Origin of the sequence: Ottowia sp. (assembly GCF_047601385.1) — a bacterium.
Taxonomy (GTDB): Bacteria; Pseudomonadota; Gammaproteobacteria; order Burkholderiales; family Burkholderiaceae_C; genus Ottowia.
The window spans coordinates 3,692,381-3,805,513 of sequence record NZ_JASGJP010000001.1; the positions used below are offsets into that span (position 1 = coordinate 3,692,381).

96 protein-coding genes, 2 pseudogenes and 1 riboswitch (2 of these 99 only partly in view) are annotated in these 113,133 nt (G+C 70.6%); of the genes and pseudogenes, 44 read left to right on the plus strand and 54 right to left on the minus strand.

What is annotated here, in order from left to right; genetic code table 11:
• The 7 genes from QM772_RS17950 to QM772_RS17980 form a co-directional block, all read left to right on the plus strand.
• On the plus strand, positions 1-997 hold the 3' portion of the coding sequence (locus QM772_RS17950; RefSeq protein ID WP_415138907.1) for an ABC transporter permease. Its footprint begins 866 nt before the window's first position; 997 of the gene's 1,863 nt are visible here — the last part of the coding sequence; its start codon lies off the left edge, out of view; its stop codon occupies positions 995-997.
• Positions 998-1,023: 26 nt separating this feature from the next.
• The gene (locus QM772_RS17955) at positions 1,024-1,776 is read left to right on the plus strand and encodes an SDR family NAD(P)-dependent oxidoreductase (RefSeq protein ID WP_415138909.1); all 753 of its coding nucleotides are present in this window, start codon (positions 1,024-1,026) and stop codon (positions 1,774-1,776) included.
• A 57-nt stretch (positions 1,777-1,833) separates the two neighbouring features.
• Positions 1,834-2,595, plus strand: a complete 762-nt coding sequence (locus QM772_RS17960; protein ID WP_415138911.1) for a carboxymuconolactone decarboxylase family protein — start codon at positions 1,834-1,836, stop codon at positions 2,593-2,595.
• 103 nt (positions 2,596-2,698) lie between these two features.
• On the plus strand, positions 2,699-3,445 hold the full coding sequence (locus tag QM772_RS17965) for an SDR family NAD(P)-dependent oxidoreductase (RefSeq protein ID WP_415138913.1): 747 nt from the start codon (positions 2,699-2,701) through the stop codon (positions 3,443-3,445).
• A 55-nt stretch (positions 3,446-3,500) separates the two neighbouring features.
• The gene (locus QM772_RS17970; protein ID WP_415138915.1) at positions 3,501-4,256 is read left to right on the plus strand and encodes an SDR family NAD(P)-dependent oxidoreductase; all 756 of its coding nucleotides are present in this window, start codon (positions 3,501-3,503) and stop codon (positions 4,254-4,256) included.
• 55 nt (positions 4,257-4,311) lie between these two features.
• Positions 4,312-5,505 carry an iron-containing alcohol dehydrogenase gene (locus QM772_RS17975; protein ID WP_415138917.1) on the plus strand — a complete coding sequence of 398 codons (1,194 nt, stop codon included), beginning with the start codon at positions 4,312-4,314 and terminating at the stop codon, positions 5,503-5,505.
• Positions 5,506-5,651: 146 nt separating this feature from the next.
• Positions 5,652-6,734 carry a Gfo/Idh/MocA family protein gene (locus tag QM772_RS17980; protein WP_415138919.1) on the plus strand — a complete coding sequence of 361 codons (1,083 nt, stop codon included), beginning with the start codon at positions 5,652-5,654 and terminating at the stop codon, positions 6,732-6,734.
• Between the two features lie 23 nt (positions 6,735-6,757).
• Here the strand turns inward: QM772_RS17980 and QM772_RS17985 are convergent, their stop codons facing one another.
• The 5 genes from QM772_RS17985 to QM772_RS18005 form a co-directional block, all read right to left on the minus strand.
• Complete coding sequence (locus QM772_RS17985; RefSeq protein WP_415138921.1) at positions 6,758-7,678, minus strand: alpha/beta hydrolase; 921 nt, start codon at positions 7,676-7,678, stop codon at positions 6,758-6,760.
• 82 nt (positions 7,679-7,760) lie between these two features.
• Entirely contained in the window at positions 7,761-9,407 is a 1,647-nt protein-coding gene (locus tag QM772_RS17990) for a flavin-containing monooxygenase (RefSeq protein WP_415138923.1), read from the minus strand.
• A gap of 98 nt (positions 9,408-9,505) precedes the next feature.
• On the minus strand, positions 9,506-10,411 hold the full coding sequence (locus QM772_RS17995; protein ID WP_415138925.1) for an NAD(P)-dependent oxidoreductase: 906 nt from the start codon (positions 10,409-10,411) through the stop codon (positions 9,506-9,508).
• Positions 10,412-10,462: 51 nt separating this feature from the next.
• Positions 10,463-12,433: an FAD-dependent oxidoreductase gene (locus QM772_RS18000; RefSeq protein WP_415138927.1), complete on the minus strand. Its 1,971-nt coding sequence runs from the start codon at positions 12,431-12,433 to the stop codon at positions 10,463-10,465.
• Positions 12,430-13,212 (minus strand): SDR family oxidoreductase, encoded by a 783-nt coding sequence (locus QM772_RS18005; protein ID WP_415138929.1) that lies wholly within the window; start codon positions 13,210-13,212, stop codon positions 12,430-12,432. Before QM772_RS18005 ends, QM772_RS18000 begins: the two co-directional genes overlap by 4 nt.
• 346 nt (positions 13,213-13,558) lie before the next feature.
• Between QM772_RS18005 and QM772_RS18010 the strand changes: the two genes are divergently transcribed.
• Both QM772_RS18010 and QM772_RS18015 read left to right on the plus strand, forming a co-directional pair.
• On the plus strand, positions 13,559-14,839 hold the full coding sequence (locus QM772_RS18010) for an acetyl-CoA hydrolase/transferase family protein (protein WP_415138931.1): 1,281 nt from the start codon (positions 13,559-13,561) through the stop codon (positions 14,837-14,839).
• Positions 14,840-14,919: 80 nt separating this feature from the next.
• Positions 14,920-16,429 (plus strand): annotated as a pseudogene (locus QM772_RS18015) (class I adenylate-forming enzyme family protein).
• A gap of 28 nt (positions 16,430-16,457) precedes the next feature.
• On the opposite strand, the gene QM772_RS18020 reads toward QM772_RS18015, so the two are convergent.
• Complete coding sequence (locus tag QM772_RS18020; RefSeq protein ID WP_415138933.1) at positions 16,458-17,252, minus strand: IclR family transcriptional regulator; 795 nt, start codon at positions 17,250-17,252, stop codon at positions 16,458-16,460.
• A gap of 170 nt (positions 17,253-17,422) precedes the next feature.
• The gene (locus QM772_RS18025; protein WP_415138935.1) at positions 17,423-18,571 is read right to left on the minus strand and encodes an acyl-CoA dehydrogenase family protein; all 1,149 of its coding nucleotides are present in this window, start codon (positions 18,569-18,571) and stop codon (positions 17,423-17,425) included.
• A 227-nt stretch (positions 18,572-18,798) separates the two neighbouring features.
• Between QM772_RS18025 and QM772_RS18030 the strand changes: the two genes are divergently transcribed.
• The 6 genes from QM772_RS18030 to QM772_RS18055 all read left to right on the plus strand — a co-directional run bounded on the left by QM772_RS18030 (position 18,799) and on the right by QM772_RS18055 (position 25,779).
• Positions 18,799-19,674 (plus strand): MaoC/PaaZ C-terminal domain-containing protein, encoded by an 876-nt coding sequence (locus QM772_RS18030; protein ID WP_415138937.1) that lies wholly within the window; start codon positions 18,799-18,801, stop codon positions 19,672-19,674.
• Between the two features lie 26 nt (positions 19,675-19,700).
• Entirely contained in the window at positions 19,701-20,450 is a 750-nt protein-coding gene (locus QM772_RS18035; protein ID WP_415138939.1) for an SDR family NAD(P)-dependent oxidoreductase, read from the plus strand.
• A gap of 85 nt (positions 20,451-20,535) precedes the next feature.
• The gene (locus QM772_RS18040) at positions 20,536-21,741 is read left to right on the plus strand and encodes an acetyl-CoA C-acetyltransferase (RefSeq protein WP_415138941.1); all 1,206 of its coding nucleotides are present in this window, start codon (positions 20,536-20,538) and stop codon (positions 21,739-21,741) included.
• A gap of 13 nt (positions 21,742-21,754) precedes the next feature.
• Positions 21,755-23,704 (plus strand): AMP-binding protein, encoded by a 1,950-nt coding sequence (locus QM772_RS18045; protein WP_415138943.1) that lies wholly within the window; start codon positions 21,755-21,757, stop codon positions 23,702-23,704.
• Between the two features lie 5 nt (positions 23,705-23,709).
• Positions 23,710-24,564, plus strand: a complete 855-nt coding sequence (locus QM772_RS18050; protein WP_415138945.1) for an IclR family transcriptional regulator — start codon at positions 23,710-23,712, stop codon at positions 24,562-24,564.
• A gap of 33 nt (positions 24,565-24,597) precedes the next feature.
• Positions 24,598-25,779, plus strand: coding sequence for a CaiB/BaiF CoA transferase family protein (locus QM772_RS18055; protein WP_415138947.1), 1,182 nt, complete (start codon positions 24,598-24,600; stop codon positions 25,777-25,779).
• On the opposite strand, the gene QM772_RS18060 is transcribed toward QM772_RS18055, so the two are convergent.
• On the minus strand, positions 25,776-26,705 hold the full coding sequence (locus QM772_RS18060; protein ID WP_415138949.1) for a LysR family transcriptional regulator: 930 nt from the start codon (positions 26,703-26,705) through the stop codon (positions 25,776-25,778). The genes QM772_RS18055 and QM772_RS18060 overlap by 4 nt on opposite strands.
• Positions 26,706-26,817: 112 nt before the next feature.
• Here QM772_RS18060 and QM772_RS18065 point away from each other — a divergent pair, with 112 nt between their 5' ends.
• The 4 genes from QM772_RS18065 to QM772_RS18080 all read left to right on the plus strand — a co-directional run bounded on the left by QM772_RS18065 (position 26,818) and on the right by QM772_RS18080 (position 31,015).
• The gene (locus QM772_RS18065) at positions 26,818-27,984 is read left to right on the plus strand and encodes an acyl-CoA dehydrogenase family protein (RefSeq protein WP_415138951.1); all 1,167 of its coding nucleotides are present in this window, start codon (positions 26,818-26,820) and stop codon (positions 27,982-27,984) included.
• Between the two features lie 122 nt (positions 27,985-28,106).
• Positions 28,107-28,955 (plus strand): MaoC family dehydratase N-terminal domain-containing protein, encoded by an 849-nt coding sequence (locus tag QM772_RS18070; protein ID WP_415138953.1) that lies wholly within the window; start codon positions 28,107-28,109, stop codon positions 28,953-28,955.
• A gap of 11 nt (positions 28,956-28,966) precedes the next feature.
• Positions 28,967-30,166: a CaiB/BaiF CoA transferase family protein gene (locus QM772_RS18075; protein ID WP_415138955.1), complete on the plus strand. Its 1,200-nt coding sequence runs from the start codon at positions 28,967-28,969 to the stop codon at positions 30,164-30,166.
• 3 nt (positions 30,167-30,169) lie between these two features.
• A complete protein-coding gene (locus QM772_RS18080; protein ID WP_415138957.1) occupies positions 30,170-31,015 on the plus strand; it encodes an HpcH/HpaI aldolase/citrate lyase family protein in 846 nt (281 codons plus the stop codon).
• A 19-nt stretch (positions 31,016-31,034) separates the two neighbouring features.
• On the opposite strand, the gene QM772_RS18085 is transcribed toward QM772_RS18080, so the two are convergent.
• Together QM772_RS18085 and QM772_RS18090 are read right to left on the minus strand one after the other, a co-directional pair.
• The gene (locus QM772_RS18085) at positions 31,035-31,589 is read right to left on the minus strand and encodes an amidohydrolase family protein (RefSeq protein WP_415138959.1); all 555 of its coding nucleotides are present in this window, start codon (positions 31,587-31,589) and stop codon (positions 31,035-31,037) included.
• Between the two features lie 22 nt (positions 31,590-31,611).
• Positions 31,612-33,867: an FUSC family protein gene (locus QM772_RS18090; RefSeq protein ID WP_415138961.1), complete on the minus strand. Its 2,256-nt coding sequence runs from the start codon at positions 33,865-33,867 to the stop codon at positions 31,612-31,614.
• Positions 33,868-33,895: 28 nt separating this feature from the next.
• Here QM772_RS18090 and greB point away from each other — a divergent pair, with 28 nt between their 5' ends.
• Positions 33,896-34,456, plus strand: coding sequence for a transcription elongation factor GreB (gene greB, locus QM772_RS18095; protein ID WP_415138963.1), 561 nt, complete (start codon positions 33,896-33,898; stop codon positions 34,454-34,456).
• 77 nt (positions 34,457-34,533) lie between these two features.
• Here greB and QM772_RS18100 read toward each other — a convergent pair whose 3' ends face one another.
• From QM772_RS18100 to gmk, 3 genes are all read right to left on the minus strand, one after another.
• Positions 34,534-36,774, minus strand: a complete 2,241-nt coding sequence (locus QM772_RS18100) for a RelA/SpoT family protein (RefSeq protein WP_415138965.1) — start codon at positions 36,772-36,774, stop codon at positions 34,534-34,536.
• A 99-nt stretch (positions 36,775-36,873) separates the two neighbouring features.
• Positions 36,874-37,074 (minus strand): DNA-directed RNA polymerase subunit omega, encoded by a 201-nt coding sequence (rpoZ, locus tag QM772_RS18105; protein ID WP_415138967.1) that lies wholly within the window; start codon positions 37,072-37,074, stop codon positions 36,874-36,876.
• Between the two features lie 8 nt (positions 37,075-37,082).
• Complete coding sequence (gene gmk / locus QM772_RS18110) at positions 37,083-37,703, minus strand: guanylate kinase (protein ID WP_415138969.1); 621 nt, start codon at positions 37,701-37,703, stop codon at positions 37,083-37,085.
• Positions 37,704-37,801: 98 nt separating this feature from the next.
• Between gmk and QM772_RS18115 the strand changes: the two genes are divergently transcribed.
• Entirely contained in the window at positions 37,802-38,695 is an 894-nt protein-coding gene (locus QM772_RS18115; RefSeq protein WP_415138971.1) for an MBL fold metallo-hydrolase, read from the plus strand.
• Here QM772_RS18115 and QM772_RS18120 read toward each other — a convergent pair.
• From QM772_RS18120 to QM772_RS18130, 3 genes are all read right to left on the minus strand, one after another.
• Positions 38,692-39,318, minus strand: a complete 627-nt coding sequence (locus tag QM772_RS18120; protein ID WP_415139642.1) for a DUF938 domain-containing protein — start codon at positions 39,316-39,318, stop codon at positions 38,692-38,694. The two genes, QM772_RS18115 and QM772_RS18120, sit on opposite strands and share 4 nt — an antisense overlap.
• 64 nt (positions 39,319-39,382) lie before the next feature.
• Positions 39,383-39,628: a hypothetical protein gene (locus QM772_RS18125; protein ID WP_415138973.1), complete on the minus strand. Its 246-nt coding sequence runs from the start codon at positions 39,626-39,628 to the stop codon at positions 39,383-39,385.
• Positions 39,628-40,635 carry an LLM class flavin-dependent oxidoreductase gene (locus QM772_RS18130; RefSeq protein ID WP_415138975.1) on the minus strand — a complete coding sequence of 336 codons (1,008 nt, stop codon included), beginning with the start codon at positions 40,633-40,635 and terminating at the stop codon, positions 39,628-39,630. The genes QM772_RS18125 and QM772_RS18130 overlap by 1 nt, the downstream gene beginning before the upstream one ends.
• Before the next feature lie 68 nt (positions 40,636-40,703).
• Between QM772_RS18130 and QM772_RS18135 the strand changes: the two genes are divergently transcribed.
• From QM772_RS18135 to QM772_RS18155, 5 genes are all read left to right on the plus strand, one after another.
• Positions 40,704-41,502 (plus strand): IS5 family transposase gene (locus QM772_RS18135; RefSeq protein ID WP_415136166.1). Its coding sequence is split into 2 segments (ribosomal slippage): positions 40,704-40,967 and positions 40,969-41,502, totalling 798 coding nucleotides; the frame shifts between segments, so codons are not numbered across the junction.
• A gap of 44 nt (positions 41,503-41,546) precedes the next feature.
• Positions 41,547-42,509 (plus strand): succinylglutamate desuccinylase/aspartoacylase family protein, encoded by a 963-nt coding sequence (locus QM772_RS18140; RefSeq protein ID WP_415138977.1) that lies wholly within the window; start codon positions 41,547-41,549, stop codon positions 42,507-42,509.
• Positions 42,510-42,762: 253 nt separating this feature from the next.
• Positions 42,763-45,480 (plus strand): DUF1631 family protein, encoded by a 2,718-nt coding sequence (locus QM772_RS18145; protein ID WP_415138979.1) that lies wholly within the window; start codon positions 42,763-42,765, stop codon positions 45,478-45,480.
• A gap of 3 nt (positions 45,481-45,483) precedes the next feature.
• Entirely contained in the window at positions 45,484-46,149 is a 666-nt protein-coding gene (locus tag QM772_RS18150) for an alpha/beta hydrolase (protein ID WP_415138981.1), read from the plus strand.
• A 109-nt stretch (positions 46,150-46,258) separates the two neighbouring features.
• The gene (locus QM772_RS18155) at positions 46,259-46,585 is read left to right on the plus strand and encodes a hypothetical protein (protein WP_415138983.1); all 327 of its coding nucleotides are present in this window, start codon (positions 46,259-46,261) and stop codon (positions 46,583-46,585) included.
• An 11-nt stretch (positions 46,586-46,596) separates the two neighbouring features.
• Here the strand turns inward: QM772_RS18155 and QM772_RS18160 are convergent, their stop codons facing one another.
• The 5 genes from QM772_RS18160 to QM772_RS18180 form a co-directional block, all read right to left on the minus strand.
• Complete coding sequence (locus QM772_RS18160) at positions 46,597-47,406, minus strand: class I SAM-dependent methyltransferase (protein WP_415138985.1); 810 nt, start codon at positions 47,404-47,406, stop codon at positions 46,597-46,599.
• A gap of 140 nt (positions 47,407-47,546) precedes the next feature.
• A complete protein-coding gene (locus QM772_RS18165) occupies positions 47,547-48,188 on the minus strand; it encodes a hypothetical protein (RefSeq protein ID WP_415138987.1) in 642 nt (213 codons plus the stop codon).
• 12 nt (positions 48,189-48,200) lie between these two features.
• Positions 48,201-48,650: a transcriptional regulator NrdR gene (gene nrdR / locus QM772_RS18170; protein WP_415138989.1), complete on the minus strand. Its 450-nt coding sequence runs from the start codon at positions 48,648-48,650 to the stop codon at positions 48,201-48,203.
• A 73-nt stretch (positions 48,651-48,723) separates the two neighbouring features.
• Positions 48,724-49,974 carry a serine hydroxymethyltransferase gene (gene glyA, locus QM772_RS18175; RefSeq protein ID WP_415138991.1) on the minus strand — a complete coding sequence of 417 codons (1,251 nt, stop codon included), beginning with the start codon at positions 49,972-49,974 and terminating at the stop codon, positions 48,724-48,726.
• A 32-nt stretch (positions 49,975-50,006) separates the two neighbouring features.
• Positions 50,007-50,125: riboswitch (ZMP/ZTP riboswitch) on the minus strand.
• A gap of 53 nt (positions 50,126-50,178) precedes the next feature.
• Positions 50,179-51,003, minus strand: coding sequence for a transglycosylase SLT domain-containing protein (locus tag QM772_RS18180; protein ID WP_415138993.1), 825 nt, complete (start codon positions 51,001-51,003; stop codon positions 50,179-50,181).
• A gap of 772 nt (positions 51,004-51,775) precedes the next feature.
• Here QM772_RS18180 and QM772_RS18185 point away from each other — a divergent pair.
• From QM772_RS18185 to QM772_RS18195, 3 genes are all read left to right on the plus strand, one after another.
• On the plus strand, positions 51,776-56,008 hold the full coding sequence (locus QM772_RS18185) for a DUF748 domain-containing protein (RefSeq protein WP_415138995.1): 4,233 nt from the start codon (positions 51,776-51,778) through the stop codon (positions 56,006-56,008).
• A gap of 81 nt (positions 56,009-56,089) precedes the next feature.
• Positions 56,090-59,080 (plus strand): DUF349 domain-containing protein, encoded by a 2,991-nt coding sequence (locus tag QM772_RS18190; protein WP_415138997.1) that lies wholly within the window; start codon positions 56,090-56,092, stop codon positions 59,078-59,080.
• Between the two features lie 67 nt (positions 59,081-59,147).
• Positions 59,148-59,513: a GFA family protein gene (locus QM772_RS18195; protein ID WP_415138999.1), complete on the plus strand. Its 366-nt coding sequence runs from the start codon at positions 59,148-59,150 to the stop codon at positions 59,511-59,513.
• A 9-nt stretch (positions 59,514-59,522) separates the two neighbouring features.
• Here the strand turns inward: QM772_RS18195 and QM772_RS18200 are convergent, their stop codons facing one another.
• The 4 genes from QM772_RS18200 to QM772_RS18215 all read right to left on the minus strand — a co-directional run bounded on the left by QM772_RS18200 (position 59,523) and on the right by QM772_RS18215 (position 65,077).
• Positions 59,523-60,203 (minus strand): Fe2+-dependent dioxygenase, encoded by a 681-nt coding sequence (locus tag QM772_RS18200; protein ID WP_415139001.1) that lies wholly within the window; start codon positions 60,201-60,203, stop codon positions 59,523-59,525.
• A 64-nt stretch (positions 60,204-60,267) separates the two neighbouring features.
• The gene (locus QM772_RS18205) at positions 60,268-62,553 is read right to left on the minus strand and encodes a catecholate siderophore receptor Fiu (RefSeq protein WP_415139003.1); all 2,286 of its coding nucleotides are present in this window, start codon (positions 62,551-62,553) and stop codon (positions 60,268-60,270) included.
• Positions 62,554-62,931: 378 nt separating this feature from the next.
• Positions 62,932-63,885: an alpha/beta hydrolase gene (locus QM772_RS18210; RefSeq protein ID WP_415139005.1), complete on the minus strand. Its 954-nt coding sequence runs from the start codon at positions 63,883-63,885 to the stop codon at positions 62,932-62,934.
• A gap of 40 nt (positions 63,886-63,925) precedes the next feature.
• Entirely contained in the window at positions 63,926-65,077 is a 1,152-nt protein-coding gene (locus QM772_RS18215; protein ID WP_415139644.1) for an L-lactate dehydrogenase, read from the minus strand.
• Positions 65,078-65,157: 80 nt separating this feature from the next.
• On the opposite strand from QM772_RS18215, the gene QM772_RS18220 reads away from it, so the two are divergent.
• On the plus strand, positions 65,158-66,573 hold the full coding sequence (locus tag QM772_RS18220) for an MATE family efflux transporter (protein ID WP_415139007.1): 1,416 nt from the start codon (positions 65,158-65,160) through the stop codon (positions 66,571-66,573).
• Here the strand turns inward: QM772_RS18220 and gorA are convergent.
• On the minus strand, positions 66,545-67,933 hold the full coding sequence (gene gorA / locus QM772_RS18225) for a glutathione-disulfide reductase (RefSeq protein WP_415139009.1): 1,389 nt from the start codon (positions 67,931-67,933) through the stop codon (positions 66,545-66,547). The two genes, QM772_RS18220 and gorA, sit on opposite strands and share 29 nt — an antisense overlap.
• 93 nt (positions 67,934-68,026) lie before the next feature.
• Between gorA and QM772_RS18230 the strand changes: the two genes are divergently transcribed.
• Positions 68,027-68,608 carry a Uma2 family endonuclease gene (locus QM772_RS18230; RefSeq protein ID WP_415139011.1) on the plus strand — a complete coding sequence of 194 codons (582 nt, stop codon included), beginning with the start codon at positions 68,027-68,029 and terminating at the stop codon, positions 68,606-68,608.
• Between the two features lie 12 nt (positions 68,609-68,620).
• On the opposite strand, the gene pbpC is transcribed toward QM772_RS18230, so the two are convergent.
• Complete coding sequence (gene pbpC / locus QM772_RS18235; RefSeq protein WP_415139013.1) at positions 68,621-70,840, minus strand: penicillin-binding protein 1C; 2,220 nt, start codon at positions 70,838-70,840, stop codon at positions 68,621-68,623.
• A 102-nt stretch (positions 70,841-70,942) separates the two neighbouring features.
• Between pbpC and QM772_RS18240 the strand changes: the two genes are divergently transcribed.
• From QM772_RS18240 to QM772_RS18260, 5 genes are all read left to right on the plus strand, one after another.
• On the plus strand, positions 70,943-71,545 hold the full coding sequence (locus QM772_RS18240) for a hypothetical protein (RefSeq protein ID WP_415139015.1): 603 nt from the start codon (positions 70,943-70,945) through the stop codon (positions 71,543-71,545).
• A 260-nt stretch (positions 71,546-71,805) separates the two neighbouring features.
• Positions 71,806-74,886: an adenylate/guanylate cyclase domain-containing protein gene (locus QM772_RS18245; protein WP_415139017.1), complete on the plus strand. Its 3,081-nt coding sequence runs from the start codon at positions 71,806-71,808 to the stop codon at positions 74,884-74,886.
• Entirely contained in the window at positions 74,879-76,117 is a 1,239-nt protein-coding gene (locus QM772_RS18250; protein WP_415139019.1) for a hypothetical protein, read from the plus strand. The genes QM772_RS18245 and QM772_RS18250 overlap by 8 nt, the downstream gene beginning before the upstream one ends.
• Positions 76,118-76,127: 10 nt before the next feature.
• Entirely contained in the window at positions 76,128-78,059 is a 1,932-nt protein-coding gene (locus QM772_RS18255) for a hypothetical protein (RefSeq protein WP_415139021.1), read from the plus strand.
• A complete protein-coding gene (locus QM772_RS18260) occupies positions 78,056-79,567 on the plus strand; it encodes a Dyp-type peroxidase (protein WP_415139023.1) in 1,512 nt (503 codons plus the stop codon). The genes QM772_RS18255 and QM772_RS18260 overlap by 4 nt, the downstream gene beginning before the upstream one ends.
• A 78-nt stretch (positions 79,568-79,645) precedes the next feature.
• Here the strand turns inward: QM772_RS18260 and QM772_RS18265 are convergent, their stop codons facing one another.
• The 17 genes from QM772_RS18265 to ftsY all read right to left on the minus strand — a co-directional run bounded on the left by QM772_RS18265 (position 79,646) and on the right by ftsY (position 97,014).
• Positions 79,646-81,208, minus strand: a complete 1,563-nt coding sequence (locus tag QM772_RS18265) for an 8-oxoguanine deaminase (protein ID WP_415139025.1) — start codon at positions 81,206-81,208, stop codon at positions 79,646-79,648.
• The gene (locus QM772_RS18270) at positions 81,100-81,546 is read right to left on the minus strand and encodes a VOC family protein (protein WP_415139027.1); all 447 of its coding nucleotides are present in this window, start codon (positions 81,544-81,546) and stop codon (positions 81,100-81,102) included. Before QM772_RS18270 ends, QM772_RS18265 begins: the two co-directional genes overlap by 109 nt.
• 207 nt (positions 81,547-81,753) lie before the next feature.
• Positions 81,754-83,112, minus strand: a complete 1,359-nt coding sequence (locus tag QM772_RS18275; RefSeq protein WP_415139029.1) for an FAD-binding oxidoreductase — start codon at positions 83,110-83,112, stop codon at positions 81,754-81,756.
• A gap of 84 nt (positions 83,113-83,196) precedes the next feature.
• Positions 83,197-84,093: an ABC transporter permease gene (locus QM772_RS18280; protein ID WP_415139031.1), complete on the minus strand. Its 897-nt coding sequence runs from the start codon at positions 84,091-84,093 to the stop codon at positions 83,197-83,199.
• Entirely contained in the window at positions 84,090-84,890 is an 801-nt protein-coding gene (locus QM772_RS18285; RefSeq protein WP_415139033.1) for an ABC transporter ATP-binding protein, read from the minus strand. Before QM772_RS18285 ends, QM772_RS18280 begins: the two co-directional genes overlap by 4 nt.
• A gap of 126 nt (positions 84,891-85,016) precedes the next feature.
• Complete coding sequence (locus QM772_RS18290) at positions 85,017-85,997, minus strand: ABC transporter substrate-binding protein (protein ID WP_415139035.1); 981 nt, start codon at positions 85,995-85,997, stop codon at positions 85,017-85,019.
• A 37-nt stretch (positions 85,998-86,034) separates the two neighbouring features.
• On the minus strand, positions 86,035-86,904 hold the full coding sequence (locus tag QM772_RS18295) for a creatininase family protein (protein WP_415139037.1): 870 nt from the start codon (positions 86,902-86,904) through the stop codon (positions 86,035-86,037).
• 4 nt (positions 86,905-86,908) lie between these two features.
• Positions 86,909-87,364, minus strand: coding sequence for a RidA family protein (locus QM772_RS18300; RefSeq protein WP_415139039.1), 456 nt, complete (start codon positions 87,362-87,364; stop codon positions 86,909-86,911).
• Complete coding sequence (locus tag QM772_RS18305) at positions 87,361-88,656, minus strand: amidohydrolase family protein (RefSeq protein WP_415139041.1); 1,296 nt, start codon at positions 88,654-88,656, stop codon at positions 87,361-87,363. Before QM772_RS18305 ends, QM772_RS18300 begins: the two co-directional genes overlap by 4 nt.
• 3 nt (positions 88,657-88,659) lie before the next feature.
• Positions 88,660-89,247 (minus strand): NAD(P)H-dependent oxidoreductase, encoded by a 588-nt coding sequence (locus tag QM772_RS18310; protein ID WP_415139043.1) that lies wholly within the window; start codon positions 89,245-89,247, stop codon positions 88,660-88,662.
• A gap of 224 nt (positions 89,248-89,471) precedes the next feature.
• Positions 89,472-90,281 (minus strand): ABC transporter ATP-binding protein, encoded by an 810-nt coding sequence (locus tag QM772_RS18315; RefSeq protein WP_415139045.1) that lies wholly within the window; start codon positions 90,279-90,281, stop codon positions 89,472-89,474.
• A gap of 1 nt (position 90,282) precedes the next feature.
• On the minus strand, positions 90,283-91,044 hold the full coding sequence (locus tag QM772_RS18320) for an ABC transporter ATP-binding protein (RefSeq protein ID WP_415139047.1): 762 nt from the start codon (positions 91,042-91,044) through the stop codon (positions 90,283-90,285).
• Positions 91,037-92,065 carry a branched-chain amino acid ABC transporter permease gene (locus tag QM772_RS18325; protein WP_415139049.1) on the minus strand — a complete coding sequence of 343 codons (1,029 nt, stop codon included), beginning with the start codon at positions 92,063-92,065 and terminating at the stop codon, positions 91,037-91,039. The genes QM772_RS18320 and QM772_RS18325 overlap by 8 nt, the downstream gene beginning before the upstream one ends.
• Before the next feature lie 82 nt (positions 92,066-92,147).
• Complete coding sequence (locus QM772_RS18330) at positions 92,148-93,011, minus strand: branched-chain amino acid ABC transporter permease (RefSeq protein ID WP_415139051.1); 864 nt, start codon at positions 93,009-93,011, stop codon at positions 92,148-92,150.
• 141 nt (positions 93,012-93,152) lie between these two features.
• Complete coding sequence (locus tag QM772_RS18335) at positions 93,153-94,358, minus strand: ABC transporter substrate-binding protein (protein WP_415139053.1); 1,206 nt, start codon at positions 94,356-94,358, stop codon at positions 93,153-93,155.
• A gap of 175 nt (positions 94,359-94,533) precedes the next feature.
• Positions 94,534-95,625, minus strand: coding sequence for an NAD(P)/FAD-dependent oxidoreductase (locus tag QM772_RS18340; RefSeq protein ID WP_415139055.1), 1,092 nt, complete (start codon positions 95,623-95,625; stop codon positions 94,534-94,536).
• A 222-nt stretch (positions 95,626-95,847) separates the two neighbouring features.
• Positions 95,848-97,014, minus strand: a complete 1,167-nt coding sequence (gene ftsY, locus QM772_RS18345) for a signal recognition particle-docking protein FtsY (RefSeq protein ID WP_415139057.1) — start codon at positions 97,012-97,014, stop codon at positions 95,848-95,850.
• A gap of 131 nt (positions 97,015-97,145) precedes the next feature.
• On the opposite strand from ftsY, the gene QM772_RS18350 reads away from it, so the two are divergent.
• Positions 97,146-97,646 (plus strand): pyridoxamine 5'-phosphate oxidase family protein, encoded by a 501-nt coding sequence (locus QM772_RS18350; RefSeq protein ID WP_415139059.1) that lies wholly within the window; start codon positions 97,146-97,148, stop codon positions 97,644-97,646.
• Between the two features lie 132 nt (positions 97,647-97,778).
• On the opposite strand, the pseudogene QM772_RS18355 reads toward QM772_RS18350, so the two are convergent.
• Positions 97,779-98,086 (minus strand): annotated as a pseudogene (locus QM772_RS18355) (AIR synthase related protein); the annotation flags it as partial.
• Positions 98,087-98,253: 167 nt separating this feature from the next.
• On the opposite strand from QM772_RS18355, the gene QM772_RS18360 reads away from it, so the two are divergent.
• The 5 genes from QM772_RS18360 (at position 98,254) to QM772_RS18380 (ending at position 104,209) form a co-directional block, all read left to right on the plus strand.
• Positions 98,254-99,648, plus strand: a complete 1,395-nt coding sequence (locus tag QM772_RS18360) for a M16 family metallopeptidase (protein WP_415139061.1) — start codon at positions 98,254-98,256, stop codon at positions 99,646-99,648.
• A gap of 23 nt (positions 99,649-99,671) precedes the next feature.
• On the plus strand, positions 99,672-101,015 hold the full coding sequence (locus QM772_RS18365; protein ID WP_415139063.1) for a M16 family metallopeptidase: 1,344 nt from the start codon (positions 99,672-99,674) through the stop codon (positions 101,013-101,015).
• Between the two features lie 104 nt (positions 101,016-101,119).
• Positions 101,120-102,766 carry a hypothetical protein gene (locus QM772_RS18370; protein ID WP_415139065.1) on the plus strand — a complete coding sequence of 549 codons (1,647 nt, stop codon included), beginning with the start codon at positions 101,120-101,122 and terminating at the stop codon, positions 102,764-102,766.
• A 94-nt stretch (positions 102,767-102,860) separates the two neighbouring features.
• A complete protein-coding gene (locus tag QM772_RS18375) occupies positions 102,861-103,679 on the plus strand; it encodes a crotonase/enoyl-CoA hydratase family protein (protein WP_415139646.1) in 819 nt (272 codons plus the stop codon).
• Between the two features lie 104 nt (positions 103,680-103,783).
• Positions 103,784-104,209, plus strand: coding sequence for an organic hydroperoxide resistance protein (locus QM772_RS18380; protein ID WP_415139067.1), 426 nt, complete (start codon positions 103,784-103,786; stop codon positions 104,207-104,209).
• A 182-nt stretch (positions 104,210-104,391) separates the two neighbouring features.
• On the opposite strand, the gene QM772_RS18385 is transcribed toward QM772_RS18380, so the two are convergent.
• The 3 genes from QM772_RS18385 to QM772_RS18395 are packed head-to-tail and all read right to left on the minus strand — an operon-like array spanning position 104,392 to position 107,377.
• Positions 104,392-105,576, minus strand: a complete 1,185-nt coding sequence (locus tag QM772_RS18385; protein WP_415139069.1) for an ABC transporter substrate-binding protein — start codon at positions 105,574-105,576, stop codon at positions 104,392-104,394.
• Positions 105,576-106,064 carry a universal stress protein gene (locus QM772_RS18390; protein WP_415139071.1) on the minus strand — a complete coding sequence of 163 codons (489 nt, stop codon included), beginning with the start codon at positions 106,062-106,064 and terminating at the stop codon, positions 105,576-105,578. The genes QM772_RS18385 and QM772_RS18390 overlap by 1 nt, the downstream gene beginning before the upstream one ends.
• Complete coding sequence (locus QM772_RS18395) at positions 106,061-107,377, minus strand: CitMHS family transporter (RefSeq protein ID WP_415139074.1); 1,317 nt, start codon at positions 107,375-107,377, stop codon at positions 106,061-106,063. Before QM772_RS18395 ends, QM772_RS18390 begins: the two co-directional genes overlap by 4 nt.
• 122 nt (positions 107,378-107,499) lie before the next feature.
• Between QM772_RS18395 and rsmD the strand changes: the two genes are divergently transcribed.
• Positions 107,500-108,132 carry a 16S rRNA (guanine(966)-N(2))-methyltransferase RsmD gene (gene rsmD / locus QM772_RS18400; RefSeq protein ID WP_415139076.1) on the plus strand — a complete coding sequence of 211 codons (633 nt, stop codon included), beginning with the start codon at positions 107,500-107,502 and terminating at the stop codon, positions 108,130-108,132.
• On the plus strand, positions 108,129-108,623 hold the full coding sequence (gene coaD / locus QM772_RS18405) for a pantetheine-phosphate adenylyltransferase (protein ID WP_415139078.1): 495 nt from the start codon (positions 108,129-108,131) through the stop codon (positions 108,621-108,623). Before rsmD ends, coaD begins: the two co-directional genes overlap by 4 nt.
• Here coaD and QM772_RS18410 read toward each other — a convergent pair.
• The 6 genes from QM772_RS18410 to QM772_RS18435 all read right to left on the minus strand — a co-directional run.
• Positions 108,611-109,093 (minus strand): dihydrofolate reductase, encoded by a 483-nt coding sequence (locus QM772_RS18410; RefSeq protein ID WP_415139080.1) that lies wholly within the window; start codon positions 109,091-109,093, stop codon positions 108,611-108,613. The genes coaD and QM772_RS18410 overlap by 13 nt on opposite strands.
• A gap of 3 nt (positions 109,094-109,096) precedes the next feature.
• Complete coding sequence (locus QM772_RS18415) at positions 109,097-110,389, minus strand: TRAP transporter large permease (protein WP_415139082.1); 1,293 nt, start codon at positions 110,387-110,389, stop codon at positions 109,097-109,099.
• 126 nt (positions 110,390-110,515) lie between these two features.
• Positions 110,516-111,013 carry a TRAP transporter small permease gene (locus tag QM772_RS18420; protein ID WP_415139084.1) on the minus strand — a complete coding sequence of 166 codons (498 nt, stop codon included), beginning with the start codon at positions 111,011-111,013 and terminating at the stop codon, positions 110,516-110,518.
• Complete coding sequence (locus tag QM772_RS18425; RefSeq protein WP_415139086.1) at positions 111,010-112,044, minus strand: DctP family TRAP transporter solute-binding subunit; 1,035 nt, start codon at positions 112,042-112,044, stop codon at positions 111,010-111,012. The genes QM772_RS18420 and QM772_RS18425 overlap by 4 nt, the downstream gene beginning before the upstream one ends.
• Positions 112,045-112,060: 16 nt before the next feature.
• Positions 112,061-113,041: an alpha-ketoacid dehydrogenase subunit beta gene (locus QM772_RS18430; RefSeq protein WP_415139088.1), complete on the minus strand. Its 981-nt coding sequence runs from the start codon at positions 113,039-113,041 to the stop codon at positions 112,061-112,063.
• Positions 113,038-113,133, minus strand: the final stretch of a protein-coding gene (locus tag QM772_RS18435) for a thiamine pyrophosphate-dependent dehydrogenase E1 component subunit alpha (RefSeq protein ID WP_415139090.1). 906 nt of this gene lie beyond the right edge of the window; only the last 96 of its 1,002 coding nucleotides appear in the window; its start codon lies beyond the right edge, outside the window — the gene reads right to left on this strand; its stop codon occupies positions 113,038-113,040. Before QM772_RS18435 ends, QM772_RS18430 begins: the two co-directional genes overlap by 4 nt.

Here is a 113,133-nt window from a genome sequence, read left to right on the forward strand (position 1 = left end):
CCTGTTCGGGAAACCGCAGGATCCGGGTGGCAGCAGTCTGGGAGGGGTGGCGGAAGGGGCGGTGGCCGTGGGCGGCCGAGCGCTGAACTATGCGACGCTGGGCATGGCCATCTTGCTCGTGTTGGCCCCGCTGGCGCTTTATCCGCAGTTTCTCATGAGCGTCCTGTGTATGGCCATATTCGCCAGCGCGCTCAATCTGCTGGTGGGATACACGGGGTTGCTGTCCTTCGGGCATGCCATGTTCCTGGGTGGGGCCGCTTACGTCACCGCGTACGCCGCCAAGATAGGGGGGGCTTCACCGGAGCTGGCCATTCTTGGCGGCACGGCGGCCGCCACGCTACTGGGCCTCCTGGCCGGCGCCGTTGCCATCCGTCTCAAGGGCATCTATTTCGCGATGATGACCTTGGCACTGTCCCAACTCGTCTACTTCGTCTGCTCTCAATTCCCGGAGATCACGGGCGGAGAAGACGGCATACAGGGTGTGCCTAGAGGCAAGCTGTTCGGTTTCATCGATCTGCAGAACCAGATGACGATGTATTACGTGGTGTTGGTCATTTTCCTGGCGGCGATTCTGTTCGTGCGCCGCATCGTCCATTCGCCGTTCGGCGACGTGCTGAAGGCGATTCGGGAAAACGAAGCGCGCGCGATCTCGCTGGGCTACAAGACCGACCGCTACAAGTTGTTGGCATTCGTGCTTTCGGCTGGCATTGCCGGCTTGGCCGGTGCCACGCAGGCCATCGCGTTCCAGTTTGCCTCCCTGAGCGACACACACTGGTCCATGTCGGGTGAAGTCGTGCTGATGGTGTTGGTGGGCGGCCTGGGCACCATGCTGGGGCCCGTCGCCGGCGCCTTTGCCCTGGTGTCCATGCACTTTTTCTTCGCATCCTTGGGACAGTGGGTGACAGCTTTGCAAGGCGTGATCTTCATCTTGTGTGTCCTGACGTTCCGAGCTGGTCTGGTCGGTGAGGTGGCCAGGAGACTTGGGAAGCCGCTGTAACGGTTGAATTCACGTAAGGAAGATGCATGGGCAGACTGGAAGGCAAGGTCGCATTCGTGACCGGCGCGGGTGGCGGTATCGGAGGCGAAATCTGCAGGCAGTTCATCGCCGAAGGCGCGCGAGTGCTGGCTGGCGACATCCACGCCGATCTCGTCAAGGCCGTCGCCGAGACCAGTGGCGAGAGGAATGCGATCATTCCCCTCAGGCTGGACGTGACTGACGCAGAGAGCGTCCGTGCCGGCCTGGCCCATGCGGCGGAAATGTTCGGCAAGATCGACATCCTGTGCAATGCCGCGGGCGGATCCACGCCCAACGACGCGCGGGTGACCGATGCGCCGGAGGACGAGTTCTGGCGGGCGATCAGGCTCGATCTGTTCGGGACGTTCCTGGTGTGCAAATACGGCATTCCCTACCTGCAAAAGGCAGGCGGCGGTTCCGTCATCAATTTCTCTTCCATGGTGGCCGTGATGGCACTCACCGACCGCGACTGCTACACGGCAGCCAAGGGCGGCGTGCACGCACTGACCCGCTCCATGGCACCCGAATATGCACCGGACCGCATCCGCGTCAACGCGATTGCGCCTGGGTTAACGCTTTCCGAGCGGGTACGCCATCTGGTCGACGAGCGGGCAGAACTGCGCAAGCTGGCCGACCAGTGCTTGCTGGGGCCATGCGAGCCTATCGACATGGCGCACATGGCGGTCTACCTGGCATCAGACGAATCGCGGCACACCACCGGGCAAATCATCTCGGTGGATAGCGGCGTCACCATTTACTGACTCCCGAGGGAGCTTACCGTGCTTCCCATCAGAGACCTTGAGCAAGAGGAGATACCTATGACGAATGATCAGGCCCTGAAAGACAAGTTCATCAAGCTGCACGGCTACTGGAGCGACGATCTGGCGCTGGCGCTGGAAGCCGAGGCCGACTTCTTCAGCGACTACCTGCAGATGGCCGAAGTCGCCCTGGGCGCCGACTACCTCGATCGCAAGACCCGGCATCTGGTACTGATCGCAGCCAATGCTTCGGTCACGCATCGCAACGGGGAAGCGGTCTCGCAGCATATCGGAGCAGCACTGGACAACGGTGCGACCAAGGAGGAAATCCTCGAGGCGCTGCAACTGTCCTCGGCGCTGGGCATCCATGCTTATACCGAAGGCGCCCCAATCCTGCTCGACGAGTTAGGAAGGAGTGACGATCCCAAGCTGAAAGATGCATTCCCTCGCGGAGAGGCCTTCCAGAAGGTCAAGCAGGAGTTTTCCGAGAAGCGCGGGTACTGGAATGATCTGCTCGACGCCATGGTCCGCACGTCGCCCGAGTTCGTCATGGGCTACACGGCCTTCTCCTCGACGATTTGGCGCAAAGGTACCTTGCCGCCGATGGTGCGCGAACTGCTTTATGTGGCCATCGACATCTCCACCACTCATCTCTACCAGCCTGGCACGCGCATTCATGCCCGCAATGCCCTGCGTTATGGGGCCACGCCCGAGCAAGTAATCCAGGTCATTCAGTTGGTCGCGCTGATCGGGATGCAAAGTTTCATCCTGGGCGTGCCCAGGCTGCTGGCCGAGATCGAGCGCCGCGACCGCAAGGCTTGAAGAGCGGGGCCCGCCATCGTCATCGGAAAAGGCGGACAGACAGGCTTCCCGTCCGCCGGGCGGGAATCGGTCGGGCCCCTGTCGTATTTCAAAAGGACGGAACATGAGCAAAGGCACCGCAATCGTCACCGGAGGGGCAGGCACGCTCGGTCTGGCGATTTCCGAAGCACTCAAGAACGACGGCTGGAGCGTCATCATCCTTGATCGCCAGGAAGCACTGGCGAATTTCCAGCCCCCCGAGGGCATCCGGGCGGATGCCCTGGACATCACGGACTTCGAAGCCTGCCGCGCCTATTTGGCCAAGCTGCCGGAGCTGTCGGTGCTGGTCAACAATGCGGGCATCGCCAGACTTGCCCAGGTGCGCGATATCTCGCTGGAGGACTGGCGCCAGGTTCTCGAGGTCAACCTGACTGCGCCGCTGGTTCTGACCCAGCTGGCGACCGACCTGCTGGTGCGCAGCGGTCGCGGTGCGATCGTCAACATCGCCTCGATCGCGGGCATCCGGGCCGGTTTCGGCCGGGTGGCCTATGGCGCGTCGAAGGCCGGCATCATCCAGTTGACGCGCCAGACGGCGATGGAATACGCCCCGCTGGGCGTGCGCTGCAATGCCGTTGCGCCAGGGCCGGTCAACAGCAGTCTGGTGCGGGCGAAGCTGTCGAAGGAAGACTTCGACGAGTACCTCGAAGACATTCCGGCCAACCGCATGGCCGAACCGGAAGAAGTCGCCAATGCCGTTGCGTATCTCGCATCGGAAAAGGCGCTGTACATCACCGGGCAGTGCCTGGCCGTCGACGGTGGTTTCCTCTCGGCCGGGGCGGGCATCAAGAAAGCCCAACAACTGAAGCCGTAAAAAGAGGGCGATGCGAGCCCTCCGCGGGATCGTATTTCAATGCTGGAGAAAAGCGATGCTGATCGCAAAAAAGACCGCTGTCGTCACAGGTGCCGCGTCCGGGATCGGCGCGGCGATCGCTGAACGGTTGGCCGAAGAAGGCGCCTACGTCATCCTGACCGATGTGGACGATGCGCGCGGCGGCGAACTGTCTCGGGCCCTGGTAGAGCGTGGACTGAAGGCCAGCTACATCCACTGCGACAGCGGCAACCTTGAATCGATCGCCGGGATGATTGACAAGGCTGTGGCGCAAAACGGCCGGGTCGACATACTGGTGAACAACGCGGGCGTGACTCGGAAGATCAAACTGCTCGATCTGACGCCGCGGGACCGGGACTGGATTCAGAACGTCAATACGCGCGGCCTGTTCTTCACCATGCAGGGCTTTGCGCGCCACATGGTTGAGGCTGGCGGTGGCGTCGTTGTCAATATTGCCTCGATCGCGGGCAAGGGTGTGAAGGCCACATCGAATGCCTGCTATGCCGCGTCCAAGGCGGCTGCGGTTGTGATGTCGCGCGTGGCCGCGACCGAATTGGGGCGTAGTGGCGTGCGGGTCAACTCGGTGTGCCCCGGCGCAACCCGCACCGCGTTGCTGGATGACTTGGAAAAAGCCAATCCAGTCGGTTTCCAGAAGATGCTGGATGAAACCGCACTTGGCCGCTTCGCCACGCCGCGCGATATTGCGGATGCTGTTCTGTTCCTTGCCTCAGACCTGTCGAGCAGCGTTACCGGCCAGTCGATCAATGTCGACAACGGTCTGATGTGGGACTGACCTGGACGCAAGGTGCTCCTGTTCTGCTTTGACGCGATGGTAGGTGGTTGAACCGGTGACACAGATCCAAGGGCGATTTGTCCAATCTGCGGTCGGTGAAGTCCGATTTGGTGTCGGCTGCGTCAACCAACTGGAGTTGCTCTTGGCACGGGATGGCGTGCGACGAGCCGTGGTCGTCACTGGGAGCACATTGGCGGGCACACCCGAATTGCTCAGCGCGGTGACGGGGGCCATGGGCGAGCGCTGCGTGGGGGTGTTTTGCGAAACTGAGCCTCACGTGCCGCGTGAAGCGGCGCTTGCCGCGGCTGAATTCATGCGAGAGAAGGCGGCCGATGCGGTGGTCAGCTTTGGCGGCAGCACGCAGAGCGATACCGCCAAGGGAGCGGTTTGGGCGCTGGCTGGCGGTCTGCGCGCGCCCGTCGATTTCGATCCCTTTGTCATCCGTTTCGAGTACCCCTCGATGAGGACCGTGCCGCCGATGCGTGGTGTGGCCTTGCCGATCTACGCAGTGCCCACGACGCTATCGGCGGGCGAATTCACCAACATTGCCGGACTGACCGATACGGCCTGCGGCGAGAAACACCTGTACCAAGATCGCCAATTGGGCGCTCGTGCTGTGCTCTTGGACCCGGCCCTGACGCTGAGAACACCCGAATGGCTGTGGCTGTCCTCGGGCATCAAAGCAGTGGATCACTGTGTCGAGGCGTGGTTCTCAATCACCGCGCAGCCCATGACGGATGCGCTGGCCGTGGAAGGGTTGGCCGCGCTGATGCGCGCGCTGCCCGCCAGCCGCCGCAACCCCGAGGATTTGGAAGCAAGATTGCAATGCCAGATCGCTGCTTGGCTTTCTGTCTCTGGACTGGCGAACGTCAGCCTCGGCCTCAGCCACGGCCTGGGGCATCAGTTGGGAGGGCGCTGCAAAGTCGCACATGGCTATACCTCTTGCGTGTTGCTGCCGCGAGTTGTCGGCTTTAACGCCGAGGCAACGTCCGTCCGTCGTGCGGTCCTGTGCCGCAGACTCGAGGCTACTCTGGATCGACCTTTCCCGGTCGACGAATTCCAACACAGGCTGCGCGCGCTGATCAGTGACGAACTCGGATTGCCTTTGCGCTTGCGCGACCTGGGCGTTGCACGCGCAGACTTGCCTTTCATCGCCCAGGCTGCGTTGCGCGACCCGATCGTGGCAACGAATCCCCGGCCGGTTCGTTCGGTCGAGGAGGTGATGGCCGTCCTGAATGCAGCATGGTGACTCCATACACATGTTGCTTTGATTGAGCAGGAGGAGATGCATATGAAGGATGATCGAGCGCTACGGTGGCAAGGCTTGGAAGTGATCTCGGTACTGGCGGCGGAGACGCCAACGGCATCCGCCACCCCGCCAGAAGGATGTCAGACATGATCACCACACGCATCGGAATCATTGGACTCAGTCCAGGTGCCTCCTGGGGGGTTACAGCTCACCTTCCCGCCATCCGGTCCCTGCCGAACGCTCGCATCAGCGCCGTTGCCACGACCCGCGAGGAGTCCGCTCGTGAGGCGGCGAAGCTTGCCGGCGCAGATGCCTGGTTCACGGATCCTGCATCGCTCGCTGATTCCCCCCTGGTCGATGTCGTCGTAATCACTGTCAAGGTCCCCGCCCACCAGGAGGCGGTGCGGGCGGCTCTCGATGCCGGCAAACCGGTTTATTGTGAATGGCCTCTGGCCCCGGATGCGGAGCGTGCGGCCGAATGGGCCGGCATCGCGAGCGCAAAGGCCCTGACGACCGCTGTGGGCCTCCAGGCCAACGCCTCTTCCACGGTCACGAGCCTTCGGCGGCTTATCGAGGACGGTCGCCTGGGCCATATCCGCTCGGTCACGGCGCACGCTGCGCGAAGGAAGGGAATCGGAAGATCGGTACCAGCCTCTTATGGCTATACGCTCGACGCTACAAGTCGCGCCGGGACCAGGGAGGTCCTGGGCGGGCACCTGATCGGCCTGGTGGACCATCTGGTCGGGATCGAGAGCCTATCGGCCCTATCCCAGAGTCCCTACCCGAGCAAAGTCGACGACGATGCCGGCACGGTTCATTCCGTCACGGCACTCGACAGCTTCGCCGCCTGCGGCAGACTGGTCGGTGGCGGCATCGTGGCCCTGACATGGTGGGATCGCGACCCCGCCGCCGGTACCCGAATCGTGATCCACGGCACTGAAGGCACGGCTGAACTGACCACCTTGCAGCCGGTTGCCGGTGAGGACTCCAATCCGCAAATCACGCCGCTGCGTGCCTCGATCACCTGGAACGACCATTCCAGGCACGTCATTGAGCCAGCCGACGATACGCTCGCGCCAGCAGCCCGCAATCTCGCCGCCGCCTACCGGCTGTTTCTGGATGATCTGCGTTCAGGAACACAAAACAGCGTCACCTTCGCCAAAGCGGCGCGTCTCCACAGTCTGATCGATAAGGGTGTGCCCTTTGCCGTTTCCCGGTCTGAAGGGTAGGTACTGATGAGCTGCGCCCGTGATTACCGGGCCATCATGGCTCGTTGGATCCACGTGGCAATGTATTGCACGGCGTCCCTGGCTTGGTCCGACACTGCCGACATGCGAATGAAGCCGTGGATCATGCCATTCAGGCGGCGAAGCGTGACGGGTACCCCGCTGTCCAGCAGCCGGTGGGCATAGGCCTCGCCCTCGTCGCGTAGCGGGTCGAATTGGGCCGTCAGCACCAAGGCCGGAGGCAGGTTGGAAAGATCAGTGGCTCGCAGGGGCGCGGCATGGGGATGCTGCGCATCTTCCTCGCGGGGCAGGTATTCCTTCCAGAAGCGGATCATGGACGCGCGCGTCAGGAAGTAGCCGACCTGGTTTTCCAGGTAGGAAGCGGTGGGCGGTGTGTGGTAATCCGTCGCCGGATAAGCCAGCACCTGGCCGACCACTCCGGGGCCGCCTTCGTCCCGCAGCCGCAGGGCCGTCACCGTGGCCAGGGTGCCGCCGGCGCTGTCGCCAGCTAACACCAGCTGGCCTGCATCCAGGCCCCATGCCGGGGCCTGCTGCGCGGCCCAGCGGACCGCTTGCAAGCAGTCATCCGGGGCAGCGGGGAACTTGTGTTCGGGCGCCAGGCGGTAGTCGACAGACAGCACTCCCGCGCCCGTCAGGTTGCACAGCCGCCGGCAGACGGCATCGTGCGATTCGACGCTGCCGATCACGAAGCCGCCGCCGTGGAAAAAGATCGTCAGGCCCGCATGGAGCCTGGCTTCAGGCAGATACAGCCGTGCTGGGATGTCATGCTCGTCGGACGGGATCAGCAGGTCTCGCTCCTCGCCCACCGGCTCGCGCTCGGTGGGCGGCGGATAGACGCCGCGCAGCTCCTCCAAGGTCATGGTTTCCATCGGCGGTATGGCATCCAGTGCCTGCAGCACCTGGGCGATCTGAGGATCCAATTGCATGGTTTCTGCTTCCTGTGGAATAGCTTGCCCCGGTGCTCTTCCGGGCGCCGGGGCCCGATGACTCATTGAATCGGCCGGGATGTCAGAGACTGGCGCGCGCTTCGGTTTTCTGGTCGCTGCGAAGCGGCTCGAGCACCATCCCGCGATAGCCGTCGGCGATCATGTTCTCTACTTCCAGGCGGTAGTTGTTGACACCGCCGACATAGATGGTGAACCCGCGTGCCTTGCCCGCCACGTTGGCGCCGTTGTACCAAGAGTCCGCTTTCACGAAGAGCGTCTTGTTCGCGATCTCGCTAACGCGTTCCATCCATGCCCGCTCGGCCTCGGCTGTCGCCTCGATGGCGCCCAGGCCCCGACTGCGCATGTAGGCGATGGTGTCGCCGATCAGTTCGACGTGCTGTTCGATGGACATGACCATGTTGGACTTCACAGCCGGGCTGCCGGGCCCCGTGATGATGAACATGTTGGGGAAGCCGTGGACGGTGAAGCCCATATAGGAGCCCACCTCCTTCTGCCACTGCTCGCTGAGCTTGACGCCGTTGCGCCCCGCGATGTCGATGTGCGTCAGCGCGCCGGTGATCCCATCGAATCCGGTCGCGAAGACGATGGCATCCACCTCGATTTCACCTGCCTCGGTTTCGATGCCCTTGGGCGTGATGCGCTTGACAGGCGTTTCGCGCAGACTGATCAACTCCACATTGTCGCGGTTGTAGGTTTCGTAGTAGCCGGTGTCAATACAGATGCGCCGGGACCCGATGGGGTGGTCATACGGGCAGAGCTTCTCGGCGGTCGCCTGATCCTTGACGGTCTCGCGGATCTTGCGGCGCACGAAGTCGGCCAGGCGCTTATTGGCCCGCTCGTCCTTCATGAAGTCATTGAAGGCCATCTGGAAGTTGAGGCTTCCACCCATCTCCCACAGTTTCTCGAAAGCGGCATTGGCCTCCTCTTCGCTCAGTTCAAGCACCGAGCGGGTCGGCTCGGGCACATTGGAGATGCCGAAGATGTGCTTGCGTGCTCGTTTGCGACGCTCGGGGTAATCCTTGCGGTATGTCTCGACGTCCTCAGGCCGCAGGGGCTTGTTGCCCGCCGGCAGCGAGAAATTGGCCGTGCGCTGCATGACGAAGAGGCGCGAGGCCTGCTTGGCGACTTCGGGAACGATCTGGATGCCGGTGGCACCCGTGCCGAACACCGCCACCCGCTTGCCGGTGAAATCGACCGGCTCCGAAGGCCAGGCCCCTGAGTGGTATTTCTCGCCGGTGAAGCTGTCGAGACCGGGGATGTCAGGGTACAGCGGCACCGAGAGAATGCCGGTGGCCATCACGCAGAAGCTGCAATGGATGACCTCGCCCTTGTCGGTCGAGACGGCCCAGCGCTGCTGCTTCTCGTCATAGGTCTGCGACACCACTTTCGTATTGAACTCGATGAGCTGCCTGACGTCGACGGTATCCGCCACATGGGCGATGTAGCGCTGGATGTCGGGTTGGAACGAAAAGCGGTGACTCCAGTCCCATTTCTGCTGGATCTCATTGGAAAAGCCGAAGGAATACTCCAGACTTTCGACATCGCAGCGCGCGCCGGGGTATTTGTTCCAATACCAGGTGCCCCCGACGTCCGAGCCGGCCTCGAAAGCCCGCACAGAGAGCCCGAGGCTTCTCAGCTTGTGGATCGCATAGACACCGGCAAATCCGGTGCCGACGACAACGGCATCAACATTCTCAACTGCTTTCATGGCTTGCTCCTTTGGTTATCTCGTTGCGGTGAGCGGCCTCGCGGATTCGAGTTGCCGCCTGTGTGTATGCCGGCGCTGTCTGCGGGGCAGGGCCAGCCCTAGCGCTTGCGGTCACGTACCAGCGTGCCGTTGCGTTGTTCGACGTACTGCAAGATTGCGGTGAAGTCTTCTGCTCCGAACCCCGCTTCATAGGCAGCATGCCACTGTCCTTGCGCTTGCTGAATCACTGGCAGGCTGGCGTCCAGCGCCTGCGCTTCCTTCAGGCCCAGCGCCATGTCCTTGTCCAGAATCGTCAGCGCTGCCCCGTAGTCGAACGTACCGGCCAGGCCGCGTTGCAGGATCGACCCGGCGGCGAAGCTCTGCGCGGTGCCGGCCTGCAAGGCGGCGGCCATGGCGCTCGGATCCAGGCCGGCCTTGGCGCCCAGGCTCATGCCTTCACAGGCCGCCACGAGATTGGTGCCCATGACGATGTTGTTGACCACCTTCATGATCTGCCCCATACCGGGACGGGGGCCGAGCACGAAGATGTTCTTGCCCATCATTTCCAGCAGCGGGCGCACATTCGCCACCACGACGTCGGGGCCCGAGACCAGCAGGGTCAACTGCCCTGTGCGGGCGACCGGTGCGCCGCCCGTGACGGGGCTGTCCAGCATCTCTATGCCACGTTCGGCCAACTGCTTCGCGATGTCTTCCACGGCTTCACGCCCAATGGTGGACATCTCCGCATACACCCGGATGGCGCGGCCATGCGCCACGCCGTCTTCCCCAAGCGCGACCTGCTGGGACACCTTGACATTGGGCAGGCAGGCGAACACCACGCTGGCGTGGTCGGCCACCTCCCTGGGTGACGCATGCGTGAGCGCGCCCAGGGTGCGGAAGCGATCCAGAACCGTGGTCGTCGGGTCATAGACGTGCAGCCGGAACGACTGGCCCAGCAGCCGTTCCGCGATGGGCGCGCCCATCTGGCCTAAACCCAGAAAACCTACATCGGTATGCTGATTCATGGTGAACTCTCCTGTTGGTTTGTTGCCTGGTCGGTCGACAGACTGGTCTCTTCAGTTGATCGCGCGCGCCGCCAGGTGGCCCTCACGGATCGCTGGCTGAATGTCGCGCGCAGACAGCGCGTCGCCTACGATGTGCAGTTGCGGCACGCGCCCGCGCAGGCTTTCCCAGATGTCGTTCTGCGACTGGCGGTAGCCGACCAGCACCACGGTATCGGCAGGCACGGTTTCCGCCGTTTCGCCGTACAGCGAACGCACTTCGGCGCTGCCCTTGTCGATGGACGCCAGCGCGGACTGCGTGACGATGCGGAACCTGCCCGCCTTGTGAAAGCGTTGCAGCGCGGCCTGCGTGCGGCCCGTGCCTTCGACGGCGGGGGCGAACATCAGGTGGCGCGTCACGTAGGTCACCTCGGCGCCGCTGTCGATCAGCGCCTCGCAGCAGCCGATGGCCTCGTAGTGGCCGATGTCGTCGAACACGAGGGCGGTCTTGCCCCAGGCGCCCGCGCCCGCCATGCTCAGGTCGAGCGAGGTCAGCACGCGCGCGCCAGGCGCGATGCGGAGCTGGGTGGCGGGGTCGGCCGTCTGGCGGAACTCCTGCACCTCGGTGGGCTGCGAGCCGGTGGCGATGATGACCACGTCGGGGTTCTCGGCCAGCACCTCGTCGGCCTCGACGTAGGTGGCGAGCTGCACCTTGACGCCCAGGCGGTAGATTTCGGCCTCCAGCCAGATCGCGATATCGCCGATCAGGTGCAGCTTGGGCAGGTGCTTGGCCACGTTGAGCAGCCCGCCCAGGTCGGACGTGGCTTCGACCAGCGTCACGTCGTGCCCCATGAGCCGCGCCGTGCGCGCGGCCTCCATGCCGGCCACGCCGCCGCCGACCACCAGCACCTTGCGCGGATGCTGGGTGGGGACGATGTCGTCCTCGGACAGCCGGGCCTCGTCGCCCACCACGGGGTTCACGGCGCAGCGCATGCGGCCCGTGAACACGCCGCCGATGCAGCCCTGGTTGCAGCTGATGCAGGGGCGCACCTCGGTGCCCCGGCCCTCGCGCGCCTTCACCACCAGCATCGGGTCGGCGATCATGCCGCGCACGATGTTGATCATGTCGGCATGGCCTTCCTTGAGCGCCTGCTCGGCGTCGTCCAGCGTGGCGTAGCGGCCCACGATGATGCGCGGCACGGTGACGCCTTGGCCGATGCGGTCGCTGACCGGCAACTGGTAGCCCACGGGGCGGTCCATGCCCGCGTAGCGCTCGACGTGGAAGTAATAGTCGCCGTGCGTGATGTTCACGAAGTCGACCAGGCCCTCGGCCTGCAGGCGCAGGGCGATGGCGTTCACGTCCTCGGCGGTCAGGATGCGCGCATCGGTGCTGCCGCCCAGGCGCACGCCCAGCGCGAAGCCGGGCGATGTGGCCGCGCGGATGGCGCGCAGCGCCTCTTGCAGCGCGCGGATGCGGTTGTCGAAGCTGCCGCCGTATTGGTCCTGGCGCTGGTTGAGCACGGGCGAGAAGAACTGCGAGAACAGATAGCCCGCGCCCGCCAGCACCTCCACGCCGTTCAGGCCCGCCTCCTGCATCCGGGCCGCAGCTTTGCCGTAGAACTCGACCAGTTCGCCGATCTGGTCAGTGGTCATCGGAATAGGGGGCGCGATTGAATAGCGGCCCGGCAGCGCCGTCACGGCCCAGGGCAGGCCGCCGTCGGCCGCCGGGTCGGTGTAGCCGCCGTGCCAGAGCTGGGTGAACAGCTTCATGCCGGTGGGCGCGATGGCGTCGACCATGCGGCGCATCGGCGCGATCGCGTCGTCCTCGGCGGCGCTCAGCGAGAAGGTGGAGGAGGGATGCACCGAAGTGCTCTCGATGATGGACAGCCCCGCGCCGCCCTTGGCCCGCGCCAGGTGGTAGGCGATCAGGTCGTCGTTGACGTATTTGCCGGACAGGCGCGTGGCGTGCGCGGTGCGCACGATGCGGTTGGGAATCTCGACGCCGCCGATTCTGAGCGGCGAGAAAACGTGCCGGTACAGGCTCATGACACCGACCGCTTGGAGCTGATGCCTCCATCCACCGTGATGATGGTCCCGCTGGTGTAGCTGGAGCGCGTCGAGGCCAGGTAGACGAACAAATCGGCCACCTCGGCCACCGTGGCGCTGCGCCCCAGCGGGTAGGCCGCCAGCAGCTCGCCCGCGCGCGACTCGTCGCCCAGCAGGCGCGCGGCGTGGTTGCGCATGACCTTGGCGATGCGCTCCGTGTCCACCGGGCCGGGGTTGACGCCCACCACGCGGATGCCGTCCTCCAGGCTGCGCCCGCCCAGAGCGCAGGTGAAGGCCATCAGCGCCGCGTTGCCGGTGGAGCCGGCGATGTAGTTGAAGTCGGGGTTCTGGCCACCGTTGCCGATGTTGTTGAGGATTACGCCGTGGCCGCGCTGCTTCATGCGCAGATACATGGCGCGCGTGAGGTCGATGTAGCCGAACACCTTCAGCTCCCAGCCCTTGCGCCAGGCTTGGGCATCCACGTCCCACAGGTTGCCGCCCGGGATGGCGCCGGCGTTGTTCACCAGCACGTCGATGTCGCCCGCGAAGCCGACGACCTGCTCAATGGCGCCGGGCTGCGTCATGTCGAGCGCCAGCACGTCCACCTGCACGTTGTGTGCGGCGCGCAGGCTGGCCGCCAGCGCCTGGAGCTTGTCGCCCGAGCGCGCCACCAGCGCCAAATGGCAGCCTTCGCGGGCGAACGACTCCGCCAGTCCCGCGCCGATGCCCTGCGATGCGCCGGTGATCAGTACGCGCCGGCCTTTGAGTTGCATGTCCATGTTGCTTGTCTCCTACTGATGGACATTGCATCAGCACGGTGCAGCGATTTCAATGGAACGCCTTTGCTCGTTCCGTACTTTGGGTGCTCGGGCAAAGTTCTTGCCCTCCAATTGACGATGCGGCGAGCCGGTTTTGAAGTACGGAACGCTTTCGCCCGGGCGATTGCCGCGCCGGGAGCGCCTGCCAATAATCGCTTCCCGGGTTCCGTATCGCCGGTGAGCCCGGTATGCCTGCCGGTTCTTCTGCTGCTCCTGAGAATCTACCGATGATCCACCGCCACGCTTTCGCATCCCCTTCGCCGGCACGGCGGAGCCCATCGCTGGCCACCGTGCGGGGCGCTTGCTGATGGCTCAGGACCTGGCCGCCCGCCTGCAGGGCCTGCTGCGCCCAGGTGATGCGTTGTGGTGGGGCCAGGCCACGGCCGAGCCGCTGACGCTCACGCGCGCGGTGGTGCAGCACCGCCACGCGCTCGCGCGGGGCGGGCGGCTGCGGGTGTTCGTGGGCATCGGCAACTCCGACACCCTGCGGCCCGAGCAAGCCGATGCGATCGGCTTCTTCGGCTACATCGCGGCCGGCCCGCACCGGGATTTGGCGAAGGCCGGCGTGCTGGACGCCGTGCCCAGCCACTATTCGCACCTGCCGGACTTGATCCGTTCTGGCGTGCTGCCGGTGGACGCAGTGTTGCTGCAAGTCTCGCCGCCCGACGCGCAGGGCCGCCACAGCCTGGGCCTGGTGCACGAATACCTCACCGCCGCGCTGGAGAAGGCGCGCGTGGTCATCGGTGAGGTCAACCCGGCCGTCCCGTGGACGCACGGCAGCGTGCACCTGAAGGCGGCCGACTTCGACCTGCTGGTCGATGCCGAGCACCCACCCATCGATGCCGAGCGCGCCGACCCTGGCCCGGTGGAGCAGGCCATCGCGCGCCACATCGCGGCCCATGTGCAGGATGGCGCGACGCTGCAACTGGGCATCGGCAAACTGCCTGAGGCCGTGCTGTCTTCGCTGCACGATCGGCGTGACCTGGGCCTGCACACCGGCGCGGCGGGCGACGGTGTCGTCGCCCTGGCCGAGGCGGGCGTGCTGACCAATGCGCGCAAAGGGCGCGACGAGGGCGTGTCGATCGCCGGCATCCTGATGGGCGGCGAGCGCTTGCGTCGCTGGGCGCACGCCAACCCGGCGCTGGCGCTGCGCGGCACCGACTACACGCACGCCGCCGAGGTGCTGGCCAGCCTGAACCGACTGGTGGCCATCAACGCCGCCATCGAGGTGGATCTGACGGGCCAGATCAACGCCGAAGTCGCGGCTGGCGTGTACGTGGGCGGCGTGGGCGGGGCGGTGGATTTCCTGCGCGGCGCCGCGCGCAGCCGCGGCGGCCTGCCCATCGTGGCGCTGCCCTCGACGGCCCGCGGCGCGACGCGCATCGTGGCGCAGCTCAGCGGCCCCGTCAGCACGCCGCGCAGCGACGCGGGCCTGATCGTCACCGAGCACGGCGTGGCCGACCTGCGCGGTCAGCCGCTGTCGCGCCGCGTGCAGCGCATGATCGGCATCGCCGCGCCCGAGCACCGCGCCGAGCTCGAACGTCAGGCGCACGAGGCATTGCGCCGCTGCGGCGCCGCCTTCACATGAACTATCGAAAATATAGCTGCTAGCGCTTGTCCATAAAGCGCTGGAGGCCGATTCGATGCATGAAACTGGAAAGTCCCGCGATGGCCACCCGCGTCCATGAGCTGCTGGACCGCTGGCTGGCCGAGGCGCCCCAGCGGCCTTTCATCCACCTGGCGGACCGCAGTCTGAGCTATGCCGACCTGGGCCTCATGGCCGAGGCCCTGGAGCGCGAGTTGCGCGAAAGCGGCGTGCGCCCTGGCGACCGCGTACTGGTGGTGGCCGAGAACTGTCCCGAGCACGCTGCCCTGCTGATCGCGTGCAGCCGCGTGGGCGCGTGGTCGTGCGGCGTCAACGCGCGCATGGCCTTCGGCGAGGTCGATGCCTTCGTCGCCAGGGCCGATGCGCGCGTGCTGTACTTCACCGCCGGCGTGTCGCCCGCTGCCGCTGCGCATGCCGAGCGCCTGGGCATGCGGCCCTCGTGCATCGATGGCCTGGTACGCGGCGCGGTGTGCGCCGAGGCGGTGGCCGAGCCCGAGCCGCTGGCCGGCGACGTGGCGGCCATCATCTTCACCTCGGGCACCACGGGCGCGCCCAAGGGCGTGCTGATGACCCACCGCGGCGTGCTGCACTTCGCGCGCGTGTCGGCTGAATCGCGCGCGCTGGGGCGGGACGACAAGGTCTACGCCTACGCGCCCATGACGCACATCTTCGGCCTGGGTACGGTGCTGCTGGCTTCGCTGCATGCGGGCGCGGCGCTGGAAATGCGCCCGCAGTTCGACACGGCGGAGTTGTTCGACGCGCTGGCGCAACGCGGCGTCACACAGGTGCAGGGCCCGCCGGCGCTGTTCGCGCGCCTGCTGCAGCACTGCGCAGAGCAGGGCATCGCCCGCCCCGAGGCGCCGCGCCTGCGCTACCTGTACGCGGGCGCAGGGCCGCTGGACCTGGCGCTCAAGCAGAAGGTCGAGGCGCTGTTCGGCCAGACGCTGCACCATGGCTACGGCCTGTCGGAATACGCGGGCTCGCTGCACGTCACGCGGCTGGGCGAGCGGCGCGCGGACACCAGCGCCGGCTACGCCTTTCCCGGGGCCGAACTGCGCATCGTCGATCCGGCCACGGGACGCGAAAAACCCACCGGCGAGCGCGGCGAGATTCTGGCTGCGCGGCGTGGGCCTGATGCCCGGCTATTTCCGCGACCCTGCCGCCACGGCCGAGGTGATGCGGAGCGGCGGCTGGTACGCCAGCGGCGACCTGGGCGAGCTGCACGCCGACGGCGCGCTGTTCGTCGTCGGTCGTATCAAGGAGATGATCATCCGCTCGGGCTTCAACGTCTATCCGGGCGAGGTGGAGCAGGCGCTGAACTGCTTTCCCGGCATCCTGCGTTCGGCCGTCGTCGGGCAGAAGGAGGCCGACGGCAACGAGGCCGTGATCGCCTTCATCGTGCCCGACCGTGCCAATCCGCTCGACGAGGCTGCGCTGCAGCGTCACCTGCGCGAGCAGCTGGCACCCTACAAGCGGCCGGCGCGCATCATCCCTATCGACGAGCTGCCGATGAGTGCCAACGGCAAGCTGATGCGCCGCCAACTGCTGGAGCGGCTGCCGGCGGGCGAATAGAAGAAACGGGGTGGCGAAGCTGCCCGCATCACAGGGGGCCGTCGAAGCCGGCCAGCAGATCCTGCAGCCGCGTGGCCGCCTGCTTGAGCGCGGGGGCGATGCGCGCGTGCTCCGACTGCAGGTTCAGCGCGATGTCCGCCTTGCCGCAGCTCATGCTCATCGGCAGGCCCGCACGGCCGACGCGGATGGGCAGCGCCACACCGAAGGTGCCGCGCTGGAAACCGCCGAGCACGGCGCAGGTGCCGGTGGCCTGCAACTCGGCGAAGGAGGCGTCGATGGCGCGTGCCAGGGCCTTGCCTTCCGCGCCGGCGCGGCGCACGTGTTCCTGGACCAGTTGACGGCGCTGCGGCGGCGCCAGCCCCCACAGGTAGGCCCGCCCGATGGAGGTGGTGGACATCGGCAGCACCGAGCCCACGCCCAGCCGCAGCGTGGCCACCTTGCGGCTGACGCGGTAGCCGACGTAGAGCAGGTCGATGCCGTCCTGGATGCCGAGCGCGACCGAGACGTCGAGCCGGTCGGCCAGCTCCTGCATCAAGGGCTGCGCGGCCTGCAGCAGGTCGTTGGTGGCCAGGTAGGCGTGGCCGATGCCCAGGGCGCCGGCCGCCAGTTCAAACTCGCGCTTGCCTGGCACCAGGCGCAGGAAGCCGGATTGCACCAGTGTCGAGGTCAACCGCGAGACGGTGGCCTTGGGCAGGCCGGTGCGCCGCACCAGTTCGGCGTTGGTCAGAGGGGTGCGGGCCGAGCGGAATGCGCGCAGCACCTCCAGCCCGCGCTCCACGGTCATCAGCGCGGCGCCGTCGCGGGCAGGGGGAGTGGGGAACATGCCGGGAGTCACGGGGGAACTTCGTCAATCTAGCAGCCGGCCGGATACCCGCCCCGCGAGCGAAGCGGACGGCGGCGTTTCCGGTCCGGCGCCGATGGATCCGATTCTTCAAAAATCATAGCTGCTCGCGCTTGATGATTAAGCGCTGGCGGCCAATTGGGTGCGCAGAATCACAGCTCGCGCAGCATGTTCTTGGCGATCAGCGTCTGCTGGATCTGCGTCGTGCCTTCGTAGATGCGGAACAGGCGCACGTCGCGGTAGAAGCGCTCGATGGCGTACTCGCTCATGTAGCCCGCGCCGCCGAAGATCTGTACCGCGCGGTCGGCCACGCGGCCGCACATCTCGGTGGCGAACATCTTGGCGCAGGATGCCTCGGTGGCGTTGGGCAGCTTGTCGTCGCGGCGGCGCGCGGCGTCCAGCACCATGCAGCGGGCGGCGTAGATCTCGGCCTTGCTGTCGGCCAGCATGGCCTGCACCAGCTGAAAGTTGCCGATCGGCTGGCCGAACTGCTTGCGCTCGGCGGCGTAGCGCAGCGCCATGTCCAGCATGCGCTCGGCCACGGCCACGGCCACGGCGGCGATGTGGATGCGGCCCTTCTCCAGCACCTTCATCGCGGTCTTGAAGCCCTGGCCTTCCTTCAGGCCGATCAGGTTGGCGGCGGGCACGCGCACGTTCTCGAAGATCACGTCGCAGGTATGCGCGCCCTTCTGGCCCATCTTCTTGTCGCGCTTGCCGAAGCTGATGCCGGGCGTGCCCGCCTCGACGATGAAGGCCGAGACGCCGCCCGCGCCTTTGACGGCCGGGTCGGTGCGCGCCATCAGCGTGAACATGCCGGCCTGCGGCGCGTTGGTGATGAAGCGCTTGGTGCCGTTGACGACGTAGTGGTCGCCGTCCTTGATGGCGGTGGTGCGCAGCGAGCCGGCGTCGGAGCCGGCCTCGGGCTCGGTCAGCGCGAACGAGGCCATCATCTCGCCGGTGGCCAGCTTGGGCAGGTATTTTTCCTGCTGCTCGGGCGTGCCGTCGAACAGGATGCCCTGCGAGCCGATGCCCACCGTGGTGCCCAGCAGCGAGCGGAACACGGGCGAGGCGCGGCACAGCTCCAGCACCACCAGCACTTCCTCCTCCATCGTCAGCTCCAGGCCGCCGAAGCGCTCGGGGATGGTCAGGCCGAACAGGCCCATGGCCTTCATGTCTTCAACGATGTCGGCGGGAATCTCGTCGGTCTCGGCGACGATTTCCTCGTTGGGGATCAGGCGCTCGCGCACGAAGCGGGCAATGGTGTCGAGCAGGCCGTTGAGCGTTTCTTGGTCGCGGATCATGTCGGTGCGTCACGGGTGGAAAGATGGCGGCCATCTTCCGCCCGGACCGCGGGCGGCGCAATGGGCCAGGCGGATCGTTCCGAAAGATGGAAGGAATGGCGTGCCGCAGGCACTGCGGAGCGGCCCCTCTCGTTGTGTCAAAGTACGGAACAAGAACGCGCTGCCGGTTGACGCCGACGGGGCGGGCGCCGCATCGTAGAGCCTGCCTTTCAGGAGACAAGTCCGCCATGCCCATCGATCCCGGCCGCCTGCTGGCACGGCCTTTTCCGGTCATCGAACACGCCTATATGCGGCGCGACACCCAGCTCTACGCATTGGGCCTGGGGCTGGGCGGCGATCCGCTCGACGCGGGGCAACTGCGCTACGTGTACGAGGGGCAGGACGGCGCGTCGCTGCGCGCCTTGCCCACCATGGCCAACGTGCTGGCCTACCCCGGCTTCTGGGCCCGCGAGCCCGACACCGGCATCACCTGGCAGAAGGTGCTGCACGCCGAGCAGGAGATCCGCCTGCACGCGCCGTTGCCCACTGGCGGGCGTGTGCTGGGTGCGACGCGCGTCACCGCGCTGTGGGACCGGGGTGAAGGCAGGGGCGCCTTCATGCAGCAGACGCGCGAGCTCACCGACGCCGCCACGGGCCAGCGGCTCGCTACCGTGGTGCAGTTGAATCTGCTGCGCGGCGATGGCGGCTTCGGCGCTGGCGGCAGCCCGGGAGCGCCGCCCGCGCCGCACGCCATGCCCGAGGGCGCGCCGGACCATGTGTGCGACCTCGCCACGCCCGCGCAGCTGGCGCTGATCTACCGCCTGAGCGGCGACCTGAATCCGCTGCACGCCGACCCGGCGGTGGCGGCCGCCGCTGGCTTTGCGCGCCCCATCCTGCACGGCATGGCGACCATGGGCATCGCGGCCCACGCCGTGCTGCGCACGGTGCTGGGCTACGACGACACCCGCTTTGCCGGCATGCGCGTGCGCTTCACCGCGCCCGCCTGGCCCGGCGACACGCTGCGCACCGAGATATGGGTGCGCGGCGACGTGGTTTCCCTGCGCACCACGGCCGTGGAACGCGGCGCCGTCGTCCTGAACAACGCGCGGGTCGATCTGCGCTGACCACCAACTTTTCGAGGAGCATCACCATGGATCTGGGATTGAGCGGCAAAGTCGCCATCGTCACCGGCTCGGCCCGCGGCCTGGGCGCGGCCACCGCACGCCGCCTGGCGCAGGAAGGCGCCAAGGTCGTCATCACCGACATCAACGGCGAGCAGGCGCAGGCCACCGCCCAAGCCTTGCAGGCCGAGGGCCTGGCCGCGCACTGCATCGTCGGCGACATCACCAAGGGCGCCGACGTGCAGCGCCTGGTCGATGAAACCGTGGCCCACTTCGGCGGCGTCCACATCCTGGTGAACAACGCGGGCGCGCCGCGCGACAAGTACCTGGTGAAGATGAGCGAGGACGACTGGGACTTCGTCATGGCCGTCATGCTCAAGGGCGCCTTCCTGGCCGCCAAGGCTGTCATGCCGCACTTCATCCAGCAGGGCTGGGGCCGCGTCATCAACATCAGCTCGCGCGCGCATCTGGGCAATCCCACCCAGGCCAACTACTCGGCCGCCAAAGCGGGCCTGATCGGCATGGCCAGGGCGCTGAGCAAGGAGGAGGGCCGCTACGGCGTTACCTGCAACTGCGTGGCCCCCGGGTTCATGGAAACCGAGATGGTGCAGGCGCTGGCGACCTACGAAACCATCAAGGACGCCGCCGTGGCCGCGCAGCCCATCAAGCGCGTGGGCAAGCCCGACGACATCGCCGACGCGGTGGCCTTCCTCGCCAGCGAGCGCGCGGGCTTCATCAGCGGCGAAGTGCTGCACGTCACCGGCGGACGCTACGGCTGAGACTTCTAAAACAATAGCTGCCGGCGCTTGATGGATAGGCGCTAGAGGCCGATTTTATTCAAAAATTATTCGAGAGGCACTGAACATGAAACGAGCAGCCATCGTCTCCCCGCTGCGCACGCCCGTGGGTGCGTTCGGCGGAGCGCTGAAGCCGGTTCCCGTGGAGGAACTGGGCGCCACCGTGGCGCGCGCGATCGTGGAGCGCACCCGGCTCGACCCCGCGCGCATCGACGACGTGGTCTTCGCCCAGAGCTACACGAACGGCGAGACGCCCTGCACCGGCCGCTGGGTGGCCTTGCAGGCGGGCTTTCCGATCGAGGTGGCGGGCATGCAGCTCGACCGGCGCTGCGGCGGCGGCGTGCAGGCCCTGGCCACGGCCGCGATGATGGTGCAGACCGGTGCGGCCGACGTGGTCATGGCGGGCGGCGTGGAGAGCATGAGCAACGTCGAGTACTACACCACCGACATGCGCTGGGGCAAGCGCGCCGGCACCGTCAAGCTGCACGACCGCCTGGACCGTGGCCGCGAGCGCTCGCAGCCCGAGGCCCGCTTCGGCAAGATCAGCGGCATGATCGAAACGGCCGAAACCCTGGCGCGTGAGTACGAGATCAGCCGCGAGGCATCCGACCGCTTCGCCGCCCGCAGCCACCAGCGCGCTGCCGCCGCGCAGGCCGCCAATTTGTTCGATGCGGAAATCGTTCCCGTCGCCGTGCCCCAACGCAAGGGCGACCCGCTGCTCGTGAAGCAGGACGAGGGCGTGCGCGGCGACACCACGGCGGAAAGCCTGGCCAAGATGCGCACCATCATGAAAGAGGGCGTGGTCACCGCCGGCAACGCCTGCCAGCAGAACGACGCCGCCGCCGCCTGCCTGATCGTGGCCGAGGACAAGCTGGCCGAACTGGGCCTGGAGCCCATCGGCTGGATCACCGGCTGGGCCGCTGCAGGCTGCGACCCGGCGCGCATGGGCATCGGCCCCGTGCCCGCCGTGCAGAAGCTGCTGGCGCGCACCGGCCTGAAGTTCGACCAGCTGGACCTGATCGAACTCAACGAAGCCTTCGCCTGCCAGGCCCTCGCTTGCGTCAAGGGCTGGGGCAGCACGATGGAGGCGCTGGAAGACAAGCTCAACGTCAACGGCTCCGGCATCTCGCTGGGCCACCCGGTGGGCGCCACGGGCGCGCGCATCATGAGCACGCTGCTGCACGAGATGCAGCGCCGCCAGGCGCGCTACGGCCTGGAGACGATGTGCATCGGCGGCGGCCAGGGCATCGCCATGATCTTCGAGCGCGCATGACAGGGGACGAACGATGAGCACTGAATCCACCCAAGCCTGGCAGCCGGGCCAGCGCGAATTGCAGAACGCCGGCATCGTGCAGCTGATGCGCGCCCTGGGCGTGCCCTCGTATGAAGAGCTGATGCGCGTCTCCGTGGCCGAGCCCGAACGCTACTGGGGCGTCGTGATGCGCGAATGCGCCATCGCCTGGACCGAGCCGCCCAAGGGCTACGTGGACCTGTCGCGCGGGCCGCAGTTCCCGAGCTGGTTCCCCGGCGGCCGGCTCAACTGGGTCAACACCATCTACGGCTGGGCGCGCAACCCGGCCACCGCGCAGCAGGCCGCCGTGGTCGGCGAGCGCGAGGACGGCAGCGTCGGTTCGCTGACCTATGCGGAGCTGGAGCAGCGCGTGCGCGATTTCGCCGCCGGCCTGGCCCGGCAGGGCGTGCAGCAGGGCGACCGCATCGGCCTGCTGATGGAGAACGGCGTCGAGGCCACCATCTCGCTGATGGCCATCGTGCACCTGGGCGCGCTGGTGGTGCCGCTGTTCAGCGGCTTCGGCGTCGACGCCATCGTGGCGCGCCTGTCGGCCGCCGAGGCGCGCATGGTGATCGCCTCCACCGGCTTCTCGCGCCGCACCAAGCGCGTCGATGTGCAGGGCGCGCTGCGCGACGCCTGGCGGCAACTGCCGCTGCTGGAAAAGGTCGTGTGGAAACGCGCCGAGGGCGAGACGGCCCAGGACGCGCGCGACCTGGACTGGCAGCAGATCGCCACCGCGGCGAAAGGGCTGGGTCAGGACGCCGTCGTCGTCACGCCCGACACCCCCTTCATGGTCATCTACACCTCGGGCACCACCGGCAAGCCCAAGGGCGTGGTGCACACGCACGGCAGCTTCCCGATCAAGATCGCGCACGACTCGCTGGTGCACTTCGACGTACACCCCGGCGACGTGTACTGCTGGCCCGCCGACATGGGCTGGATCGCCGGCACGCTGGTGCTGGGCTGCGCGCTGCTGCGCGGCGCCACGCTGGTGTGCTATGACGGCGCGCCCGACTACCCCGACTGGTCGCGCATGTCGCGCGTGGTGGAGCGCCACCGGGTGACGCACTTCGGCTCCGCGCCCACGCTGATCCGCGGCATGGCCAGCCACGAGGCGCTGGCGCTGGCGGGCGATCGTTCCACCGTGCGCCTGCTCATCACGGCGGGCGAGGGCATCGCGCCCGAGCACTTCAACTGGTTCCAGCAGCGCTTCGGCGACGGCACGGCGCCGCTCATCAACTACACCGGCGGCACCGAGGTTTCAGGCGCACTGCTGGCCAGCGTGCCGGTGCGGCCGATCCTGCCCAGCGGCTTCAACACCATCTCACCCGGCGTGGCCGTCGACGTGGTCAACCCCGAGGGCCGGAGCGTGACCAGCGAGGTGGGCGAGCTGGCGATCCGCGCGCCCTTCGTGGGCATGACGCAGTCGTTCTGGCACGACGACACGCGCTACCTCGAGACCTACTGGCAGACCATCCCCGGCATCTGGGTGCACGGCGACCTGGCGCTGCGCACGCCCGACGGCCACTTCTTCATGATGGGCCGCTCGGACGACACGCTGAAGGTGGCGGGCAAGCGCCTGGGGCCGGCCGAAGTCGAAGAGGTGGTGCTGGAGCTCACCGACATCGCCGAGGCCGCCGCCATCGGCGTGGCCGATGCCGAGAAGGGCCAGAAGCTGGTGGTCTTCATCGTGCCCAAGCCCGGCGCCGCCGCCACGGCCGAGGCCTTGCAGGCTGCCGTCACCGCCCACGTGGACAAGCGCCTGGGCCGGCCGTTCCGGCCCGGCAAGGTGCACGTGGTGGGCCAACTGCCCAAGACGCGCAGCTCCAAGATCATGCGCCGCGTGATCCGCAGCGTGTACTGCGGCCAGCCGCCGGGCGATCTGTCGTCGCTGGACAACCCGGCCGCGCTCGACGAAGTGCGCGCCGCCGCGCCGGCAGCCTGAGCGGCATGGCGACAGGCCTCAGCCTCGCAACCAGCCTGGTGGGCGCGGCGCGCCCTGCCTGGGGGCACGCGCCGGGCTCGCCGCGGCACCGGCCGGGAGGCGCGGTGGTCACGCCGCTGGTGCGCGCGCTGGGGCTGCTGTCGGCGTTCACGCCGCACGAGCGCTGGCTGGGCAACGGCCAGCTGGTGCAGCGCACCGGCCTGCCGCCGTCCACCGTCACCCGCATCGCGCGCTCGCTGGTGGCGCTGGGCTACCTGGTCTACGATGAGCACACGCGCAAATACCGGCTGCTGCCCGCCGTGCTGGGCCTGGGGTATGCGGCGATCGCGCATTCGGCCATCCAGGGGCTGGTCGGCGAGCACATGGCGGCGTTCGCGCGCCAGTACCGGGTGCATGCCTGCCTGGCGGTGCGTGATCGGCTCGACCTGGTGGTGCTGGAGAGCCGGCGCAACCCCGATCTGCCGTTTGCGCTGCCCCTGCACGTGGGCATGCGCGTGGGCATGGCGCTGTCGCCCATGGGCTGGTCGCTGCTGGCGGCGCTGCCGGAGCTGGAGCGCAGCTACCTGCTGGAGAACCTGGAGCGCCACGCGCCGCGCGACTGGCCCCGGCTGCGCCGGCGCGCCGGCGAGGGCATGGTTCAAGTCTACGAGAAGGGCTATTGCGCCGCCATCGGCGAATGGGAGCCCGACCTGGGCATTGTCGCCACGCCGGTGCGGCTGGAGGGCAACATGCCCTTCGTGCTGGCCTGCATCGGCGCCAGCCAGGGCATGACCCGCGCCCGCGTGGAGCGAGAACTGGGGCCGCGCCTGTTGGCGCTGGCGGGCACGCTGCAGGCGGAATTCAACACACTCGAGTCGTGACGTGGTGTCCGGCCGGTTTCGCGCAAGAAGAAAATGAAAGTACTCGAAGGCATCAAGGTTCTGGATTTCGGCCGCTTCATCGCCGGACCCTATTGCGCGGCGCTGCTGGCCGACTACGGCGCCGAGGTCATTCGCATCGACCGGGTGGAGGGCGGCGAGGACCGCTACATCGTGCCCGTCACCGAAAGCGGAGATGGGGCGATGTTCCTGCAACTGAATCGCAACAAGCGCTCCCTCACGCTGGACCTCGCCAGCCCGGAGGGCCGCGCGATCGTGCGCAAGCTGGTGGCGGGCGCCGACGTGGTGGTGGCCAACATGCCGCCGCGCACGCTCAGGAGCCTGGGGCTGGACTACGAAACCCTGAGCGCCATCAGGCCCGACATCATCCTGGTGGCTTCCAACGCCTTCGGCAACGCCGAGGCCGTGCGCGACCGCGTGGGCTTCGATGGCGTGGGGCAGACGCTCAGCGGCGCCGTATACATGGCCGGCACGCCCGAGCAGCCGCAGAAGGCCATGGTGCCGGTGGTGGATTTCGCCACCTCGTTCGCATGCGCGCTGGGCACCGTGCTGGCGCTGTATGAACGCCAGCGCAGCGGCAAGGGCCAGGAAGTGGGCGCCTCGCTGCTGTGCACGGGCCTGAACATGGCCAGCGGCGCGCTGATCGAGGAAGCGCTGCTGGGTCTGGATCGACCAGCCACGCAGAATCGCGCCTCGGGCTACGCACCGTCCGACATCTTCAAGGCCCGGGACGGCTGGTTCATCACCCAGGTCATCGGCCGTGCCATGTTCAGGAGCTGGACGCAGCTCGTGGGCCACCCGGAATTTCTCGACGACCCACGCTTCGCCGACGACAAGCTGCGCGGCGAGCACGGCGAGTTCCTGAGCGGCGTGATGAGCGACTGGGCCCGCGACAAGTCACTGGATGAATGCCTGACCCTGCTGGAGAAGGCGCGCATCCCGGCCGGCCGCGTCAACTCGCCGAGCCAGGCGCTGGCCGACGAGACCGTGCGCGCGGCCAACCTCATTCAGTGGATGGACTACCCTGGTGCACCGAAGAAGGTGCCCATCTTCGCCACGCCGGTGTCGCTGTCGCGCACGCCGCCCGAGATCCGCCAGCGCGCGCCGCTCAACGGCGAGCACACCGACGAGATCCTGGCCGAACTCGGCCTGGATGCCGAAGCCATCGCCGATCTGCGCGGGCGCGGGATCGTCTAACCCAGCCAGCGCGCGTCCGGCCAATGCCCCTGCTCGAACGTCGTCCGCACGCAGTGCATCAGCGCATCGACCACGCAGCGCACCGGTGCCGTGGCCTGGCGGCTGCCGGGCGTGGCCAGCACGATGGTGCGCTTGAGCCCCGGCGCGGCCAACGGCGCCGCGCTCAGGGTGCCGCGCTCCACTTCCTGCGTGACGGCCACGGCGGGCAGGATCGTCCAGCCGTGGCCCTGCGCCACCAGCTCCTTCTGCACGCTGAGCGCACTGGTCTCGGCGAACACCTGCAAGGCCACGCCGGCCTCGGTGGCGGCGTGCTCGATCACGGCGCGCAGGCCCTGCGGCGCGGCGGGCAGGATGAAGGGCTCGCGCGCCACGCGCGCCAGCGGCAGCGGGCGCCTGCGCGACAGCCGGGCGGCGGGCGCGGCCACGGCCCACAGACTTTCCTCCAGCAGCGGTTTCACGCGCAGCGCGGGTGTTTCCTTCTGACCGTAGATCAGGGCCGCGTCCACGTCGCCGGCCTCCAGCCAGTTCAGCAGATGGCCGGCGTAGCCGATGGTCAGGCGCAGGCGGATGCGCGGGTGGCGCCGCGCCACCTCGGCGGCCAGCCGCGTCGCCAGCAGGTCGCAGGTGCTGGCCAGCAGGCCGATGGACACGATGCCGGCCACCGGCCCTTCGGTGGGCTGGATCTCGGCCTTGGCGCGCGCCACCTCGTCCAGGATGCGGCGCGCGTATTCCAGCATGGCCTTGCCGGGCGCGGTGAGCTGCATGCCGTGGCGCCCGCGCTCGAACAGCTCGGTGCCCAGGTCGTCCTCCAGCAGCCGCAGCTGGCGCGACACCGCCGGCTGCACCAGGTTGAGCAGGGCCGAGGCGCGCGTCACGTTGCCCGTTTCGGCCACGGTGACGAAAGCACGCAGTTGCTTGAGGTCCATGGCGAATGCCGCGATGCCGAAAACTGATGTTCCGATCAAAAAATTCTATTTTTTTTTTGATTCCATCAAATATTACTATTCTTTAACGACACCCACCTCGGAGACCTTTTCCATGAGCCATCTTTCCGCGCCCGACCAATACCAGGAAATCCGCGACGCCGTGCGCGCCCTGTGCAACCAGTTTCCGGCCGAGTACCACCGCAAGATCGACGAGGCGCGCGGCTACCCCGAGGAATTCGTCAACGCGCTCACCAAGGCCGGCTGGATGGCCGCGCTGATTCCGCAGGAATACGGTGGCCCGGGCCTGTCGATGGCCGAGGCCTCGGTCATCATGGAGGAGATCAACCGCAGCGGCGGCAACTCCGGCGCCTGCCACGGTCAGATGTACGTGATGAACACCATCGTGTTCAGCGGCAGCGAGGCCCAGAAGCAGAAGTACCTGCCCAAGATCGCCGCCGGCGATCTGCGCGTGCAGTCGATGGGCGTGACCGAGCCCACCACGGGCAGCGACACCACCAAGCTCAAGACCACGGCGGTGAAGAAGGACGGCCGCTGGGTCGTCAACGGCCAGAAGGTCTGGATCAGCCGCGTGCAGCACAGCGACCTGCTGATCCTGCTGGCGCGCACCACGCCCGTGGACCAGGTGGCAAAGCGCAGCGACGGCCTGTCGTGCTTCATCGTCGAGCTGGACAAGGCTACGGCCAAGGGCCTCACCGTGCGCCCCATCCTGAACATGGTCAACCACGAGACCAACGAGCTGTTCTTCGACAACCTGGAGCTGCCCGAGGACGCGCTGCTGGGCACCGAAGGCAAGGGCCTGAAGGTGATCTTCGACGGCCTGAACGCCGAGCGCACGCTGATCGCCTCCGAGTGCATCGGCGACGGCTACTGGTTCCTGGAAAAGGCCCGCGACTACGCCAACGAGCGCAAGGTCTTCGGCCGCCCGATCGGCCAGAACCAGGGCGTGCAGTTCCCGCTGGCCGAGTGCTTCATCGAACTGGAAGCGGCCAACCTCATGCGCTGGCGTGCCTGCCAGAAGATCGATGCGCGCGAGAACGCGGGCACCGAGGCCAACATGGCCAAGTACCTGGCCGCCAAGGCGAGCTGGGAGGCCGCCAACGCCTGCCTGCAGACGCACGGCGGCTTCGGCTTCGCCTGCGAATACGACGTCGAGCGCAAGTTCCGCGAGACGCGGCTGTACCAGGTGGCGCCGATCTCCACCAACATGATCCTCAGCCACATCGCCCAGCACACGCTGGGGCTGCCCCGCTCGTTCTGAGCAAAGGGGCAGGGCGGCACCAGGTGCCTTGATTCAGGTGCTATTTAAAATAGAGCGCCCAGCGCTTGCTGCGTAAGCACTGGCGGCCGATTCCATTCTTGTATGGGCAGAGAAGACGCGGTATGAGCCAAGACATCACCGAAACCTACGACGCCTGGGTGGGCCGCACCGACGAGAGCGTCGACCAGATCACCCCTACCCCCATCCGACTGATGCAGGCCACGCTGGATTCCGCCAGCGCCGCCTCGCTGCCGCCGCACCTGCCGCCGCTGTGGCACTGGCTGTACTTCCTGCCGGGCGAACGTCAATCGAACGTCGGGCCCGACGGGCATCCCCGACGCGGCGGTTTCCTGCCGCCCGTCACCCTGCCGCGGCGCATGTGGGCCGGCGGGCGCCTGCAGTTCCTGCAGCCGCTGCCGGTGGGCGAGACGGTGCAGCGCGTCTCGCTCATCAAGAGCATCAACGTCAAGGCAGGCCGCAGCGGCCGGCTGGTGTTCGTGACGGTGCAGCACGAGGTGTCGGGCGCGCAGGGCGTTGCCATCCACGAGGAGCAGGACATCGTCTACCGCGACCCGCCCGCTCCCGGCGCCCCCGCGCCGCAGCCCGCCGCCGCGCCCACCGACGAGCAGTTCGGCCGCACCGTCACGCCCGACCCGGTGTTGCTGATGCGCTATTCGGCGCTCACCTTCAATGGCCATCGCATCCACTACGACCGGCCTTACGCCATGCAGGAGGAGGGCTACCCCGGCCTCGTGGTGCACGGCCCGCTGATCGCCACGCTGCTCATGGAGGAACTGCGCCACGCGTACCCGGACAAGACCGTCCGCAGCTTCGAATTCAAGGCCGTCAGCCCCTTGTTCGATACCGCGCCGTTCACGGTGAACGGCAAGCTCGACGGCGGCACGGCCCACCTGTGGGCGCGCGGCTCGCAAGGGCAGCTCGCCATGCAGGCCAGCGCGGAAATCGCATAAGGACACCACCCATGCAGTCACCATCCCCTCGCCCAGGGCCACTGCACGGCATGACGGCCGTCACGCTGGAGCACGCTATCGCCGCGCCGTTCTGCACGCGCCAGCTCGCCGACCTGGGCGCGCGCGTCATCAAGGTGGAGCGCCCCGGCGTGGGCGACTTCGCCCGCGCCTACGACCACCGCACGCGCGGCCTGGCGTCGCATTTCGTGTGGACGAACCGCTCCAAGGAAAGCCTGACGCTCGACCTGAAGCAGCCGCAGGCGCAGCAACTGCTGGGTGAGCTGCTGGCCGGCGCCGACGTGCTGGTGCAGAACCTCGCGCCCGGCGCAGCCGCGCGCATGGGCCTGTCGTTCGAGGCGCTGCACGAGCAGTATCCCAAGCTGATCGTCTGCGACATCAGCGGCTACGGCGCCGACGGCCCCTACCGCGACAAGAAGGCCTACGACCTGCTGATCCAGAGCGAGGCGGCCTTCCTGTCGATTACCGGCACCCGGGACGAGCCCAGCAAGGCCGGCATCTCGATCGCCGACATCGCGGCGGGCATGTACGCCTACACCGGCATCCTGAGCGCGCTGCTGCAACGGGGCCGCACGGGCGAGGGCTCGCACGTCGAGGTCTCTATGCTGGAAGCGCTGGGCGAGTGGATGGGCTTCCCCATGTACTACGCCTACGACGATCAGGCGCCGCCCACGCGCAATGGCGCCGCGCACGCCACCATCTACCCCTATGGGCCCTTCGCCGCGGGCGACGGCAAGGTCGTCATGCTGGGCCTGCAGAACGAGCGCGAGTGGAAGCTGTTCTGCGACAAGGTCCTGCTCTGCCCCGAACTGGCCACCGACCCGCGCTTCGACGCCAACGTGCGCCGCGTGGAGAACCGCGCGGCCCTGAAGGCCGTCATCGAGCAGACCTTTGCTCCTCTCACGGCGCAGGAGGTGGTCGCGCGCCTCGACGAGGCGCAGATCGCCAACGCCGCCGTCAACCAGGTGGGCGACCTGTGGACGCATCCGCAGCTGCATGCGCGCCAGCGCTTTCGCCCGATCGGCTCTCCGGCGGGCGAGCTGCAGGCGCTGCTGCCGCCCGCCACCGTGGGCAGCTTCGATGCCCGCATGGACGCCGTGCCCGGCCTGGGCGAACACACCGTGACCATCCTGCGCGCACTGGGGCGCAGCGAGGCCGACATCGCGCAGCTGCGCAGCACCGGAGTGATCTGAACCATGACCGCATCTTCCGTACACCACGCGCGCAGCCTGCTGTTCGTGCCCGCCACCAAGCCCGAGCGCTTCGCCAAGGCGCTCGATTCGGGCGCCGACTGCATCATCATCGACCTCGAGGATGCCGTGGCCGAGGGCAGCAAGGACGGCGCGCGCGCACAGCTCGCGCAGCACCTGCCGCAGCTCACCGCCGCGCAGCTGGCGCGCACCGTGGTGCGCATCAACGCCGTCGGCATGCCTTGGCACGCCGCCGACCTCGCGCTGCTGCGTGATTGGGTGACGCAGGGCGTGGCCGTGATGTTGCCCAAATCCGAGGATCCGGCCGCGCTGCGCACCGTGGCGCAGACGCTGGGCGAAGGCGCGCAGATCGTGGTCCTGGTCGAATCGCTGGCCGGGCTGGATGCGGTCGATGCGCTGGCGCGTGAGCCGCAGGTGGCGCGCGTGGCCTTCGGCCACCTCGACTTCCAGCTCGACTTGGGCATGCGCGCTTCCGTGGAGGAGCCCGAACTCGCCTTCGCGCGCAATGCGCTGGTCGCCGCGTCGCGCCGGGCCAGTCTGCCCGCGCCCATCGACGGCGTGACCACCGATACCGGCAGCGCCGAACGGCTGGCGGCCGACGCCCGGCGGGCCCGCGCCTTCGGCTTTGGCGGCAAGCTGTGCATCCATCCCGCGCAGGTGGCCGGGGCGAACGCGGCGCTGGGCTACTCCGAGGCCGAGCAGGCGTGGGCGCTGCGGGTGCTGGAAGAAGCCGTCAAGCGCGGCGGCGAGGTGTTCAGCCTCGACGGCCGCATGGTCGATCTTCCCGTGATCCGCGCGGCGGAGGCGGTGCGGGCGACGCTGCCCGGGTAAGCAGAGTCCTCCGAGGTCTTCAAAGCGCCAGGCAGTAGAACTCGGCGGCGGTGCCGGCGAACAATACTGCCTTTTCTGCCTGCGAGGCGCCCGAGGCGAGGCGTTTGAACGCGTTCCACAGCGTGGCGTAGCTGCAGCCGGTTTTGTCCACCGGGAAGCTGCTCTCGAACATGGCGCGCCGCGCGCCGAAGGCTTCGATGCAAGTCTCGACGGGACGCCACTCGTCGGCCAGCGCCTGCGACGACGCGGTGCCGCTGGCGGCCATCGCGGCGATGCCGCCCGCGAACTCGACCTCGCCCACCACGCGCATGTCCTCCGGTCCGCGGGCGCGGTACATGGCGCCGCACTCCATGAAGACGGTGGCGACGACGTTGTGGCCGCTGCCGGTGTCGGCGGCGAACTGGTCCAGCAGGTAGAGCGGGGAGCGTTCCAGGGCCTGGTGCAGTACGTGCGGCGGCGCGCCCGGCGGCAGGGCGGCCATGAGGGCGCGCAGGTCCCACAGGTGATGGTGGGCGTCGACGATGGGCAGCTCGGGCTCGAGGATGGTTTCGCGCGGCTCGTTTTCTCGTGGCATGGCGGGTCTACGGTGCGGCGGTTCACGGCCCTTCGGCGGGCGGCGCGGCCAGGTCCGCCAGCACCCGCTGCGCGTCCTGGCGCACGTCGTTCGCCAGGCCCTCGGCCAGCCGCAGGCGGCGCAGCAGCCAGGGCGCGGCGTCGGGCAGAAAGGGATCGGGCAGCGCTTCGGCCATCGCCGGTAGGTCGGCTTCGATGCCTTCTGCGGCCGTGGCAACGGGGTTGCCCGTGCCGGCGTGGTCGAGGTCCAGCGTGGCTTCGATGCGCGCCGCCGCATCGTGCACGGGCTCGGCGATGTCGCCAGGTTGCAGGTGCTCGCGCCGCAGCAGCAGCAGCGACTGCACGGCGCTGAGCTGGCCCAGCAATTGGTAGCCGTGGCCTTGCAGCAACTCCAGCGGCGCCAGCGGCGGGCGCACGGCGCGCGGCTCGGCCAGGGCGCGGCCGGCGGCCTGCACCAGGGCTGAGAGGGCGTCGTAGGCTTCGCGCCGCGCCAGGCGCCAGGCCAGTTCGGGCTGTGCCGCGATGTCGCCCAGCGTGCCGATGGCCAGCGAGTGGCGCGCGTGCAGCGCCAGCGCGAGGCAGACGCGGCGTACCAGGTCGGCGAGCTGGTGGCGCTCCCACGAAGGCAGCACGTAGCAGAAGGCCCAGGCGATCCCGGCGCCCAGCAGCGTGTCGCCCACGCGCTCGACCAGCGCGAAGGTGGGGTTGCCGGTGGCGTAGAGCAGATGCGCCTGCACCAGCCCCATGACCGACGCGGCCACCGCCGTGGTCATGTAGTGCCGCACGGCGAAGGCGTGCGCCACGCCCTGCCCGATGGTGACCACCAGCAGCAGCACCAGCGCCGGCGGATGCAGCGCCAGCAGGCCGGTGGCCAGCAGGCTGCCCACCAGGGTGCCGGCCACGCGGTCGTTGAGCCGCTCCAGCGTCTGCGCCAGGTTGCCGCGCAGCACCACCACGATGGTGATCAGGATCCAGTAGTCGTGCGATCCCCAGGGCAGCAGCATGGCGATGAGGTAGCCGGTGCCCACGGCCAGCGCGGCGCGCAGGGCGTGGCGCAGCGCCGGCTGCCGCCAGTGCCACACGGTCAGCAGCGGCTGCCAGGACCAGTAGGCCGGGCTGACGAACAGCTGCCAGCTGGTGCGCACCGCCGCCAGGTCGGGCGCGGCGTCGCCGCGCGCCAGGGCGGTGAGCCGGCGCACGGCGGCGTCCTGCTGGCCGACGTGGAAGCTGATGCTGCGCAGCAGCGCGGCCAGGGCGTGTGCGTGGGCGTCGTGCGGGGCGTCCTGCGCCTCGGTCTCGGCCTGGTGCCGCAGGGCGGCCAGGCCGGCGCCGTGGTCCGGCGCGGGCGGCGGGCGGCGCTCCAGCAGCAGGGCGTCGGCCACCTGCTCTACGTCGCGCGCCATGGCGCGGTAGATGCCGGCCAACTGGTCCAGCACGGCGGCGCGGGCCGGGCCGGCGCGGCCCAGGTCGAGTTCGCTGGCGATCAGGTGGTCGCGCATCTCCAGCACCACGATCAGCATGCCGGCCAGGCGCTGGCGGCGCGGCGTGCGGGGAGATTCCAGCACCACGTCGCGCGTGGCTTGCAGCTGGTCGGCCAGGGCGGCCTGGCGTTGGAGCAGCTCGCCCAGCTGGCTGGCGCCGACGTCGTCGGTGTCGGACGCGGCCGCCTGGGCGATGCGGCCGGCATGGGTGCGCAGCAGGGCGGCCACGGACAGCAGCAGGTCGGCCATGAGCTGCGCGCGGTAGCGTCCGTTGAGCGCCAGGTTGGCCAGCACCGCGTACACGATGTACAGCACGGCGCCGAGCGCGCAGTACAGCGTGCGCATGAGGGCCTCGTGCAGGCTGCCGGGCGGCGGCGGCGACAGGGCGAACAGCATGGCCAGCATCACGCCCACGGCCACCGGCATGCCGCGCTTGCCCCAGGCCATGCCCAGGAAGGCGACGAAGGTGGCGGGCACCAGCAGCAGGCCCAGCTCCACCGGGTGGTGGCGCAGCAGCTGCACGGCCAGGAACAGCGGTATGCCGAGCAGCGGCGCCGCCACCATCTGCGCGAACTTGCCCCGGCGCGCCCGCACGCCGTCGGTCACCAGCGCGGTGATGACGCCGACCGTGGCGTTGGCCGCCGCTTCGGCGCCGAGCGCCGCGTGCACCAGCGCGGTGACCAGGAACATGCCGAACGCCACCGAGGCGCCGTTGAGCACCTGGGCGCTCAGCAGCGTGCGCAGCGCCTGCCGGCGGCGTGCGCCGCTCCACCAGCGGGGCGGGGCCGGGGCGTTCATGCGGCGAGATTGTCTATCATCCGCCGCCATGAACAAGGCGTTCACACGCGAGTCGGACGGCGACGACGATGACGACCTGGCCCTGCCGCCGCTGCCGCCCGGCGGGCGCAACTACATCACGCCGCAGGGCTACGCGCGGCTGCGCGGCGAGCTGCTGGGGCTGATCGACGACGAGCGGCCGAAGGTGGTGGAGGCGGTGCACTGGGCGGCCAAGAACGGCGACCGGTCGGAGAACGGCGACTACCTGTACGGCAAGAAGCGCCTGCGCGAGATCGACCGGCGCATCCGCTTCCTGACCAAGCGGCTGGAGATCGCCGAGGTGACGGACCCCAGCGCGCACCACGGCGGCGAGCAGGTGTTCTTCGGCGCCACGGTGACCTACGCGGACGATGAAGGCGCCGAGCGCACCGTCACCATCAAGGGCATCGACGAGGCCGAGAGCGCGGCGGGCGAGGTGAGCTGGGTCAGCCCGATCGCCCGCACGCTGCTGCGCGCCCGCGTGGGCGACGTGCTGCAACTGCCAACACCGGCGGGCGTGCGCGAGATCGAGGTGGTCGATGTCGAGTACCCGGCACCGGATGCAAGTTGATTGCTATTGATAAGATAGCTGCCCGCGCTTGCCGGACGGGCGCTGGAGGCCGAAAAGTCTTGTAAAACCGCGCGGCTCTAATGGCCGCTGGCCGCCGACATGATGCGCGTGGCGCGCAGCACCGACTGTGTGCGGCGCAGGGCGCGCAGCACGGTGTCGAGGTGGGCGCGGTCGCGCACGGTGACGACCAGGCGCAGGTCCAGCGCCTCCTGCGCGGTTTCCTCCGTCATGCCCAGGTGCACGATGTCGGCCTCGGCGGCGGCGATGGCGGAGGCCACGCGCGCCAGCACGCCCTTGCCGTTGACCACGGTGACGACGACGCCGGACTCGAACGCCCGCACCGGCTCGTCGGCCCAGGCCACGGTGATGAAGCGCTCGGCGTCCTTGTGCTGCAGGCGGCGTGCCACCGCGCACTCGTCCACGTGCACCACCAGGCCCTCGCCGCGGCCCAGGTAGCCGACCACGTTGTCGCCAGGGACGGGGCGGCAGCAGGTGGCGTACTTGATGGAGACGTTGTCGGCGCCGTCCAGGATGACGGCGCCCTGCGACAGGTTCTCGTGCGCGGTGTAGCGCTCGCGCGTGAGCAGCAGCGCGTCGGGCTTGACGCCCCGCGCCGCCAACAGCGTGACCAGGCGCTTGGCCACCATGCTGGCGCTGCGCTTGCCCAGGCCGATGTCGGCCAGCATCTCGTCGCGGTTGCGGTTGCCGGTGAAGCGCACCAGCTTGTCCCAGATCGGGCGGTCGGCCGGCTCCTGGCCGGGCGGCTGGCCGAGGCCCTCGGCGCGCAGCGCCTGCGCCAGCAGCTTCTCGCCCAGCTCGCGCGATTCGTCCTGCGCCAGGTTCTTCAGGTGGTGGCGGATCTTGGAGCGCGCGCGCCCCGTGCGCACGAAGCCCAGCCACGCCGGGTTGGGGCTGGAGACGGGGGCGGTGATGATCTCGATCACGTCGCCGTTGTGCAGCTCGGTGCGCAGCGGCACCTGCTCGCCGTTGACCTTGGCGGCCACGGTGTGGTCGCCCACGTTGCTGTGGATGGCGTAGGCGTAGTCCACCGTGGTGGCGCCCTGTGGCAGCGCCATGATCTGGCCCTTGGGCGTGAAGACGTAGACGGCGTCTGGCGCCAGGTCGACGCGGATGTGTTCCCAGAACTCGGCCGCGTCGCGCGTCTCGTGCTGGATGTCGAGCAGCGACTGCAGCCACTGCGTGCCCAGTTCCGCGCTGTCGGCGCCGTCGGCCTTGTTGACCTTGTAGAGCCAGTGCGCGGCCACGCCGGCCTCGGCCACCAGGTCCATCGCCTCGGTGCGGACCTGGAACTCGATGTTGACGCTGGCCGGCCCCACCAGCGTGGTGTGCAGCGACTGGTAGCCGTTGATCTTGGGGATGGCGATGTAGTCCTTGAAGCGCCCCGGCACCGGCTTGTAGAGCTGGTGCAGCAGGCCCAGCGCGGTGTAGCAGCTGATGGTGTTGGGCAGCACCACGCGCACGCCGTACAGGTCGCTCACCTGGGCGAACGAAAGGCGCTTGTCGTCCATCTTGCGGTAGATGGAGTAGAGCGTCTTCTCGCGCCCGATGATGCGCGCCGCCAGGCCCGCGTCGGCCAGCGTGTTCTGCACCTCCTGCTGCACTTTCTGGATCAGGTCGCGCCGGCGCTGGCGCGCGCGGTTCACCGCCTTGGCCAGCACGGCGTAGCGCCACGGCTTCAAGTGGCGGAAGGCCAGGTCCTGCAATTCGCGGTAGGTCTGGTTCAGGCCCAGGCGGTGCGCGATGGGGGCGTAGATCTCCAGCGTCTCGGTGCTGATGCGGCCCCACTTGCTGCGCGGCATGTCGCCCATGGTGCGCATGTTGTGGGTGCGGTCGGCCAGCTTGATGAGGATCACGCGCACGTCGCGCGCCATCGCCAGCAGCATCTTGCGGAAGGATTCGGCCTGGTTCTCCTCGCGCGTATTGAACTGGAGTTTGTCCAGCTTGGTGAGACCGTCCACCAGCTCGGCCACCTGCGGGCCGAACTGCTCCAGCAGGTCGGCCTTGCTGACGCCGCAGTCCTCCAGCGTGTCGTGCAGCAGGGCGGCCATCAGCGCGTGGGCGTCCAGCTTCCACTCGGCGCACTGGGCGGCCACGGCGATGGGGTGGGTGATGTAGGGCTCGCCGCTGCTGCGCAGCTGACCCAGGTGGGCGCTGTCGGCGAAGCGGTAGGCCTTGCGCACCAGTTCGGTGTCGGCCGGCTCCAGGTAGTCCAGTCGGGCCTCGAGCGCGGCAAAGCTGGCCGCTGCCGCGTTGGCGGCAGCCGCGGGAAGCTCGACGGCGGGGGTCACCGAGGTCATCCCCCGAATTTAACCTCGCCCCTGAAATTTTGTGCAAACGCAACAAAAAGGCGCCCCTCGGGGCGCCTGCGTGGTGGCCTGAATGCGACGGGAACCGCGTCAGGGCACTTTCTTGAGCATTTCCAGCCCGACCTTGCCGTCGGCGATCTCGCGCAGGGCGGTGACGCCGGCCTTGTTGCGCGTTTCGATCTTCGGGGTGTGGCCCTGGTTCAGCATGCGGGCGCGGTAGGTGGCGGCGAGCACCAGCTGGAAGCGGTTGGGGATTTTTTCGAGGCAGTCTTCGACGGTGATGCGGGCCATGGCGGAGGTCAGATGATGTTGAGGGCGCGGAAGGTGTCGGCGCGGGCGCGAACCTGGGCGGAATACTTCAAGCGCTGGGCGTGCACGATGGCCTTGAGGTCGAAAAGTGCGCGCTCGAAAACCTCGTTGATTATAACGTAGTCGAAATGCCTGGCCTGGGCCAGTTCCTCGCGCGCGTTGGCCAGGCGCAGCTCGATGGTGTCGCTGCTGTCCTCGCCCCGGCGCGTCAGGCGTGAGCGCAGCTCTTCCCAGCTGGGCGGCAGCACGAAGACCAGCACGGCGTTGGCGAAGCGCCGGCGGATCTGCAGCGCGCCCTGCCAGTCGATCTCCAGCACCACGTCGCCGCCGGCGGCGGTGCGCGCCTCTATGGCCTGGCGCGAGGTGCCGTAGCGGTGGCCGTGCACCTGCGCCCATTCCAGGAAGTCCCCGGCGGCGACCATGGCGTCGAACGCCTCGTCGCCGATGAAGAGGTATTCGCGCCCGTGCAGTTCCTGCCCGCGCGGCGCGCGCGTGGTGTGCGATACGGAGGGCCGCACGCCTGCGTCCACCTCCATCAGCGCCTTCACCAGGCTCGACTTGCCGGCGCCGCTGGGCGCGGCGACGACGAACAGGTTTCCGGGGTAGTCCATGGGGGCGGGGTGCTATGCATATCGGAGTACAGGCGGCGATTTTATCGGGCGCCTGCTGCGAGAATGAGCCCATCAACCCACGCGAGAAGCACTCACCGATGGAGCACCTTCGCTTCAGCCCCGTCCGCGTCTACCTGGGCGACAAGTCCGGCAAGTACCCCGATGGCAATCAGGTCATCGTGCAGGGCGCCGACCTGCGCGTGGCCTTCGACACGCCGCTGTCGGCGCGGTACATCGGCGCCGACCTGGACGGCGTGGACCTGGTCATCCTCGGCCACGTGCACGAGGACCACATGGTGGCGCTGGGCCGCCTGCCGCAGGCGCGCGTGCAGGTGCACGAGGCCGACCTGGCCGCCGCCCGGTCCTGGGACGGGCTGGCGCGCCACTACGGCTACGCGCCGCCGGTGCTGGCGGCGGTGCGCGAGATGATCGTGCGCGACTTCGACTACGCGCCGCGCCCCGACGCCACCGGCTATGCCGACGGCGCCGTGTGGGACCTGGGCGGCGGCGTGCGCGTGCGCGCGCACCACCTGCCGGGCCACACGGCCGGCCACAGCGCGCTGGTGGTGGAGAGCGAGGGCGTGGCCTTCATCGGCGACATCGACCTGACCGGCTTCGGGCCGTACTACGGCGACGCCACCTCCAGCCTGGCCGACTTCCAGCGCAGCTTGGCGCGGGTGAAGGAGATCGACGCCCGCGTGTGGGTCACCTCGCACCACCGCGGCGTGCTCACCGACCGCGCGGACTTCCTGAAGGCGCTGACGCAGTTCACCGGCAGGATCGAGGCGCGCAGCGACAAGCTGCTGGGCTACCTGCGCGAGCGGCCGCACACGCTGGATGAGCTGGTCCAGCGCCGCATGCTGTACCCGCCGGGCTTCGAGCTGCCCTACGTCGAGGCCGCCGAGCGCCGCAGCATCACGCAGCACCTGGAACTGCTGGCGGGGCAGGGCGTCGTGCGCCAGCAGGACGACGGCGCCTGGGCCTTGGCCTAGACGCGGCCGAACACCAGCAGCAGGTTGTTGGCTGGCATCGCGTGCCGCCCGCGCAGCGCCAGGCCCGCGCGAGCGGCCTCGTGCGCCACGTCGGCCAGGCGGCGCAGGCCCCAGGCGGGGTCGCGGGCGCGCAGGTCGGCGTCGAAGGCGAGGTTGCTGGGGGCGGTGGGCACGTCGTCTTCCAGATAGGGACCGTAGGTCACCAGCAGGCCGCCGGGCGACAGGTGGCGCGCGGCGCCCTGCATCAGGCCCGCGCAGCTCTCCCAGGGGCTGATGTGCAGCAGGTTGGCGGCGAACACCAGATCGAACGGCGCGCCGAAGCGCGGCCCGTCGTCGGAAGGCCAGCGGGCATCGCGCACGTCCAGCCGGCGCGGCGGCAAGACGTTGCGCGCGCCGGTTTCGCGGGACCAGCCGGCGATGGCGTCGAACAGCGCGTCGCCCAAGTCGGTCGGCTGCCAGCGCCAGCCCGGCAGCGCGGCCGTGAAGTGCGCCGCGTGCTGGCCGGTGCCGCTGGCGATCTCCAGCGCCTGGCCGCTGGGCGGCAGCAGCGCGTGCAGGCGCGCCAGGATGGGCGCGCGGTTGCGTTCGGCGGCAGGGCTGTGGGGCAGGGACACGAACTGAATATTTAAGAAAAATCGGCCTCCAGCGCTTGCTGGACGTGCGTTGGCAGCTATTAATAGTAGAGCATCAAGGTTTGTCCTGCGGCGCGGGCCGGATGCGCTCGCGGATCACGATGCCGCTGTGGTCGGGCGGCTCGTCGGGGGCGGACAGCGCGTCGATGCCGGCGCCGATCGCCTTGCCCGTCAGCGTGACGCCGGTCGCCACCACCGCGCCGCCGACGCTGACCGCCGCGCCCACGGCGCCGGTGGCGACGGCGCAGCCCTGCAGCCCCGCCAGCGCCAGCAGCAGCGCCGCCACTGCTGCCGCGCGCATCATGCGCCGCCCCGCACCTGCGTGGCGATGTCGAGCGAGCGCAGGCGCAGCGCCGGGTCGTAGACGTCGCAGGTGAACATCATTTCGTCGCAGCCGGTCTCGCGCGCCAGCGTCTGCAGGCCGGCGCGCACCTTGTCGGGCCCGCCGATCACCGCGCAGGCCAGGAAGTCGGCGATGCCCAGGCGCTCCTGCGGGCTCAGGTGGTCGAGATAGTGTTCCTGCGGCGGCGGCAGCTTGCCGCGCGCGCCGCGCAGGATGCCCAGCACGCGCTGGAAGATGCTGCTGGCCAGGTACGTCGCCTCGGCGTCGGTGGGCGCGGCCACCAGCGGCACGCCGATCACCAGGTAGGGTTGGGCGCACTGGGCCGAGGGCTTGAAGGCGCGCCGGTAGACCTCGATCGCCTCCATCAGCATCGCCGGCGCGAAGTGCGAGGCGAAGGCGTAGGGCAGCCCGCGCTCGGCCGCCAGCTGGGCCGAGAACAGGCTGGAGCCCAGCAGCCAGATCGGCACGCGCGTGCCGGCGCCGGGGTTGGCGATCAGCTTCTGGCCGGGGCGGGGCTCGTCCAGCAGGTGCTGCAGCTCGGCGACCTCCCGCGGGAAGTCTTCCACCGTCTCCACGCGGTCGCGGCGCAGCGCGCGCATGGTCATCGGGTCGGTGCCGGGCGCGCGGCCCAGGCCCAGGTCGATGCGGCCGGGGTACAGCTCGGCCAGCGTGCCGAAGCTCTCGGCCACGGTCAGCGGCGGGTGGTTGGGCAGCATCACGCCGCCCGAGCCGACGCGGATGCGCTCGGTGCCGCCGGCGATGTGCCCCACCAGCACCGCCGTGGCCGACGAGGCGATGCCCGCCATGTTGTGGTGCTCGGCCAGCCAGTAGCGCGTGAAGCCCAGCCGCTCCGCGTGGCGCGCGGTCCGCAGCGACACGGCCAGCGCGTCGGCCACCGTGGCGCCCTCGCGCACGGGCACCAGGTCGAGCATGGAGAAGGCAATGTCGTTCAAGGCTTTGGTCATGCCGGCTATTCTGCGCCGGGTCCGGTGGCTAAGAGCGTGTTTACGATCTCATCCCCGACAATCCTTGGGTGAAGAGAAAGCCGTACCCAAGCGACATAAGTCGAGAGAAGTTTGCCGAGATAGAGCCGCTGCTGCGCAGCGTTCGGCGCAGCACCAAACCGATCAAGCTCGATCTGTACGAGGTGTTCTGTGCAGTGCTGTACCTGCTGCGCACGGGTTGCCAGTGGCGCTATCTGCCACCGCAGTTCCCCAAGTGGCACAACGTCTATGCGTACTGGCGCAAGTGGAGCGAGCCTGACCAGCACGGAGTGAGCGTGCTGGAGCAGGCTTTAAAAAAATCAGGTTGGCGCGGCCCGAGAGAAACTGGGGCGCAACGCCTGCAGCGCGTTCTTGATCGTGGACGCGCAGAGCGTCAAGAACGCTGACACAGCGGGCTTCAAAGGCTACGACGCAGGCAAGAAAGTCTCGGGTATCAAGCGACACATCGCGGTGGACACCCAGGGCCTGCCCCATGCCGTGGCGGTAACCACAGCCGAAGTGACGGATCGCAAAGGAGCGCTTGCGGCATTCAAGCGCTGCAAGCAGTCGCTGGGGCGGGTGCAAAGTGTGCTGACGGACAGCGGCTACACAGGAGCTCCCTTCGCCCAAGGCGTCAAGGACATCCTGGGTGAGCATGTGACGGTGCAGATTGCCAAGCGAAGCGAGCTGCACACTTTCAAGGTCATGCCCCAGCGCTGGGTGGTTGAGCGCAGCTTTGCGTGGTTGGAGAAAAACCGCAGGCTATGGAAGAACTGTGAGCGATGGCTCAATACCAGCTTGCAGTTCGTCCACTTGGCGTTTCTGGCTCTGCTACTCAGGAGATCGTAAACACGCTCTAAGATTGGCGAGCCTCCTGCAATTCGCTTCTACCCATGGACCTTGCGCCCCCCGCCCTCGAAGTGCTGCCGCGCGACCTCTCGGCCTACCGCGCCGGCAACACCGGCATTCCCTACGTGCATCGCATAGGCAGCGGCCGGCCCGGCCCGCACGTGCTGATCAACGCGCTGACGCACGGCAACGAGATCTGCGGCATGGTCGCCGCCACGCACCTGCTGGACAGCGGCGTGCGGCCGAAGATCGGCACGCTGACGGTGAGCTTCGCCCACGTCGAGGCGTATGAAGCCTTCCGCGCCGACGAGCCGTTCGCCAACCGCCAGCTGGTGCACAACCTCAACCGCATCTGGTCCGACGAATGGCTGGACGGCCCCGAGCACAGCCCCGAGCTGCGCCGCGCGCGCGAGCTGCGCCCGGTGGTGGCCGCGGCCGACCACATCCTCGACATCCACTCCACCAGCCAGGCGGTGCAGCCGTTCTGGGTGTATCCCGGCTTCGAGCGCAACGCGCGCGCGGCGCTGGCCATCGGCGCGCGGGGCCACGTCGCGGTGCACCTGGTGATGCCGCAGGGCCTGGGCAGCGGCACGCCGCTGATCCAGCACGGCCGCCACGGCCAGGCCGACGGCGCCGCCGGCGTGGCGCTGGTGGCCGAGTGCGGCCAGCACTTCCTGCGCGCCAGCGCCGACACGGCGACGGCGGTGGCGCTGGACTTCCTGGCGCACTTCGGCCTGATCGAGCCGCTGCCGCCGCCCGCCCGGCCGCCCGCCGCCCCGCAGCGCCGCTTCGAGCTGCTGCAAACCTGCATGGTGCGCACGCCCGCGTTCCGCTTCGCGCGGCCGCTGCGCGGCTTCGAGACCTTCGCCCGCGGCGAGCTGATCGCCACCGACGGCGAGGCTGGCGAGATCCGCGCGCCCTGCGACGGCTGCACCGTGCTCATGCCCACGCGCCAGCCCATCGTCGGGCGCGAGGCGGTGTACCTGTCGCGGCCGCTCGCCGGCTGAGCGCGGGTTTCTTTGCATCGAATCAGCCTCCAGTGCCCGCCAGTAAAGCGCCATTGGCTATCAAAAAAAGAGCTATGGACTGGTCGGCCGCAGGCCGCGCGGGCGTGGCCCCACAGCCTCGGCCGCCGAGCGTGCAAACACCACAAAGTTGGCTTTTTTGCCCGCCACCGAGGCGGGCGCGGGCGCGCAGGAGATATATTGCCGTGTATGTCCGGCCTGCATGGCCGGGCGGCGCACGGCATCCCCCAACGCAATGCAACCGGTCAGCATCCACAGCCCCTTGATCAAGCGCGCCCGGCAGGAGGCGGTCTTCACGGCCTCGTCCATGATCGACCGCTGCGTCGAGGCTGCCCGCGCTTCGCTGGAAGAGGCCGAGCGGCGTTCCGGCTCGGTGGCGCTGCGCCTGCAGCTGAGCGACGCGCTGGCGGGCCTGCTCAAGCACCGGGGCCAATTGCACACGGCGTTCCCGGCCCAGCTCGACAAGGCTTTCCTGTCCGCGCTGGACGCTGCCCACGTCGAAGCGGGGCTGCCCGTGGAAGTCAGCGAGGACGACCTGGCCCTGGTGGACGACGCCGAGGTCTCGCGCTTCGTGGAAGCCTCGCGCCTGCAGCAGGCCGTGATGCCGGTGGTCGAGCAGGCGCTGGCGCGGCTCGATTCGCTCATGAGTTCGGCCCTCGGCCTGCCGGTGGTGCGTGCCGAGCTGAACCCGCTGCGCCCCGACGTGCTGTGCAACGCGCTGCAGAGCGTGGTCGAGCAGGTGCCCGAGGCGCCCGAGGTGCGTTCGCACTGGGTGCGCCACTTCGCCTCGACCTTTGCCGCCGAGCTGAACCGCCTGTATGAAGGCGTGGCCGACATGCTGGAGGCGCAGGGTGTGGAGGAGGCCCGCTACCGCCTGAAGCTGACCGAAGGCGGACCGGTGCCCAGCGCCGCGCCGGAGGCCGCGGGTGGCGGTGGCGGGGGAGCGGGTGGTAGCGGCAGCGGAGGAGGCGGAGGAGGAGGCAGCGGAGGCAGCGGAGGAGGAGGAGGAGGCGGCGGCGGCGGCGGTGAGGGCGAGCGCACGGCGCGCCCGCTGTTCCCCAAGATGAGCCAGCTCGCGCAGGCGCGCCCCGCGGTGCCGCACGCGCTGATGCGCGACTTCCTCTACCGCCCGCAGTGGATCGAGGAATACGACGAGCCCCTGCCCGCCGCCTACTACGACGACGCGCGCGCGCAGGCGGCCGTGGTCGCGGCGGCCCCGGCCGACCCGTACAACGAAAAGGCCGAGGCGCGCGCCCGGGCGCGCGAGCGCGCGCTCAGCGTGGTCGACCGCCCGGCGCGCGCGGTGGCGGTCGATTCGCCGCTGCCGCCGCAGCAGTGGGGCGAGCAGGCTTCGGCGCAGGCGCGCACGCGCACGCTGATGGAGCTGAAGACCCAGGCCAGCAAGGTCAGCCAGGTGCTGGGGCTCGACGCCGTGCGCACCCTGGTGGGCCAGGTCGCGGGTGACCAGCGCGTGCTGGCGCCGGTGCGCGAGGCCTTCGTCGCGCTGGAGCCGGCGCTGCTGCGCGCGGCCATGGACGACCCGCGCTTCTTCGGCAACGACAGCCATCCGGCGCGCCGCCTGATCGAGGAGGTGGCGCAGCGCAGCTTCAAGTACAACGACGAGTTCGCCGAGGACTTCGAGGCGTTCATGGCGCCCGTGCGCCAGGCGGTGCGCGAGCTCAGCGCCGCGCCCCAGCCCGCCAAGCAGGACTTCGCCGACCGCATGCAGGGCCTGCAGGCGCAGTGGCAGACCCAGGACGAGGAGGACAAGCAGGCCGTCGAGCCCGGCATGCAGTCGATGCGCTTCGCGCAGGAGCGGCAGGAGCTGGCCGACAAGATCGCCTGGGAATTCGGCCTGCGCTCCGACCTCGAAGGCGTGCCCGGCAAGGTGGCCGACTTCCTGTTCCAGGACTGGTCGCTGGTGATCGCCCATGCGCAGCTCACCGCCGAGCGCAGCCAGCTCGATCCGGGCGGCTACCTGGCGGTGGTGACCGACCTGCTGTGGAGCGTCAAGCCGCAGGTGGCGCTGCGCCAGCCGGCGCGCCTGTTCGAGGTCGTGCCCGGCGTCGTTTCCACGCTGCGCCGCGGGCTGAACATGCTGGGCAAGGAGCCGGCCGAGACGCAGTCCTTCTTCGACGCGCTGATGCGCTACCACGACCCGGTGCTGCGCCTGCGCCGCACGCGCAGCGCGCGCGACGCCGAGGCGTCCGGCTTCGGCCGCCTGCCGACCGAGTCGGAGCTGATGGCGTTCGACTCCGACCCGCTGCCGCTGGAGCGGCCCAGGCCGCGCGCCGCCGAGCAGCCCTGGCTGGGCCGCGCCGAGCTGGCGGCCGCCGGCTTCGACGACGTCGAGACCGGCCCGGCGCCGCTCACCGAATCGGGCGCGCTGGACGACGAGTTCGCCAGCACGCAGCCAACCGCGGCCGATGACGACGAGTCGGGTTTCGCGCCGACCGAGCCGTGGCAGGACGAGGCGCCCGCCAGTGTCCCGGCCGTCGATTTCCCCGCGCCGCCGGAGCCGGCGCTCGCCAATGGCTTCGTGCCGCTGGACCAGCCGCCCGAGCCCGCCGCCGAGTCGCCCGCGCCGGCCGATGCGGCGCCGGCCGTTCAGGCCGTGCCCATGCCGCGCGCCCGCGTGGCCGAGAGCGAGGACGAGATCGAGACCCGCACCCGCGCCACGCTGGCCCGCCTGCGCACCGGCGACTGGGTGGACCTGCGCGTGCGCGGCGTGTGGCGGCGCGCGCAGCTGACCTGGAGCAGCGACAACGGCTCGCTGTTCATGTTCGTCAGCCAGGGCGGCCGCCCGCACAGCATGACGCGCCGCACCTGCGAGAAGCTGATCCGCGCGCGCTACCTGCGCCTGGTCGATGCCGGCGCCGTGGTCGACAAGGCGCTGCGTTCGCTTTCCGCGGCCGACGCCAGGCTCGCCGCCAAGCCTGTCGCCCTGGCCTGAACCATGCCCGCCGATCCGAGCGTCCTCGAATTCGAAACCGGCGCCAGCCCGCGCGCCACCGTCATCGTCCTGCACGGCCTCGGCGCCGACGCCAGCGACTTCGCGCCCTTCGTGCATGAGGTCGACCTGGCGCCGGCCGGCCCGGTGCGCTGGGTGTTCCCCAACGCGCCGCGGCTGCCGGTGACGATCAACGGCGGCTACGTCATGCCGGCTTGGTACGACATCCACCCCGATCGGAATCAGGAAGACGAAGTCGGCCTGCGCCGCGCGCAGGCGTCGATCGACGCGCTGCTGGCGCGCGAGGCGGCGCGCGGCGTGCCGGCCGGGCGCATCGTTCTGGGAGGCTTCTCGCAGGGCTGCGCCGTGGCGCTGCTCGCCGGCCTGCGCTATCCCGAGCGGCTGGCCGGCATCCTGGGCATGAGCGGCTACCTGCCGCTGGCCGCCACGCTCGCGGCCGAGCGCAGCGCCGCCAGCCAGCGCACGCCCATCTTCCTCGCGCACGGCAGCCAGGACGACATCGTGGCGCCGGCGCGCGCCATTGCCTCGCGCGATGTGCTCCGGTCGCTCGGCTACGCCGTGGAATGGCGCGACTACCCGATGGGCCATTCGGTCTGCCTGGAGGAAGTGCGCGACCTGCAAGCCTGGCTGCGCCTCGTGCTTTCCGAATGAAATAGGCCGCCAGCGTCCGCGCAGCAAGCGCGGGAAGCTATTATCTTGGTAGCAATCGGAGCCTGGCCGCCGCGCTTGCATCGGCCGCCCGCATCCCAATTGCCGCGTCATGAATACCCTGCAAGCCGGCCACCAGCCCGGCGCAGATCGTCCAATGGGTGCGCGCGCACCTGCCGCGCTGGCGCAGGAGGTGGCCGGCTATCCCAACGTGGCGGCCCTGCGCGCCGCCGCGCCGCTGTGGCCGAGCTATTCCGAATCGCTGCTGATCGCCTGCGTGCTGACGGACGGGCAGGGCGGCCAACTGTCGATGTTCACCGCCCAGGCCAGCTTCGGCTCGCCGCGCGACGTGACGCTGGCCGAGCTGACGGTGGAGCTGTTCTACCCGGCCGACGCCGCCACCGAGGCGGCGCTGCGCGCGCAGGCGCAGCGCCGCTGAGCGGCTCGCCGTCATGCCGCCACGATGACGTGCGCCTGAAGCTTGCCCGCCACCGGGCCTTCGCCGTGGCGACGGGCGATCGCTTGCGCGGCGCGGTCCGTGGCGAGCTGAAGCAGGCTGGCGTCGCGCGCCTCGATCTCGTTGCGCAAGGGCGTGCCCTGGCAGTAGGCGATGGCGGCCTCGCGCGCCGACGGGGCGCGGCTGACCTCGGCGCGCGTCTCGATTTTCACCTGCGCGAATCCCGCGCGGTTCAGATCGTCCCGGATCAGGCCCACGTCGTGGTAGCCGTGCGGGGTGCGGGCGAGAAAGCGCGGAGGGTCGTGGGGGAACAGCGCGCCGACGGCGTTGGTCACGTCGTCGGCGAAGGCGTTTTCCTCGATGCGGTCCCAGACGCTGAGGGCGAAGCGCCCGCCTGGCCTCAGCACGCGCCGCGCTTCGGCGTAGCCGGCCACCCGGTCGGGGAAGAACATCGCGCCGAACTGGCAGCAGACGACGTCGAACGAGGCGTCGCCGAAGGGCAGGGCGAGCGCGTCCGCCTGCCGCCATTCGATGCGGCTGTCCGGCCCCTGCCGGCTGGCGGCGTAGTCGAGCATGGGCTGGTTGAGGTCGCTCGCCACGTACCGCGCCTCGCCGTCGAGTCTGGGCGCCAGCGCGCGCGTGACGGCGCCGCTGCCGGCCGCCGTTTCCAGCACCGCGCCGGGCGCGAAGGCGGCCACGAGCCGCGCCATGTGATCCGCGTAGACCTGGAAGATCAGGGGCACCATCAGCGTGTCGTAGAGGCCCGGGATCGAGCCCGCGAATACTTTGTCGCTTTCAGCCATGGGGTTCTCCAGCGTGCCTGAGGGCGCGGGTGATCGCCCGCCATGGTGCGCTGTGCGCGCGGGCCTTGTCAACGCCGCGCGGCGGCGGCTTCGGCCGTGACCCCGGCGTCCGTCCGTGAGCGGCACGGCATCCGCGTCGGTCAGGGGGTCGGCGGGGTGGCCCGCAGCGGCGCGACGAAGTCCGGCGCGGGTTCGCCGTCGCCGTCCCACAGCTCGACGCGCATCGTGCTCGGCACCGCCACGCGGCCGACCATGGCCGGGTGCATGGGTGTGTCGGCGAAGGGTGCGAACAGCGCGCGCACGGCCGGGTCGTCGGCGGCTTCGCCCTCGATCTCGACGCGTTCGATGCGGCCGCTGGCCGAGATCCACAGGCGCACCCGCACCCGCTCGAAGGCGGCGGGCCATGGCCGGTCGGCCAGCAGCCAGTGGTTGTCACGCGGCGCGGGCGCGCGGTCGGCGTGGGTGGCGTCGAGCCATTGCGGCGCCTGCGGGGCTGGCGCCTGCGCTGGCTCGGCCGGCGTGGGCGTGGGGGGTGTCGGCGGCGCTTTGCGCGCGCGAGGCGGAACGTCGGCGGAAGGCGCGGGCGGTGCTGGCGGCGCGGCGGCAGGCGCGGGTGGCGCGGGTGGCAGCACGCGCACGGCTACCCGCAATGCCGTGCGCGGCGGCGTGTCGACGGCGCGGTGGTCGTGTGCGCGCAGCAGCAGAAAGGCCGCGAGGTGCAGGGCCAGCGCGCCGGCCAGGGCGCAGAGCCAGGGGGCGGCGGGCGGTCTGCGTGCCGTCATGGCCGCGCTGGCTCAGCGCCGCACTTCGTCCACCAGCGCGCGGAACTCGTCGATGTCCTCGAAGCTGCGGTAGACGCTGGCGAAGCGGATGTAGGCCACCTTGTCGAGCTTCTTGAGTTCGCGCATCACCAGCTCGCCCAGGCGGCGCGAGGGCACTTCGCGCTCGCCGGCGGCCAGCAGCTTCTCCTCGATGCGCTCGATGGCGGCGTCCTGTTGCTCGGTGCTGACCGGGCGCTTGCGCAGCGCGAGCTGCAGCGAGGCCTGGAGCTTGGCGCGGTCCCAGGGCACGCGCCGGCCGTCCTTCTTGACCACGCTGGGAAAGCTCACGTCCGGCCGCTCGTAGGTGGTGAAGCGCTTGTTGCAGTGCCCGCACTGGCGGCGCCGGCGCACGAAGGCGCCATCGTCGGACACCCGGGTGTCCACCACCTGGGTGTCGGCGTGGGCGCAGAACGGGCAGTGCATCGGCGAATTATGAACGAAATCGGCCTACAGCGCCCGCCAGGCAAGCGCCGGCAGCTATCAATTCAATAGAATTTCAGCCGCCGTAGACGGGGAACTTCCTGGTCAGCTCGGCCACCTTGGCGCGGACGGCGGCCAGGTTGGCCTCGTCGCGCGGCTGGTCCAGCACGTCGGCCACCAGGTGGGCGGTGGCGCGCGCCTCGTCCTCCTTGAAGCCGCGCGTGGTCATGGCGGGGGTGCCGATGCGCACGCCGCTGGTCACCATGGGCTTCTCGGGGTCGTTGGGGATGGCGTTCTTGTTGATCGTCATGTGGGCGCTGCCCAGCACCGCCTCGGCTTCCTTGCCGGTGATGCCCTTGGCGCGCAGGTCCACCAGCATCACGTGGCTCTGCGTGCCGCCGCTGACGATGCGCAGGCCGCGCTCGGTCAGCGTCTGGGCCACCGCCTGGGCGTTCTTCTTCACCTGGGCGGCGTACTGCTTGAAATCGGGCGACAGGGCTTCCTTGAAGGCGATCGCCTTGGCGGCGATGACGTGCATCAGCGGCCCGCCTTGCAGGCCGGGGAACACGGCGCTGTTGATGGCCTTCTCGTGCTCGGCCTTCATCAGGATGAAGCCGGCGCGCGGACCGCGCAGGCTCTTGTGCGTGGTGCTGGTCACCACGTCGGCGTGCGGCACCGGGTTGGGGTAGTGGCCGCCGGCGATCAGGCCGGCGTAGTGGGCCATGTCCACCATGAAGACGGCGCCCACGTCCTTGGCCACCTTGGCGAAGCGCGCCCAGTCGATCTCCAGGCTGTAGGCGCTGGCACCGGCCACGATCAGCCTGGGCTTGGTCTCGTGCGCCTTCTTTTCCATCGCGTCGTAGTCGATGGCTTCTTGCGCGTTCAGGCCGTAGCTGACCACGTTGAACCACTTGCCCGACATGTTCAGCGGCATGCCGTGCGTCAGGTGGCCGCCCTCGGCCAGGCTCATGCCCATGATGGTGTCGCCGGGCTTGAGGAAGGCCAGGAACACCGCCTCGTTGGCGCTGGCGCCGCAGTGCGGCTGCACGTTGGCGGCCTCGGCGCCGAACAGCTGCTTGACGCGGTCGATGGCGAGCTGCTCGACCACGTCCACGTGCTCGCAGCCGCCGTAGTAGCGGCGGCCGGGGTAGCCCTCGGCGTACTTGTTGGTGAGCTGCGTGCCGGCGGCGGCCAGCACGGCGGGCGAGGCGTAGTTCTCGCTGGCGATCAGCTCGATGTGGTCTTCCTGGCGCTGGTGCTCGGCCTGGATGGCGGCCCAGACTTCAGCGTCGGTGCCGGCGATGGTGTGGGTGGTGCGATTGAACATGGCAGTCCTTGGGTAAGGTGGATCCCGGGTGTCGGGGCTGCCCAGGCGAACGGCCGAACGCCCGGCGTGTGGCCGGGCGGTGCGCTTCCCAGTGGTAACCCACGTCAGCGCCCGCAAGAAGGGGTGCCTATCGCCAGTCGCGCAACCGGCCGAGTTTATCCGAAGGAAGTGAATGCGCTCCGGCTGGAGCGCCGCGCCCTGCGATCAGGACAGCGTGGCGACCTTGACCGGCGTGGTTGGCGCTGCAGGCGCGGCCGGCTCCGGCGCGGTGGCGCGCAGCGGGGCACTGTCGTTCAGGGGAATCGCCTTGCCGCGGGCGACCTGGGCGAGGCGCGCGTGCTCGGCCAGCACCTTGTCGGCGTAGCCGCCGTCGCTGGGCAGGTTGGCCGCGCCCACGTACCACTTCAGGCCGGCCTCGACCGAGCCGGCGCGCGTGATGTATTCGCCCAGCACCTTCACGCCCACGCGCAGGTTGGTCTTGGGGTCGAAGGCGGCGTAGTGGCCGCCGAACAGCTCGTACTTGTCAGCGTGGATGTGCGTCATGACCTGCATCAGCCCCTGCGCGCCCACCGGGCTCTGCGCGAACGGGTTGAAGCTGGACTCGATCGCCATGACCGCCAGCACCAGCTTGGGGTCGATGCGGTTGGCGGCGCCGACCTCGTAGGCTTCGGCCACCAGCGCGGCCACCGGCTCGGGCGCCACGCGGTATTTGCGGGCGATCCACAGGGCGACGTTGGCCTGCTCGCGCGGCAGGTCCTTGGGGTTGGCGGCGGTGGCGCGTTCGATGGCGCCCAGCTCCGGCGTGATGCCCAGCGCGGCCACCTGGCGGGCCGTCAGCCAGGCGGAGAGGCGGTCTTCGCCCTGCTGGCGCAGGTCGGGCCGGGCCAGCAGCAGGGCCGCCGCCAGCACCACCACCACGCCCACCAGGGCGAGGCCGTTGTGGGTGATTTCGAAGAAGCCCTCGGCCACGTCACCGGCGAAGGTCTTGAGGCCGCGTCCCACGGCGGCGATGCATGCAGGCGCTGTCATAGCACTCCTTGTCACGGCGCGGGGCGTCCAGGGGCCAGCGGGGAGAGGGTCGCGGTGCTGGCGGCGGAAGGTCACGCGCCCTGATGTCAGTTCATGTGCCGCGTCGGGGGGCGCCGATGACTTCGGGCGCCTTGTCTCCACTTTTCTCGGACGCTTTCGTCCAGTCGCAACGCGGTTTGCCGGGGTCGGCAGCGAATCAGGGTTTCCCAGTATTTTTCACGGGAACGGCGGATTCTAGGGGGCGTCTTCATGCTCGGTCAATACTAAAGATTGGAGTACAAAAACTAATTTGGATATAAGAAAATCGTTCGCCTCCGGGGCTGCTTGGGCCTTGAGAGCAGGCGATCCAGGCCCGGCGCACCCTGCGCGGGAGCCTGGCCGCGTTGATTGAGGGCCGCAATCCGCGCCCGGCGCGGGATTGAAATTCGCGACTGGCATCCGCCGCCGCGCGCGCCTAAAGTGCAGTTGTCCGAGCTACTCGGGCATCCTGGTCGACAGGGGCCGGTTCGCTGTAGTCGATACAGCGGCATGGCAGCCCATCGATCCCCAAGAAGGCAATCATTTGCCTTCCCCGCAGCCGGAAACAACCAGCTTTCCGATGCGGACCCCAGGCAGATCAGGACGCTTTTGTCACGCTGCCTAGAAAGCCCGGCGGGCCGGCTGCAGGCCGAAACGCCGGGCTTTCGCGTTTCTCGCGCCATGAGCCGCTTCCGAGGGGCCGGTTGCGCGCTATTACATTTTGCTCTGGCCGGGGCGACGACAATCCAGACCGATGTCCGAGCCGCCGCCGTCTCCCGCCCTGCCCCCCGCACGCCGCGTCCGCCTGCCGCGCAACCGCTGGGTGCGGCGCGGGGTGTACGCCGTTCTCGGCCTGCTGGCGCTGTGGGCGCTGGGCTGGCTGGCGCTGCCGCCGCTCGCCAGGTGGCAGGGCGAGAAGATCGCCAGCGAGCAGCTCGGCCGCCCGGTGCGCATCGGCGCGGTGGATTTCAAGCCCTGGACGCTGGAGCTGACCCTGTCCGACCTGCGCGTGGGCGGCGCGCCCGGCGCGGCGGCGGACCTGCTGCGCGTCAAGCGCATCTACCTGGATGCCGAGCTGCAGTCGCTGGCGCGCCTGGCGCCGGTGGTGGACGCCATCCAGGTCGAGGCGCCCGAGCTGCACCTGACGCACCTGGGCGAGGGCCGCTACGACGTCGACGACATCCTGGCGCGGCTGGCGGCGCGCCCCCGGCCGGCCGAGCCGTCCGAGCCGGCGCGCTTCGCCCTGTACAACATCGAGCTGAAGGACGGCCGCATCGACTTCGACGACCGCGCCGTCGACCGCACGCACGAGGTGCGCGGCCTGCGGCTGACGCTGCCCTTCATCAGCAACCTGCCGTCGCAGCGCGAGGTCAAGGTGCTGCCGCGGCTGGCGTTCACGGCCAACGGCAGCGCCTTCGACTCCAGCGCGCAGGCGCTGCCGTTCGAGGAATCGCGCCAGACCGGCGCCGTGCTGCGCCTGGCGGCGCTGGACCTGAAGCCCTACCTGGGCTACCTGCCCGCCGGCCTGCCGGTGCGCCTGCAGGCCGCCACGGTGGACGCCGACCTGCGCCTGGGCTTCGTGCAACTGCCCCAGCCCAGCCTGCGCCTGGGCGGCACGCTGGCCGTCAGCGGCCTGAAGTCGGTCGATGCGCAGGGCGGCGAGGCGCTGGCCTTCGACGCGCTGAAACTCCAGCTGGGCGACGTGCGCCCGCTGGAGCGCCAGGTGCAACTCGCCTCGGTGGAGCTGCACGGCCCGCAGGTCGCCGTGCGGCGGCGCCCGGACGGGCAGATCAACCTGCTGCTCCAATCGCCCGCCGATGCTCCTGAATCAGGAGCTGCCAGCGCCCAATCCACGGGCGCTGGAGGCCAAAATGATGCCGAATCCGCGGCCTGGCAGGTGGCCATCGACAAACTGGCCGTGCACGGCGGCACGGTGGACTTCACCGACGAGACCACCGCCGCCGGCGACGTGCCGGCCGCCACGCTGCGCCTGAACGAGGTCGAGCTGGCCGCCGCCACGCTGGCCTGGCCGATGGCCCGGACGCTCACCTTCAGCGGCTCGGCCGCGCTGGTCGGCACCGAGGGACTGACGCCCGCCATTCCCGACGCCGCGCCGCCGCGCCGCCGCGCCGCCGGCCGGGCGCAGGCGCCCGCCGCCGCGTCCGCGTCCGCCGCGCCCGCGGCCCGCGAGCGCGTGCCCTCGATCGAGTTCCAGGGCCAGGCCGGGCCGGACGGCGCCGAGGTCAACGCCCGCGCCGCCGCCGTGCCGCTGGCGCTGGCCGCGCCCTACGCCGCGCCCTACCTGGCGCCGCGCCTGACCGGCGAGCTGGACGCCCACGTCGGCCTGCAATGGGCGCCGCCCAAGGCGCGCGACCTGCCGCCCGAGCTGAAGATCGCCGTCGAGCGCCTGACGCTCAGCCGCCTGATGCTGGCCGAGCCGCAGACCGCCGCCGCCCGGCTGGCGCGCACCGGCGGCGGCGCCGACGAGGCGCGCGCCCGCGCCGGCGGCCCGCTGGCCAGCGTGGCCCAGGTCGAACTGGAACAGGTGCTGCTGGACTGGCGCACGCGCGCCGTCAGCGTCGGCAAGCTGGCGGTGCAGGCGCCGCGCCTGGCCGTGGCGCGCGAGGCCGACCAGCGCTGGATGTTCGAGGACTGGCTGCGCCGGCCCGCCGAGGCGCCGCCGGCCGGCAAGCTCAACAAGCCGCGCGGCGGCCCGGCGGCCGACATCCCCTGGAAGGCCCTCATCGCCGAGCTGGCCGTGACCGACGGCCAGATCGGCTGGCGCGACGCCGCCGTGCCCGGCGGCCCGGTCGAGGCCGAGCTGACGCAGCTGAGCCTGGGCGCCAAGCAGCTCGCGCTGGACGCCAAGCAGCCCATGCCCGTCGTGCTGGCGGCGCGCCTGGGCACGCGCCGGGGCGAGCCGGGGCGCCTGTCCTGGCGCGGCAGCGTGGGGCTGGCGCCGCTGTCGGCGCAGGGCGCGGTGGACGCGCAGCGGCTGCCGGTGCACGCCTTCGAGCCGTACTTCGGCCAGCAGCTCAACATCGACATCCTGCGCGCCGACGCCAGCTTCAAGGGCAACGCCGCCTTCACCCAGACCGCGCAGGGCCCGCGCCTGCGCGTGACCGGCGACGCCAGCCTGGAGGAGCTGCGCACCCACAGCCGCCCCGGCACCGCCGCCGCGTCGGACGAGGCGGCGCGGCCCGCGCAGGCGGCCGCGTCCGCGCCGGGCGCCGCGCGGGTGGCGGCCGCCGCGTCCGGCCCCTCGCAGGCGCCGCTGGCGCCCACGGCCGCCGCGTCCGCACCCGCCGGCCTGGGCGAGGAACTGCTCAGCTGGAAGCTGCTGCGCCTGGCCGGCCTCGACGTGCAGGTCGAGCCCGGCAAGCCGGCGCAGGTGGACGTCAAGGACACGCTGCTGTCCGACTTCTACGCCCGCCTGCTGATCCACCCCAGCGGGCGCATCAACCTGCAGGACGTGGTCAAGTCCGCCGCTGCCGAAACGCCCGCGCCGGCCGCCGCCGCGTCCGCCCGTGCCGCCGCCGGCGGCATGCCGGCGGCGGGCGAGTTCAATGAAGCTACCAATTCAGGAGCTGCCGGCGCCCGTCCAGCAAGCGCTACAGCCCGAATTGACCAGAAATCCGACCCGATGGCCCCGGTCATCCGCTTCGGCCCGGTGCGGCTGGCGGGCGGCAAGGTGTATTTCTCCGACCGCTTCATCCGCCCCAACTACTCGGCCGACCTGAGCGAGCTGAACGGTTCGCTGGGCGCCTTCAGTTCCGTGGCGCCGGCCGGCGCGCCGCAGATGGCCGAGCTGCAACTCACCGGCCGCGCCGAGGGCACCGCGCAACTGGCGGTCACCGGCAAGCTCAACCCGCTGGCGAAACCGCTGGCGCTGGACATCGAAGGCAAGGTCACCGACCTGGAGCTGCCGCCGCTCACGCCCTATTCGGTGAAGTACGCCGGCCACGGCATCGAGCGCGGCAAGCTCAGCATGGAGGTGGCCTACAAGGTGCAGCCCGACGGCCAGCTCACCGCCAGCAACCGGCTGGTGCTCAACCAGCTCGAATTCGGCGAGCCGGTGGCCGGCGCGCCCGCCAGCCTGCCGGTCAAGCTGGCCACCGCGCTGCTGGCCGACAGCCAGGGCGTGATCGACCTCGACCTGCCCATCAGCGGCTCGCTGAACGACCCGCAGTTCTCGCTCGGGCCGATCATCTTCAAGGCCATCGTCAACCTGATCGGCAAGGCGCTCACCGCGCCGTTCTCGCTGCTGGCCAGCGCGTTCGGCGGCGGCGGCGGGCAGGACATGTCGCACGTGGCCTTCGCGCCCGGCAGCGCGCGGCTGGACGCCAAGGCGCGCGAGCAGCTCGACAAGGTGGCCAAGGCGCTGGCCGACCGGCCCCGGCTCAAGCTCACCGTGGTCGGCACCGCCAGCCTGGAGGCCGAGCGCGAAGGCTACCGGCGCGAGCGCCTGAAGGCGCTGGTGGCGGCCGAGCGGCGCGGCGACGCGGCGCCCGCGCCGACGGGCGCGGCTTCGGGCGCGGCTTCCGGCGCGGCGCCCGCCGAAGTCGCCAGCGCTCCTGAAACAGGCGCTTCCGGCGCACAGCCGGCGGGCGCCGAGGCCCCATCCGGCACCGACATCACGGCCGACGCCGACTACCCCCAGCTGCTGCGCCGCCTGTACCGCCGCGCCGACATCCCCGGCCGCCCGCGCAACGCCATCGGCCTGCTGCGCGACGTGCCCGTGGCCGAGATGGAGGCGCTGCTGATGGCGCACGTCGAGGCCGGCGAGGACGCCATGCGCCAGCTCGCCGTGCAGCGCGGCGTGGCCGTCAAGGACTACCTGGCGGCCAGGAAGCTGCCGGCCGAGCGCCTGTTCCTGGGCGCCGCGCGCACCGGCGGCGCCGCGGCGGCCCAGGCGCCCGCCAGCGCGGCCAGCGCCCCGCCAGGCGCCTGGTCGCCGCGCGCCGAACTGGCGCTGGCGGCGAAGTAGCGCAGGCGCCGGCGAATCCGGGCGAAAATACGCACTTCGGGCGCGCCAGGTCGGCGCGCCAGCCGTTTTCAGAGCCTCTCGATGTTTCCCTTCTCACGCGACTCCAAAGACCCGCAACCCGCGCAGGACGCCGCCGCCGCGCCCAGGCCCGCCGAGGCGCATCCGCTCGACGCGCTGACGGGCGGCGCCTTCTCCGCCGCCACCTCGGGCGAGCGCGCCCAGCGCGTGCGCGACTGGCTGGCCACCCAGCCCGGCGCCGAGCAGATGCAGGAGGTCTACAAGGAGCTGGCGGCCAAGGACAAGGGCGCCGCCAAGGCGCTGCGCGAGCGGCTGGAGGAACTGCGCCGCGCCAAGGGCCAGGAGGCCGTCGCCGCCGAGTGGGAGGCCAAGGCGCAGGCGCTGCTGGAGAGCGCGCGCCTGAACATCGCCGACGCCCTGGCCTGGCAGCGCGACGCCGCCAAGGCCGGCGCGCCGCTGTCGCGCGAGCCGCTGTCCGGCCTGCGCGCGCGGCTGGTGGAGCGCGTGAAGAAGGTCGAGGATTTGCAGCAGCGCGTGATGGTGCAGCGCGAGGCCGCCGCGCTGCTGGCCCAGCGCATCGAACTGCTGTCCACCAGGCCGCTGGCCGACGCCGAGGCGCAGCAGGCCGCCCTGGAGCGTGACGTGGGCCACTGGCGCGCCCAGGCCCGCCTGCTGCTGGCCGACGAGCAGTGGCTGAGCGTGGACGTGCGCTACCCGCCGCAGATCGAGGCCGCGCAGAGCCAGCTCGCCGCCGTGTGGGACGCCTTCGGTCCCGCGCTGGCGCAGGCCCTGGCCGCGCGCGCCGACGCCGCCGCGCCGCTGCCGCCCGTGCCCGTGTGGGCCGACGAACTGCGCGCCCTGCGCGGCGAGGCGCCGGCCGAGTCGCCCGCCGCCGCCGAGAAGCCTGCCAAGCCCAAGGTCGACCCCGAGCAGCGCGCCGCCGCGCAGAAGGCCGTCGAGGCCGGCTCCATGCTGCTGGAGCAGGCCGTGGCCGCCGGCCACACCAAGAACATGCACAGCGCCACCCAGGCGCTGCGCCAGTCGCTCAAGACGCACGGCCGGCTGATCGACGACGCGCTGGAGGCGCGCGTGCACGCCGCGCTCGTCTCCGCCGGCGAGCTGGAAGGCTGGCAGCGCTGGAGCGCCGACAAGGTGCGCGAGCAGCTCGTGGCCCGCGCCGAGGCGCTGCTGGTCAAGCGCAAGGCCAAGGGCGGGGCCGGCGAACCGGCGCCCGACGAGGCGGCCGAAGCTGCTGCCGAAGCTGCGCCTGTGGCCGATGCCGCACCGGCCGAGCCCGCGCCGAGTGCCACAGCCGAGCCAGCCGCCGCGCTTGCCGAAGCGCCCACACCGGAAGCCGAGGCGCCGCCCGCTGCTCCTGAAACAGAAGCTGCCGGCGCAGGCCAGGCGGGCGCTGAAGCCCAGAGAGACGCTGAAAAGCCTGCCGCCCCCGCGCTGGAGCCCGGCGTCGAGCTGGCCCCTGCCATGGGCGGCCGCAAGCTGCAGGACGCCATCCGCAAGCTGCGCGAGGAGTGGAAGGCCGTCGACCAGGGCGGCGCGCCCAACCACGCGCTGTGGAAGCGCTTCGACCGCGCGCTCAACGCCGCGCACAAGTTCGTCGACGAGTGGGTCGCCGGCGTGCGCGCCGAGGCCGCCGAGCACCGCGCCCAGCGCGAGGCGCTGATCGAGGAGGTCCGGGCCTGGGCCGCCGGCCATGCCGACGCCGGCGAGGGCGGTGACTGGAAGGCCGTCAACCGCCAGATCCACCAGTTCTCCGAGCGTTGGCGCAACGCCGGCCACCTGTCCGAAAAGCAGTTCGCCGAACTCCAGCCGCGCTGGAAGGACGCCATCCACGCCGCCGCGCTGCCGCTGGAGGCCGCGCAGAGGCAGAGCACCGCGCGCCGCCAGGCCCTGATCGCCGAGGCCGAGGCCCTGGGCGCCGCGCCGCAGCTGCGCATCGACGCCGTCAAGCAGCTCCAGCAGCGCTGGCAGGCCGAGGCGCAGGCCGTGCCGCTGGACCGCAAGCACGAGCAGAAGCTGTGGGACGCCTTCCGCAAGCCCATCGACGACGCCTTCAACCGCAAGGGCGCCGAGCGTGCCCAGCAGCAGGCGGCGATGAGCGCGCACGACAAGGCCGTGCTCGACGCCGCCAAGGCGCTGGAAGAGGCCAACGCCAGCGGCGACGTGCAGCGCATCCGCGCCGCCATGGCGCAGCTCGAAGCCGCCACGCGCGGGCAGGCCGCCGCCGCTGCGGATTCAGAGCAAAAACAGGCGCCAGCGCCCGCCAGTCAAGCGCCGGCAGCTCCTGAAAACGAAGCAGGCGAGCCCGTCGCGTCCGCCGAAGGCGAGGCTGCTCCAGCCCCCGCGCCCAAGCCCGCCAAGCCGCTGATCGCCATGCGCGGCGACGACCGCCCCGGCGCCAGGAAGGCCGAGCCGGCGGCGCGCGGCGGCAAGTTCGGCGACCGGCGCGACGGCCGCCCTGGCGCGCCACGCTCCGGCCCCGGCGGCGATCGCGGCGGCGATCGCGGCGGCCGCTTCGGCGACCGGCGTGAAGGCGGCCGTTTCGAAGGCCGCCCGCCGCGCGAGGACCGTGGCCCGCGCCTGGGCGACGCCGCCTTCCGTGCCCAGCGCGACGCCGTCGAGCACGCCCAGGCCCAGCTGCGCAAGCTGGCCGCGCAGGCGCACGGCGAGGCGCTGACGCAGCTGCTCGGCGCCTGGCAGCAGCGCCAGCCCGAGCAGGTGCCCAGCGTGCAGGAGCTGGGGCGCGGCGTCACCCCCGCCGTGCGCACCGCGTGGTCGCAGGCCATCGGCGGCGGCGGCGCGGCCGACCAGGCGGCCGAATCGCTGCTGCGGCTGGAGATGGCCGCCGAGGTGCCCACCCCCGCCGAACACCTCGACGCCCGCCGCGCGCTGCAACTGCGACTGCTCACCCGCCGCAACGACCCGGCCCCCGCTCAGACCTGGGGCCAGGACGCCGCCGCCGTGCTCGCTTCGGGCTACGACGAGGCCAGCGCCCGTCGCCTGCAAGGCGCGCTGAAGGCGCTGCTGCGCAAGTGATGCTGCGGTTCTGATAGCTGCTGACGCTTGATGGACGGGCGCTGGCGGCTGATTCGATGCTGAACCCATGAGCATGCGCAAAGGCAGTTGCCTGTGCGGCGCCGTCGCCTTCGAACTGGCGTCCGAGCCGCGCGCCGCCACGCACTGCCACTGCCGCATGTGCCAGAAGCAGCATGGCGCCGCCTTCGCCACCTACGCCAGCGTGCCGCGCGCCGATTTGCGCTACACGGCGGGCGAGCACTTGCTGGCGGCATACGCATCGTCGCCCGGCGTGGTGCGGCGCTTCTGCGGCGTCTGCGGCGCCAACATCGAGTGGCGCGGCAGCGCGCGGTACCCCGATTGGGTGTCGATCGCCGTCGCCGCGCTGGATACGCCCTTCAGCCCCGCGCGCACCCGGCACGCGCACCTGGACGCGCGCGCCGGCTGGTGGTGAGGGCGCGCCCTACACCTCCGCCCACAGCCGCAGCAGGTTGTGGTAGTGGTTGGTCAGCGCCAGCGCTTCGTCGGTCTCGCCGTGCAGCGCGCGCAGCTTCTGGATGGTCTGGTCCAGCTCGAACAGCATGGCGCGCTGCGCGTCGTCGCGCACCATGCTCTGGCTCCAGAAGAACGAGGCCACGCGCTCGCCGCGCGTGACCGGCTCCACGCGGTGCAGGCTGGTGGCGGGGTAGACGATCAGGTCGCCCGCGGGCAGCTTGACCTCGTGCGTGCCGTAGGTGTCCACCACCACCAGTTCGCCGCCGTCGTAGTCGTCGGGCTCGCACAGGAACAGCGTGCTGGAGACGTCGGTGCGCAGCCAGGGCAGGGCGCCGGGCACGCGGCGCACGGCGCCGTCCACGTGCAGGCCGTAGGTCTCGCCCGCCGCGTAGCGGTTGAACAGCGGCGGCGCGGTGCGCGCGGGCAGGGCGGCCGTGAAGAAGGTCGGGTTGGCGGCCAGCGCCTGCAGGATGAGCTGGCCCTGCGCCTGGGCGACGGGCGAGCCGTCGGGCAGCTGCCGGTTGTGCTTGACCCGCGCGCCCTGGCTGCCGGCGCTGGCGCGGCCATCGATCCATTCGGCGGCGTCGATGGCGGCGCGCATCGCGCGCACCTGCTCGCGGGTGAGGACCTGGGGAATGTGGATCAGCATGGCGGGGAAAAGAAAAAAGGCCCGGGCAGAGGCGCCCGGGCCGCAAAGATACCTTGGAAAGGGATCAGAACTTGAAGTTGGCCGTCACCAGGAAAGAGCGCGGCGCACCCAGCACGAAGCGGTTGCCGGCGTTGTTGACCCGCGCCAGGTAGAACTTGTTCGTCAGGTTGTAGACGTTGAGCTGCAGCGAGACGCTGCGGTTGATCTCGTAGCCCACCATGGCGTCGAACACGGTGTAGGCCGGCACCTTGGGGAAGAACGAGGTGGACGTGAGCGCGACGTTGCTGGTCGAGCGCGCCTGCGTGTCCACGTGGCGCACGCCGCCGCCGAAGGTCAGGCCCATGGGCAGCTTGTAGGTGGTCCACAGCGTGGCCGCGACCTTGGGCGAGTAGCGCACGGCGGCGCCGGTGCTGGTGGCCGAGCCTTCCAGGATCTTGGCGTTGGTGTAGGCGATGCCGCCGATCACCGCCCAGGCGGGCGTGATCTGGCCGGCGGCGGTCAGCTCCACGCCCTGCACGCGCGTCTTGCCGAACTGCACCACCTCGCCGGTGACCGAGTCGGCCACGGCCAGCTCGTTCTTGTTGGTGGTGCGGAAGGCGGCGGCGGTGACCAGCAGCTTGCGGTTCAGCAGCTCCCACTTGGTGCCGATCTCGAAGGTGGTGGCCTTCTGCGGGTCGAGGTTGGGGTTGTTGACGTTGGTGGCGGTGGCCGACAGGGCGAAGTCGCTGCCCGGCGGCTTGGACGAGGTGGCCACGGCGGCGTAGATGCTGCCGTTCTCGGCCGGCTTGTAGACCACGCCCAGCTTGCCGGTGAGCAGGTTGCCCGAGGCGCTGAGCGCCGTATCGGCCACGGCCGGCGTGGCGGGCGCGGCGACGCTGAGGTAGTCGGTCTTGTAGTGCTCGAAGCGCAGGCCGGCGTTCAGCGACCACTGCTTGTTGAACTCGATGTTGTCGAACGCGTACAGCGCGGCGGTGGTCAGCTTGCCGTGGGTCGAGGCGCCGGTGGCGACGACGGGCACCAGCGCGCGGCTCGGATCGGGCGTGTACAGGTTGTTGAAAGCCTGGTAGGCGGTGCCCACCAGCGTGCCGTTGGTGGCGTCGATTTGCGAGGTCCGGGCGTCGGTGTCCTGCTCCTCGCGCGCCAGTTCCAGGCCGGCGCTGATGGCGTGCTTGAGGCCGCCGGTGTCCAGCTTGGCCGTGACGTTGGTGTGGTTGGTCAGCACCTTGTTGGTTTGCAGCTTGCCCTGCGGCAGCAGGCGCACCAGCCAGCCGGCCGGGTTGCTCAGGTCGGGCGTGATCAGGCTGCTGCTGAACACGCCGGTGAGCACCAGATCCTGCCGCGAGCGCCCCCAGCGGGTGACGTTGCTGAGCTTCAGGTCGGAGGAGAAGTCGTGCTCGAAGCGGGCGGTCAGCATGTCGGCCTTGACCTTGTCGTGGTCGGACAGCCAGCCGTAGTAGTTGCTGGTGTCCACGCGCGGGCCGTTGCCGCCGATCGACTCCAGCTGCGACAGGTAGTAGCCGTCCAGCCCGATGGTGGGCAGGCCGCCGTCCGGGCGGTTGTTCTGCTGCACGTGCAGGTAGGAGAAGGTCAGGCGGGTGGGCGTGCCCAGGCCGAAGGCCACCGACGGCGCGATGCCCCAGCGGTCGTTCGTCACGTGGTCGCGGCCCGGCACGCCGCTGTCCTGGACCATCAGGTTCAGGCGCACGGCGCCGGTGTCGCTGAACTTGCGGTTGATGTCGGCCGTGGCGCGCTTCTGGCTGGCCGTGCCGAAGCTCAGGCTGGCGGCGCCGAAGTTGTCGGCCTGGGGCGCCTTGCTGGACAGGTTGATGTAGCCGGTGGGCGAGCCGCGGCCGATGTCGGCGCCGGCCGGGCCCTTGACGACCTCGACCTGCTCCAGGTTGAAGACGTCGCGGGTGATGGTGCCGACGTCGCGCACGCCGTCCACGAAGATGCTGCCCGAGGTGTCATAGCCGCGCATGTAGACCGCGTCGCCGGTGGCGGTGTTGCCGTTCTCGCCCATCTGGAAGGTGATGCCGGGGCTGTTGCGCAGCGCGTCGGTCAGGGTGGTGGAGCCCTGGTCCTGCAGCACCTCCTTGCGGATCACGGTGATGGTCTGCGGCGTGTCCACCAGCGGCGCGGTGAACTTGGGCGAGGAGAGCTTCTCGGGCTCGTAGCCGGCATCGGGCGTGGCCTGCACCTTGACCTCGGGCAGCGTGGCGGCGGCGGTCTGTGCCTGGGCGGGCGCGCCGAGCGCCACCAGGGCGAGGGCGGCCACGCTGGTGGCGGTGCGCGGAGCGATGGAGGGTGCAGCGTGTTTGCGGCTGCGGACGAAGGGCGACGAAGAGGCCATGCGAGTCCCGTTGGCAAGGTTGCGGTGCTGGCTGGCCCGGCGCGCGTCAACCGGCGCTGGGCCGGCTGCGGCGGGGTTGGCTGTGGGGCGGGATCGTGCGGAATACCCGGACGAACACCTAGAATTCGGTAGAAATCTTACGAATGATAATGTATTTCATTATCGATATGTAAGAAGGTTGACCGAAATCAAGCGGCCTGGCCGATGGGGCGTTGGGCCTGCGCAACGCGCAGGTCCACAGGCTCCGGTGAGTTTTATTGCTACTATAAATATAGCTGCCAGCGCTTGTCACATAAGCGCTGGAGCCCGATTTGGCGCTGAATTGGCTGGCGCGGGACGCGGGCGTGGCCATGCCGCCCGCGCGCCGGATGCGCCGCCTCAGGCCCGCAGCGCCCGCCGCAATTCGGCCGCGCACAGCGCCACCGCCGTGTGCGCCTCGTCCAGCACCCGCCCCATGGTGATGAAGCCGTGGATCTGGCGGCCGAAGCACACGTGGCTGACGCGGTTGCCGGCGGCGCTGAGGGCGCGGGCGTAGTCCAGGCCCTCGTCCACCAGCGGGTCGTAGCCGGCGGTGAGCACCAGCGCCGGCGGCAGCCTGGCGTGGCTGGCGGCCAGCAGCGGCGAGGCGCGCCAGTCGCTGTACTGGCCCGGGTCGGGCAGGTAGTGGCCGACGAAGTAGTCCATGGTCTCGCGCGTCAGCACGTAGCCCTCGCCATTGGTCTGGTGCGAGGGGTGGCCGCGCCGCATGTCCACGCCGGGGTAGATGAGCAGCTGGTACGCGATGGGCAGGGGCCCGAGCCCGTCGGCGTCGTCGCGCGCGGCCAGCGCCACCGCCGCCGCCAGGTTGCCGCCGGCGCTGTCGCCGCCCACGGCCAGGCGCGCCGGGTCCACGCGCAGCTCGGCGGCGTGCGCGGCCACCCAGCGCGTGGCGGCCAGGGCGTCGTCGTAGGCGGCGGGAAAGCGGTGCTCCGGCGCCAGCCGGTAGTCCACCGCCACCACGGCGCAGCCGCTGGCGTTGGCCAGCTCGCGGCACAGGGTGTCGTGCGTGTCCAGGTCGCCGATGACCCAGCCGCCGCCGTGGCAGTACACCAGCACCGGCAGCACGGCGCCGGGCGCGGCGCCCAGCGGCCGGTAGGCGCGCAGCGGGATGTCGCCGCCGGGGCCGGGCGCGGCGAGGTCGCGCACCTCGGCCACCTCGGGCGCGTCGGGCTGGGTGAAGGCGCGGCGCTCGCGGTACATGGCGCGCGCCTCGGGCGGCGCCAGCGTGTGCGTGGGCGGTACGCCGCGCTCGATCATCAGGTCGATCAGGAAGCGGGCTTGGGGATGCAGCATGGGGAGTGGTCTCGGCAGGGCGGTGGGATCAGGCCGTGGGTCAGGTGCCTGGGCGAAGGATGCTCTTATCGACGGCGCCGATCTGCGTGCGGCCGCAGAAGGCCATGGTGAGGTCCAGCTCGCGGTGGATGATCTCCAGTGCCTTGCTGACGCCCGCTTCGCCGGCCGCGCCCAGGCCGTAGAGGAAGGCGCGGCCGATGTAGGTGCCGCGCGCGCCCAGCGCCCAGGCTTTCAGCACGTCCTGGCCGCTGCGGATGCCGCCGTCCATGTGCACCTCGATGCGGCTGCCGACGGCATCGACGATGGCGGGCAGCGCGGCGATGGCCGAGGGCGCGCCGTCGAGCTGGCGGCCGCCGTGGTTGCTGACGATGAGCGCGTCGGCGCCGCTGTCCACCGCCAGGCGCGCGTCCTCCGGCTCCATGATGCCCTTGACGATGACCTTGCCGCCCCAGCGCCGCTTGATCCATTCCACGTCGCCCCAGTTCAGGCGCGGGTCGAACTGGTCGGCCGTCCACGCGCCCAGGTTGCTCATGTCGGTGACGCCCTTGACGTGGCCGTGGATGTTGCCGAACTGGCGCCGCGGCGTGCCCAGCATGCCCAGGCACCAGCGTGGCTTGGTGGCGAGGTTGATCAGGTTGGCGAGGGTCGGCTTCGGGGGTGTCGAGAGGCCGTTCTTGATGTCCTTGTGGCGCTGGCCGAGGATCTGCAAGTCCAGCGTGATCACCAGCGCGCCGCAGCCGGCGGCCTTGGCGCGGTCGATCAGGCGCTCGATGAAGTCGCGGTCGCGCATCACGTAGAGCTGGAACCAGAAGCCCGGGCCGGCGTGCTGGGCCACGTCCTCGATGGAGCAGATGCTCATGGTCGAGAGCGTGAAGGGCACGCCGAACTTGCGGGCCGCGCGCGCCGCCAGGATCTCGCCGTCGGCGTGCTGCATGCCCGTCAGGCCCGTGGGCGCCAGCGCCACCGGCATGCTGACCGGCTGGCCGATCATGCTGGCGGCGGTGCTGCGGCCCTCCATGTTGATCGCCACGCGCTGGCGCAGCAGGATGTTCTGGAAATCGGCCTCGTTGGCGCGATAGGTGCCCTCGGTCCAGCTGCCCGAGTCGGCGTAGTCGTAGAACATGCGCGGCACGCGGCGCCGGGCCAGCACGCGCAGGTCTTCGATGCAGGTGATCTTGCTCAGGTCGGTCATCAAGGGTTTCTCGCGTGCAGGCGATGGTATTCGCTTTCGCCCGTCGGTCGGTCAGCCGGTGCGCGGGCACAATGCCCGCCGTGACCGCCGGCCCTTCCCCTGTCTATTCCTCCGCCGCCGAGTTCAGGACCGTGGCCAGCCACGCCGGCGCGGTGTTCGTCGGGCAGCTCGCCATCATGGGTTTCGCCGTGGTGGACACCATCGTCGCGGGCCGCCATTCCGAGCTTTCGCTGGCGGCGCTGGCCATCGGCTCGTCGGTGTTCGTCACGGTCTACGTCTCGCTCACCGGCCTGGTGACGGCGCTGCTGCCGGTCTGGGCCGAGCTGCACGGCGCGCGGCGCCTGGCGGAGATCGGCCCGTCGGTGCGGCAGTCGCTCTACGTGTGCGCGGCGGCCAGCGTGCTGGGCATGGCGGTGCTGCTGAATCCCGGCCCCATCCTGCGCTGGACCGAGGTGCCGGACGACCTTCAGCCCGTGGCCCGCGCCTACCTGGCCGTGGCGGGCTGGAGCCTGCCGGCGGCGCTGCTGTTCCGCGCCTTCAGCACGCTCAGCCAGGCGCTGGGCAGGCCGCAGCTGGTGAGCTGGCTGCAGGTGGTCGCGCTGGGCGTGAAGCTGCCGCTGTCGGTCTGGTTCACCTTCGGCGGCGCCGGCCTGCCGGCGCTGGGCGTGGTGGGCTGCGCCTGGGCGACCTTCGCGGTCAACTTCCTGCTCTGCGTGCTGGCCGCGTGGCTGACGCGCACCCAGCCCGCCTACGCGCCGCTGGCGCTGTGGCGGCGCCTGGAGCGCCCGCACGGCGCCACGCAGGCGGCCTTCGCGCGGCTGGGCGTGCCGGCGGCGCTGACCATTGGCGTGGAGATCACCTCCTTCACGCTGATGGCGCTGTTCATCGCCCGGCTGGGCGCCACGGCGACGGCGGCGCACCAGATCGCCGCCAACGTGACGGCGCTGATGTACATGGCGCCCCTGTCGCTGGCGGTGGCCGCGAGCGCCCGCGTGGGCTGGTGGCGCGGCGCCGGCGAAGAGGGCCGCGCCCGCGCCGTGGCCTTGCAGTCATTATGGGCCGCAGCGCTCATGGGGCTTGCGCTGGCAGCTATCGTTTTCATGGCAAGGGGCTGGATCCCCGCCATCTACACCGGGCATGCCGCCGTGGCCGCGCTGGCCGCCGGCCTGCTGGCCTGGGTGGCGCTGCTGCACGTGTCGGACGCGGTGCAGACGGTGGCCATCTTCCTGCTGCGCTGCTGGCGCGTCACGCTGGCGCCGCTGGTGGTGTATTGCGTGCTGCTGTGGGGCGTGGGCCTGGCCGGCGGCTACCTGCTGGCCTACCGGGGCCTGGGGCCGGTCGCGGCGCAGCAGTCGCCGGCCGCGTTCTGGCAGGCGGCGGCGGGGGCGCTGCTGCTGGTGGCGGCGCTGATGGCTTGCATGCTGCGCTGGGTCAGCCGCCGGGCGGCGGCGCAGGCACCGGGCGAGGTCAGCGCCGCGTCACTTCCCGCAGCGTGACGAACTCTTCCGCGCTGGTCGGGTGGATGCCGAGGGTGGCGTCGAACTGGGCCTTGGTGGCGCCGCACTTCAGCGCCACGGCGAAGCCCTGCACCACCTCGCCGGCGTCGGCGCCGACCATGTGCAGGCCCACCACGCGGTCGCTGGCGTCGTCGACGATCAGCTTGACCAGCGTGCGCTCGGCGCGGCCCGACAGCGTGTGCTTCAGCGGCTTGAAGTCGCCGCGGTAGACGCGGATGGCGCCAAACTTCTCGCGCGCCGCCTGCTCGGTCAGGCCCACGGTGCCGATGGGCGGGTGGGTGAACACGGCGGTGGGGATGTGGGCATAGTCCATGCGGCGCGCGGGGCGGCCCGGCGCGGGGCCGAGCAGGTGGTCCACCAGCGCCATCGCCTCGGCCAGCGCCACCGGCGTCAGCTCCATGCGGCCGACCACGTCGCCCAGCGCGTAGACGCCGGGGGCGCTGGTGGCGAAGTGCTCGTCCACCTCGATGGCGCCGCTGGCCTGCTGGCGCACGTCCAGCGCATCCAGCCCCAGGCCGGCGACGTTGGGCTGGCGGCCGGTGGCGTAGAGCACCACGTCGGCGTCCAGTGTGGCGCCGTCCTGAAGGGTGACGCGGCGAGTGCCGCCCGGCAGGGCGTCGATGCGCGCCACGTCGCTGCGCAGGCGCAGCTGCACGCCGGCCTTGCGCATCTCCTCGGCGGTGAAGGCGCGCACCTCGTCGTCGAAGCCGCGCAGCACCTGCTCGCCGCGGTAGATCAGCGTTACCTCGGCGCCCAGGCCGTGGAAGATGCTGGCCATCTCGCAGCCGATGTAGCCGCCGCCGACCACCACCAGGCGGCGGGGGAAGACGGGCAGGTCGAACATGTCGTCGGAGGTGACGGCCAGTTCGTGGCCTGGCACCGGCGGCACGAAGGGCCGGCCGCCGGTGGCGATGAGGATCGCGCGGGCGGTGTGCCGGTGCGTGGCGCCATCTTCACCTGCCACTTCCACCGTGTGCCCGCCGGCCAGGCGTGCGTGGCCGCGCAGCACCCGCACCTGGGCGCCGGTCATCAGGCCCTCGTAGATGCCGTTCAGGCGGGCGATCTCCTGGGCGCGGTTGGCCTTCAGCGCCGCCCAGTCCAGCACCGGCGGCTGGGCGATGCGCCAGCCGAAGCCGGCCGCGTCGGCGAAGTCCTCGGCGAAGCCGGCCGCGTAGCTGTAGAGCTTCTTGGGGATGCAGCCCACGTTGACGCAGGTGCCGCCCATGCGCCCGTGCTCGGCCAGGGCCACGCGCGCGCCGCGCTGCGCCGCCATGCGTGCCGCCCGCACGCCGCCGGAGCCGCCGCCGATGACGAGGAGGTCGAAGTCGTGGTGGGGCATGGGAGTGTGTGGCTGGCAGTTGGCGGAATGCGGCCAAGTGTAGGCGCGCGCCATGCGCGGATAATGGCCGCGTCCGCTTCCTGGAGCACCGCGATGGCACGCGCATTGGCAAAGCCCTTCCTCACCGCCGCCGACTATCTGGAATGGGAGCAGTCCCAGGCCGAACGCCACGAATACATCGATGGCGAAGTGTTCGCCATGGCTGGTGCAGAGGACGGGCACGTGACCGTGGCGGTCAATCTCACTGCCGCCTTGCATCGCCATCTGCGCGGCAGTCCGTGCAAGACCTACATGAGCGATATGCGCCTTCATGTGGCGGCTTCCAATGCGTATTTCTACCCCGACGTGATGGTCACCTGCGACAGCGGCGACCATGCCAGCCGCCTGTCCAAGTCGGCCCCGGTGCTGGTGGCCGAGGTGTTGTCGCCGAGCACGGCGCATTACGACACGGGCGTCAAGTTCGCCCACTACCGCCAGCTCGCCAGCCTGCGCGAATACGTGCTCATCGACATCGACCGGCGCAGCGCCGACGTGTACCGCAAGGGCACCGACGGCCTGTGGGTGCTGCACCCGTTCAGCGACGGCCAGGCCGTCGAGTTGGCGAGCGTCGAGTTGACGCTGCCCGCCGCAGAACTGTTCGCCGACCTGGAGGACGGCGGCGCGGCCGCGCCGTGACGCCGCCGCCGTTCAGCGCGGCGCGGCGCCCGGCTTGACCGCCGCGCCGCGCACCTCGATGCGCCGCTCGTCCTGCACGCGGCCCTGCGCGTCGCGCAGCTGCACGACGTGGCGGCCGGGCCAGGGCAGCCACTGGGCGCGCACGCCGCGCCCGATCTCGCGCGCGCCGATCCACCAGCGCAGCGTGCCGGCCGGGGCGCCGCCGGCCTCGGCCAGCAGGGTCAGGCGCTGGCGCGCGGGCGGGATGTCGGGGTCGAGCGCCAGGAGGGTGCCGTCCTGCGGCGCGGTGATGCGCGGGGGCACCTGGTCTTGCGAGTCTTTTAGGCCGCTAGCGCTTGCGGGGCGTACGCTGGCAGCTCCTGTATCAATAGCAAAAAGCGCCTGCGCCGTGCCCGGCAGGAACCACTCTTCGCGCGCCGCTTCCAGGCCGCCTGCGAAGCGCACGCCCGCGCGCACCAGCCCGGCGGGCGGCTGCGGCGCGCGCGACGGCGTGTGCGCGTGCAGGTGGCGCATCAGCGCGGCCCACACGGGCGCGGCGCCGCTGGTGCCGCTGACGTCCCGCATCGCCTCGCCGCCGGCGTTGCCGACCCACACGCCGACGGTGTAGCGCTGCGACCAGCCGACCGCCCAGTTGTCGCGCATGTCCTTGCTGGTGCCGGTCTTCACGGCCGTCCAGAAGCGCGTGGCCAGGATCGAGTCGGTGCCGAAGGTGCGGGCGCGGGCGTTGGGGTCGGCGAGGATGTCGCCGACGATGAAGGCGGCGCCGGCATCGAGCGCCTGCGTGCACGGCGCCGCGGCGCCCGGCTGCAAGCGCACGGGGCAGGCGCGCCCGTTGTTCGCCAGCGCCCGGTAGGCGTTGGTGAGTTGCAGCAGCGTGACCTCGGCGCTGCCCAGCGCCAGGCTGTGGCCGTAGTAGCCGCCGCCTTCCTTCGGCGCGATGCCGAGCTGCTCCAGCTGGCGCGCGAAGGCGTCGGGCGAGACCATCACCAGCGTGCGCACCGCCGGCACGTTGAGCGAGGCGGCCAGCGCGGTGCGCGCCGACACCCAGCCCTTGAATCGGCGGTCGTAGTTCTGCGGGATGTACAGGCCGCTGGCGGTTTGCAGGTGGGCGGGCGAGTCGTCGAGCAGCGAGGCGGCGGTCAGCCGCCGCTCGGCGATGGCCTGCGCGTACAGCAGGGGCTTGAGCGTGCTGCCCGGCTGGCGCGGCGCGGTGACGCCGTCCACCTCGGCGGCGCGGCTCATCTCGCCGCTGGAGCCGACCCAGGCCAGCACCTCGCCGCTGGCGTTGTCCAGCACGATCACGGCGCCGTCCTCCACGTGGCGGCCGCGCAGCTCGCGCAACTGCTGTTGCAGCGTGCGCAGGGCCAGGCGCTGCAGGCCGGCGTCGAGCGTGCTGCGCAGCGGCTGGCCGGCATCCGCTTCGCCGCGCTGGGCCAGCAGGCGGCGCGCCAGGTGCGGGGCGATGCCCTCGCTGGGCGGCCAGGCGCGGCGCGACAGGGTCAGCTCGGTCTGCATGTCGAGCGCGGTGCAGTCGGCCTGGCCAGCGCCGCGCGCTTCGCGCATGGCGTTCAGCACGCCGCAGGCGCGCTGCGCCACGGCGGCGGGCCGGGCGTTGGGCGCGCGCACCAGGGCGGCGGCGATGGCCGCCTCGGTGTCCTGCAGGCCGTGCGGCGCCTTGGCGAACAGGGTGCGCGAGAGCGCGTCGATGCCCACCAGCTCGCCGCGGAAGGGCACGAGGTTGAGGTACGCCTCCAGGATCTGGTCCTTGCGCCAGCCGGCTTCGAGCCGCGTGGCCATCACCGCCTGGCCGATCTTCTGGCGCAGGCTGCGGCCGCCCGTGCCCAGCCGCAGGTCGTCGTCCAGCAGGCCGGCGAGCTGCATGGTGAGGGTGGAGGCGCCGCGCGTGCGCGTGGCCCACAGGTTGGCCCAGGCGGCGGCGGAGACGGCGCGCCAGTCCACGCCGCTGTGCTCGTGGAAGCGCTTGTCCTCCGACAGCACCAGCGCCTGCCGCAGCGCGGGCGAGATGCCGGCCAGCGGCACCCAGTCGCCGCGCCGCGCGCTGGCGTCGGTGCGCAGGCGGTGGAGGGGCTCGCCGTGGCGATCCTGCAGCAGGGTTTCGGACGGGCGGTGGTCCTGCCGTACCTCGGTAAAGTTCGGCACGCCGGCCCGCGCGCCGCCGGCCGCCGCCAGCAGGGCGGCAAGCGCCAGGGTGCGTGCAGGCCGGGGGATCATGGCCGCCGATTGTGCAGCGCGCGGGGGCATGCAAAAAAATCTGGCGAGGGCCGGGCGCCGCGAGCAATAATGCACACTTCAAGACAATTGGTTACATGCGTCATGCTGGGATGGCTCCGCAGGAAGGCCGCACGCGCGCCGCAGGCGCTGGCGGGTGCCGAGATCGCCACGGACACGGTGCCGTCGGCGCTGCCGCCGCCCGCGCCGGTGGACTGGGCGCCGACGGTGCCGATGCCGGTGTCCGGCCCCGGCGAGCCCGGCGCGCGCCGCACGTCCGAGCTGCGCCGGCTGGCCGCCCTGCAGGCGCGGGGCGACGCGGCCTATCCGTACGTCGTCGAAACCGCGGCGCGGATCTGCGGCACGCCGCTGGCCGGCATCAGCCTGCTCGATGGCGGCGTCCTGGTCCTGAAGGCGGCCGTGGGCGTCACGCCGGCCGACCAGCAGGCCATCGCCCCATGGTGCCGGCGGGCGATGGCCGGCGCCGGTCCCGTGACGGTGCTGAGCGGCGCGACGATGGGCGGTGGCGCGGCCGGCCGGCCGCTGCGCTTCTATGCCGGGGCTCCGCTGGCCGGCGGGCGCGGCGTGCCGGAGGGCGTGGTGTGGGTGGCCGACGTGGCCGAGCGCGGACTCTCGCCGGTGCAGCTGCGCACGCTGGAGCTGCTGGCGCGCCAGACCACGCTGCTGATGGAATCGCGCGCGCCCTAGCGGATTTTCAAGAAAAATCGGCCTGCAGCGCCCGTCCAGAAAGCGCCAGCAGCTACATAAATTGTAGTGTCCGGGGCATTCGTGGCGGCGGGCGCGTTCAACGCCGCGCCGGTGGGCCAGGGCGCGGCCGGACTATCGCCAAAGTGACGAAGCGCCTGGCCGGGCGTTGTCCAGGGTGTTCTCCGCGTCCTAAACTAGTTCATTCAGAAGAAAGAACTCACCAGGCCGAGGAACGCTTCCCGCTGAAGTGAAATGGAGTGATGAGCACCTGTCCCAACTGCGGCACGCCGTGCCAGAGCGATCACCGCTATTGCTGGAGTTGCGGGGCGCTGCTGCATGCGCAGCGCGAGCTCAAGCAGGTGACGGTGCTGCTGGCCGACCTGTGCGATTCCACCGCGCGGGTGATCCAGACCGACGCCGAGGGCGGCCAAGCCTACCTGGACCTGGCCTACCAGCGCATGAGCGCCGCCGTCGGCGCCTACGGCGGCACCCAGGTGCAGTGGCGCGGCGACGAATTGCTGGCGCTGTTCGGCGCGCCCGTCGCCCAGGAGGACCACGCCCTGCGCGCCTGCCTGGCGGCCGAGGCGATGCTGGCCGCCATGAAGGCGGCCGCCCAGACTGCGCCGGGGGTACCGATGGAGGTGCGTATCGGGATCCATTCGGGCGAGGTGATCGCCGGCCCCGGCAGTGGCGAACTGGCGAGCAGCTACCGGGTGGACGGCGCGCCGGTGCACCTGGCTTCGCGGCTGGAGCGGCTGGCGCCGCCCGGCCGCGCCTACCTGAGCGGCAGCACCATGAAGCTGGTCGGCGGCCAGGTGTCGGCGCAGGCGCTGGGCACGCGCGAAGTTCGCGGCTTCGACGCGCCGGTGGACGTCTACGAGCTCCTGCCCGGCCCGCAGGGCTCGGCGGCGGCGCCGCTGGCCCGGCGCCACTACCTCGGGCCCTTCCTCGGCCGCGCCGAGGTGATGGACGCGGTGGGCGCGACCGCGAGCCGGGTTCAGGGCGGCCGCTGCCTGGGCGTGGGCATCCGCGGCGAGGCCGGCATCGGCAAGTCGCGCCTCGTCGCCGAACTGGGCGAGCGCCTGCGCGGCCTGGGCTTCGCCACCGCCTGGGCGGGCGCGCGCGGGTATGGCGTGCAGGCGCCCTACAGCCTGGCGGCGGACATCGTGCGTGCGCTGCGAGGCGAGGGTGGCGATGGCGATAGCGCCACCGCCGAGGCCCAGGCGCATGCCGCCGCGCTGGCCGACCTGCTGGGCACCGCGGATCCTGGCGAAGCCTGGCAGCGGCTGGCACCCCTGCAGCGGCGCGAGCGGCTCGAGGCGGCCTTCGTCTGGCTGGTCGGCGAGCAGGCCCGGCGCCAGCCCCTGGCGCTGCTGGTGGAAGACGTGTTCCTGGCTGACGAGCGCAGCCAGCGGCTGATCGCGTCGCTGGCCCAGCGGCTGGCCGCGCAGCCGCTGCTGCTGCTCATGAGCTACCGGCCCGACTTCGCCCCGCGCTGGCGCGAAGAGCCCTGGTTCGAGGAGCAGGCCCTGGGGCCGCTGCCGCCCGCCGACGCGGCACGGCTGGCGGACCACCTGATGGGCGGCGACCCTTCGCTCGCACCCATCCGCCGCGCCCTGCTCGACCGCGCCGCCGGCAACCCGCTGTTCCTGGAGCAGATGGTCATGACGCTGCTCGACGACGGCAGCCTGCAGGGGCCGCCGGGCGCGTGCCGCAGCCTGGCGGGCACTTCGCCGCTGAAGGTGCCGGCCTCCATCATGGCCATCATCGGCGCGCGGGTGGACCGCCTGCCGGCCGACGCCAAGGCCAGCCTGGAAGCGGCGGCCATCCTCGGCGAGCCGCTGCGAGCCGCGCTGCTGGCCGCCGTGCGCCGGATCGAGCCGGCCGAGGCCGAACGGCACCTGCGGCAGGCCCTGTCCGGCGGCCTGATCGTGGCGGTGCCGTTCCCGCCGGGCACCGGCTACGCGTTCCGCACCGGGCTCGTGCAGGAATCCGTGCTGGCCGCCATGACGCGCGCCCGGCGCCGCCAGCTTCACCGCGCAGCCTTCGAGGCGCTCGGCGCGCGCGCGGACGCGGCACCCGCCGACGCCGGCATGCTGGCCCAGCACGCGTTCGAGGGCGAGCAATGGCCGGCGGCGGCCCGGCATGCGCTGGCCGCGATGGCGCGCGCGCTGGCGCGGTCGGAGAACAAGGAAGCGCTGCGCCTGTTCGAACTCGGCCTTGGCGCCACCCGGCGAATCGAGCCGGAAGGCGAGCAACTGGGCAACGAACTGGCCCTGCGGCTGGAAGTGCTGGGCGCGCAGATGGCGCTGGGCCGGTTCGACGACATCATCGCCAACCTGGAGCGGGCCCAGGCCATCACCCACCTGCTGGGCGATCTGCGCCGGCAGGCGGGCGTGGCGGTGCAATTGGCGGTGACGCACTGGGGCTGCGGCAACTTCCGCCAGGGCCTGGCGGCGGCCACGCACGCCGGGCAAGTGGCGGCGGCGGCCGGCAGCCGCAGCGTGCAGATGGCGGCAGGCGTGGCGCGCATGATGCACAACCACGCCCTCGGCCGCTACGCCGACGCCGAGGCCGACGGCGCGCGGGTGGCGCGCGACTTCGCGGCCGAGTTGCAGGCGCGGCGCCTGCTGCCGGGCTGGGCCGTGATCGCGTCGGTCAACCTGGCGACCTTCCTGGCCGACACCCAGCTCTGGCGCGGCGACTTGGCCGCCGCGCAGGCGGCCTGCGACCAGGGCTACCGGGAATTGCAGGCGGAGGACCACCCCTTCTCCCGCGTGCTGCTCGACTTTGCCCAAGGCGTGCTGCTGATGGCGCGGCAGCGGCCCGAGGAAGCGACGGTGCTGCTGCACGCCTCGCTGGAGCTGTGCCGCGCGCACGAGCTGAGCAACATGCACCCGGCCATCCTGGCGCACCTGGCCGGCGCGCTGGCGCTCTGCGGCCGCGCGGACGAGGCCCTGGCGCTGCTGGAGCCCGCCGTCGCGCGGCACGCATCGAGCGCCGGCGGGCGCTACAACGAGTACTACTTTCCGTATTTCCTGGCGGTCGCGCTCGGCCGCGCGGCCCGCGTGGACGAGGCCATCGCCGCCGCGCGGCAGGCGTGCGATGCCGCCGCTTCGTTCGAGCAGCGCGGCCATGAGGTGCGCGCGCTGCTGCTGCTGGCGCGGCTGGAGGCCGTGGCCGGGCGCGCGCGCGGCGCCGCCGATCACCGGGCCGAGTCGCAGGCCCTGGCGCAGGAATGCGGCATGCACTGGCCGACGCTGGAAGCCGCCTGCGAGATCGGCGCCGGCCCGGCCCCTGCCGAGCGGGAGCCGGAACTGGCGGGGCAGGGCCATGCGTGAGAGCCGTTGGGCCCGCGCCAGGATCTGGGCGGTCTATCACGGCATCAGCGCGCTGATCCACCAGCCCAGGCTGCTGCGCCTCATCGCGCGCACCATCCAGCGCCAGCCCTGGGTGGGGTACGCGGCCGGCACCGTGGCCTCGCGCGCCGACGTCGCCGCCGCCTTCGACCGGCCGCTGGCCTTCTCCAGCACCGCGCACCGGCCCAACCTGGTGGCGGGCGAGTTCCTGATCGGCCTGGAGAGCGGCCCGCGCCACACGGCCGAGCGTGCTCGGCTGGAGGCACGCATGCCGCCGCCGGAGGATTTCGGGCGCTGCGCCGCCGACGAAAGCCGCGCGCGCTCGAATACGCTGCTGGCCGGTGGCGGCCATGCCTTCGACCTGATCGAAGACTACATGGTGCCGGTGGCCTGGCAGGCCATGAGCGGCGCCTTCGGGGCCGGGCTGCCGCGCCTGGAACCCGGCGACCCGATGTTCGCGCACCTGCGCGCCATCGGCGCCCACCTGATCATCGGCCGCGTGGCGACCAAGGCGGTGCAAGCGCGTGCGCGTGAAAGCGCCGCCGCGCTGAACGGCTGGGTGCGCGCGAACATCGCGCCGCTGCACGCGGCCTGGAACGCGAAAGGCGCGCTCAGCGAAGAAGAAGTGGCGCGCAACGTGGTCGGCGTGCTCTGGGTCGGTCACCCCGCCACCGTGCAGAGCGGCGCGCTGCTGGTGCAGGAAATGCTCTCCCGGCGCGCCGACCTGTGGCTGCGCGACCTGGCAAGCGACGTGCGGCGGCACGCCGACCCGTGGTCGGACGCCGATCTGCGCGAGCGGGTGCGGCTGCACGTGCTGGAGCTGCTGCGGCTGCGGCCGCCGTTCCCGCTGCTGATGCGCGACGTGCGGCGCGACACGCTGTACGGCACCGACGGCAAGGGGCGCGCCGGGGGTGGATCGGCGCTGACGCTGCTGGGCGTCGGCGCCATGAGCGACCCGGCTGCCGTGCCGGCCACGCCACCCTGCGCCTTCGCCCCCGGCCGGCCGCTCGCTTTCCCGGAGGACCGGACCCTGATGTTCGGCCGCGGCGGGCGCCAGTGCGTCGCGCGCGACCACGTGACCGAGACCCTGGTCAGCGCCTTCATCGGGCTGCTGCGGCTGCCCCGGCTCGCCTGGGCCGACCCGTGGTGGCGCCGCCTGCGTTACGACGGCCCGGCCATCGCCCGCCTGCGGCTGCGCTTCCGCGCGAACTGAGAGGCCGCCGATGCCCCGCCAACAGATGATCTGCTTCGTGACGCCCGGCGCGCCGGCGGCCGCCGGCCCGCGCGCGCAGCGGGCGCTGGCGGCCTTCGCCGAGCGCATCGGGCGCATCCACTTCGCCACGCTGGCCCTGCTGCCGCCCCCGCCCGACGCGCCGGCCGCGCAGGCGCCCGAGCTGCTGATGGAAGTGGTGGTGGACGAAGACCTGGCGCTGGCGGACCTGCTGGACCTGGCGCTGGCGCGGGCCTTCGGCGCGCTGTGGCGGCTCTATCGGCCGAACTGGCCCGGCTCGCCCGATGCCGACCGGGCGACGCGGCGCGCCTGGCTGCGCGCCTTTCTGCTGGAGCACGCCAGCCTGCCCGAGTGCGGCTTCGTGGGCGCGCGCGACCGCAGCGTGGCGCAGGTGCGGGAAGAACACCGGCTGTTCCAGGCCGCGCGCGCCGCCGTGCAGGGCCTGCCCGCCGACCGCCGGCCGGCCGATGCCGCCACCCTGGCCGGCGGCCTGCGGCGCTGGGCCGCGGCGGCCGGCTTCGGCTGGGTGGCCGCCAGCCCGGCGCCGCGCTCGCGCTGGCGCAAGGGGCCGGGCTTCGGGCTGGCCGGCTGGGCCGCCGTGGCGGCGCGGCTGGTGGTGCCCATCCCGGCGCTGTTCGGCCTGCTGACGGTCTTCGGCTGGCTGGTGCACATGGCGGGCGCCTGGCTGGGCAGGTGCGAGCTGGCGTTGCCGGACGCATCCGCCACGGCCGTGCTGCTGGCGGCCCTGGCCTTGCTGCCCGTGCTGCTCGTGCCGCTGGCGCTGGCCCTCACGACCCAGCTCGGCAAGCTGGGCGTGGTGGCCGTGGTGCTGTTCAGCGCCCTGGTGGCCGTGGTCTTGCTGCTCCGTGACCTGAAAGTCGGCTTCATCGGCCACGATTGGGCGCTGCTCACGCAATGGCTCGGCCACGCCCTGGTGGGCGTGGGGAGCCTGCTGGCCTTCGTTGCCGCCGCCGGGCTGGTCGTGCTGCTGCGCGTGGCGCTGGCGCTGCGCGCGCCGCCTTTCTTCCCCCTGGCCGCCATCCTGGGCGCGGCGCTGTTCACCGCTGGCGTCGTCTGGCTGTGCGCGCAGCCGGTGCTGGCCGTGCTGGCATCGCGGTGGTGGATGTCCGCGCCGCTGACGCTGGCGGCGCATCCGGCATGGGAGGCGCGGCTGGCGTGGGTGCTGGCCGCCGTCGCCGCGGTGGTGCTCGTCATTCTGCTGGTCACCCGGGTCATGATGAGGCTGACCCCCTGGCTGGCCCGCATCGCCACGCGCTGGCAGCGGCCCGGCCCACTGCCCGTTGCGCCCGCCCACCAGATTCACCCGAGCGTCGCCGCCTGCGAGGCCGGCCTGGCCGCGCGCAACGCCGTCGGCCACATGATCAGCCTGACCGAGATCCGGCGGCCCTATGCGTGGCACCGCTTCTGGCTGCGCCTGTGGCTGCGGCTCATCCACCAACTGGGTGAAACCGTCTTCACCGAAGGCGTCCTGGGCAGTGCCAGCGGCATCAAGTTCGGCCATTGGCGCATCATCGGCAACGGCCGGCGGCTGCTGTTCTGCAGCAACTTCGATGGTTTCTTCGGCGGCTACCTGGACGAGTTCATCCTGGGCGCCGCCGAGGGCGTGAACCTGATCTGGCAGCGCACCGAGCTGCGCCCGCGCGGCGCCGCGCGGCCGGGCGACCCCGATGTCGCCGCGCCTCGCCGCTTCCCGCCCACGCGATTCGGCATCTACCGGGGCTGCAAGGCCGAGCAGGCTTTCAAGGCTTATGCGCGCGTGAGCATGGTGTCGCACCTGGCGCGCTACGAAGCCTACAGCTTGTCGAACGAGGACATCGAGCGCGGCACGCGGCTGCGCGAGGCGCTGCGCGGCACGCCCAGCGCCGTCAAGAACGACCAGATCGCCAGGGCCCTCGAATCATGAACCCCCTCGACAGTTTCGTCGCCGACCTCGCCGACGTGCCCGCCATCGTCGGCAGCGGGCTGCCCGGGCTGCGCCGTTCGCGCTACCTGCTGATCCACATCGAGGACGCGCAGGCGGCGCTGGCCTGGCTGCGGCAGGTGCTGGCGCTGGACGTGGTGCACAGCGTGGAGCAGGTGCGGCAGGGCAAGCCCGGCCGGCGCTGGTGGCAGCGCGAGCGGGAGGATGCGCCGCAGCGCCGCAGCGAGCGCGTGGAGGAGTCGGTGACCCTGGCCTTCAGCCACGCAGGCCTGCGCGCCCTGGGGGCCGAGGAAGACCCCGGGCTGCCGTTCCCCAGCGCCTTCCGCGCCGGCATGGCCAGCCCGCTGCGCCGCCGCCTGCTGGGCGACGAGCCCGAGCCCTGGCGCTGGGGCGACGCGGGCGAGCCCGGCGAGTTCGCGGCCCACGTGCTGGTGGCGCACTGCTGGGCGGACGGCGCTACGCCAGCGCCGCCGCTCGACCCGGCGGCGCTGCCGGCGGGGCTGTGCGTGCTTTCGGTGTCGAGCTGCCCCAGCTACGTGGACCCGATGGCGCCCGGCGCGGGGCCGGCCATGTACGAGCCCTTCGGCTTCCGCGACGGCATCGGGCAGCCGGTGCTGGCGGGCCTGGCGCTGTCCACCTTCGAGCGCCGCGCGCGCGAGGCCGCGGGCGCGGCCTTCGAGGACCGCGTGGTGCAGCCGGGCGAGTTCGTGCTCGGCCAGCCGAACGAATACGCCGAGCGCGCCTACGCGCCCAGCCTCATGCACTGGCCCGGGGGCCGCTCGGCGGAGCGCGGCTTCGGGCGCAACGGCAGCTACCTGGCGGTGCGCCAGATCGAGCAGCATGTGTCCACCTTCCAGGACTTCGTGGCCGCCCACCCGGCGCTGCAGGGCGGTGCCGCGCTGGTCGGCAGGCATGCGGCCGATGGCCGCTCCCTGCTCGGCGTGGCGCGGGCGCCGAACGAGATCGACGCCTTCCGCTACTTGCAGACCGACGCCCACGGCTTCGAGTGCCCGCGCGGCGCCCACGCGCGCCGCGCGCAGCCGCGCGACGCGCTCTCGCACAGCGTGGCGCGCGGCATCGCGGCGTCGAAGATCCACCGCCTGCTGCGCCGTGGGCGCGTCTACACCGAAGCCTGTGCGGCCGGCGGCGCCATCGACGCCTGCCAGGGCCTGCCGGGCGGCCGCGACTGCAAGCACCCCTGCGGACACGGCCTGATGTTCGTGGCCCTGGCCGCCGACCTGGAGCGGCAGTTCGAGTTCGTGCAGCGCAACTGGATCAACGGCTCGCGCTTCGGCGACCTGAGCGACGAGCCCGATCCGCTGCTGGGCGCCAGCGCGCGGCGCGCCTTCAGCGTGCAGGGCTGCCCGGTCGGCCAGCGCATCGAAGGGCTGCCGCGCTTCACCACCGTGCGCGGCGGCGGCTATTTCTTCGCCCCCGGCCTGCGCGCGCTGCGCTGGCTTGCGGAGGGCAAGCAGTTCGGCGGCGGGTAAGTCAATCGGCGCCCGCCGGACCGGCGCCGATCGGGCTTTCCTCATCTGCCGCCACGTGTCTGAGCGCGCTGTGGCGTATCAGTGCAGCGGCTCGGCCAGCACGCGCGCCAGCCGGTCGTGCCGCTCCAGCAGCGGTGGCAGGTCGAGCGTGGCGAGCCGGCCTGCGCTCACCACCACGCGGCCGTTCACCACCACGTGGTCGGCCGGCGGCGGGGCGCACAGCAGCAGCGCGGCCACCGGGTCGTGCACGGCGCCGCCGGCCATCGCCAGGGTGTCGAGCCGGAACAGCGCCAGGTCGGCGCACATGCCGGGCGCCAGGTGGCCGATGTCGGCCGCGCGGCCCAGCACCTCGGCGCCGCCGCGCGTGGCCAGGCGCAGGGCGTCGCGCGCGGTCAGCTCGGCCGGGCCCAGGTCGCAGCCGAAGAAAGTGCGGCCGCCGCGCTGCTCGGGCGCCTGCATGGCGCGGCCCACGCGCGCCAGCAGCAGGGCCTGGCGCGCCTCGGCCACCAGGTGGGCGCCGTCGTTGCTGGCGCTGCCGTCCACGCCCAGGCCGACGGGCACGCCGGCGTCCAGCAGGCGGCGCACCGGGGCGATGCCGCTGGCCAGCCGCATGTTGCTGCACGGGCAGTGCGCCACGCCGGTGCGGCTGGCGGCGAACAGGCCGATGCCTTCCTCGTCCAGCCGCACGCAGTGGGCGTGCCACACGTCGTCGCCCAGCCAGCCCAGGTCCTGCGCGTACTGCGCCGGCGTGCGGCCGAAGGTGGCGCGGCTGTAGGCGAGGTCGTGGTCGTTCTCGGCCAGGTGCGTGTGCAGGCGCACGCCGCGCGCGCCGAAGCGCGGCGCATAGGCGCGCGCCAGCGCGGCCGACGCGCGCATCAGCGCGGGGCTGACGCTGAAGGGCGAACACGGCGCCAGCGCGATCTGCACCATGGCGCCGTGCGACGGGTCGTGCCAGCGCTCGATCAGGCGCTGGCTGTCGGCCAGGATGGCGTCCTCGCGCTCCACCAGCGCGTCGGGCGGCAGGCCGCCTCCGCTTTCGCCCACGCTCATGCTGCCGCGCGCGGCGACGAAGCGCATGCCGATGGCCTGCGCGGCCTCGATGCTGTCGTCCAGCCGCACGCCGTTCGGGTAGATGTAGAGGTGGTCGCTGCTGGTGGTGCAGCCCGACAGCAGCAGCTCGGCCATGGCCACCTGGGTGGACACGCGCACCATCTCGGGCGTGAGGCGCGCCCACAGCGGGTACAGGCCCTTCAGCCAGGTGAACAGCTCGGCGTCCTGCACGCCCGGCACCGCGCGCGTCAGGCTCTGGAACATGTGGTGGTGCGTGTTGACCAGGCCCGGCACCACCAGGTGCGCGCGGGCGTCGATGACGGTGTCGGCTTGCGTGGGTAGCTCGTGCGCCGGGCCGATGGCCTCGATGCGGTGGCCGCGCACCAGGATGGAGGCGTCGGCCAGCTCGGTGCCGGCGTCGTCCAGCGTGGCGACGCGGCGCGCGTGGCGCACGAGCAGCGTGGGCTCGCGCGCGCCGGTGGTCACGGCGCGGCGGGCAGTTGCAGCGCGGGCGCCGACACGCCCGCGGGCAGGCCGAGGGCGCTGAAGCGGAACACGTGTTCCTCCAGGTCGGCCATCACCGCCTGCCATTCGCCGTAGTAGGTGGCGTAGGGGCCTTTGATGCAGTGCCCACCGTGCGCCAGCGCGCGCTGCACGGCGGCATCGACGGCGGCGGGGGTGTCGAGCATGAAGGTGGGGTAGCCGGTGGTTTCGGGTCGCAGCGCCCGTGTGTCGTCGGGTTTTCGCTCCGATAATTGGAGCAGATCGTACGCCGCCGACGCATGGAAGCCGAACTGGAACTGCGGCGTGGCGACGGCGCGGTAGATGGGCGAGCGGCTTGCCGCATCCTCCGGCAGTTCGAGCACGGCCTGGTAGAAGCGCGACATGGCCTCGATGTCGCGGCAGAAGAAGTTGTGGAGCAGCTTCATGTCAGTGATGCATGGCGCTGCGCGCTACCCCTCCCACAGCGGATGGGAAATTGCACGGCATTCCTCCCTCTCCCCTTGTGGGAGAGGGCTGGGGAGAGGGGAGCGACGCATGCATGCGCGCGTGGTGCCCGAACCTCACCCTCTCCCCAACCCCTCTCCCACGAGGGGAGAGGGGCTTTTCGTGCGTGCAAGCGCGTGTGGTTCATGTCATGCCACCGCCATGTCCGGCCAGCTGCGCAATTTTCCGGGGTTGAGCAGGCCCTGTGGGTCGAAGCGCTGCTTGGCGCGCAGCACCGCCGGGTCGAGCTGGTGGTTCTGCTTGCCTTCCTCGACGATGTAGGTGTGCGGGTTGTTGATCTGCACGCCGTGGTCGCGGTGGATCTGCATGATCTCGTTCAGCCGCTCGTCGCTGGTGTAGCGGATCAGTTGCAGGCCGCTGCAGTTGAACACGCCCTCCTTGGTGCGCAGGAACTCCAGGTGCATCATTACCTCGCCGGCCAGCTCGGCCTCCAGCGCCTGGGCCTGCTGCACGCAGCGCGCGGGATCGAACCCGCTCTGGATGTAGGTCAGGCTCCTGTCCACCTTCATGGCGTGCAGGGTGGTGTGGTTCCAGGTGAACTCCAGCAGCGTCTTGGGCGCCTCACGCACTTCCTCGGCGCTCTTGCGGTAGGTGACGCGGCCGCCGCGCGCGCCGGCCATCTGCCGCATGCCGTCCTCGGCATGCGGGGCCACCAGCGTCAGCACGGCGTGGCAGCCGCGCGGCAGGAACTCGGCCAGCGCGGCCAGGTGGTCGGGCACCGGCGCGCCCAGGAAGCACAGCTCCTTCTTCACCAGCCCGGGCGCCTGGCCGAAGGCATGGGCGAAGCCCAGCGCCTGGTCGAATTCGTCGAACACGACGATGCACTCGCTCCATTCCACCGCGGGCGCCAGCGCCACTTCCAGCTCCAGCACGATGCCGTTGGTGCCATAGACGTGGTGCAGCGCCATGGCCTCGGGGCCGCGCAGCTCGACCAGCTGCGGCTCGGGCTCGACGCTGATCACGCGCGCGCCCAGCACGTTGCCGGGCGCGGCCAGCGGCCCGTAGTTGATCGAGCCGGCGCCGCCGAAGCCGCCGCCGAACAGGCCGCCCAGCGTGGCGCTGCGGTAGGTGGAGGGCACCCAGCGCAGCTCGCGCCCGTAGCCGCGCGCGTGCTGGTCGAAGTCGGCCAGGCGGATGCCGGCCTGCGCGCGGCCGACGTCGCCGGCCACCCAGCCGAAGCCGTCGTAGGCGCTCATGTCGAGCAGCACGCCGCCGTGCAGGGGGGTGGACTGGCCGTAGTTGCCGGTGCCGCTGCCGCGCACGGTGATCGGCAGGCCGGCGCGGGCGCAGACGGCCACCACCTCCACCACCTCCTGCTCGGTGCGCGGGCGCACGGCGATGTCGCCCTGCTTGCCCTCCAGCGCGCGCTTGAGCACGGGGCTGAACCAGGCGAAGTCCTGCGACAGGCGGGCGACGCGCTTGGGGTCGGTGATCCAGTCGAGCTGGGGCAGCTCCCGGGGCAGGTGGCTGGCGGTGGACGCGGTCATGTCGTGCAGGAAGAGCTTATAAGCAAAATTGGCCTCCAGCGCTTGCTGGGCGGGCGCGAGCAGCTATATATACGATAGCGTTTATCAGTCGTGCGAGGTTTCACTCGCGTGCCAGCCACCCAGCGCCCGGCGCGTGAGCCAGGCCATCAGCACGAACAGCCCCACGCCGGCGAGCGAGATCAGCAGCAGCGCCGCGAACATGCGCGGGATGTTGAGCTGGAAGCCCGATTGCAGGATCTGGTAGGCCAGCCCGGCGCCGGTGCCGCCGGTGCCGGCGACGAACTCGGCCACCACGGCGCCGATCAGCGCCAGCCCGCTGGAGATGCGCAGGCCGCCGAAGAAGTAGGGCAGCGCGCTCGGGATGCGCAGGCGCACCAGCGTCTGCCAGCGGCTGGCGTGGTTGAGCTTGAAATAGGCTTGCAGGTCCGGGTCCACGCTGCGCAGCCCCAGCGTGGTGTTGCTGATGATGGGAAACAGCGCCACCAGCGCGGCGCAGATCACCATCGACAGCGTCGGGTCCTTGAACCAGATGATGATCAGCGGCGCCACCGCCACGATGGGCGTGACCTGGAGCAGCACGGCGTAGGGGAACAGCGCGGTCTCGATGGCCTTGCTCTGCACGAACAGGAAGCTGATCAGCACGCCCGCCAGCGTGGCCGCCGCGAACGCCAGCACGGTGATCTTCAGCGTGACCCACAGCGACAGCATCAGCGGCGCGAAGTCGGTGGCCAGCGTCTGCATCATCAGCAGCGGCGAGGGCACCAGGTAGGGCGGCAGCTCCAGCCCCACCACCAGCCCCTGCCACAGCGCCAGCAGCAGCACGCCGACCAGCAGCGGGTAAACGACGCGCTGTACGTTGGGGCGGCGCAGCCAGGGTGTGCGGCGCGGCGCTGCAGCGGGGCGCGGCGTGGAGCGGGCCTGAGTGCGTGCTGGGGTGGACGCCGGGGCCGGCGCGGACGTAAGGGCGGTAGCAGCGGTCATGCGGCAAGCTCCTCGGCGCCGGCCGCGCTGGCGCGGTGCAGGCTGTCCTGCAACTGCCTGGCGTGGCGGCTGAATTCGGGGCTGACGGTGAAGTCGTCGGTGCGCGGAAACGGCGCGTCGATGGCGAACTGCTCCACCACGCGGCCCGGCCGCGCGGCCATCATCACCACGCGGGTGGAGAGGAACACCGCCTCGTGGATCGAATGGGTGACGAAGATCACCGTCAGGTTCTTCTTCTGCCACAGCTCCAGCAGGTCGGCGTCCAGCTTGTGGCGGGTGATCTCGTCCAGCGCGCCGAAGGGCTCGTCCATCAGCAGCAGGTCGGGCTCGGTCACCAGGCCGCGCGCGATCGACACGCGCATCTGCATGCCGCCCGACAACTGGCGCGGCAGCGCGCCGGCGAACTTCGACAGGCCCACCAGCGCCAGCGCGTCGGCCACGCGGGCGTCGGCCTCAGGCCGCGGCACGCCGGCCAGGTCCAGCGGCAGGCGCACGTTGGCCTGCACGCTGGCCCAGGGCATGAGCGTGGGCGCCTGGAACACGAAGGCCATCTTCTTGCCGGCCTCGTGCAGTTGCGGCACCGGCTTGCCCCACAGGTACAGGCGCCCGTCGGTCGGCTCCAGCAGGCCGGCGACCATCTTCAGCAGCGTGCTCTTGCCGCAGCCCGAGGGGCCGAGCAGGGTGACGAACTCGCCCTGCGCGATGCTGAGATCGACGGGCAGCAGCGCCTGCGTGCCGTCGGGGTAGGTCTTTTCGACCGACAGCACGTCGACCGCGGCCGGGCGCTCGACGCTCATCGGACCACCCTCCGTCCTTCGGACTGCGGGTGCGAGCGCCTTCGGAGCGGCCGGGCGGCGCTCACCGGACCACCCTCCGTCCTTCGGACTGCGGGTGCGAGCGCCTTCGGAGCGGCCGGGCGGCACTCATGGCAGCACGCGCACGTTCTTGATGAAGTCGAGCGTGTAGCCCTCGCCCGGCTTGACCTTGGCCGGGTCGAGCAGCTTGTGCTCCACCAGGAAGTCGTGGCTGGCCTTCAAGCGCTCGGGCGTCATGGCGCCGATGCCCAGCCTGGGCGCGTCGCCGCCGGTCACCATGCCCATTTCCTTGAGCTTGGCCACGCTGTAGGCCAGCTGCTCGTCGGTCATGTTGGGGTTGTCCTTCTTGATCAGGGCGTTGCCTGGCGCCGGGTCGGCCAGGTAGCTCTTCCAGCCTTCCATGGACGCCTTCACGAAGGCCTGCACCGCCTTGGCGCGCTCCTTCAGCGTCTTGTCCATGCAGCTGATGGTGGTGGCGTAGGCGGGGAAGCCGTGGTCGCTGAACATCAGCACATTGGCCTTGACGCCGGCCTTCTGGATGGCGAAGGGCTCGGAGGTCAGGTAGCCCTGCTGCACCGCGTTCTTGTCGGCCACGAAGGGCTGGATGTTGAAGGTGTAGGGGCGCGTCTGCGCGTCCGTCAGGCCGAACTTGGCCTTCAGCCACGGCCAGTAGCCGCGCTGCGCGGAGGAGGCGATCAGGATGGTCTTGCCCTTCAGGTCCTCGAACTTCTTCACGTCCTCGTGCCCGATCAGCACCTGCGGATCCTTCTGGAACACGGCGGCCACGGTGGTGACGGGCACGCCGCCCTCGCGCGTCTGCAGCATCTGCAAGTCGCTGGAGCCCATCACGCAGTCGGCCTGGCCGCCGGCCATGAGCTGCACCACGTTGACCTGCGGGCCGCCCATCTTCAGCGTGACGTCCAGCCCGGCCTGCTTGTACAGGCCGGTGGCGATGGCCTGGTAGAAGCCGCCGTGCTCGGCCTGCGCGTACCAGTTGGTCAGGTAGGTGAACTTCTCCTGTGCGGCGGCGGAAGCGGCGGCCAGGGCCAGGGCCGCGGGGAGGGCGAGGCGGATGATGGGGTGGATCATGGGCGGCTCCGGTGCGTGAACGTGGACGTGCCGTGCGTCATGCAGGATTCAGGCCAGCCGCGCTTTCGACGTCGCCGCGCTGGTGGCCGCGGCCCCAGGTGGCCTGCGCGCGCGGAGCCCATTGCAGCTGGTGCAGTTCGGTGATGGCCTGCGCCCAGCTCTCGGCCAGCGAGTCGAGGATGGCCATCCCCTGCTCGCGCGTGGCCGGCAGCGGGTCGCCGATGACGCCGCTGGGGCCGAAGTCGCGCGCGCTCCAGGCGCAGGCGGGGCGGCCGTCGGGCGACAGCAGCGGGCTGGGAAAGGGCGGCGGGTAGTTGGCCACCGCGCGGTCCATGCGCACGGTGTCGGGCGCCAGCGCCAGCATCAGCGCCGTCTCGGCATGGCCGGCGTGCATGGCGAGCTTTTTCTCCTGCTCGCTCAGGTAGCGGCCGGCCACGTGCGGCACGCGCCAGGTGAAGCCGGGCACGACGATGAAGTCGCCGTGGCGCAGGCGCAGCTCGCGCGCGGCCATCTCCATCACCTGCGGCTGGCCGCCGTGGCCGTTGACGATGAGCAGCTTGCGGAAGCCGGCGCGGTACACCGACTCGCCCACCTCGTTCATGGTGGCCAGCAGGGTCTCGCCGGTCAGCGTGACGGTGCCGGGAAAGTGCAGGTGCTCCTCCGACTTGCCGTAGGCGATGGGCGTCATGGCGAAGGCGGGCACGCCGGCGGGCAGCCGCGCCAGCGCGTGGCCCATGACGCCGGCGGCGATCACCGTGTCCACCGCGCAGGGCAGGTGCGGGCCATGCTGCTCGGTGGCGCCGGCGGGCAGCACGACGACGGTGTTGGCCTTGTCGGGGAGCTGATCGATCTCGGTCCAGCTCAGGTAGGGCAGGTAGCGGTGGGGCGGGGTGTAGCCGTGCAGCATGGGGTCAGCGGGTCGGCAGCCACGCGGTGGCTTCGACCTCGATCAGGATGTCGGGCGTGGGCAGCATGCCACTGACTTCCACCACCGTGGAGGCCGGCGGCTCGCCGGGGAAGAACAGCTTGCGCACGCGGCTGTAGTGCGGGAAGTGGTCGAGGCACTTGAAGTACTGCACCAGCTTGATGACGTCGCTCATGCGACCGCCGGCCGCTTCGATGGTCTGCCGGATGCCGTCCAGCACGGCCCAGCTTTGGGCCAGGATGGGGCCCTCCTTGACGTCGGTGCTGAACTCGCCGGTGCGGCCGATCAGGTCGGCGGCCTCGGGCGGGATGTCGGTGTAGCCGCGCACGATCTTGCCCGCCGCCGGGTCGACCGCGATCACGCCGGAGAGGAACACCAGGTCGCCCGCGCGGCGCCAGGCGGCGTAGCGGGCCAGTGGTTGGCCGGAAGCGGGTGTGTTCACGCGTTGACCTCCGCGGGAACGGGGCAGGCCGTCCACGCCGCCGGCACGGCGCCCGCCAGCGGCTCGCCGCCGCGCAGCACCACGCGCGGCTGCGTGCGCGACGGAAAGCCCCAGGCATCGGCGCGCGGGAACACCACCAGATCGGCCGGCGCGCCGGGACGCAGCGGCAGCGCGGGCGGCCCGGCGCGCAGCGCGTCGGCGCGGCAGAGGGTGTCGGACCAGTGGTCGAAGGCGTTGTCCAGCTGGCCGGCGGCGGCGCCCAGCGCCAGCGCCTCCAGCGGGTCGTAGCTGCCCGTGGGGCAGAACGGGTCTTGCACGTTGTCGCTGGCCAGCAGCACCGGGATGCCGCGCTGGCGCGCCTCCTTGAGCAGCGTCAGCCCGCGCTGGCGCGGCGTGCGGCCGACCTCCGCGTCTTGCAGCAGCAGGTTGGTGGCGGGCAGGCCGATGAGGGTGATGGGCGCGCGCGCCACCGCGTCCAGGATGCGCAGCGCCTCGTCGCGCGGCTTGGCGGCCAGCGCGCAGGCGTGGCCGCAGACCACGCGGCCGGCGAAGCCCAGCTCGGCCAGCAGCGCGGCGGTGGCGGCCAGGCCCTGGGCGTCGGGGTTCAGCTCCTCGTCGCAGTGCAGGTCCACGTCCAGCCCGTGGGCCTGCGCGGCCTCCAGCAGGTGGCGCAGTGCCGTGGGGTGCCAGGTGGTGGAATGCACGAAGCCGCCCAGGCAGGCGCCGTGGCCGCCGGCGGCCACGGCGCGGGCGGTGGCGAAGGCCCAGTCGCGGTCCTGGTACAGCGTGAGCGGGCTGAGGTTGACGCGCTCCAGCAGCAGCCGGCCGCGCCACTGCTCGGCCAGCTCGCGCAGCACCGGCCAGGCGACGGGCACGCTTGCTAAGTCCCACCAGTCGCAGTGGGTGCGCAGGTGCACGCTGCCGGCCTCGTGCGCCCAGCCGAGCGCGCGCGTGGCGCGGGCGCGCACGTCGCCGGGCGTCCAGCCGGCCTTGTCCGCCATCATGGCGTCGATGGCGCCCAGCAGGCCGGGCCGCACCTCGCCCAGGCGGGCGCGGGTGAAGGTCTTGTCCAGGTGCAGGTGGGCATCGACCAGGCCGGGCAGCACGGGGGCGCCGCCCAGGTCCCAGGGCTCGGCGTCGTCAGGGGCGGCCTGCCCGTCGTGCGGCGCGATGCGCTCGATGCGGCCACGGGTCAGCCCGACGTCGGCCAGGCGCGGCTCGGCGCCGTCGCGCGGCCAGTCGGCGGGCAGCAGCCATCGCGGCAGGCGGGCGCGGCGCAGCAGGCGGGCCATGGCTCAGCTCAGCGTGGCCATGGCACGGGCCACGCGCTGCTTGAAGGCGTCCAGGCTGGCGGGCGTGGCCATGTTCATGTGGTAGTGGGCGTAGTAGTCGGCGCGGGCCGAGCCGCCGGTGAGCAGGCGCAGGTAGCGCGTGATGGTCTTGCGCGGCGGATCGCCCATGTACCAGGCCACGTAGCGCGGCCGGCCGTAGGTGACGACGCCGACGATGCGCTTGATGTTCGTCAGCGCGGGTTTGACGTTCTCGGGCGTGCTGATGTCGAAGGCCACGCCGGGCATCAGCACGCGGTCGAAGAAGCCCTTGAGCATGGCCGGCAGACCGAAGCACCAGGTGGGAAAGCAGAACACCAGCGCCTCGGCGCGTTGCAGCCGCTCGACGTAGGACTTCACGGGCAACTGGTTGTGCGGCACCTCGTGGTAGCCCAGCCGCTCCTCGCGCGACATGACGGGGCTGAAGCCCTCGGCGTAGAGGTCGCAGTCGTCCACCTCGTGGCCGGCGGCGCGCAGCTGGCTCACCACGATCTGGTGCAGGGCGGCGTTGAAGCTGGATTCGACCGGGTGCGAGAAGACGACGAGAACGCGCATGGGCAGGCGGCGGCGGGCAGAGGGCAACGCGTGATTCACGCAAGCGGCATGCCAGTCCGCCGGTCGCGCCAGCGCGGCGGCGGTGACCGAATTGGTGCCCGCGGGGATCCGAACGCGGTGCGCCCGCAGCGGCGCTGCGCACGAAAACTGTGCGCAAGCCGAAAATACTACAAATTAAATAGCTGCTCGCGCTTGGCTGGCGGGCGCTGGAGGCCGATTTGGCTTTAAACCCCGAGGTGTTGCGTCAGCAGCTCGGGCTGGGCGCGGAGCTGCTCGGACGTGCCCTCGAACACCACCTGCCCCTTGACCAGGATGACGTTGCGGTCGGTCACCTGCGTCACGTGCTTCCAGTTCTTGTCGACGATGACGCTGCTGATGCCGCTGGCGCGGATCAGGTCGCAGATGCGCCAGATCTCGCGCGCGATCAGCGGCGCCAGGCCCTCGGTGGCTTCGTCGAGGATCAGCACGTCGGGGTTGGTCATCAGCGCGCGGCCGATGGTCAGCATCTGCTGCTCGCCGCCTGACAGTTGCTGGCCGCCGTGGTGCAGGCGCTCGGCCAGGCGCGGGAAGGTTTCCAGCACGCGCTCGTAGGTCCAGTCCTTCTGCCCGCGCGTGCCGGGGCGGGCGGCCATCTTCAGGTTCTCGACCACGCTCAGGTTGCCGAAGATGCCGCGCCCCTCGGGCACGTAGGCCACGCCGAGCTGGGCGATCTCGTAGGGCGCGCGGCCGGTCATCGGCTTGCCCATCACCAGCACGCCGCCGGCGCGCGGCTTGACCAGACCCATGATGGACTTGAGCAGCGTGCTTTTGCCCATGCCGTTGCGGCCCATCAGCCCGATGGTCTCGCCCCGGCGCACCATGAAGTTCACGCCCTTGAGGATGTGGCTCGCGCCGTAGTAGCTGTGCAGGTCGATGGCGTGGATCAGCAGGTCGCGGTCTTCGTCGGCGCGCGGCGCGGGCGCGTCCCATTGCGGGCGTGGCGACAGCGGGTTGTGCGGATCGTCTTGGACGTTGGCGTTGGCTGCGGTGGCCATGTCAGTGCTCCTCGCCCAGGTAAGCCGCCTGCACGCCCCTGTCCGCGCGGATGGCCGCGGGCTCGCCGCTGGCGATGACGGTGCCGTTGACCATCACCGTCAGGTGGTCGGCCAGGGCGAAGATGGCGTCGATGTCGTGCTCCACCAGCATCATGGCGTGGCGGGGCTTCAGGCGCAGCAGCAGCTCGACCATGCGCTCGGCCTCGGCCACGCCCATGCCGGCCAGGGGTTCGTCGAGCAGCAGCACCTGCGGGTCGGTGGCCAGCGTCATGGCGATCTCCAGCTGGCGCTGCTCGCCGTGGCTGGCGGCACCGGCGATGAAGTCGCGCCGGGCGGTGAGGCCGGCCAGCTCCAGCGCCTGCTCGGCGCGCTCGTTCACCGCGCGGTCGGCGCGCGCCGAGGGCAGCCAGCGCGCCGGGTTCCAGGGCTGCTGCGCGGCGCGCGACTGCGCGGCCAGGCGCACGTTCTCCCACACGGTGAAGGGCAGGAAGATGTTGGTCTTCTGGTAGCTGCGGCCCAGGCCCAGGCGCGAAATCTGCTCGGGCGAGGCGCGCGTGATGTCGTGGCCGCCCAGCACGATCCGGCCCGAGGTGGGCGGCAGGTCGCCCGAGAGCAGGTTGGTCAGCGTGGACTTGCCGGCGCCGTTGGGGCCGATGACGACGTGGATGCGCTCGCGCCACAGGTCCACCGACACGTCGCTCACCGCCGCCAGGCCGCCGAAGCGCTTGGTCAGCTGGCGGGCGGAGAGCAGCACCTCACTCATCGCGCGGCCCCCTGCGCACACCGAGGCGCGCCAGCAGGCCCAGCAGCCCGCGCGGCGCGAAGACCACCACCAGCACGATGAACAGGCCCATCCACAGCTGCCAGTGCTTGCCGGTGCTGAAGCCGCCGATGGCCGGCAGGTCCTTGAACAGCTCCAGCATGAACTCGAAGGCGAACGCGCCGACGATGGCGCCGGCGAAGTTGCCCATGCCGCCCAGGATGACCATCATGATGGCGTGCGCGCTCATGTGGAAGCCCATCAGCTCCGGGTTGACGAAGCCGGTCTGCGCCCCCCACAGGTAGCCCGCCAGCCCGGCCAGCGCGCCGGCCAGCGTGAAGGCCGCCAGCTTGTAGCCGAAGCTGCCGAAACCCACCGCGCGCATGCGGTGCTCGTTGACGCGGATGCCGGCCAGCGCGCGGCCGAACGGGCTCCACAGCACGCGGCGCAGGAAGGCGTACACGGCCACCAGGCAGGCCAGCACGAAGTAGTAGAAGACGCGCTTGTTCTCCAGGTCGAAAAGGCCGGCGTCGGGCTTGAAGTTGATATAGACGCCGTCAGAGCCGCCGAGCTTGAGCGCGTGGTCGCCGAACAACCGAAGCTCCTTGTTGTCGAACACCAGGTAGAACAGCATCTGGGCGAACGCCATCGTCACCATGATGAAGTAGATGCCGCGCGTGCGCACCACGAAGAAGCCGATGACCAGCGCCGCCATCGCCGCCACCGCCATCGCCGCCGGCAGCGACCACCACAGGCTGATGGCCCCTTCGTCCGAGGACAGCAGCGCCAGCGCGTAGCCGCCCAGGCCGAAGAAGGCCGCGTGGCCGAGGGATACCAGGCCCGTCACGCCTTGCAGCAGGTCGAGGCTCATGGCGAAGATGGCCAGGATCATCATCTTGGCGACCATCTGCTGGTAGAACTCGCTGCCCGCGAAGGGGAACTCCGCCAGCGCGACCAGGCCCAGCGCCAGCGCGATCTGGATGCCGCGCGGCAGGGCTTCGAGATGGGATTGCGCGGCGCTCATGAGCCGTCGCCCGGCCGCCCGAAGACGGCGAAGGCCCCCTTGGGGGGCAGCGCACCACGCGCAGCAGGGGAGCGTGGGGGCATCATTGCTTGAAGAGCCCTTCCGGCTTCCAGAGCAGCACCGCCGCCATCAGCATATAGACCAGCATGCCCGCCACCTGCGGCAGCAGCACCTTGCCGAAGGTATCGACGAAGCCCACCAGCAGCGCCGCGATCAGCGCGCCGCGCACCGAGCCGATGCCGCCGATGACCACCACCACGAAGCACATGATCAGCACCGATGCGCCCATGCCCGGGTACACGCTGGAGACGGGCGCGGCGATCATGCCCGCCACGCTGGCCAGCGCCACGCCCATGCCGAACACCACCGCGTGGATCAGCTTGATGTTGATGCCCAGCGCCTCGGTCATGTCACTGTTGAAGGCGCCGGCGCGGATCTTCATGCCCAGCCGCGTCTTGTTGATCAGCAGGTACAGCCCCAGCGCCAGCAGCACGCACACGCCCATCATGAACAGGCGGTAGACGGGGTAGGACTGCGTGTCGGTCAGCGGCACCGAGCCGGCCAGCAGCGCCGGCATGGCGACGCCGTGCACGTCGTCGCCCCACAGCAGCGAGCGGGCTTCCTCGAAGATGTAGATCAGTCCGAAGGTCATCAGCACCTGGTCGAGGTGGTCGCGGTGGTAGAAGTGGCGGAACAGCAGGCGCTCCAGCGCCAGGCCGAACACCGCCGACAGCACGGCGCCCACCACGATCGCCGCCGCGAAGCTGCCCAGTTGACTGGTCAGCGCGAACGCCAGATAGGCCCCCAGCATGTAGAAGCTGCCGTGCGCCAGGTTGACCACGCCCATGATGCCGAAGATCAGCGTCAGCCCCGCGGCCAGCATGAACAGCAGCAGGCCGTACTGCACGCTGTTGAGCGTCTGGATCAGGAAGGTCGAGAAGTCCACGGGGAGGTCAAGCCAAAAGAATCAGGCGGCCGCGGGGCAGGCCATGCCAGCGAACGCCGTTCCCGAACCTGCGCCGGGAACTGGCGTCGTCCCCCCTCCCGCAGGAGAGGGAGGAGGGCGCCGAAGGCGACTCAGGGGTGTTCAACCCAGCTTGCAGCCAGCGCCTGAGTCGGCCAGCGCCTTCGCCGCGACGCCGATCACCTTGTTGTCGCCCTTTTCGACCACGCGCAGGTACATGTCCTGGATCGGGTTGTGGGCCTTGCTCATGGTCCACTTGCCGCGCGGGCTGTCGATGGCGGCCGACTCCATCGCCTTGTACAGCGCCACCTTATTGCCGATGTCGCCACCCACCGCCGCCAGGCCCTGCACCAGCAACTGGCCGCTGTCGTAGCCCTGCACGGCGTACACGTCGGGCTGCATCTTGAATTCCTTGGCGTAGGCGGTGCGGAACTGCTTGTTGCGCGGCGTGTCCAGCGAGTCGGCGTAGTGCAGGGTGGTCATCACGCCGTCGGCGGCGGGGCCGACGGCTTCCAGCACCCCCTCGGTCAAAAAGCCCGAGCCCCACAGCGGAATCTTGTCCTTCAGGCCGGCGGCGGCGTAGTCCTTCATGAACTTGGCGGCGCCGGCGCCGGCGAAGAAGCAGGCCACGGCGTCGGGTTTGAGCGCGGCGATCTCGGTCAACAGCGCCTGGAACTCCACGTTGGGGAAGGGCAGGCCCAGTTCCTTGACGATGGTGCCGCCCGCCTTGGTGTAGCTCTCCTTGAAGCCTTCCAGAGCGTCGTCGCCGGCGGCATACTTCCAGCTGATCCACACGGCCTTCTTCAGGCCACGTTCCATCATCGGCTTGCCCAGCGCCAGCGTCGGCTGGCTGTTGGTGAAGCTGGTGCGGAACACGTTGGGCGCGCACAGCGCGCGGGTGACCGGGAGCACGCCCGCATTGGGCACGATGGTCAGCACACCGGAATCGCGCGCCACTTTGTGGATGCCCATCTGCACGCCCGAGTGCACGGTGCCGATCAGCACGTCCACCTTGTCGCGCTGCACCAGCTTGTTGGCGTTCTCCACGCCCTTGGACGGCTCGGACTCGTCGTCCACCTTGACCCACTCGATCTCGCGCCCGCCCAGCTTGCCGCCCTTCTCGGCGATGGCCATGCGCACGCCGTTCTCGATGGCTACGCCCAATTGCGCATAGGTGCCGGTGTAGGGCAGCATGAAGCCGACCTTGATGCGGCTGCCCTGCGCGCGCACGATCTCCGGCAGCAGCAGGCCGGCTGAACTGGCGCCGACCACGGCGGCGCTGCGCGAGAGCAGCAGGCGGCGACTGAGACGGCGGGCTTGAGCATTCATCGTGGAACTCCTTGAGATGTCGGAAAGGGACGCGGCATTCTGGTTCAGCCCCTCGGCCGGCCCCATGCCTGTTTTCCCTGCGGGGGGCCTGCGAAGGCGGGAATATGAATTAAAGTGCCTGTTGATCGGCAGTATAGTTCGCGTAACTGGGTGTGTGCCTAGGGTTTTCCTGGCTTCAGGGGGTGAACAGCGCCGCCAACTGGCGGCGGTCGCGCCGGTCCTTCCAGTTCCAGACTTCGCGGCCTTCCAGGCCCAGCGGTCCCCAGACGGCGATGGCGTGGCCGTCGCCGCAGCTCACCACCTTCAGGCGCGACAGGTCCGCCGGCGCCTTGCGGAACGCCCCGCCGCCGATGGCGGTGCGCAGGTTGGCGTCCAGCGCGGCGCCTACTTCGGCCGGTGCGCCGGGCGGCACCACGAACACCTGGCGGTGGCTCTCGCTCTGCAGGCGCTCGTTGACCACCGGCTCGCCGGCCTCGTCCGCCTGCACGCCGGACTGCCGCAGCCAAGCGGGCGCGCCGGCGCCGGCGGCCAGGATGGGCGCGTCGCACACCAGGCTGGCGCCGCTGGCCAGTTGCAGCGCGCGTCCGTCCAGGCTGGCGCAGTGGTCTTGCAGCACGGTGATGTTCAGCGCCCTCAGCCGCGCCAGCACGCGCCGCTGCAGCGCCGCCGGCTGATCGTGCAGCAGCGGCGCGTCGCCTGCCAGCAGCGTGATGCGGCTGCCGTGCGGCGCCGCCAGCGCGTGCGCCGCCGCCATCGCCAGCTCGGCGCCCTGCAGGCCGCTGCCGATCACCGCCACCTGCAAGGCGCGGTCGCGCGCCAGCGCCTGCAACTGCGGCCAGAGCTGGACGAAGTTCTCCAGCGGGCGGGTGAACAGCGCGTTGCGGCGCGCGCCGGGCATCAGGGCCTCGGTCTCGTCGCGGTCCACGGCGGGCTCGGTGTCGATCGACAGCACGTCGTAGGGCAGGGCGTCGCCGGTGGACAACTGCACGCGCCGCCCCACCGGGTCGAGCGAATGCACGTGCGCCGGCGCGAAGCCCGCGCCGCTGGCCTCGACCAGGCCGTCGAGCGGTACGCGGATGTCTTCCAGCGTGTAGTCGCCCGCCACGTAGCCGGGCAGCATGGCGGACTCGATGTAGTAAGGATGCGGGGCGACCAGGGTCACGTTCATGTCGCCCGTGCGCTGGCGGGCCAGGCCCTTGAGCACCTGGAGGTGCGCACGGCCCGCCCCCAGCAGCACCAGGTGTTTCCGGGAGGGGTTCACGGTCATGGGGCGGAGTTTACTTGCCGGCCCCCGGACGCCCTGTGACGGACGGCAACCTGGCGCCTTCAGAAGCTGTGAGTGAATTCGCCGCGTCCGAGCAGGCCGCGCAGGCGTGCGCCGTCAAGGCGCAAAGCACAGCCATAGCTTGAGCTATGGCGAGCATTTGCTTGCGGCGTGGGCGTGCGTCTGCGCGGGATGAGCGGGCGTGGCGGGTTTGCTCACAGCTTCTCAGCCCGCCAGCGCCTGCGCGAACTCGCGCGCCTTGAAGGTCTGCAAATCTTCCAGCCGCTCGCCCACGCCGATGAAATACACCGCCAGCGGCTGCGCGCGCTGCGCGTATTCGCGCGCGATGGCGCACAGCACGCCGCCCTTGGCGGTGCCGTCGAGTTTGGTGACGATAAGGCCGGTGAGCTGCACCGCCTCGTCGAAGGCGCGCACCTGCGCCAGCGCGTTCTGCCCGGTGTTGCCGTCGATCACCAGCAGCACCTCGTGCGGGGCGGTGATGTCGGCCTTGGTGACCACGCGGCGGATCTTGGTCAGCTCCTCCATCAGGTGCTTCTGCGTCGGCAGGCGGCCGGCGGTGTCGATCAGCACCACGTCCTTGCCGCGCGCGCGGCCGGCGGCCACGGCGTCGAAGCTGACGGCCGAGGGGTCGGCGCCCTGCTGGCTGATGATCTCCACCTGGTTGCGGTCGGCCCACACGGCGAGCTGCTCGCGCGCGGCGGCGCGGAAGGTGTCGGCCGCCGCCAGCAGCACGCTGGCGCCGGCGTCGGCCAGGTGCCTGGTCAGCTTGCCGATGCTGGTGGTCTTGCCGGCGCCGTTGACGCCGGCCACCATGATGACGGTGGGGTGGTAGATGCCCACGGCCAGCGGCCGCTCCAGCGGCGCCAGCAGGTCGGCGATGGCGTCTTGCAGCAGCCGCTTGACCTGCGCCGGCTCGGTGGCCCTGGCCTCCTTCACGCGGCGCTTGAGGTCGCCCAGCAGGAACTCGGTCGCTGGCACGCCGGCATCGGCCATGAGCAGCGCGGTCTCCAGGTCTTCGTACAGCGCGTCGTCGATCTGGGTGCCCGTGAAGACGGTGGTGATCGACGAGCCGGTCTTGCGCAGGCCGGTCTTCAGGCGGTCGAGCCAGCCGCTGCGGCTGGGCGATTCGACGGCCTCGGGCTCGACCGCTTCGGGTTGAATGTCAAAAACGGCCTCAGCGCTTTCTGGACGGGCGCTGGCAGCTATCGATTCAGGAGTTTCCGGCATCTCCGGCGGCAGCGCGCCGGGCACGAACACCGGCGTGCCGGGTGGCACCACGTCGGCAGGAGAATCGGCGGGCGGGAGGCTGGCGGACGAGTCGCCGCGTGGCGCCGGCTCGTCTGCTTTCTTGCGGCGGAAGAAACTGAACATGGGGCCTGGATTCTAGGGAGGTCTTTGTCGGAGCGAGCCCACAGGCGCTGCCGCCCCTCGCCGACTCTGGGGCCGTGCCCCGACTCCTACAGTGGTCGGATCCCCCTCCACTCTCAAGGAAGACCCGACACATGACCGATTCCACCGACCCCCGTGAAAAGCTCTGGAAGCTCATCAAGGACATCCGCTTCGGCATGCTCACGCACCGCGGCGCCGAAGGCGAGTTGCACAGCCACCCCCTGACGACGCAGAACAAGGAGCTGGAAGATGAAGCCCGCCTGTACTTCTTCATTTCCCGGCAAAGCGAGATCTACGAACGCGTGGTGGCCGATGCGAACGTGGGGCTCGCCTATGCGAACCCCGAGGACGACAGCTACGTGTCCCTGAGCGGCCTGGCCTCCATCGATGAGGACATGGACAAGAAGCGCGAACTGTTCAATACCCTGGCCAGGGCCTGGTTCCCCGGCGGCGTGGACGACCCCGACGTGGCCCTGCTGGTGGTGGACATCTCGCATGCCGAATACTGGGACATGAAGGAAAGCCAGACCGTGCAACTGATCAAGATGGCCAAGGCTGCGCTGACGGGCAAGAAGCCTCAACTGAAGGCTGACCACCGGGAAATAGCGCTCTGAGTTCTGTCGGCGCTTCGGCGCAGTGAATGCGGCGGGGGCCATGTCGGTAAAGCTTCCCGCGACAAGGCGCCTCTGCACCATCTGCGGGATGACCCGGGTCCGGTGCCTTGATTTCAAGCATCAAAAACCGCCGTCGGCCAGCGCGTTGGCGGCGGCGATGCGGCCGAAGTCGAACGGGTCGTCCACGACGGGCATGAAGAAGTCGGTGGTGGCCACGCCATCAGCGCCTGCGTGTCGTTCAGGCGGTAGACGGCGGCGGCGTCCGCCGTTTCGATGCCCACCAGCAGCTCGGGCGGCAGCGGCATTTGCGTGATGCCGCGCAGGATGCTGGACAGCGCCCCGGGCGCGATCTTGCAGCCGCAGCCGCCGCCGTGCGACAGGCTGCTCAGGCGCGGCTCGGCGGCGGGTTCGATCGGAGAAGAGGGCGCAGGCGCATTCATGGCCGGCATTGTCGCGTATGGGATTTCATGAATGAAAAATGGCCTCAGCGCTTGCTGGGCGGTCGCGAGCAGCTATGTTTAGAGTAGCAATCGGCTACCCATCCCGCTCAGGCACACTTAAGTCTGGCGGGGGAACATTCGCCGCCGATTTCGACTCAAGCCAGCCCATGCCCTTCCATCTGCCTTCCCGCGCCGCCCTGCTGGCCGCGCTCGTCCTGTTCTTCTCCACCGCCTGGGCGCAGCCCGCGCCGGTCAGCCAGTTCAAGCTGGACAACGGCCTGACGCTGATCGTCAAGCCCGACCGCCGCGCGCCCACCGCCGTGCACATGCTGTGGGTGCGCGTGGGCTCCATCGACGAGGTGGACGGCACCAGCGGCGTGGCCCACATGCTGGAGCACATGATGTTCAAGGGCACGAAGAAGCTGGGGCCCGGCGAGTTCTCGCGCCGCGTGGCCGCGCTGGGCGGGGAGGAGAACGCCTTCACCAGCTACGACTACACCGGCTACTACCAGCAGGTGCCGGCCAGCCGCCTGCCCGACGTGATGGCGCTGGAGGCCGACCGCTTCGCCCACAACCAGTGGAGCGACGAGGAGTTCACCAAGGAGCTGGCCGTCGTCAAGGAAGAGCGCCGCATGCGCACCGACGACAACCCGCGCGCCGTGCTGTTCGAGCAGCAGCGCGCCGCCACCTTCGTCGCCTCGCCCTACCACCGCCCGGTGATCGGCTGGATGGGCGACCTCGACTCGCTCACCGGCGACGACGTGCGCGCCTTCTTCCGCCGCTGGTACGTGCCCGCCAACGCCACCGTGGTGGTGGTGGGCGACGTCGATCCGCAGGCGGTCCTCAAGCTGGCCCGGCGCACCTACGGCCGCATCCCGGCGCGCGCGCTGCCGGTGCGCAAGCCGCGGCCCGAGCCGCCGCAGACCGGCCCGCGCCGGCTCGACGTCAAGGCGCCGGCCGAGCAGGCCGTGGTGTCGCTGGCCTTCAAGGTGCCGCGCCTGGCCGGCCTGGAGCCTTCGCCCGACAACGACGACGCGCTGGCGCTGACGGTGCTCGCCGCCGTGCTCGACGGCTACAGCGGCGCCCGGCTGGACCGCGCTCTCACCCAGGGGCCGGACCGCGTGGCCGACTCCGCCGGCGCCGACAACGGCCTGATGGGGCGCGGCCCGCAGCTCTTCACCCTGACCGGCGTGCCCGCGCAGGGCAAGACCGCCGCCGAGGTCGAGGCCGCGCTGCGCGAACAGGTGGCGCGCGTGGCCCGCGAGGGCGTGGCCGAGGCCGAGCTGGCCCGCGTCAAGACCCAGTGGGTGGCCAGCGAGGTCTACAAGCGCGACAGCGTCATGGGCCAGGCGCAGGAGCTGGGCCACCTGTGGGTGCAGGGCCTTCCGCTGGACGCCGACGAGCGCCTGATCGCCCGCCTGCGCCAGGTCAGCGCCGCGCAGGTGCAGGCGGTGGCGCGGAAGTATTTCGGCGACGACCAGCTCACCGTCGCCACGCTGATTCCGCAGCCGCGCGACCCCAAGGCCCGCCCGCGCGCAGTGATGCCCGGTGCCCGGCACTGACCCCCCGTTTCGCTCCGATGTCCATGAAAACTATCAAAAAAATAGCTGCCCGCGCTTTGCTGGCGGGCGCTGGCGCCCTGTTTGGCTTGCAAACCGCGCAGGCGGCCATCCCCATCCAGCACTGGACGCAGCCCAGCGGCGCGCAGGTGTTCCTGGTCGAGAGCCCGGCCATCCCCATGCTCGACGTGCAGCTCGACTTCGACGCCGGCAGCCGGCGCGACCCGCCCGGGCAGGCCGGCCTGGCCAGCGTTACCGCGCTGATGGCCGGCAAGGGCGTGGCCGCGCAGGGCGGCGAGCCGGCGCTGGACGAGAACCAGCTCGGCGAAGCCTGGGCCGACCTCGGCGCCAGCTTCGGCGGCAGCGCCGGCAACGACCGCATGAGCTTCGCCCTGCGCACGCTGACCGAGCCCGGCCTGCTGCGCCAGTCCGTGCACCTGGCCGCGCGCGAGCTGGGCGACCCGGCCTGGCCCGACGACGTGTGGCAGCGCGAGCGCCAGCGCCTGTCGGCCAGCCTCCAGGAGTCGCGCACGCGCCCCGGCACCGTCGCCCGGCTGGCCTTCAACAAGCCGGTGTATGGCGACCATCCCTACGGCCAAGAGACCACGCCCGAATCGCTGGCGCGCATCGGCACGGCCGACATGCGCGCGCGCTACGCCGCCACCGTCGTGCCCTGCCGCGCCAAGGTCAGCCTGGTGGGCGCCGTGACGCGCGCGCAGGCCGACCAGATCGCCGCCGAGCTGCTCGCGCGCCTGCCGCAGGACGCCTGCCCGCCGCTGCCGCCCGTGCCCGAGGTGGCGCCGCTCGCCGCGCCGGTGGAGGAGAACGTGCCGTTCACCTCCGCCCAGGCGCACGTGCTCATCGGCCAGCCCGGCTACAAGCGCAATGACCCGGACTTCTTCGCCCTGCTGGTGGGCAACCACATCCTGGGCGGCGGCGGCTTCACCTCGCGCCTGACCGAGCAGGTGCGCGAGAAGCGGGGCCTGAGCTACAGCGTGTACAGCTACTTCATGCCCGGCCTGCACGCCGGCGCCTTCACCCTGGGTTTGCAGACGCGGCCCGACCAGGCCGCCGAGGCGGTGGCCGTCTCGCGCCAGGTGCTGCGCGACTTCGTCGCCCAAGGCCCGACCGAGGCCGAGCTGAAGGCCGCCAAGGACAACCTCGTCGGCGGCTTCGCGCTGCGCATCGACGCCAACCGCAAGCTGCTCGACAACGTCGCCAACATCGCCTGGAACGGCCTGCCGCTGGACTACCTGGACCATTGGACCGAGCGCGTCAACGCCGTGCGCGCGGCCGACATCAGGGCCGCCTTCCAGCGCGTGCTGCAACCCGAACGCATGGTGACGGTGGTGGTGGGCGGCCAGCGCTGAAACGCCTGCTTACGCGAATGTCTCCTGGGTGATTGCGCCGGCAATGGCCGGTGCAGAAGACTTGCCGGCCCGGCGATCACCGCCGCACAAAAGAGGAGACTTCCATGCCCGCACCCCTTCGCCGCATCGCGGCCGCCGCCGCATTGGCCGCCGCCGGCCTTCTGGCCGCCTGCTCCACCACCGCGCCCACGCGCCCGGCCGCCTGGGCCGCGCCCGAGGTGCTGGTCAAGCCCTCTGCCTTTGCCGGCGTGCATGGCTTGGCGGTCGACAAGCAGGGCCGCCTGCTGGCCGGCACGGTGGCGGGCGCCAACATGTGGGAGGTGAACCGCAAGACCGGCGAGGCGCGCGTGTTCATCGACTCGCCGCAGGGCATGTCGGACGACATCGCCATCAGCGCCAAGGGCGAGATGGCCTGGACCGGCTTCAACCTGGGCGAGCTGTTCTTCCGCGCCCATGACAAGGCACCGATCCAGGTGCTGGCCAAGGGCCTGCCCGGCATCAACTCGCTGGACTTCGACAAGAAGACCGGCCAGCTCTATGCCTCGCAGGTGTTCGCGGGCGACGCGCTGTGGGAGATCGACCGCGCCGGCAAGAAGCCCCCGCGCCTGATCAAGAAGGACATGGGCGGCTTCAACGGCTTCGAGGTCGGCCCCGACGGCATGCTCTACGGTCCGCTGTGGTTCAAGAACCGGGTGGTGAAGATCAACCCGGCCAACGGCGACATGACCACCATCGCCGACGGCTTCGCCATCCCCGCCGCCGCCAACCTGGACGGCAAGGGCAACCTGTGGGTGCTGGACACGCGCCGCGGCGAGCTGGTGAAGGTCGAACTGGCCACCGGCAGGAAGACCGTGGCCGCCAAGCTCAAGACCGGGCTGGACAACCTGGCCATCGCGCCGGACGACGGCACCATCTACGTCTCCAACATGGCCGACAACTCGGTGCAGGCGTTCAACCCCGCCACCGGCGAGCTGCGCACGCTCACCAGCGGCGCCGTGGCGCTGCCCACGGGCCTGAAGGCCGACGGCGACCGCCTGTGGGTGGCCGACGTGTTCGCCTTCCGCGATGTGAACCTGAAGACCGGCCAGGTGAGCGACATCTTCCGCGCCTGGGGCGAGGGCGAGCTGGAGTACCCGCTGGCCGTGGGACTGTCGAAGACGCGCTTCGCACTGGCCTCGTTCGCCACCAACTCGGTGCAGGTGGTGGACCGCGCCACGCGCAGGACGCAGGTCATGGCGCACGGCTTCAAGGTGCCGCTGGACGCGATCCCCATGGACGACGGCAGCGTGCTGGTGCTGGAACTCGGCACCGGCAGCATCGTGCGCGCCAGCGGCGACAAGCTGGCCGAGCGCAAGACCATCGCCAGCGGCATCAAGCTGCCGGTGCAGATGGTGCTGGGGCGCGATGGGCAGGTCTATGTCACCGACCTGGGCGGCAGCCTGCTGCGCGTGTCCGCCGCCGGCGGCACCCCGGTGGCCGTGGCCCAGGGTCTGAATCAGCCCGAGGGGCTGACCGAAACGCCCTGGGGCACCTTCATCGTCGCCGAGGTCGGTGCCAAGCGCCTGACCGAAGTCAACCTGGCCGACGGCAGCCGCCGCACCGTGGCCGACAAGCTGCCCATCGGCGTGCCGCCGCTGCCCGGCGGCACGCCCGCCAACGCGCCCACCGGCGTGGCCGTGGGCGGCGACGGCAGCGTGTATTTCTCGTCGGACATGAACAACGGCATCTACCGCATCCGCCCGGCGAAATAAACTCGCCGCATCCGCCACCCCGCCGGCCCGCGGCGCGCTCCCAGCGAGTGCGCCGCGGGCCGGCCGTTTCAAGAAGGACCGTTTGCCCGTGACCCTGAGCATCACCCCCACCACGCCGCCCGCCGAAGGCTGCATCGACACCCAGGTGGTCGATGGCCACATCCTGCTGATCGGCATCAACCGCCCGGCCAAGCGCAACGGCTGGACGCCGGTCATGTTCCGCCAGCTCGCCGAGGCCTACACCCGGCTCGACGACGAGCCCGAACTGCGCGTGGGCTTGCTGCACGCCTTTGGCGACCACTTCACCGCCGGGCTGGACCTGCCGGCGGTGGTGCAGTACCTCCAGACCGGCGAGAAGCTCACGCCCACGGGCCTGGTGGAGCCGCACGACTTCGGCATGCCCGGCTACCGGCGCCGGCAGAAGCCGATGATCGCGGCCGTCAAGGGCATCTGCTTCACCGTCGGCATCGAGCTGATGCTGGGCGCCGACATCGTGGTGGCGGCCGACGACTGCCGCTTCTCGCAGATGGAGGTGCAGCGCTGCATCATGCCCACCGGCGGCGCCACGCTGCGCATGCCCGAGCGCGCCGGCGTGGGCAACGCCATGCTGCACCTGCTGACGGCCGACGAGTTCGACGCCGCCGAGGCCCTGCGCTGCAACTTCGTGCAGAAGGTGGCGCCCGCGGCCGGGCTGATGGACGCGACCCTCGCCCTGGCCCGCCGCATCGCCGCGCAGGCGCCCGCCGCCGTGGTCGCCACGCGGCTGAACGTGCTCAAGGCCATCGAATTGGGCCAGGCCGCCGCCGTGGCCGACTTCGTGCCGGTGCAGAAGGTGCTGGCCAGCAGCGAGGACGCCGCCGAGGGCGTGCGCGCCTTCGTCGAGAAGCGGCCGGCGCGCTTTACCGGGCGCTGAGATTTTTTGAGTCGAATCGGCCTCCAGCGCCCGTCCAGCAAGCGCGGGCAGCTATATTTAATGTAGCTGGTCAGAATGGAGGCTCTTCAACCCAGGAGCACGTGATGACCACCACCCTCGACAAAGTCCTCTACACCGCCGAAGCCCACACCACGGGCGGGCGCGACGGCGCCGGCAAGAGCAGCGACGGCGCGCTCGCCGTCACGCTCAGCGCGCCCGGCTCGGGCAAGCCGGGCACCAACCCCGAGCAGTTGTTCGCCGTCGGCTACGCCGCCTGCTTCATCGGCGCGATGAAGGCGGTGGGGCCCAAGGTGGGTGTCAGGGTGCCGGACGACGTGGCCGTCGATTCCAGCGTCTCGCTCGGCCCGACGGGCGGCGGCGCGGCCTACGGCATCGCCGTCAAGCTGGCCGTCACGCTGCCCGGCCTGGACGCCGACGCCAAGAAGAAGCTGGTGGACGCGGCGCACCAGGTCTGCCCGTACTCCAACGCCACGCGCGGCAACATTCCGGTGGAGATCGGCATCGTTTGACACCGCACGGGCCGATGGCATGGAATGCATGCCTTTTCAGCCTCTGGCCCGCATCGGACAAGCGCCGGCAGCTATCTTAAGAGTAGCTAACGGGGCTGAAGCCAGCGCGTTGGCCGCTGCCGCATGCACAGCCCAAGTCTCGGCACGCTCCCTGGCTTCAGGCAGGCGCAGGCCGTCAGGCGCTATTCCCCCATCGCCGCGCGCCAGCGCCGCACGAAGTCGCGGTAGGCGCCTTCGGCCAGCGGCGCGGCCAGCTCGGGGCCGAGGGCGATGGGCCGCTCGGGCCCGCCCAGCAGCTGGCGCAGCGCGGCGGCGGTGGCCTCGCCCTGCGCGTCGGCGCGCAGCGCGTACAGGCGCGAGGCGCTGGCCATCACGCTCTGCCCGCGCCTGGACAGCAGGTAGTCCGCCCACAGCCGTGCGGCGTTCGGGTGCGCGGCCCGGCTGTTGATGAGCAGCACGCGCGAGCTGACCAGGTTGTAGTCCTGCATGAAGGCCACGCCCAGCGTCGGCCGGCTGCGCGCCTGCGCTAGGGTGTAGGCGCCCAGCAGGTTCGCGCCGGCCACGGCGCGGCCGTCGGCCAGCTGGCGCACCATGGCATCGGTGGTCAGCAGCAGCCGGGGCCTGCAGCGGCCCAGGGCCTGCGCCATGGCCCAGAAGGTGTCGGGCGCGGCGGCGATGTCCTGCGTGGCCAGGAAGTAGCCGACGCCGGATTTCTGCGGGTCGTAGCTGACCGCCTTGCCGCCCAGGCGGCCGCTTTCGCGCCCGAGCCACTCGGCCAGCGCCGCGTGCGTGCGCGGCACCTGGGCGGCGGGCAGCGAGGGCTTGTGGTAGGCGAACACCACGGGTTCGTAGGTGGTGGCCCAGAGCCGGTCCTGCCACTGCGCCCAGGCGGGCAGGTGGGCCTTCTCGGGCGAGTCGTACGCCTGCGCGTGGCCGGCCACGGCGAGCGCGGCCATCTGGTCCATGGCGCTGCTCCACAGCACGTCGGCGGCCTCGCGGCCGAGCTGCGTCTCGGCGATGAAGCGGTGGTACAGCTCGGTGCTGCCCAGGTCCTCGTAGGTGACGGTGATGCGCGGGTACAGGCGCCGGAAGTCGGCCACCAGCGGCGCGGCGACGCGCTCGTCGGTGGTGGAGTGGACGGTGAGCCGGCCCTCGTCCTCGGCCGCGCGCACGGTGGCGGCGTAGGCGGCCGGGTAGCCGGGCGGGGCGGCGCCGCGCACGGCGTAGTCGAGCAGTTCGTCGTCGCTCTGCGCACGGGTGCGCGCGCGGGTCTGGGCCAGCGCGGGTGCCAGGGCCAGCGGCGCCGCGCCCAGCGCGGCCAACTGGCCCAGCGCGCGCCGGCGCGAAGGGAGGGCGGGGCGGGGCATCAGCAGGTCTCCACCGGCACCAGCAGCAGCGGCCGCTTGGTGCGGCGCAGCACCTCCTGCGGAACCGAGCCGAACAGCAGCCCGGCCAGCAGGCCGGCACCGCGCGAGGCCATCAGGATCAGGTCGGCGCTGCCGCGCTCGGCCTCGTCGAGGATGGCCTGGGCCACGTCGTCGCCTTCGCGCACGATCAGCTCGGCGATCGGGCGCGGCGGCGCGTCGCTGCCGCGCACGGCGTAGAAGGCGGCGATCTGCGCCTCGATGTGCGCGCGGGCGCGCGCGGCGCGCTCGTCGTGGTACTGGTCGAGCTGCTTCTGCGGCACGTGCTCCTCCAGGTCGATCAGCGAGCGCTCGCGCTGCTCGTCGATCACCGCCAGCACCAGCAGCCGGGCGCCCAGGCGGTTGGCCAGGTTGATGGCGTAGCCCAGCGGGGCCTCGCAGCCGTCGCCCAGGCCGCAGGCGTACAGGATGGTGCGGATGTCGTGGTTCATGGCGCGCTCCCCACCAGCGGAATGACGCCGAGGATCAGCATCGCCGCCAGCATGACGAAGGCTGCCGTCAGCGCCCACAGCAGGGTGAAGCGCTGGTGGTCGCCGAATTCCACCTTGGCCAGGCCCACCAGCAGGTAAGTGGAAGCCACCAGCGGGCTGAGCAGGTGCACCTGCTGGCCCACCAGCGAGGCGCGCGCGATCTCGACGTGGCTGATGCCGTACACCGCGGCCGTCTTGGCCAGGATCGGCAGGATGCCGAAGTAGAACGCATCGTTGGAGATGAAGAAGGTGAACGGGATGCTGAGCACCGCCGTCACCACCGCCATGTACGGGCCCATCCAGTCGGGCACCATGCCGATCACGTTGTTGGCGATGGCGTCCACCATCTTGGTGCCGGAGAGGATGCCGACGAAGATGCCGGCGGCGAAGATCAGCGACACCACCGGCACGATGTTGACGGCATGCGCCTCCAGCCGCTCCTTCTGCTGTTGCAGCTTGGGGTAGTTGATCATCAGCGCGACGGCCGAGGCCACCATGAACAGCACTTGCAGCGGGAACACGTCCATGATCAGCAGCACCATCAGGCCCAGGGTGAGCAGGGCGTTGACCCACAGCAGCTTCGGGCGCGCCAGTTCGGGGTCGCCCCCGGTGACCTCGGCGATCGACTGGCTGCCGCCGTGCGCGCCGTCCAGGCTGATGGTGCCCAGGCGCCGCGCCTCGCGCCGGCCGAGGATGAAGGCGACGAAGGTGCACCAGATGCCGGTGATGATCATCGGGCCGATCATCGGCACGAACACCTGGCCCATCTCCACGCCCAGGGCGCTGACGGCGCGCGCCGTGGGGCCGCCCCAGGGCAGGATGTTCATGAGCTGGCCGGCCATCATCACCACGCAGGCCAGCACCAGCCGGTTCATGCCCAGGCGGTAATAGAGCGGCAGCATGGCCGCGCAGGTGATCATGTAGGTGGTGGAGCCGTCGCCGTCGAGCGAGACGCCGGCGGCCAGCAGGAAGGTGCCGACCACGATCTTGGTCGGGCTGCCGCCCACCAGCCGCAGCACCAGCTTGACGATGGGGTCGAACAGGCCGGCGTCGATCATGATGCCGAAGTAGAGGATGGCGAACATCAGCATCACGCCCGTGGGCGCGAGCTTCTTGATGCCGTCCAGCATCATCGGCCCCAGGCCCATCCCGAAGCCGCCCAGCAGCCCGAACACGATGGGCACGAGGATCAGCGCCACCATCGCCGACAGGCGCTTGGTCATGATGAGCGCCATGAAGACGACGATCATCGAATAGGCGAGGGCGGTGAGCATGAGGCTTTGTCTCCGTAAGGGCGCCGCTTCGATGGCGGCGGTTCGATCGGTCGCTTCGCGGCGGCCATGTTAACGCGAACCGTGGGGCGCCGGGCAGCGCAGGCGACAGGCCACAATAAGCCATGCCGCCCGCCCGTCTCAGAACTGCCCCCGGCACCCCGCGCGAGATCCGCATCATCGGCGGCCAGTGGCGCCGCTCCCGCCTGTCCGTGCCCGACCGCCCCGGCCTGCGTCCCACGCCCGACCGCGTGCGCGAGACGCTGTTCAACTGGCTGGGCCAGGAACTGACCGGCTGGCGCTGCGTGGACGCCTTCGCCGGCACCGGCGCGCTGGGGCTGGAGGCCGCCTCGCGCGGCGCCGCCGACGTGCTGCTCGTCGAGCAGGACGCGGCACTGGCCGCGCAACTGCGTCAGACCGTGCAGCGCCTGGAGGCCGCCGCCGTGCGCGTGCAGCGCGGCGATGGTGTGGCGGCCTTGCGCGCGCAGGCGGCGGGCGCGGCCGACCTGGTGCTGCTGGATCCGCCGTTCGGTGCCGCCGAGCTGTTCGCGCCCGCGCTGGCGGCTGCCGCCGCCGCCGTGCGCCCGGGCGGCTGGGTCTATCTGGAGGCGCCAGCGCCAACCGACGAGGAAGCGCTGCGCGTGTTGGGCCTGGAGCCGCACCGCCGCCTGAAGGCCGGCGCGGTGCACGCGCACCTGCTGCAACGGCTGGGCGCTCGGCATAATGCCGCGGACCATCCAGAGGAGACCAGCGCATGAGCCGAGGCGTGATCGCCGTCTATCCCGGCACCTTCGACCCCATCACGCTCGGCCACGAGGACATCGTGCGCCGCGCGGCCGGCCTGTTCGACCGCGTGGTCATCGCCGTGGCCACGGCGCACCACAAGAAGACCCTGTTCACGCTGGACGAGCGGCTGGCGCTGGCGCGGGACGCCGCGCAGCGCATCGGCAACGTGGACGTCGAACCCTTCGACGGCCTGGTCAAGGACTTCGTGCTGCGGCGTGGCGGCAAGGTCATGGTGCGCGGCGTGCGCGGTGTGACCGATTTCGACTATGAATTCCAGCTCGCCGGCATGAACCGCAACCTGGCGCCGGACGTGGAGACCATCTTCCTCACGCCCGCCGCCGCGCTGCAATCGGTCAGCAGCACGCTGGTGCGCGAGATATCGCAACTGGGCGGCGACGTGGCGCCCTACGTGTCGCCGCCGGTGCTGGCGCGGTTGCTGGAAAAGCGCGCTCAGCGCACGTAGCGCACGAAGGCGAAGGGCAAGCCGCTGGCCGCCACGTGCGCCTCGCGCGCCGCCTCGCGCCACTCGGGGCCGAGCTTGGGCGCGTGGGCGTCGCCGTCGAAGTCGGCGTCGATCTCGGTCACCACCAGCTCGTCGGCCAGCGGCAGCGCCTGGGCGTAGATCTGGGCGCCGCCGATCACCCAGACCTGTTCCGATTTCTCACATTTCTGTAGCGCCTCGCGCAGGCTGGACGCGCGCTGGGCGCCGATTTCGCTCCAATCCGGCTGGCGCGTGACGACGATGTTGACGCGGCCGGGCAGGGGGCGGAAGCGGGCGGGGATCGAGTCCCAGGTTCTGCGCCCCATGATCACCGGGTGGCCGAGCGTGGTGCGCTTGAGGTGCGCCAGGTCTTCCGGCAGGTGCCAGGGCATGGCGCCGTCCCTGCCGATGACGCCGTGGCGCGCTTGCGCCCAGATGAGTCCGATCTTCATGGCTCAATAACCTAACACGCGCGGCAGCCACATCACCACTGACGGCACGAAGGTGCACAGCAGCAGCACCGTGGCCATGAACAGCACCAGCGCGAAGGCCCAGTAGGTCGTGGACTCGATGGAGGTGCCCGCCAGCTTGCAGGTGACCACCAGGTTCAGCCCCACCGGCGGGTGGAACTGGCCCAGGGCGATGTTCAGCGTCATCAGCACGCCGAACCACACCGGGTCCCACTGGTAGTGCTGCATGATGGGGATGAACAGCGGCAGGAAGACGAAGAAGATCGAGATGCCGTCGACGAACATGCCCGCCAGCAGCAGGATCAGGTTGATGGCCAGCAGCATCAGCGCCTCGGACGAGATCGAGTGCACCAGGAAGTTGGCCATGTGCTCGAAGCTGCCCAGCGCGTTGCTGGCGACGGCGAACACCGAGGCCAGCGCCATGATGGTGAGGATCACCGCCGAGATCTCGCACGATTCCACCAGCACCTCGTAGATGGTGCGCAGGTTCAGGCTGCGATAGACCACCACGCCGATCACGAAGCCGTACACCACCGCCAGCACCGCCGCCTCGGTGGGCGTGACCACGCCGGTGCGCAGGCTGCCCAGGATGATGACCGGCGCCATCAGCGCCCAGATGGCCTCGCGCAGGCTCTTCCAGAACGGCGGGCGCGCCTGCTCGGCCTCGTTGCCCACCTGGTGGCGGCGTGCCAGCCAGATCGAGCCGCCGATCAGCGCCAGCCCGGCCAGGATGCCCGGCACCATGCCGGCGGCGAACAGCGCCGGCACGCTGGCGGCGGGCACCAGCATGCTGTAGATCACGAAGGCGATGGAGGGCGGGATCAGGATGTCGGTGGAGCCGCCGGCCGCCACCACGCTGGCCGCGAAGCCGCGCGGGTAGCCGGCCTTGAGCATCTGCGGGATCATCACCGCGCCCACCGCCGACGAAGCGGCGGGGCCGGAGCCCGAGATGCCGCCCAGGATCATCGCCACCAGGATGGCCGTGGCCGCCAGCCCGCCGCGGCGCGGCCCGACGATGGAGGCGGCGAAGCGCACCATCGAGCCGGCGATGCCCGCGCGCTCGAAGATGATGCCGGCCAGCACGAACATCGGGATGGCCAGCAGCGGGTACTTGGAGATGCTGTTGTAGACGTTCAGCGGCACCGACGACAACCCCAGGTCGGCGAAGGCCACCACCACCGTGCCCGCCAGCCCCAGCGTGACGGCCAGCGGCACGCCGGCCAGCAGCAGCAGCACGAACAGCGAGAACAGGATGCCGCCGAGCGCGTCGTAGCTCATGGGATGCCCCTCCGTCCTGCGGACTGCGGGTGCGAGCACCTTCGGAGCGGCCGGGCGGTGCTCACCGGCCTACCCTCCGTCCTTCGGACTGCGGGTGCGAGCACCTTCGGAGCGGCCGGGCGGTGCTCATGGCGTGCTCTTCCTGAGCAGCAGTTGCAGCAGGCGGAATTCCACCAGCGCCGACAGCACCGGCACGGCCAGCGTGTACCACCATTGCGGCACGCCCAGGCCGGGGGAGGTCAGGCCGGTCTCGACGTCGTCCCACCACATCAGCGCGCCCCACCAGGCGAGCACGCCGAACACGGCCAGCCCGCACAGCAGGGCGAAGCGCCGCTGCCACACGCGGCCGCGCGCCGGCAGCTTGTCGACCAGGAAGGTGATGGCCAGGTGGTGCCCGCGTGTGAAGGCGGTGGCGGCGCCCACGAAGGTCATCACCACCACCAGGAACACCGAGAACTCCTCGGTGAAGGCGAACGAGATGCTGGTGAAGTAGCGCGTGAGCACGTTGGCGAAGGTGATCAGGCACAGCACGGCCATGATCAGCGCCGCCAGCGCCTCTTCCACGTGAAAAGGCCGCGGCTGGCGCGGCTCTTCGTCGTGGACTTCAGGACTCGGCTGGTTCATTTGGCGCGGGTGGCGGCCACGGCGGCCTGGGCCTTCTTCACCAGCTCGGCGCCGATCTGCGGCGTCCACTTGTCCACCACGGGCTTGGTGGCGGCGGCGAAGGCCTGCTGCTCGGCCGGCGTGAGCACGGTCACCTTGGTGCCGGCCGCCTCGGCTTGCTTGATGAGTGCGTCGTCGCCCGCCGATACGCCCTTGCGCGTGTCGGCGATCTCGGTCTTGGCGGCCTCGATGGCGGCCTGGCGCACGATCTCGCGGTCGGCCGGCGTCCAGCTGTCCCAGGCCTTCTGCGAGACGGCGAACACCAGCGGGTCGTTGACGTAGTTCCACTTGGTGAGGAACTTCTGGTTGAGCGAACTCATCTTGGCGCCGACGAACAGCGCGATCGGGTTCTCCTGGCCATCCACGGCGCCGCTTTGCAGCGCGGGCTGGGCGTCGGCGAAGGTCATCTGCGTGGGGTTGGCGCCCAGGGCACTGTAGATGTCGTTGAAGATCGGCGAGCCGACCACGCGGAACTTCAGGCCCTTCAGGTCTTCGGGCTTGCGGATCTCGTGCTTGGAGTTGCTGATCTCGCGCGAGCCGTTCTCGCCCCAGGCCAGCGGCACCACGCCGCGTTTGCCGATGAGGTCGAACAGTTCCTTGCCGACCTCGCCGGTGATGAGCGCGTCGAACGCCTTCTCGTCGGGCACCAGGAAGGGCAGCAGGAACAGGTTCAGCTCCTTCACGTGCGGCGCCCAGTTGATGACCGAGGCCACGTTGAAGTCCAGCGTGCCCTGGCGCAGCGCGGTGAATTCGCGCGTGGTCTCGCCGCCCACCAGCGACGAGCCGGGGTACCACTTGACGTTGATGCGCCCCTGCGTGCGCTCGCTCACCAGCTTGGCCCAGGTCTCGGCGCCGCGCCCCAGCGGGAAGGCGTTGTTGACGTTGGTCGAAAGGCGGTACTCGGGCTTGTAGGGCGCCTGCGCCAGCGCGGGCGCGGCGGCGGCAACGGCGAAGGCGGCGGCGAGCGCGCCCTTGAACAGCAGTGTCTTCATGGTCGGTTACTCCAGGTCAGCGTTTCAGCAAATTCAGGGCCGCGGCGGCCACCTTGGCGGCGTCGATGCGGGCTTCGGCTTCGAGCACGGGCGCGTAGCCCACCGGGATGCGCGGCGCGCCCAGTCGCGCCACGCGCGCGCCGGTGTGCTCGGCCACGGTGGCGGCGATCTCGGCGCCGAAGCCGGCCGCCTGGATCGCCTCGTGCACCACCAGCAGGCGTCCGGTCCTGCCCACGCTGGCCAGCACCGCGTCACGGTCCCAGGGCCAGATGGCGCGCAGGTCGATCACCTCGGCCTGCACGCCTTGCGTGGCGAGTTGCTCGGCCGCATCCACGCACGCCTGCACTTGGCGCGACCAGGAGACGATGGTGAGATCCTCGCCCTCGCGCGCGGTGCGCGCCTTGCCCAGCGGCACCGCCTGGCCTGGCGTGACGGGGCCGGCCACCGGCCACAGCTCCTTGTGCTCCATGTAGACCACCGGGTCGCCGCAGGCCAGGGCCGACAGCAGCAGGCCGTGGTTGTCGGCCGGCGTGCCGGGCGCCACCACCACCAGGCCGGGGATGTGGGCGAACCACGCCTCCAGCGACTGGCTGTGCTGCGCGGCCGACGACGACCAGATGCCGATGGGCATGCGCAGCACCGCCGGCACGCGGCCCTGGCCGCCGAACATGTAGCGGTTCTTGGCGGCCTGGTTCACCACCTCATCGATGGCGCACAGCGCGAAGTCCACCACGCGCAGCTCCACCACCGGCTTGACGCCGGCCAGCGCCATGCCGACGGCGGCGCCGACGATGGTGCTCTCGGAGATCGGGGTGTCGATGATGCGGCCTGGGCCGAAGCGCTGGACCAGCGGCGCGCCGCCTTCGTCGCGGTACTGGCCGAACACGCCGCCGCGGCCCAGGTCCTCGCCCAGGGCGACGACGGTGGGGTCGGCTTCCATCACCTGCGAAAGCGCCAAGGCTGCTGCCTGCGCGTAGGTCAGATTCAACGTGCTCATGCCCACACCCCCGCGCCCACGTTCTGGATGTCGGTGTACGCGGCCGCCTTGTCGGGCGGCGGCGCGGCGGCGGCGGCGGCCACGGCGGCGTC

Bases quoted from the DNA above. Each gene is read 5' to 3' on its own strand.
- QM772_RS17965 (WP_415138913.1), top strand. From the start codon at position 2,699: ATGAGCAAAGGCACCGCAATCGTCACCGGAGGGGCAGGCACGCTCGGT.
- QM772_RS18085 (WP_415138959.1), bottom strand. From the start codon at position 31,589: ATGCCACGAGAAAACGAGCCGCGCGAAACCATCCTCGAGCCCGAGCTG.
- QM772_RS18350 (WP_415139059.1), top strand. From the start codon at position 97,146: ATGACCGATTCCACCGACCCCCGTGAAAAGCTCTGGAAGCTCATCAAG.
- gmk (WP_415138969.1), bottom strand. From the start codon at position 37,703: ATGGACTACCCCGGAAACCTGTTCGTCGTCGCCGCGCCCAGCGGCGCC.
- QM772_RS18000 (WP_415138927.1), bottom strand. From the start codon at position 12,433: ATGAGCCTGTACCGGCACGTTTTCTCGCCGCTCAGAATCGGCGGCGTC.
- rpoZ (WP_415138967.1), bottom strand. From the start codon at position 37,074: ATGGCCCGCATCACCGTCGAAGACTGCCTCGAAAAAATCCCCAACCGC.
- QM772_RS18240 (WP_415139015.1), top strand. From the start codon at position 70,943: ATGCTGGGATGGCTCCGCAGGAAGGCCGCACGCGCGCCGCAGGCGCTG.
- QM772_RS18070 (WP_415138953.1), top strand. From the start codon at position 28,107: ATGAGCCAAGACATCACCGAAACCTACGACGCCTGGGTGGGCCGCACC.
- QM772_RS18270 (WP_415139027.1), bottom strand. From the start codon at position 81,546: ATGAAGCTGCTCCACAACTTCTTCTGCCGCGACATCGAGGCCATGTCG.
- QM772_RS18075 (WP_415138955.1), top strand. From the start codon at position 28,967: ATGCAGTCACCATCCCCTCGCCCAGGGCCACTGCACGGCATGACGGCC.
- QM772_RS18325 (WP_415139049.1), bottom strand. From the start codon at position 92,065: ATGAGCGCCGCGCAATCCCATCTCGAAGCCCTGCCGCGCGGCATCCAG.
- QM772_RS18180 (WP_415138993.1), bottom strand. From the start codon at position 51,003: ATGACAGCGCCTGCATGCATCGCCGCCGTGGGACGCGGCCTCAAGACC.
- QM772_RS18160 (WP_415138985.1), bottom strand. From the start codon at position 47,406: ATGGCTGAAAGCGACAAAGTATTCGCGGGCTCGATCCCGGGCCTCTAC.
- QM772_RS18215 (WP_415139644.1), bottom strand. From the start codon at position 65,077: ATGACCGACCTGAGCAAGATCACCTGCATCGAAGACCTGCGCGTGCTG.
- QM772_RS18275 (WP_415139029.1), bottom strand. From the start codon at position 83,112: ATGACCGCGTCCACCGCCAGCCACCTGCCCCGGGAGCTGCCCCAGCTC.
- QM772_RS18025 (WP_415138935.1), bottom strand. From the start codon at position 18,571: ATGATCCGCGACCAAGAAACGCTCAACGGCCTGCTCGACACCATTGCC.
- pbpC (WP_415139013.1), bottom strand. From the start codon at position 70,840: ATGATCCCCCGGCCTGCACGCACCCTGGCGCTTGCCGCCCTGCTGGCG.
- QM772_RS18265 (WP_415139025.1), bottom strand. From the start codon at position 81,208: ATGGCAGGCGGTGATGGCCGACCTGGAGGAACACGTGTTCCGCTTCAG.
- QM772_RS18130 (WP_415138975.1), bottom strand. From the start codon at position 40,635: ATGACCAAAGCCTTGAACGACATTGCCTTCTCCATGCTCGACCTGGTG.
- QM772_RS18425 (WP_415139086.1), bottom strand. From the start codon at position 112,044: ATGAAGACACTGCTGTTCAAGGGCGCGCTCGCCGCCGCCTTCGCCGTT.
- QM772_RS18380 (WP_415139067.1), top strand. From the start codon at position 103,784: ATGACCACCACCCTCGACAAAGTCCTCTACACCGCCGAAGCCCACACC.
- QM772_RS18055 (WP_415138947.1), top strand. From the start codon at position 24,598: ATGAAAGTACTCGAAGGCATCAAGGTTCTGGATTTCGGCCGCTTCATC.
- QM772_RS18260 (WP_415139023.1), top strand. From the start codon at position 78,056: ATGAACCCCCTCGACAGTTTCGTCGCCGACCTCGCCGACGTGCCCGCC.
- glyA (WP_415138991.1), bottom strand. From the start codon at position 49,974: ATGTTCAATCGCACCACCCACACCATCGCCGGCACCGACGCTGAAGTC.
- QM772_RS18250 (WP_415139019.1), top strand. From the start codon at position 74,879: ATGCGTGAGAGCCGTTGGGCCCGCGCCAGGATCTGGGCGGTCTATCAC.
- QM772_RS18090 (WP_415138961.1), bottom strand. From the start codon at position 33,867: ATGAACGCCCCGGCCCCGCCCCGCTGGTGGAGCGGCGCACGCCGCCGG.
- QM772_RS18290 (WP_415139035.1), bottom strand. From the start codon at position 85,997: ATGATCCACCCCATCATCCGCCTCGCCCTCCCCGCGGCCCTGGCCCTG.
- QM772_RS18140 (WP_415138977.1), top strand. From the start codon at position 41,547: ATGGACCTTGCGCCCCCCGCCCTCGAAGTGCTGCCGCGCGACCTCTCG.
- QM772_RS18255 (WP_415139021.1), top strand. From the start codon at position 76,128: ATGCCCCGCCAACAGATGATCTGCTTCGTGACGCCCGGCGCGCCGGCG.
- QM772_RS18010 (WP_415138931.1), top strand. From the start codon at position 13,559: ATGGCTCAGGACCTGGCCGCCCGCCTGCAGGGCCTGCTGCGCCCAGGT.
- QM772_RS18305 (WP_415139041.1), bottom strand. From the start codon at position 88,656: ATGGCCCGCCTGCTGCGCCGCGCCCGCCTGCCGCGATGGCTGCTGCCC.
- QM772_RS18320 (WP_415139047.1), bottom strand. From the start codon at position 91,044: ATGAGTGAGGTGCTGCTCTCCGCCCGCCAGCTGACCAAGCGCTTCGGC.
- QM772_RS18200 (WP_415139001.1), bottom strand. From the start codon at position 60,203: ATGCTGATCCACATTCCCCAGGTCCTCACCCGCGAGCAGGTGCGCGCG.
- QM772_RS18245 (WP_415139017.1), top strand. From the start codon at position 71,806: ATGAGCACCTGTCCCAACTGCGGCACGCCGTGCCAGAGCGATCACCGC.
- QM772_RS18115 (WP_415138971.1), top strand. From the start codon at position 37,802: ATGGAGCACCTTCGCTTCAGCCCCGTCCGCGTCTACCTGGGCGACAAG.
- QM772_RS18360 (WP_415139061.1), top strand. From the start codon at position 98,254: ATGCCCTTCCATCTGCCTTCCCGCGCCGCCCTGCTGGCCGCGCTCGTC.
- greB (WP_415138963.1), top strand. From the start codon at position 33,896: ATGAACAAGGCGTTCACACGCGAGTCGGACGGCGACGACGATGACGAC.
- QM772_RS17955 (WP_415138909.1), top strand. From the start codon at position 1,024: ATGGGCAGACTGGAAGGCAAGGTCGCATTCGTGACCGGCGCGGGTGGC.
- QM772_RS18060 (WP_415138949.1), bottom strand. From the start codon at position 26,705: ATGGACCTCAAGCAACTGCGTGCTTTCGTCACCGTGGCCGAAACGGGC.
- QM772_RS17990 (WP_415138923.1), bottom strand. From the start codon at position 9,407: ATGAAAGCAGTTGAGAATGTTGATGCCGTTGTCGTCGGCACCGGATTT.
- QM772_RS18145 (WP_415138979.1), top strand. From the start codon at position 42,763: ATGCAACCGGTCAGCATCCACAGCCCCTTGATCAAGCGCGCCCGGCAG.
- QM772_RS18020 (WP_415138933.1), bottom strand. From the start codon at position 17,252: ATGTTCCCCACTCCCCCTGCCCGCGACGGCGCCGCGCTGATGACCGTG.
- QM772_RS18415 (WP_415139082.1), bottom strand. From the start codon at position 110,389: ATGAGCTACGACGCGCTCGGCGGCATCCTGTTCTCGCTGTTCGTGCTG.
- QM772_RS18065 (WP_415138951.1), top strand. From the start codon at position 26,818: ATGAGCCATCTTTCCGCGCCCGACCAATACCAGGAAATCCGCGACGCC.
- QM772_RS18050 (WP_415138945.1), top strand. From the start codon at position 23,710: ATGGCGACAGGCCTCAGCCTCGCAACCAGCCTGGTGGGCGCGGCGCGC.
- QM772_RS18045 (WP_415138943.1), top strand. From the start codon at position 21,755: ATGAGCACTGAATCCACCCAAGCCTGGCAGCCGGGCCAGCGCGAATTG.
- QM772_RS17960 (WP_415138911.1), top strand. From the start codon at position 1,834: ATGACGAATGATCAGGCCCTGAAAGACAAGTTCATCAAGCTGCACGGC.
- QM772_RS18125 (WP_415138973.1), bottom strand. From the start codon at position 39,628: ATGCGCGCGGCAGCAGTGGCGGCGCTGCTGCTGGCGCTGGCGGGGCTG.
- gorA (WP_415139009.1), bottom strand. From the start codon at position 67,933: ATGCCCCACCACGACTTCGACCTCCTCGTCATCGGCGGCGGCTCCGGC.
- QM772_RS18430 (WP_415139088.1), bottom strand. From the start codon at position 113,041: ATGAGCACGTTGAATCTGACCTACGCGCAGGCAGCAGCCTTGGCGCTT.
- QM772_RS18205 (WP_415139003.1), bottom strand. From the start codon at position 62,553: ATGGCCTCTTCGTCGCCCTTCGTCCGCAGCCGCAAACACGCTGCACCC.
- QM772_RS18285 (WP_415139033.1), bottom strand. From the start codon at position 84,890: ATGAGCGTCGAGCGCCCGGCCGCGGTCGACGTGCTGTCGGTCGAAAAG.
- QM772_RS17970 (WP_415138915.1), top strand. From the start codon at position 3,501: ATGCTGATCGCAAAAAAGACCGCTGTCGTCACAGGTGCCGCGTCCGGG.
- QM772_RS18230 (WP_415139011.1), top strand. From the start codon at position 68,027: ATGGCACGCGCATTGGCAAAGCCCTTCCTCACCGCCGCCGACTATCTG.
- QM772_RS18150 (WP_415138981.1), top strand. From the start codon at position 45,484: ATGCCCGCCGATCCGAGCGTCCTCGAATTCGAAACCGGCGCCAGCCCG.
- QM772_RS18080 (WP_415138957.1), top strand. From the start codon at position 30,170: ATGACCGCATCTTCCGTACACCACGCGCGCAGCCTGCTGTTCGTGCCC.
- QM772_RS18390 (WP_415139071.1), bottom strand. From the start codon at position 106,064: ATGAACCACGACATCCGCACCATCCTGTACGCCTGCGGCCTGGGCGAC.
- QM772_RS18035 (WP_415138939.1), top strand. From the start codon at position 19,701: ATGGATCTGGGATTGAGCGGCAAAGTCGCCATCGTCACCGGCTCGGCC.
- QM772_RS18410 (WP_415139080.1), bottom strand. From the start codon at position 109,093: ATGAAGATCGGACTCATCTGGGCGCAAGCGCGCCACGGCGTCATCGGC.
- QM772_RS17985 (WP_415138921.1), bottom strand. From the start codon at position 7,678: ATGCAATTGGATCCTCAGATCGCCCAGGTGCTGCAGGCACTGGATGCC.
- QM772_RS18030 (WP_415138937.1), top strand. From the start codon at position 18,799: ATGCCCATCGATCCCGGCCGCCTGCTGGCACGGCCTTTTCCGGTCATC.
- QM772_RS17995 (WP_415138925.1), bottom strand. From the start codon at position 10,411: ATGAATCAGCATACCGATGTAGGTTTTCTGGGTTTAGGCCAGATGGGC.
- QM772_RS18190 (WP_415138997.1), top strand. From the start codon at position 56,090: ATGTTTCCCTTCTCACGCGACTCCAAAGACCCGCAACCCGCGCAGGAC.
- ftsY (WP_415139057.1), bottom strand. From the start codon at position 97,014: ATGTTCAGTTTCTTCCGCCGCAAGAAAGCAGACGAGCCGGCGCCACGC.
- QM772_RS18420 (WP_415139084.1), bottom strand. From the start codon at position 111,013: ATGAACCAGCCGAGTCCTGAAGTCCACGACGAAGAGCCGCGCCAGCCG.
- QM772_RS18155 (WP_415138983.1), top strand. From the start codon at position 46,259: ATGAATACCCTGCAAGCCGGCCACCAGCCCGGCGCAGATCGTCCAATG.
- QM772_RS18195 (WP_415138999.1), top strand. From the start codon at position 59,148: ATGAGCATGCGCAAAGGCAGTTGCCTGTGCGGCGCCGTCGCCTTCGAA.
- rsmD (WP_415139076.1), top strand. From the start codon at position 107,500: ATGCCGCCCGCCCGTCTCAGAACTGCCCCCGGCACCCCGCGCGAGATC.
- QM772_RS18335 (WP_415139053.1), bottom strand. From the start codon at position 94,358: ATGAATGCTCAAGCCCGCCGTCTCAGTCGCCGCCTGCTGCTCTCGCGC.
- QM772_RS18100 (WP_415138965.1), bottom strand. From the start codon at position 36,774: ATGACCTCGGTGACCCCCGCCGTCGAGCTTCCCGCGGCTGCCGCCAAC.
- QM772_RS18165 (WP_415138987.1), bottom strand. From the start codon at position 48,188: ATGACGGCACGCAGACCGCCCGCCGCCCCCTGGCTCTGCGCCCTGGCC.
- QM772_RS18210 (WP_415139005.1), bottom strand. From the start codon at position 63,885: ATGCTGCATCCCCAAGCCCGCTTCCTGATCGACCTGATGATCGAGCGC.
- QM772_RS18385 (WP_415139069.1), bottom strand. From the start codon at position 105,576: ATGCCCCGCCCCGCCCTCCCTTCGCGCCGGCGCGCGCTGGGCCAGTTG.
- QM772_RS18295 (WP_415139037.1), bottom strand. From the start codon at position 86,904: ATGCTGCACGGCTACACCCCGCCCCACCGCTACCTGCCCTACCTGAGC.
- QM772_RS18185 (WP_415138995.1), top strand. From the start codon at position 51,776: ATGTCCGAGCCGCCGCCGTCTCCCGCCCTGCCCCCCGCACGCCGCGTC.
- nrdR (WP_415138989.1), bottom strand. From the start codon at position 48,650: ATGCACTGCCCGTTCTGCGCCCACGCCGACACCCAGGTGGTGGACACC.
- QM772_RS18310 (WP_415139043.1), bottom strand. From the start codon at position 89,247: ATGCGCGTTCTCGTCGTCTTCTCGCACCCGGTCGAATCCAGCTTCAAC.
- QM772_RS18365 (WP_415139063.1), top strand. From the start codon at position 99,672: ATGAAAACTATCAAAAAAATAGCTGCCCGCGCTTTGCTGGCGGGCGCT.
- QM772_RS18370 (WP_415139065.1), top strand. From the start codon at position 101,120: ATGCCCGCACCCCTTCGCCGCATCGCGGCCGCCGCCGCATTGGCCGCC.
- QM772_RS18005 (WP_415138929.1), bottom strand. From the start codon at position 13,212: ATGGACATGCAACTCAAAGGCCGGCGCGTACTGATCACCGGCGCATCG.
- QM772_RS18395 (WP_415139074.1), bottom strand. From the start codon at position 107,377: ATGCTCACCGCCCTCGCCTATTCGATGATCGTCGTCTTCATGGCGCTC.
- QM772_RS18340 (WP_415139055.1), bottom strand. From the start codon at position 95,625: ATGACCGTGAACCCCTCCCGGAAACACCTGGTGCTGCTGGGGGCGGGC.
- QM772_RS18040 (WP_415138941.1), top strand. From the start codon at position 20,536: ATGAAACGAGCAGCCATCGTCTCCCCGCTGCGCACGCCCGTGGGTGCG.
- QM772_RS18315 (WP_415139045.1), bottom strand. From the start codon at position 90,281: ATGGCCACCGCAGCCAACGCCAACGTCCAAGACGATCCGCACAACCCG.
- QM772_RS18280 (WP_415139031.1), bottom strand. From the start codon at position 84,093: ATGACCGCTGCTACCGCCCTTACGTCCGCGCCGGCCCCGGCGTCCACC.
- QM772_RS17980 (WP_415138919.1), top strand. From the start codon at position 5,652: ATGATCACCACACGCATCGGAATCATTGGACTCAGTCCAGGTGCCTCC.
- coaD (WP_415139078.1), top strand. From the start codon at position 108,129: ATGAGCCGAGGCGTGATCGCCGTCTATCCCGGCACCTTCGACCCCATC.